Raw genomic sequence first — 115,343 nt, 5'->3', positions numbered from 1 at the left:
CTCATTCCCGTCGTCATGCTGCTCGGCATCGGCCGCGTGCCCGGCGTCATCGCCGTCGTCATCTATGCCATTCCGCCGATGATCCGGCTTACCAACCTCGGCATCCGCATGGTCGACCGCGACGTGCTGGAGGCCGCCGACGCCTTCGGCTCTTCGAAGCGCCAGAAGCTTTTCAAGGTGCAGCTGCCGCTCGCACTGCCCACCATCATGGCCGGCATCAACCAGACCATCATGATGGCGCTCGCCATGGTCGTCATCGCCTCCATGATCGGCGTTCAGGGCCTCGGTCAGCCGGTGCTGAAGGCCATCGCCAACCAGTATTTCACGCTCGGCGTGTTCAACGGGCTTGCCATCGTCGGCATCGCCATCATCTTCGACCGCATCAGCCAGGCCTATGGCCTTCGCCTGCAAAAACACCGGGAAGTGGCGCATGGCTAGTCAATCGATCGAAATTCGCAGCCTCTACAAGATTTTCGGCCCCAAAGCGGCCGACTATGTCGAACCCGTCAAGGCCGGCATGTCCAAGTCCGATCTCAACGCCAAACATGGCCATGTGCTCGGCCTGCGCGATATCAACATCACCATGCCGGGCGGGCAGATCACCGTTATCATGGGCCTTTCCGGTTCCGGCAAATCGACACTGATCCGCCACGTCAACCGGCTGATCGACCCGACCGCCGGCGAAATCCTCTATGGCGGCACGGACGTGTGTCGCCTCAACGAAGCGGATCTGCTGGAATTCCGCCGCCACAAGACGGCGATGGTGTTCCAGAAATTCGGGCTGCTGCCGCACCGCAACGTGCTGCAAAACGTCGTCTATGGCCTCGAGGTGCAGGGCGTCGACAAACGCGAGCGCGAAGAAAGGGCAGAGGTCTGGATCAGGCGCGTGGGGCTGGAAGGTTTCTCCAGCCATTATCCAAACCAGCTTTCGGGCGGCATGCAGCAGCGTGTTGGTCTGGCGCGGGCGCTCACCAACAATGCCGAAATCCTGTTGATGGACGAGGCCTATTCGGCGCTCGATCCGCTCATTCGCGTCGACATGCAGACGGTGCTGCTGGAACTGCAGAAGGAACTGAAAAAAACCGTGGTCTTCATCACCCACGATCTCGATGAGGCCCTGCGGCTGGGCGACAAGATCGCCATTCTGCGCGACGGCGAGATCATCCAGCAGGGCACGGCGGCCGAAATCGTCATGTCTCCGGCCGACAGCTATATCGAAGCCTTCGTGGAAGAGGTCAATCGCGGCCGCGTCATTCGCCTTGGCGCCGTGGTGCAGCCGGAATTTGCCGGCCAGTCCCGCCTTCAGCTCGATGCGGATATGACGGTTGAAGAGGGCCTGCGCGCCCTCGTCCGGGAAAATGTCAGCAGCGCCACAGTCGTCGGTGAAAACGGCAAACCGCTTGGCGCCGTCACCACCGATGCCATCATGCGTTGCCTCGTCAGGACCGCACATGGTGAGGAAGCAGGCACGGCTGAACGCTTGTCAGGCTGAGCCTTCAAGCCACGCGGCCATGCCCTTTGCGGCGGCCTTGCCGGTGGCGAAACAGGCGGTCAAGAGATAACCGCCGGTCGGCGCTTCCCAATCCAGCATTTCCCCGGCAGCAAATATGCCGGGGAGCTTTTCCAGCATGTAGCTTTCATCAAGGCCGCTCCATGCGACGCCACCGGCAGATGAAATTGCCTCAGCAATCGGTCTCGTCCGCAAAAGCGGTATCTCCGCATGTTTTATTCTCGCGGCGACGAACTCATCCGGCATGGCCGCGATATCGGGAAAGATTTCCCGCAGAAGCCCGACCTTCACCGCCGATAAGCCGGCCGCCTTGCGCATGCGGTTTGCAAAGCTCTCTTTCCGTCCGAGTTTCGCCAGATCGCGGCTGAGGCGTTCCACCGTACGTCCCGGCGCAAGATCGATTGCGAGCGACACTTTGCCCGCCTCTTCCAGCCGGTCGCGTAGCGCGGCGGAATGGGCATAGATCACGCTGCCCTCAATACCATGCTTCGTGATGACGAATTCGCCCTGAAAGGCTCCGGCTGGCGAAATGGTGATAGTGGATTTCACCGCTTCACCGGCAAAACGAGCGCGGAAGATATCGCTCCAGTCAGCGTCGAAACCGCAATTGGCGGGGCGGAACGGGGAAAGCGCCACGCCTTTTTCCGCCAGCGCCGGAACCCATGCGGCATCGGAGCCGAGACGCGGCCAGCTTGCGCCGCCGAGCGCCAGAAGAACGGCATCGGCCTTGATGGTGATCTCGCCCTCCGGTGTCGCGAAAACCAGGTGCTCGCGGGAAAAACCCGTCCAGCGATGCCGCGTCCTGATGGTCACCCCCTGCGCCTCCAGCCGGGCAAGCCATGCCCGCAGCAGCGGCGAGGCCTTCATGACGGTGGGAAACACCCGGCCCGAGGTGCCGACGAACGTTTCCTGCCCCAGCCCCTGCACCCAGTCGCGCAGCATATCCGGCGTAAAATCATCGAGAGCGGCGCGCAGCCTCGGCTCCGCATCGCCGAACCGGTGACGGAAGCTGTCGTAATCTTCGGCATGGGTGATGTTGAGACCGGATTTTCCGGCCATCAACAATTTACGCGCCACGGTCGGCATCGCCTCCAACACCGTCACGGCATGGCCTGCGGCCGAAAGCATCTCGGCCGCCATCAGCCCCGCCGGTCCGCCGCCGATAATCGCGACCTGCCTCGCCTCGCTCAAAACCCTCTCCATCGCCATCTTCGCCATTGCGAGCCTTATACCGATTTCCGCATGCGAATATATGCGATATTGAAACGCCCATGTTCACGCTCGACCGACCCGTCACCTTTTCGCAGGATATCAAGAAAAGCCGCTTCATCGCCTTTGCCGCGCCGGTGACGGGCGAAGAGGATGCGAAAAACTTTCTAGCGGCGCATTCCGATCCCGACGCGAATCATAATTGCTGGGCATGGCGAAGCGGCCAGACCTATCGTTTCAGCGATGACGGCGAGCCTTCGGGCACGGCCGGGAAACCGATCCTTCAGGCCATCGACGGCCAGGCGTTGGACAATGTCGCCGTTCTCGTCATCCGCTGGTTCGGCGGCATCCTGCTCGGCAGCGGTGGTCTCATGCGCGCCTATGGCGGCACGGCGGCAGCGTGTCTCCGGCTTGGAGAAACCTCGCCCGTCATCGCTTATGTCAGCGCGATTTTGAGCTGCCCCTTCTCCGATCTGGCGCTGGTGAAATCGCGCCTTTCCGCCACACAGAACCTGCGGGTGGAAAAGGAAGATTTCACCGGAACCGGCGCGGATATGCTGCTTTCGGTTCCGGCGGAGGAAGCCGAACGGCTCACCCGGCTTTTAAGCGACCTGACCAGCGGACGCGTCAATCTCCACATTCCCGAATAGAGTTTTTTCGCTTTTCTTCGAATCGCGAAAACACTCTAACTCTTTATTTTGGCGCATTTCCGGACGGAAAACCGGGGTCCACTTTTCCTGGAAATGCTCTAGCGCCTGTCCGAATGCGCAATTCGTGCTAAGGAAGCGACATGTCATCCGAGCTTTCCAACCCCGTCTATCATCCGCCACTCGACCCCTGGCTCACCATCGTGCACCGCGACGACGATCTGCTGGTGCTGGATAAGCCAAGCGGGCTTTTATCTGTGCCGGGGCGCGATCCGGCGCTTTCGGACAGCCTGATGACGCGGGTGCAGAAACAGTTTCCGAAAGCGCTGATGATCAACCGGCTGGACAAGGACACCTCCGGCATCGTGCTGATGTCCCTGAACCGCAAGGCGCATGCGGCGATTGCATCGCAGTTTGAAAACCGCCAGACGCGCAAATCCTATATCGCCATTGTCTGGGGAGAGGTTGCCGGAGAAGCGGGAGAAGTGGACCTGCCGCTCGCCATCGATCCCGAAAACAAGCCACGCCACCGGGTCGACCACGAGAACGGCAAGCCGGCGCAGAGCCTTTGGCGGGTGCTGGAGCGATTGCCGCTTCCGGCAACGCGGCTGGCGCTGACCCCCCTCACCGGCCGCACCCACCAATTGCGGGTGCATATGAAGGCGCTTGGCCACCCCATTCTCGGCGATGAATTTTATGCCGAGGGCGAAGCGCTTGCCGCCGCGCCGCGTCTGATGCTGCATGCGCAGGAGGTCGGGTTCCGCCATCCCGATGGCCGCGACGTCACCTATACCGTGCCCTGCCCCTTCTGAGGCCTGCGATGAAAGAAAAAGACGAAAGCTTCGTAGTAGATTTTGTCGGCGGTGCAGTCGGACATCGTTTCCGCTCCGGCGAGGGGCGCGGACAGGCCCTGCCGAAAGCCGCGGGTTTCACGAAGGGCCGCACGCCGAAAATCGTGGATGCGACCGCAGGCCTCGGGCGCGACGCTTTTCTGCTGGCCTCACTGGGAGCGGAAGTAACGCTGATCGAACGCTCGCCGGGAATGCATGCCCATCTTGCGGACGGCATTCGCCGCGCGCTGGAGGCGGGCGGCGCCTATGCCGAGGCGGCGGCGCGCATGACGCTGCTTCACGGAGATTCACGCCAGTTGCTGAAAGAGCTTTCACCGGAGGTGGTGATTGTCGACCCCATGCATCCGCCGCGCCACAATACGGCGCTGGTGAAAAAGGAGATGCGGGTGCTGAGAGAACTGGTTGGCTCCGACCCGGATCAGGTGGAGCTGATGGAAGCTGCGCTGGAGAATGCGACGAGGCGGGTGGTTCTGAAATGGCCCCTGCGCGCCGAGCCGATGCCGGGCATTCGCAAGCCTTCGCACCAGATAATGGGCAAGAACACCCGTTATGATGTCTTTATGATCTTCGGAAAATCTCTCGACCCGGAGGAGTGATTAGCGGAAGCTCGGCTTTCGCTGCGCATTCATCAAAAGCTCGTGCCGCGAGGCGAACTCGCCGAACAGCTTTCTGAGCCGGGTTTCCTCGGCCTTGTCCAGCCGGTAACGCCGGCAGAATTCCGCAACGTTGAGGATCGGCTTGGTTCTGTTCCCGTCTATGGTCTTGTTGTCGATGATCTGCATGGCGCTCTCCGTATAACAGAGCCCAAACGTCGCTTGCGCCTTGCGGTTCCTTATGAATTCGCATGGATGAGAAAAGAGCGTGCCGCCTGCACACGGAGTGATCAAGTTTTCTTGAAACTATCGCAGGAAACGAAATCCTCCCCAAATGGTTCTCCGCCTGATGTAAACGATGGAAGGGAGACCCATGTTCCAAACCAACCGATTTCTGAGTTCGACGATCCTGTGTGCGCTGCTCGCCCTGCCGCTTGCCGGTGTTGCGCAGGCCCAGGCCCCGGCTGCCGAAACGAAACGGCCGAATGCGCCGGATCAGAAACCGGCTTTTGAGGGCCAGACCCGCGCGCCGCAGGCCGCCACCCAGCCAAGCGTCGAAAAAACCGTGATCGCGGACGGCCTGCCGCATCTGTGGTCGATGGAGTTTCTGCCCGATGGCCGCATGATCGTCGCAGCCAAGGAAGGCGCCATCCATATCGTCGCCGACGGCAAGGCCGGCCCGGCGATCGCGGGCGTGCCTGAGGTGGCATCCGACGGGCAGGGCGGCCTTCTCGACATTGCGCTGGCTCCCGATTTCGAAACGTCGCGCACCATCTTCTTCTCCTTCTCCGAACCGCGCGATGGCGGCAACGGCACGTCGGTAGCCTCGGCGAAACTGACCGAGGAGGGCAACGCGGCAAAATTGGAAGATGTCTCGGTGATTTTCCGCCAGATGCCGACCTATGACGGCGACAAACATTTCGGCTCCCGCCTCGTTTTCGGGCCGAGCAACGAGCTATACGTCACCGTCGGAGAACGTTCGGATTCAAAGCCGCGCGTGCAGGCGCAGGACCTGTCGAGCGGGCTTGGCAAGGTCTTCCGCATCGATACACAGGGCAAGGCCTTTGAAGGCAATCCTTTCGCCAGCCAACAGAACGCCCTCCCCGAAATCTGGAGCTATGGCCACCGCAACCTGCAGGCGGCAGCGCTGGACGGAGAAGGCAGGCTCTGGACCGTGGAACACGGCCCGCGCGGCGGCGATGAGCTGAACATGCCGAAAGCCGGCCTGAACTACGGCTGGCCGGTCATCACCTATGGCGTCGAGTATAGCGGAAGGTCGGTTGGCGAAGGTGTTACCGCAAAGGAAGGCATGGAACAGCCGGTTTATTATTGGGACCCGGTCATCGGCCCCTCCGGCATGGCCTATTATGACGGCGACCAGATTCCCGAATGGAAGGGCGCTTTCATCGTCGGCGGTCTGGTAAGTCAGGGTCTCGTCATCCTGCATATCGATGGCGACAGGGTCGCCACCGAAAGCCGGCTGCCGCTGGAAGCACGCATTCGCGACGTGAAGGTCGGGCCGGATGGCGCGATCTATGCTGTAACCGAAGAGCGCGGCGGCGGTGAATCGCAGATTCTGCGGATCGCCAAGGCCGGCTGATTAAAAAGACCGGCTGAGAAAACTCACGACTGGAACGACAGGCCGCCGGAACGAAGGTGGCCTGTTTTTCGTTTGCCGCAGCGTGAAACCTGCCGGAAAAAACCATGCCACAACCGCCCACCCGCCTTCTTGCCAAAATCGGACTTGCCTATGTCAACGATCAGGAGCCGGGTATTTCCCGCGAGAAACGCGGACGCGGTTTCTGTTACCGCCTTCCGGGCGGCGAACTTCTCTCCGACAGCGTCGAACTGAAACGCATCAAGGCACTCGGCGTGCCGCCCGCCTATAAAGACGTCTGGATATGCATCGACCCATCAGGGCATCTCCAGGCTACGGGTTTCGATGCCCGCGGGCGAAAACAATATCGTTATCATCCCGACTGGCATGCGCTCCGGGGTGAGACGAAATTCTTCCAGCTCAAAAGCTTCGGCAAGGCGCTGCCCGCCATCCGCCGCCGCGCCATCGCCGATATCGAAAAACAGGATCATGGGCAGGAAATGACGCTCGCGGCGCTCACGCTGCTGCTTGATGCCGCCTATCTGCGCGTCGGCAACCGCTCCTATCTCGAAACCAACGGCACCTATGGCGCAACGACATTGCTCAAGCGGCACGTCTCCTTCGGTGAAACCATCGAGCTGCGGTTTGCCGCCAAGGGCGGACAGAAGGTGAAACGGCAATTGCGCCACCCTCGCCTTCAGAAAATCCTTGAGGAAATCGCCGATCTCCCCGGCAAGGAACTCTTCGTCTGGCAGGACAGTGAAAACCGGGTGCATTCGGTCGATTCCAGCGATCTCAACGCTTATCTCTCCCGTATCGGCGGTCAGGGTATTTCAGCCAAGACCTTCCGCACATGGGGCGGAACGCTCGCCGCCTTCTGCAACGCGATGGAACATGTGGCGGCGGGTGAAAAACCGAGCATAAAAGGCATGTGCCAGGCAGCAGCGGCGGAGCTTTCCAACACGCCCGCCATCTGCCGCAAGAGCTATGTGCACCCGGCCGTCCTCGATATCGCCACGGAAGAGAAAGCGCAGAAAAAGCTTGGCCGTATCCTGAAGGTCGGGGCAAAGCCCGTCTCCGGCCTCAGGGCGGATGAAAGACGGCTGCTTGCCTTCCTGCCCTGAGGATCAGCGGCTGCCCGCCCATTCCGCCAACTCCCGCTCGGCCCTTTCCAGCGCGCTGTAATTCAACAGCTTGCGCAGGAAAGCGACGGTAACGGCGCGGGTTCTGAGATTATACCGGCCTTCCGCCTCGTCATCGCCGGCTGCCTGATGCACGTTCAGTTTCTCATAGAGGCTTTGCAGCCGGTTCTGCACGCTGCGCAGCGACAGGTTGCGGCGGCGCGCAATCGCCTTGTCGGTGAGGCCGAGAGCGACATCGACAAGGATTTCATATTCGGAATCGGTAAAGCCATGCGCCTTGCCGAGGCTCTTTTCCTGCAGGCCGCGCACTTCCCGGTCGATCACACATTGCGCCTCGATGAAGATGCTGCGCAGCGCCAGCCGCAGACGGTCGTCGGAGGCGGATTTCAGCACGTAGCCATAGGCGGCACCCTCCGGCACGATGCGGGAGACACCGCGCACATAGGCCTCGTCGGAATAGTTGGACCAGAACAGGATGCGGGTATCCGGCCTTTCCTTCCAGATGGTGCGTGCCGCCTCGATGCCGTTGCGCTCGTTCATCTGCAAATCCATGACGATATGGGCGGCCCGGTTTTCCCGCGCGAGCTTTTCGCCGGTTCTGCCGTTTGCCGCCTCCAGAACCTTGTCGCATTCCGGCAGCGCGGCACGCACCGCCTCGTTCAGATAGGCGCGGTGCAGCGCATCGTCCTCCACGATCAGCACGTCCATGTCACAACTCCTCCCGCCGGTCGAAAGCGCCTGCCGGCAAGGTGACGGTGATGCGGGTTCCCGCTCCCGTGCCATTGCCGCCAATATCGAATTTCGCCGAAATCAGCCGCGCCCGCGTCTTCATATTGCCGATGCCGAGGCCGCCGGAGGCCCCGCCTTCGCCGCCGCCGCTGCCGTCGTCGCTGACAGTCACCCGCAACCCGCCGTCGATTGCGGTCAGTTTCACGGCAATCGCTTCGGGCTGGGCATGGCGAATGGCATTGTTCACCGCCTCCTGCACGATGCGGAACAGCGAGATGGCCACCGTCTTGTCCAGCCTTTCCACCAGCCCGTCCGTCTCATCCGTCACCGACCAGTCGATTGCCGATCCGCTATCGCGCACGGAACGGTCCACATAGGTCTCGATGGCCTCAACGACGCCGAACAATTGCAGGATCGAGGGTTTCGCCTCCTCAATGATCTCGCGCAAATCCTGCATGCAATGCTGCAGGCTGCGCACCACCGGCTCCAGCATCTCGCCTGACAGGTCGGGGGTATGGCTCATGCGCTCGATGCGCCGCGCCAACCGCGTCAGGTCCGCCAGCGTCTGGTCGTGCAAATCCATGCCGATGCGCTGCCGCTCGGCCTCCAGCGCCTCGGTCAATTGCAGCGCGCCTAAACGCAGGCCCTCCTCGCGGGCATTGGCGCGCGCTTCCTCGATGGCGGAGCGTTTGGCCTGCTCGGCGGCGCGGATGGCGTAGAAATAGGGCGCCAGCAAATCCGCGACCGCGCGGGCATTCGCCACATCCTCCATCGTATAGGCGTCCGACCCGTGGGAGGAGCAACTCAGCGCGCCGATGATATCGCCATGCACCTTCATCGGCACATGCAGGCGGCTATGCAGGTTGAGTTCGATGATCGGGCTTGAAAACGACCCTTCGAAATGAAAGCGCGGATCGGAACAGGCGTCGCCGCTCAAGAGGTATTCCACCTCGCCTGACAGCAGTGTCCGGATCGGACTACCGGTCAAAAGGGCGGGCGGCTGCCGGCTCCAGGCGCTGACGAGGCCACTCTCATAAGCGATGTGATATTTGTCATCCAGTTGCTTGATGCAGACATCCATATGGTCATGCGGGATGATATGGCTGATCTCGGTGGCGACCGCCTGGATGATGGCATTAAATTCCAGCTGCCCGGCAAGCAGCCGCGAAATGCCCATATAATGATGAAAAAGAGCGCTTTTCGGCGTATCCAGCATGTGCGGACGCCCTCCCAAGCGCCTGCCTTCGACCATCGCGGCAAGATTCAACCCCAAGGGCGCCGCATCATCCATTCTGCGCCCGGCAGTGGCGTTTCGTCCTGCGGGTTCCCGCAAGCTTTCTGCGGAAACCCGCAGGAAGATTGCCGCGATCCGCCTATACAAGCCAAATCTTCTTGGTCATTCTCGCTTCTACTGGGGAAAGGAGCTCCAGTGCAAAGGAATTCCACCTGCCGCCGAGGAGATTTGCGGCGTGCGAGGATTCCGGGCTCGAAAAGGGCAAGCCACGAGGGAGGAAATCAAATGGCTTTCAGGAAGATGCTTCTGGCATCGGCCGCTGTCGCATGCGCAGCTCTGCCGATCACCGCTCATGCCGATACGTCGGCCAAAAAAATCGCGCTTTCAAACAATTATGCCGGTAATTCCTGGCGTCAGGCGATGCTGACGAGCTGGGACAAGATCACCAAGCAGGCGGTTGCCGACAAGCAGGTCGCCGCCGCTGACGCCTTCACCACCGCCGAAAACCAGGCGACCGAACAGGCCGCGCAGATCCAGAACCTCATTCTTCAGGGTTACGACGCCATCGTCATCAATGCCGCTTCGCCGACCGCGCTTAACGGCGCGGTGAAGGAAGCCTGCGATGCCGGCATCACCGTCGTATCCTTCGACGGCATCGTCACGGAGCCCTGCGCATGGCGCATCGCCGTCGATTTCAAGGCAATGGGCGAAAGCCAGATCGACTATCTCGCCAAGGCCATGCCAAAGGGCGGCAACCTGCTCGAAATCCGTGGCCTCGCGGGCGTTTCGGTGGACGATGAAATCCACGCCGGCATCGCCGCCGGCGTCGCCAAGAACCCGCAGTTCAAGATCGTCGGTTCGGTCAATGGTGATTGGGCGCAGGATGTGGCGCAGCGCGCCGTCGCCGGCATTCTGCCGAGCCTTCCAGAAGTCGCGGCTGTCGTGACGCAGGGCGGCGACGGTTATGGTGCGGCACAGGCTTTCGCCGCCGCCAAGCGCCCGACACCCACCATCGTCATGGGCAACCGTGAAGACGAGCTGCAATGGTGGAAACAGCAGAAGGACGCAAGCGGTTACGAGACCATGTCCGTCTCCATCGCGCCCGGCGTCTCGACGCTGGCTTTCTGGGTGGCGCAGCAAATCCTCGACGGCAAGGATGTGAAGAAGGACCTGACCGTACCCTTCCTGCGCATCGACCAGGCCAATCTCGAGGAAAACCTGAAGACGACCCAGAAGGGCGGCGTGGCGAATGTGGAATATTCACAGGAAGATGCTGAGAAGGCCATCGCATCGGCCAAATAGGCCGGATCGGCTTTAAGCCTCACTATTGCGGCGCTCCCGGAACGGGCGCCGCAATAGCCACCATATTATCCGATTTTCACATCACTTTTTCACATCACTGGCGTAGTTGCTCATGAATGACATCATCGAGGCGGAAGAGGTCGTCGCTGCGCGCGGCGTGAAGGTCGTGTTCGGCGCGGTAAGGGCGCTGGATGGGGCCGATCTCGTCATCCGCACGGGGGAATGCCTCGGGCTCGTCGGCCATAACGGCGCGGGAAAGTCCACCATCGTCAACGTCATCAATGGCGGGCTGACGCCGCATGAGGGTTCCGTTTCCTATGGCGGCAACGAAAACCGCCACGGCATTGCCGCCGCGCGCGCGAACGGCGTTCGCTGCGTGTTTCAGGAACTGTCGCTCTGCCCGAACCTGACGATCAGCGAAAATGTCCGCATCATGCATGCCGCCACGGGTGGGCGAAACTGGCGCGGCCGTGCGCTGACGACGATCCGCCAGACACTGGATGAAATTTTCCCCGGCCACGGCATCGATTGCGAGCTGACCGTCGCCGAACTTTCCATCGCCGAACGGCAGATGGTGGAAATCGCCATCAATTTCTGCCGCATACCGCACGCACCGAGACTGGTGATCCTCGATGAGCCTACCTCTTCGCTCGATGCCGGTCTTGCCGAGCAGCTGATGGATTATGTCCGCCGTTTCGTGCGTGAGGGCGGCTCGGTTCTGCTGATCTCGCATATTCTCGGCGAAATTCTTTCGACGGCCACCCGGATCGTGGTGATGAAGGATGGCCGGGTGGTGGCCGACCGGAAGGCCGCCGACTTCACCACCCGCTCGCTGGTTGAGGCCATGGGCAGCGTCGTCAAGGAACAGGACAGGCGGCGGGGTGAAAGCCGCAAGGCCGGCGAGAAGGTGCTTTCCATGCCGGCACGCCGGGGCGAAGGCCTTGCCTTCGAGGCCTTTCGCGGCGAGATCGTCGGCCTTGCCGGTCTCGGCGGCCATGGCCAGACCGAAGCGCTTCTCGATCTTTATCTTGCCCGCAACAATAGCTGGCTGCCCGCGCGCAAGACCGATATCGCCTTCGTGGCGGGCGACCGTAGCCTGAACGGCACCTTCCCGCTGTGGAGCATCCTGAAAAATCTCTCCATCGCCTCGCTCAGGGATATTTCAGCCGCAGGCATGGTGGACAGAGCCAAGGAAACCGAGCTTGGGGTGCAATGGAAAAAGCGCATCGAAATCCGCACGCCCGACATGGGCAACAAGATCCTCTCCCTTTCCGGCGGCAACCAGCAAAAGGTGCTTTTCGCCCGTGCGCTTGCCACCACCGCCAGCACCGTCTTGATGGACGACCCGATGCGCGGCGTCGATATCGGCACCAAACAGGAGGTCTATGACATCTTGAGAACCGAAGCCTCCCACGGCCGCACCTTCATCTGGTACTCCACCGAAATGGATGAAATCCGTCTCTGCGACCGGGTCTATGTGTTCCGCGACGGCGCCATCCAGGCGGAACTCGTCGGCGACGATATTACCGAGCAGAATGTGCTGGCGGCCTCCTTTGCCGGAGAAGACCACGCATGAAACTCTCGGCAAACGCGCTCCGCCTCATCATTCCCGCCGCCTCGCTCGCCTTCCTGCTCGCCGCCGTCTTTTACATGCAGCCGCGCGCCATGAGCTATACCGGCATGAACCTGCTGTTCAATCTGGCGGTGCCGATTGCGCTCGCCACCATTGCGCAGATGCTGATCATGTCGGTCAACGATCTCGATCTGTCGATGGGCACCTTCGTCAGTTTCTGCGCCTGTGTGACCGCCACTTTCCTGCAAACCACGCCCATCCTCGGTATTGCGATCTTTGCCGGTGCGATTGCGGTTTATGCATTGCTGGGCGCCATCATCCATATCCGCGCCCTGCCCTCCATCGTGGTCACGCTCGGCATGAGCTTCGTCTGGGGCGGCCTCGCCGTTCTCATTCTTCCCTCGCCCGGCGGCCAGGCCCCCGCCTTCATCCGGGCGCTGATGACGGCAAAACCGCCCTTCGTGCCAATCGCCATCGTCGCCAGCATCCTGATCGCGGTCGTCGCCCATTACATCGTCATGCGCTCTTCTTTCGGTGTGCTGATGCGCGGTGTCGGCGGCAATTTCCGCTCGGTCGAGCGCTCCGGCTGGTCGGTCGTCGGCATTCGCGCCGCCACCTTTGCGCTGGCCGGTTTCTTCGCGGTACTCTCGGGTATCGCCCTTGTCGGGCTGACGACATCGGCCGACGCCAACATCGCGCTGCGTTATACGCTGCTCTCGATTGCCGGTGTCATCCTCGGCGGTGGCGAATTCGTCGGAGGAAGGATATCGCCCATCGGCGCGGTCATCGGCGCGCTGACGCTGACGCTCGCCGGTTCGTTCCTCTCCTTCATGCGCATTTCGCCGGACTGGCAGATCGGCGCGCAGGGGGCGATCCTCATCATCGTGCTGGCGCTGCGCATCCTGCTCAACCGTCTTGAAAAGCGGGAGAAAAACCAATGAACGGGCTCTCTTCCCTCACCAGAAAACCATGGATCTGGTCCTTTGCCGCAACGGCGGTCGTCTGGATTGTCACCGTGCTATTCACCGGCGGCGCAAGCTCCTTCGGCCTGTCGCATGCCGCACTCACCTTCGCGGCCTTTTCGGTCATCGTCGGCATCGGCCAGATGTTCGTCATCACGCTCGGGCCGGGCAATATCGACCTCTGCGTTCCCGCCACGATGACGCTGTCAGGCACGCTGGCGCTCAAATTCATGGATGTGTCCGACGGACTTATCCTGCCCGGACTGCTGATCGCCATTCTGATCGGCATCGCCATCGGCATCGGCAATTATGCGCTGATCAAGCTCCTGCGCATCCCGCCGATCATCGCGACGCTCTCCATGAGCTTCATCGTGCAATCCATCGCCATCTGGTCGAACCGCGGCCTGCGCATCAAGCCGCCGGAAACATTGGCCACATTCGCCACGTCAAGTTTCTTCGGCATTCCCAACGTCGCCCTCGTGGCCCTGCTGCTTTCGGTCATCGCCTGGCTGCTGCTCGACCGCTCGTTTTACGGACGCTGGATTTCCGCCATCGGCCAGAGCACCTTTGCCGCCCGCATGACCGGCATTCCCGTGGACGGCGCACGTTTCGTCACCTATGTGCTCTGCGCGGTGCTTGCTGCCATCGCGGGTTACCTGCTCGCCAGCTTCTCCGGCGGTGCTGCGCTCAACATGGGCTCGGAATATCTGCTGATGTCCATTGCTGTCGTCGTCATCGGCGGAACGGCGGTGGCGGGAGGGGATTCCAATGTGCCCGGCATCTGGGGCGCTTCGCTCTTCATGTTCCTGGTGGTGTCGATGCTGAATACTTACGGTTTCGGCGCCGGCATCCGTCTCATCCTCACCGGCCTCATCATCATCTCCGTCATTCTTCTGGCAAGCGGCCCCAAGGCCACGCGCTGAACCCATAACGACAAGCCCCCAAGCGGACCACGCTCATGACCATAGACACGACCTCCCCTTACGAAATCCACGATGACCGCTTTCGCCATCTGATCGTCGGCAATGCCGAGCTGGAAGAGCTCTATTCCGGCTGCCGCTGGGCCGAAGGCCCGGTGTGGTTTGCCGATCTGAATTGCCTGCTGTTCAGCGATATTCCGAATGAGCGCATGTTACGCTGGGTGCCGGACGGCGGGATCTCGGTATTCCGCCAGCCCTCCAACTTCACCAACGGCAATACCCGCGACCGGCAGGGGCGGCTCGTTTCCTGCGAACATGGCGGCCGCCGCGTCACCCGCACCGAATTCGACGGCTCGATCACGGTTCTTGCCGACAGCTACGGCGGCAAGCGGCTGAACTCGCCCAATGACGTGGTGGTCAAATCCGATGGCAGCGTCTGGTTCACCGATCCCACATACGGCATTCTTTCCGATTACGAGGGCTACAAAGCGGAACCCGAACAGAAGACGCGCAATGTCTACCGGCTCGATCCCGCGACAGGAGAGGTAACGGCCGCTATCGACGACTTCATGCAGCCGAACGGTCTTGCGTTTTCGCCTGATGAGACAAAGCTCTACGTCGCCGACAGTTCCTACAGTCACGATGTCTCCCGCCCGCGCCATATCCGCGTCTTCGACGTGGTGGATGGCGTGAAGCTCACCAACGGCCGGGAATTCTGCAATCTCGACAATGGCCTGCCGGACGGCTTCCGTCTGGATACGGCCGGCAACCTGTGGACCAGCGCCGGCGATGGCGTTCACTGCTTTTCCCCCGAAGGTACGCTCCTCGGCAAGATCAAGGTGCCGCAGACGGTCGCGAACCTCACCTTCGGCGGCCCGAAAAAGAACCGCCTGTTCATCACCGCGACGAAATCGCTTTATTCGGTCTATGTCGCCGCAACCGGCGCGCAAACGCCCTGAGCTACTGAAAAACCGGAGGAAACGGGCCGGGAAGGAACTGGCAAGACGGGTTCACCGCGCTATAAAAGCGGAATGAACGACGATTCCAGCCCCTTCCTGACCGACGACATGGCCGTGGACGGCGACGCGCCGGCTGTCGAGCCCACCAGCCGGATGCTGTCCTGGGCGCGCAATTCTGCGCTCTACCGGCTGGAACAGCGCATGATGACGGAAAAGCAGCTGCGCGACGCCATCATGCGCAAGGCGCGGGAAAAATTCGAGGATATCAGCCCGGCACAGGTGAAGGCGCTTGGCGAATTTGCCGTGACCTTCGCTTATGGCATCAAGGCACTCGACGACACCGCCTATGCAGAAATCGCCGTGCGAAGCGGCCAGCGCAGCGGCAAATCGAAACGCGGGCTCGCGCAGAAACTTCAGATCAAGGGTATCGCACGGGAAACGGCCGCCGCCGCACTTCAGGAGACCGATGATTTGGTCGCAGCCGTCATCTTCGCCCGCAAACGCGCCTTCGGGCCGTTTCGGCGTGTCGAACTGGACGAGAAGCGCAAGGCTAAGGAATTCTCCGCTTTCGCCCGCAACGGCTTCGGCTTCGAGATCGGCGCGAAAGTGATGGCGATGACCTTCGAAGAAGCGGAAGAGATTATCGCTGAAGCACCGCTCTGACCGCTATTGCGGCATGGGATGCGTTTTTAGATAGGCGATCAGATCCGCAATATCGGTTTCGCTCCACAGCCCGAAAAAGCGCATCGCATTTCCCGGTATCGCCTTCTTCGGGCTGGCGATGAATTTTTGCAGTTCCTCCTCCGACCACACTCGGCCAGCCGCGCCGGCATCCTTCAGCGCCTGCGAATAGTGGCCGTAATCGGTCACGGAAGCCATCGGCCTGCCGACGACACCCATCAGATGCGGCCCCATGCGGGTGCGTGGCGTGTCGATGCTGTGACAGGTGGAACAGCGGCTGAAGACCTTCTCCCCATGGGCCGCATCGCCCTCGGCAAAAGCGGCTGTCGCCAAAAGGAAAGAACAGGCGGTCACTGCCGCCACACGTCTGAATGTGGAAATCATGGCCCGGATAATACAACGCCCTCTCCGTCTGACAACGAAGAGGGCGTTTTTTGACATGCGACAGAATGCCCGGCCGGGGCCGGGCACTTTGCCGATCAGTTCATGGCCGTGAGCGTCACGGAGGTGCCGGTGGCGGCGAGGTTGAGACCAACCTGACCCGTCACGCTGACCGTCTGCAGCTGGATGGAGCCGGACGTGCCGCCAACGAGAACGTTTGTGCCGACGCCGAGACCGACGGTGACTTCAGCCGTTGCGCCCTGATAAAGGCCGCCGAGCGAACCGCGGTGGTAACCGGCGGTCGGGGCGAAAACGGCCCAGACCAGACGGCCCTGCGTGGTGAAACCGAGGTCAACACCCATCTTGCGGATGGCGCCGGTGTAATGGTCGGTGCGACGGGCGCCCATGGTGGACTGGAAAGTACAATCCAGTTCCTTGGCCGAGCCGAGAACGTAACCGACGCCGCCGCCGATATCGCAGGTGAGGTAACCGATCTTGACGCCGTTGCGATCGTCCTGCTCCTGCGGAGCCGGCTCATATCTTGCAAGGTCGGCAGCGAGAGCGGACGCGGTTCCGCCGAGGCCCATCGTCAATGCGGCAAAAGTTACGGCAACAGCCTTTTTCATCTGATTTTCTCCTGTTTTATTCCTACCCGCAGCAGCCCTTCTTGCCCTCTCCGGATATTGAATTCCGCACTGTTAACGTTTGTTCCCTGAAATCGATCCAAAACAACTTAATTGGAGGCGATGAAAGCGGAACGGTTAACAATGTCTGATGGCGGTAGGATGCCATTAAGACATTGTTAGGGCGGGAAATGCGCGCGGAATCGCCATCAACAGCCAGCGTTGCCGGCCGTTGTTTTGCTGCAACAACCTCAAAGCGGCAGGGCGACGGGAAAGCCGGTGGCGGCATGGGTCATGACATCCATGCGAACGCCATAGATGCGCTGCAGCGTCTCCGGCGTCATGATCTCCTGCGGCGTTCCCCGTGCGATAAGCTGACCGGAATGAAGCGCAACGATCTCATCGCAGAAGCGTGCCGCCATGTTGACGTCGTGCAGCACGACGATGACGCCGAGACCCTTTTCGCGCGACAATCTCTGCACCAGCGAAAGCACCTCGATCTGGTGCGCCATGTCGAGTGCGGAGATGGGTTCGTCGAGAAGCAGGCTTTCGGCATTCTGGGCCACCAGCATGGCAAGCCACACGCGCTGGCGCTCGCCGCCGGAAAGCGTATCCACCAGCCGGTCGCGGAAGGCGACGGTGTCGGTGAGTTCGATGGCTTCGTCCACTTTCTCCTGATCGGCTTTGGTGAACTGCCCAAGCGCGCCGTGCCAGGGATAACGGCCGAGCGCCACCAGTTCCTTGGCCAGCATGCCGGAGGCGGCCGGCGTATATTGCGGCAGATAGGCGAGCTTTCGCGCAAATTCACGATTGCCCCATGCGCCGAGCGCCTTACCCTCGAATGAGACCCTGCCCGCCGTCGGCTCCTGAATCCGCGCGAGAATCTTGAGCAACGTGGATTTTCCCGAACCGTTGTGACCGATCAGGCCAATGGTCTTGCCGGTCGCAAAACTGGCCGTCAGCGGCTGCAGCAATGTCCTGCCCGGCACTTCCATCGTCACGCCGTCGAGAGAAAAAAGCGGAATATCGTCATAATCGACGGCAAGTGCTGCCTGACCCATGGTTCTCATCTCCGTACATCGTTCAAAAAATTCATTATCGCCTGCCTGAAAGCCAGATCAGATAGGGCGCGCCGGCAAGCGCCGCAAAAAGCCCGAGCGGCAACTCATAAGGAAAGGTGACTGTCCGTGCGCCGAGATCGGAAAGCGCCATCAGCACCGCGCCGAACAGGAAGGAGGCGAAGAGATGGTCGCGCGGCGTGGTGAACCCGGCACGAAGCGCAATATGCGGCGCCATCAATCCGACGAAACTCAAGGGACCGACGAGCAGCGAGGCAGCCCCGGTGGCAATGCCCGCCACCGCGATGGCGGCGATGCGCGCCGCACCGAGCGGCAGACCAAGGGAGAGCGGCACATCGCGTCCGAGCGGCAGGATCGTCAGCCAGCGCGTGACCGATAGCGCGCCCGCCAGCAGCACGATGGAAAGAATGGCGAGAAAGATCGCCGAAGCCGGCGTCGCCGTCGAACCCGAGCCGCTGAGCCAGGCGAGGATCTGCCATGCCCGCTGGTCGCCAATGGCAAGCAGCGCCGAGAGAACGGCCGAGCAGAGCGAACTGACGGCAATGCCCGCGAGCAGGATTTTTTCCGGCGCGAGGTGCCGGCGCATGGAAAACAGCAGGACGAGGATCATGACGCCCGCAGAGCCGATGCCGGCGCCGCAAAACAGTTCGAAAAGACCGGCCGCCGGAAAAATCGTGATGGCGGCGGCAAAACCGAGGCCTGCACCGCCGCTGACGCCGATTACTTCCGGGCTTGCCATGGGATTGCCGGTAAGCCGCTGGAGAAGCGCCCCCGCCATGGCCAGAAGTCCGCCTGCGGCCACGGCCGCCACCAGCCGCGGCCAGCGGAACGGCAGCAGGCTTTGCAGATCGTCAGCCTTCAGCACCGTCCAGCCATCGGGCCCTTTGCCGATGGCGAGCGCTGCAAAAACCAGCCCCGCCATGACGGCCAGTACCGGCAGCAGGGCCGTAAGCCGGCGTCTTGTCGCCAGCTCGACGCCTTCACCGCGATGCACATCGGTCGGCCGGATTTTCGGCAGCAGCCACAAAAGCAGCGGGCCGCCGATCAGGGCCGTTACCGCGCCGGTCGGAAAAACTTCGGCCGTCGTGCTTGCCAGAAGCTGCACGACACCGTCGCAGAACCACAGCAGCAAACCGCCCAGAAGCGGGGAAACCAGGAGCACCGAAGACGAACGCCGCACACCGAGCGCCCGGGTGAGCGCAGGTGCTGCAAGGCCGATGAAGCTGACGAGACCGACCGCCGAAGCAACGAAGGCGGCGAGCATGACCGCGACGGCGGCGACCGCCAGCCTGATCGAAAACAGCGAGACGCCGAGCGATCGCGCACCGGCATCGCCGAGACCGAGGACCGTCAGCGGCTTAATCAGCAGGCCGGTCAGAAAGAGCCCGGCAACAAGCTGGAAACCGAGGGACAAGGCGTTCGACCAGTCCTGCTGGCTGAGCGAGCCGCCGTTCCAGACGACCAGCGACATCAGATATTCGCCCTGCGCCAAGGTCAGAGCAGCGGAAACGGACGCGGCGGTGATGCCCACCAGCAGCCCCGACACCACCATGGTCACCGGCTCGAAGGCGCGTCGCCAGCCGAGAAGAAACACGATGCCGGCCGCACCAGCCGCGCCAGCGAGCGCCACAAAAGCGCGGTTACCATCCAGCACCGACGGAAAGAACAGGGTGGCGATAACGATGGCCAGTTGCGCGCCGGCCGAGATGCCGAGTGTCGAAGGATCGGCAATCGGATTGCGCAGCAATTGCTGGAACAAAGCGCCCGACAGGCCGAGCATCGCGCCCGCCAGAATGGCGACCGCCACGCGCGGCATCAGGCTGAAGGCGAAAATCACCTGATCCATCGACATGGTGGCGGCATCGAACGGCAGGCCGGGCCATGCACCGAAAGGCAGCCGCAACAGCCCGGCATGCAGGGAAAGCCCGCAGGCCAGAACGAACAGCAGCCCGAAGAAAAGCTGGAGAGGCCGCGCCGTCACAGGGCTTCTCCCTGCGCCGAGAGCGCTTCGCTCAGAAGCCGCGCAAAGCGCATGCCGGCGGTGATGCCGCCATAGGGGCCGACATTTCCGAGCGTGACCACCCGGTTTTCCCGCACGGCAGGCAGCGCGCGCCATATGGCGCTGCTGCGCAGGGTTTCCCGCGCCTCGACCGGAATATCGGAGACAATGACGATGCGCGCATCGGGCGACGCGGCGAGGTTTTCAAGCGGCACCGGGGCCGCGAAGGTGAATTGCGAACGATCCACCCAGGCATTGGCGAGCCCCAGCCGGCCAAGAACATCCCCGAACATGCTATCCGCACCGAAAGCGCGAAAATGCCGGGCGTCGCCGATATTGATCACATAAGTCGGCCGCGCCGCAAAACCGGCAAGGCGGGTCCGCATGGCTTGCAGCGTCGCTTCCGTTTCGCCCAGAACCCTGCGCGCTTCATCCGCCCTGCCAAGCTTTTCGCCAAGGGCGGAGACCGCCGCCAGCGCCTTTGCGAAAGGCGGCTCGCCCTTCACATAAAAGGGCAGCGAGAAGACCGGGGCAATCGCTTCCAGCCTTCCGGTATAGCGGGTGTAGAAGGGCGAAATCAGAATGAGATCGGGCCGGGTCAGTTGCAGAAGCTCGAAATTCGGCGCACCGCGTAGGCCGAGATCGGCGACGGTTGCAGGGATTTCCGGCTCAACCGCGTCCGCCCGAAACTGGATGAGCTCGGTCGCCGCCACCGGCATGACGCCGAGCGCAACGGCGGTTTCCAGCATGGCCCAGTCGATGGCGGCAAGGCGTGGCGTGACCGCCGCCTGCACCTTGCCAGCAAGAGCCGAAGCAGCGAGCAGGCCTAAAAATTCCCGCCGCCCCCAAAGGGGGGACATCCATCGATCCTTGCGCGTCATGCCCCTGCTGCTTCACTTTGATATGGCGTCACCAACGATAGGTCAGCTTGCCCATAACCGTTCTTCCGTCACCGTAATAGCATCCGAAAGTGGAGCAACTAGAAATATATTCTTTATCAGTCAAGTTTTGCACCAGAAGCGAGGCGCGGTAGCCGTTTTTCTCGTAATGCACGCCGAGATCGAGCAGGGCGAGGCCCTTCATCTCGAAGGTATTGGCGGCATCGCCATAACGTTTTCCGACATAACGCACACCGCCGCCGATGCCGAAACCCTCAAGGGCGGTATCTTCCGGGAAAGTGTAATCCAGCCAGAGGCTTGCGGCGTGCCGGGGCGTGCTGTCCAGCTCCTTGCCGTTATTCACGCGGCCGGAGACCTCGCTGTCCATGTAGGTATAGGCCGCGCGCAGGTCGAGCCCGTCGGCAAGGCTTGCGACGCCTTCAAGCTCGAGGCCTTTCACATGCGCCTCGTCCATCTGCTGCGTCACGCCGCCCACCGTCGTCGTGACGTTCTTCTGTGTCAGATCGTAGATCGCGGCGGAAAAGAAACCGTCGAAACCCTCGGGCTGGTATTTGACGCCCGCTTCCCATTGTTCGCCGGTGGTCGGTTTCGGCGCATCGCCGACAGCCGGCTGCGGCACCGGCTCGAAGGAGGTCGCGTAGCTGACATAGGGCGCGATGCCGCCATCGAACAGATAGCTGACGCCGACGCGGCCGGTCAGCTTGTGATCGTCCTTGTCGAGCGAGCGGTAGGTGGTGCCGTTGAAGGTCGTGCCGCTGGTGCTTGCCCAGTCCTGCCGCAGGCCGGCGGTGACGCGCCAGTTCTCGAAGGCGATCTCGTCCTGCGCATAAAGGCCGATCTGGGAAATATCCGTCTTCACATCGGCATAAAGCGTGCGCGAGGTGAGGCTGATCGGCCCGCCATAGACCGGATTGACGGGATTGAGCGGCGTCGCGGCCCAGAATTCGGTTTTGACGTTATTGTCGAAATAACGGTAGTCCAGCCCGACAAGCAGGGTGTGGTCGATTGGCCCCGTGGAGAACTCCGCCTGCAGGTTGTTGTCGATGTTGAAAGTGTTCAGCAGCTCGTCCTGGAACGTCGCATTGCGGCGGATGAGATTGCCGATCATGCCACTATTGGTCGAAGACATGCCGAGCGCACGGTAGGACCAGTCGAAATTGGAATAACGCGCATTCTGCCGGAAGGTGAAGGTCTCGTCGAAACGGTGCTCGAATTCATAGCCGATATTGGTGAATTTGCGGCTCGACGTATCGAAGGACGGATCGCCGACATAAAAGCTGCGGTCCAGCATATTGCCGGGTCTGAGATAGGTCAGCGCCGGCGGCAGGCCGGAGGGCGAACTCGGATTGTCGTGCTGATAGGAGGCAAGAACCGTCAGCTTCGTATCCTCGTCCGGCTGCCAGGTCAGCGCCGGTGCGATGAAATAACGGTCGTTCTGCAAGTTGTCCGTCTGGGCATGGGCGTTGCGCGCAAGGCCGGTCAGGCGATAGGCGAAACTGTCGCTATCCGCCACCGGGCCGCCAATATCGAACATCGACTGGTAATAGTCGAAGCTGCCGATCTGCACACCGACTTCGCCGAACCGTTCGAAGGTCGGCCGCTTGCTGATGAGATTGATGAGGCCGCCGGGATTGCCCTGACCGAAAAGAACGGAAGCAGGCCCGCGAATGACTTCCACGCGCTCCAGGCCGTAGACCTCATAGGAGGGCGCACCGGCGGTACGCATCAGCCGCAGACCGTTCAGGAACTGCAACTGGTTTCCCTGGAACCCGCGAATGCGCGGCGCATCGAAACGCGGATCCGCCCCAAACGGCTGCGCGACGACACCCGGAACATAATTCAGCGCCTCGCTGAGATTGCGAACATTCTGAGCATCCATCTGGTCCTTGGTGATGACGGATACGGATTGCGGCGTCTCGATCAGGGATCGCCCCGTCTTGGTGGCGCTGGCGCTGGTTTTCGCCACATAGCCTTTCACGGGCGCCTTGGGATCCTGATTTTTGGCGCCCTCCACGGTGATGGTCTGCAGCACCGTCGTACCGGCCTCCTGCGCAAAGGCGGAAGCCGGGGCCAAAAAGGCCACATAAGCGACGACGGCGCAACCGCCGGCCAGAATGGAAATGTGTTTGGTTTTTCCCTGCACCCCAAGCCCCTTCATCACCCGCGCCACCATAAGGCGGTATTTTTCTGGAGAATTTAAGTCATCTTATTACGCAAGGGACGAATTGTGATCCAATAAGCGCAGCCGGTTTTTTTCAGAACTATTGATTATGAAAACTTACAGCGATAATAGCTTGGAATTATTCAAATCTGCCGGAAAGGCCGTGACGATGGGCAGGAAACCGGCAAGCCGGGCAGAGACGTTCGAATTGCGCCACCTGCGCTATTTCACCACGCTGGTGGATGAGCGCAATTTCGAGCGCGCCGCCGCCCGCCTCGGCATTGCCCAGCCGGGCTTGAGCCAGCAGATCATGGCGCTCGAACAGATTGTCGGCATGCCGCTTCTCGACCGGACGCGGCGCTCGGTGAAGCTGACCACGCCCGGACAGCTTCTCTACGAGGATGCCCGGAAGATCCTCGCCAATGCCGAGGCGACGCTCGCGGCGCTCAAACGTGTCGACCGCGGCGAAACCGGGCGCATTTCCATCGGTTATGTCGCCTCGGCCGCCTATTCCGGCCTGATGATCCGGTCCATCGCCAGTTTCCGCGCCTCCCATCCCGATGTGGAACTGCAATTGATCGAGATGGAGATGCGGCTGCAACTGGCCAAGATTGCCGACGGCAATCTGGACTTCGCCTTCATACGCCCGCCCGCGCCTGTTCCGGAAGGTGTGACAACCCATGTGGTGCTGCGCGAACCGTTGATGGCCGCGCTTCCTGAAAACCATCCCCTGGCGTTTGCGCTGCAGGTCGATCTGAAAAACCTTGCCGGCGAGACCTTCATTACCCCGCGGCAACCACCGGATGTCGGCTTTCATTACAATACGATAGAAGCCTGCAATGAAGCCGGGTTCCAGCCGGCGATCACCCCGGAAGGCAGGGACTACACCACGATTACCAGCATGGTGGCGATCGGCCTCGGCGTCGCGCTGGTGCCGCGCTCGCTTAATTGCCTGAGGTTGCCCGGTGTGCGCTACGTGCCGCTTGCGGCCAGTTCCACGACCTCGGACCTCGCTATAGCCCACCGGAAAACGGAAGCCTCTCCCGCCGTCAGGGCCTTCATTCTCCATATGCGCAATTGAAGCGACAGCAACCGCCCGCCTGCCGATCCCGTGGACGAAAAATCCGCCATCACCCGTTTGCGCCGCATCGGCGGCAACAGGCGGGGGCGGCGTAACCGCATGGGATTGCGAAAGGAATGACGCTCTTGCGGGCAGGCCCAACACGAGGCCGAAATCCTGTCCGAATATTTCCTGTCCCCGCTTTTCCCCACAGCCGCAGCGCACCCCATAATCGCGGCAGATTTTAATTTACGGGAGACAGCAATGGCTGAGACTTACGAACACCACGCCGCCGGCCTCGAATCCCCGGCGTCCCACGCTTTCGATGTCGTTCCGGACGATACGAGCCCGCTTCCTTCCCCCACCCGCGCCATCTATGTGGGCAATGGCGGCCATCTCTGCCTGACCCTGCTTTCCGGGGCAACGGTGACCTTCCAGAACCTGCCCGCAGGCAGCCTGCTGCCGGTCAGGGCCACGCGCATATTTGCAACGCGCACCACCGCCACAGGCATCGTAGGCCTCAATTAAGGCCTCTATCGTCTCGACTATCTGAAACACCACCACCGAGCGGCCACGACGGAGTGTGACACTTTCATGACAAGCTTTCAGGTTGATGTCAGCAAAATGACGCATCCGCCATTGATCGGCCCATGCGGCAGCCTGGACGGCGGCGTTTTCGCCCCGTCTCCGTTGCCGCCGGCCTATTGGAAATCTGGTGGATCTGACAGTGGCTCTTTTTACCGCGAAAGCGACGGGAACAGTAACATATCGTCCGGAAATCGGCAGCGTGCCGCTCAGCCTGCTGACGGCGGCCTATCTGCTGTTTTTCACGAACCGGACATTCTGGTCGAAGGTTCACACCTATCTTTCCGCCTATCCGGTCGCCATTGTCGCGCTTTATGCCGCCATGGCCGCCTTTCTCGGCGCCCTCATCATCATTTTTTCCGCCAAATATCTCATCAAGCCGTTTTTGATCTTCCTGGTCTTCGCGGCGGCCGCCGCCTCCTGGTTCATGGATCGCTACGGCATCGTCATCGACAGCGACATGATCCGCAACGCCATGGAGACGACGCAGGCGGAAGCCGGCAATCTGATCACGCCCGGCTTTCTCTGGCACATGGCGATTTACGGACTGGTGCCGTCCCTCCTCATCGCCACCGTGCGTGTGCGCCACCGCCCAATCCTCGACAAGCTTTTGTGGAACACGATCAGTATCCTGATCTGTCTTTCCATCGCCGGCATCATCAGCTTCGCCAATTCCAAAACCTTCACCACCGCCGTGCGCCAGCACAAGGATATTGTCAAAAGCGTCAATCCCTTGTCGCCGATCATGTCGGCCATTCATTATTTCACGCTGGCGGGCAAGGAAGTCGATATTCAGGTCAGCCCGGTCGGCGGGGATGCGAAGGTCCTGCCTTCATTGGGCGGCGTCCGCAAACCCCGTATCACCGTCATCGTGGCGGGCGAGACGGCGCGGGCCGCGAACTTTTCCCTGAATGGCTATGGGCGCGATACCAATCCCGAGCTTACAAAACGCGGTGTGGTCTATTTTCCGAACACGACCAGCTGCGGCACCGCGACGGCGATTTCCATTCCCTGCATGTTCTCGAAGTTCCCGCGCTCGCAATATAGCCACAAAAAGGCGCTCGCCAATGAAAACGTCATGGATGTTCTTGTCCATGCCGGGGTCAGTGCGACATGGCTGGACAACAATACCGGCAGCAAGAACGTGGCCGACCGCATCCCCTATTTCGACCTGCCCTCCACCAATGACAGCCGCTTCTGCACCGGCGGGGAATGCCGCGACGATATCTTCTTCGACAAGCTCGACTCCTGGCTCAACAACGTCACCAGGGACAGTGTCATCGTGCTGCACCAGATGGGCAGCCACGGGCCGACTTATTATCTGCGCTATACCGACGAATTCCGTAAATTCACCCCGGATTGCCGCACGGCCGAGCTTGGCAACTGCTCCGACGCGGAGATCGTCAACTCCTACGACAACACGCTTCTTTATACCGACCATTTCCTCTCGACCGTGATCGACAAGCTGAAGGCCCGTTCCGACAGGCTGGCGACGGGCATGATCTATGCGTCGGACCATGGCGAGTCGCTCGGCGAGAACGGCGTCTACCTGCATGGTGCGCCCTATCTGCTGGCGCCCGACCAGCAGACCCATGTGCCGTTTCTCGTCTGGTTCGACGACGACTTTGCGAAATCCATGGGGCTCAACAAAGCCTGCCTCGCAAAAACCGCGGCGGAGGGCGGGCGCTCGCACGACAATTATTTCCACAGCATCCTTGGCATGATGAACGTCTCCACTTCAGTCTACGATCCCTCGCTCGATGTCTTCGGCGGCTGCACCCAGCGCCAGAACAGCTGAAACACCGTGCTTGACGCTTATCCGGAGAAAGAGATACGCAGGACGAAGCGATAGAGGGAGCTGTCTTGCGGGTTCTGCTTGTTGAAGACGATCATGTGCTGGGCGAAGCGCTGCGGGACCATGTCGCAGCGGCGGGTCATGCTGTCGACTGGTTCAAGACGCTGGGCGACGCCATGGCGGCGACGCTGACGATGGGTTACGGCCTCATCCTGCTCGACATGCGCCTGCCGGATGGCGAGGGCATCACCCTTCTGCAAAGCCTGCGCCAGCGCGACGACGCGACGCCGGTGATCATTCTGACGGCCCATGACCAGGTTTCCGACCGGATTGCCGGGCTGAACGCCGGTGCGGACGATTATCTCGTCAAACCTTTCGATCTCAACGAGCTTTCGGCCCGTATGCTGGCGGTTTCGCGCCGTTACGAAGGGCGTTCCGCTCCCGTCATCCGCCTGCCCGGCATCGAGATCAACCAGGTGGCGCGCAACATCACGGTCGATGGAACGGCGCAGACGCTGAGCGCCCGGGAATGGGCCGTGCTGGAAAAACTCGTCGAACATCCCGGCGCGGTCGTCTCGAAAGCGCAATTGCACGACACGCTTTACGAATTCGGCGCGGAAATAGAAAGCAACACGGTCGAGGTCTATATCAGCCGGCTGCGCAAGAAAATCGGCCATGACCGCGTCGAAACCGTGCGCGGCGTCGGCTACACCATCCGATAGTCAGAATTACAAGCAGGCAGAAATGGCCAGACCGACCAGCATGACCCGCAAGCTCGTGACGGCGCTGACCAGCGTTGTCGCCATATCCTGGCTTCTCGCCTGCGGGCTGGGCGTCATGGTGATGCAGGATGAGTTCGCCGAAATTTTCGACGCCGGCGTTGAGGAAACCGCCGAAAGACTGCTGCCGCTATTGGTGGACGACCTGAGGGAAAACAACACCGCGCCTGCCGCGCAAAAGCTCAACCGGACGTCGGAACGGGCGGAATATCTGACCTATCAGGTCCGCGACCGGGAAGGACAGGTGGTGCTGCATTCGCATGACAGTTCGACGGAGCCTTTCGAGGTCTCGCTCGAACCCGGCTTTTCCGAAACCGCGACCCAGCGCATCTTTACAGTTGCGACACCGGACGGAAACTATTTCCTGCAGGTTGCCGATGCCTTCGCCAATCGCCGCGAAGCAATCGAAGAGGCGGGCACCGCGCTGCTGCTTCCCGTTCTCATCCTCATTCCCGCCAGCATTTTCGCCGTCATTGTCGTGGTGCGCAGAACGCTGCGACCGATACAGACCCTGCGCGACGACATCGGCAAAAAGGACGGCGGCAATCTCGCGCCGCTGCCGACGCAACCCTTTCCAGGCGAACTCCATCCCATTGCCCGTTCGGTCAATCTGCTGCTCGGACGATTGCGATCGGCAATCGAGGCGGAACGGGAATTCACCGCCAACAGCGCCCATGAATTGCGCACGCCGATTGCCGGCGCGCTGGCGCAGGCGCAGCGGCTGCACGCCGACATACCGCCGGAACTTGCACCGCGTGTGGAAAACATCGAAAAATCCCTGCAGCATCTCGCCCACCTGGCCGAAAAACTGCTTCAGATGTCGCGCGCGGAAGCGAGGATCGGGGTCACCGACACGGCAAACGATCTCATCCCCGTTCTCGAACTGGTTATCGATGACATGATGAGAACGGCCATCGGTTCATCCCGCATCCGCTTCACCAATCGCTGTGAAGGCGGCCTGTCCTGCAGGATCGGCGCGGATGCCTTTGGTATCATCGTCCGTAACCTCCTCGAAAATGCGCTGATCCACAGCCCGGCGGAAAGCCCGGTGCAGGTCGTCGCCGAAGCGGACGGCACGATCCGCATCGTCAATTCCGGGGCGGCAATCGACGCGGCGCTCCTACCCAAGCTGACGACGCGTTTTACCAGGGGCCAGACCACGGCGGACGGAACCGGGCTTGGCCTTGCCATCGTCAAGAGCCTGGTGGAGCAGGCCGGCGGAGAGCTGGTGCTTTCCTCGCCGGCGCCGGGCCGGCAGGACGGTTTTGAGGCCCGCATCGTCCTTCCCGCCGAAACCGCCTGAATGCCGAAAAGAAAAAGCCCCGTCGGAAGGACGGGGCTTTTTCCGGTCTGGATGGCGGTCGCTCAATCCTCGTGGATATGGCTGTGATCGCGCGTATCGCGCATCTTCACATAAACCACCAGCGACAGGGCGATCATGATCGTCACATACCAGAAGAACCAGTTTTCGTGGCCGATCTGCTTGAACTTCAGGGCCACGAATTCCGCCGTTCCGCCGAATATGGTGTTCGCCAGCGCATAGGGCAGAGCCACGCCAAGCGCGCGGATATGGGCGGGGAACATTTCCGCCTTCACCACCGCATTGATGGAGGTATAGCCGGTGACGATCAACAGGCCGACCAGCACGAGGGCGAAAGCCATGATGGGATCGGTCGTCGTCGCAAGCGTACTGAAGATCGCATAGGTGAACAGCGTTCCGAGAATACCGAAGCCGACCATCAGCGGCTTGCGGCCGATCCTGTCGGACAGCGCGCCCGCAATCGGCTGGCACAGCATGAAGACGAAGAGCGCCGCCGTGGTGATTTCCGTGGCGCTTTCCTTGCTGAAGCCGGAGGTGTTGACGAGGAATTTCTGCAGATAGGTCGTATAGGCATAAAAGGCGAGCGTGCCGCCGGAGGTGAGCGCCATAACCATCAGCGCTTCCCTTGGATAGTGCTTGAACAGCGCCCATCCGCTGGACTTCGGCTTGTCGGCAGCGCCGGTCTTGGCGTTTTCGAAGGACTGCGTCTCGACAAGGCCGCGGCGGATATAAAACACCGCAATCGCCAGAAGGCCGCCAATGAAGAAGGGAATGCGCCAGCCCCAGGAGCCGAGCTGTTCCGGCGTCAGAACCCGCTGCAGCACCAGAAGCACCGCCAACGCCAGAAGCTGACCGGAAATAAGCGTCACATATTGGAAGCTGGAGAAGAAACCGCGGCGGTTCTTGCCGGCCATTTCGCTGAGATAGGTTGCGCTGGCGCCATATTCGCCGCCAACGCTGATGCCCTGCAGAAGCCTTGCGAAAACCAGAATGGCCGGCGCGGCAATGCCGATCGCCTCATGGCCGGGCGTAATCGCGATCAGCAGCGAACCGAGACACATCAGCGTGACGGACAAGGTGAGACCGGCCTTGCGGCCCTTGCGGTCGGCATAGGTGCCCATGAACCAGGCCCCGATGGGCCGCATCAGAAATCCGACGGCGAAAACGGCGGCTGCACTCAGGAGCTCGGCGGTCTGGTTTCCGGAAGGGAAAAACACCGGCGCGAAATAAAGGGTGAAGGCCGAATAGACATACCAGTCGTACCATTCGACGAGGTTGCCCGCCGATCCGCCGATAATGGATTTCAAACGGGTTTTCTGGTCCGGCGCGGTGGCGGGACCATTTGCCATAATATTCACGGGTAAACTCCAATTCATCTTCGTCTGGAGATGGAAGGGCGAACGGAAGGTGTGATAATTTGTCGCTCTCGGTGGGGGTATATACCCGTCATGTTGCGGTGCGCAAGTTTATACCGCATCGCGATATTGCCGAAAAACCAGCCATGGCAGCTGAAGCCCTGCCGATTCCCGGCCTTCCGCCACCCTTTTTTCAGCGGATTTTCGGGTGGAAACCTCAAAAGTAAAACCGCCCGACTGTGATCCGCCTTGTAAGCCGCCCGCGCTCAAACTAAAAAATATCAATGATTTACGATATATCGGACGTCCAGATCGAAAAGCTTCTCGTTGCCGCCGCCCGTGCGGGCGAGGCGCTGGCGCGGCTGGACGAGCGGATCGACCGGTCACCGATGAAACACGGCTTCATCGAAAGACAGGATTTCACCGATGCGATTTCCTCCATGTGGGTGGATGGCGAACTCGTCCACATGGAAGATCTGGTGCTGCATGACGCGCATATGGATGTGCGCGCACCAACCCATGAAATGACGGCGGCGCACCGGATTCTCCGCTCGAGACGGCTGATCTTTTCCAATGCCCCCGGCTGGGCCTTTACCGCGCCGGGCCTTTCAAGGCTACGCGGCAGGGCAGCGCTTGCCGAAGAGCCAGCGCCTCCCAGACAAACACTCGACCACTCCCGCGATGAAGACACCGACGCGGAGGAGGAAACATCGCTGGATGGCGCTTTTTCCGAGCTGGATGCGCTTCTGGCGCGAAGCGCCGCAACGCTCGATGCGATCACCACCGGCAGCGCGCTTCCGCCAATGCACAGGGAGGAAAGCCATGCGATCATCAACGAACCCGACTGGGACGAGGATGAGCGGCTGAAAGAATGGTGGGACGTCCATGCGCGGACGGAGGAACTGCCGGCGATTCTTCGCACCGCCATCCTGCTCGACGCCTGGAACATGATCGAGGTGCTGCAACGCAGCCCCTGGCTCGGTCGGCTTCTGGCCTCCGCCTTTCTGCGCGACGGCGCCGTCACGCCCGATCACCTGCCGGCCCTCAGCGCCGGTCTCCGCGCGGTCCCACGGGAGCGCCGGCACGCCCGAAACCAGACGCAGCGCGTTCTTGCACTTCTCGACAGCTTTTACGAAGCGGCGCAGGCCGGCATGAAGGAACATGACCGGCTGGCCCATGCGCGTGAACGCATGATGCGCAAGCTGGCAGGCCGGCGTTCCTCCTCGCGGCTGCCGGAACTCGTGGAGCTTGTCGTCTCCCGACCGGTGGTTTCGGCGGCGATGATCGTCAAGGAACTCGGCACCACGCCGCAGGGCGCGATCGGGCTCGCCAACCAGCTGGAACTGCGGGAAGTGACGGGTCGCGGCCGGTTTCGCGCCTGGGGCATGCTGTAGCGAAAGCCGCCCGACCACTCGCGAGAGCCCGGAAAAATAGCAGTTTTTCGGCCTTTTTCCCGGCAGTGCGTGCCGCAGGAATGCAGCGATCACGAATCTTAACAAAATTTAACTATTGCGTAGGTCGATGAAGCCGCTATGTTCCTCGCTGCGTTGCAGCACCGATTTTCTTCTCCGGCAACGCGGTCGCATTCGGCCCCGGCAACTTTTCTTTGCCGCCCGCATTTAAGTGTCCATTCTGAGGGAGATGCAATAATGACAATTTCAATCTCACAACCCGATTCCGATCACGAAACCGATGCTCCTTTTGCCAAAAAGGTTCTCACCGCGCGCAATCTCGCCGGATATACGGTCGAACAGCTTGCCGTGACCTGCGGCCTGACGACCAGCGAAATACGCGCTCTCGAAGACGGCACGGACAGCGATCCGCTGCGCATCAGACGCGTTGCCGCAGCACTTCATATTCCTGTCGAAACCGTTATCTGATCCACCTTAGCGATCATCAAAAATCTCAGCGCCGCCGGGGACGATGTTCCCGGGAACATCCGGGCGGCGCGCGTGGCCCGATGCCGCCAGTGCCTTCCGGAACATTTTCCGCACCCCTCTCTTAACATTTTCGTTATCCGGCACCACATGGGGTTCACGAGCGACCATGTTCGGCCGAGTGCGACATGTGCCCCGCTTGTGCGAGAGCAGCAACAACCTCCGGAATCCTGCCATGACACTAAGTCTCGACACCGAAGAACGGGTTTCTTCAGCATTGGATGAATTGTGGCCAGCGGAAAAGACGGAAATTCTCGACTGGCTGATCACCGGCACCAAGGACGAACGCTTTATCGACGAGATATTCGTCGAGCTCTGCAACAGGCTGCGGGCGAGCGGAATTTCCGTGGCCCGGGGCGTGCTCGCTTTCCGCATTCGCCATCCGCAATGGCTTGGCGCGCGCATTCTGTGGAAAGCCGGCCTGTCCTCCGCCGAGATCGCCACCTATGGCTATGGGTCTGAAAATACGCCCGAATATCTGAACAGCCCTATCAACGACATTCATCAGGGCGCCACCGAAGTCCGCCACCGGCTGAACGGAGAGGACATCGATGAGCCCGGCTATACGATCTACGAAGACCTGCGCGCCGAGGGGCTGACGGATTATTGCGCCTGGCCGATCGAGCACACTTTCGGCAAGCGCCACGTCGCCACCTTCTCCAGCGACCGGCCCGGCGGTTTTTCCGACAGCGAAATCCTCGCCTTGAAAAACCTGCTTCCGGCGCTCGCGCTCGTCAGCGAAATACGCCTGAAAAACCGCATGACGCGCACCCTTCTGGAGACCTATGTGGGGCCGCATGCCGGCGAAAAAATCCTCAACGGCGCTACCACGCGCGGCAGCGGCATGACGGTGGGTGCGGCGATCCTGATCTGCGACCTGCGCAATTTCACCCATATTTCCGACCTTTGGCCGCGTGACGATGTCATCGAGCTTCTCAACGGTTATTTCGACGCCATGTGCGATCCCATCGAGGAATTCGGCGGCGAAATCCTGAAATTCATGGGCGACGGGCTGCTGGCGATTTTCCCGCTCAGCGACCCGCAGGCCTGCGAAAACCTGCTGAAGGCCATCGCCAGCGCGCAGAAGAGCCTCGTTGCGCTGAATGAAATCAATTGCCGCAAGGGCCACGATCCCCTGGGTTACGGCATCGGCGTGCATGTCGGCGATGTCATGTATGGCAATATCGGCTCGAAAACCCGCCTCGATTTCACCGTCATCGGCCCCGCCGTCAATATCGCCTCGCGGCTGGAAACGCTGACCAAGGAGACCGGGCGCAATGTGCTTTTCTCCGAAGAATTCGTGCGCATGGCCGGATATCAGGGAAAGCTGGAAAATCTCGGCCCATGGCTGCTGCGCGGCCTCGAAACCCCGGTCGAAGTATATGCCCTGCCCCACAATGCGGCCCTGACAGCTTCGGCCGATTGATTATCGTGAGGGGCTTTTAACGACACCGGCCATCCGCGCCGCATGACCTTCCCGAAGAGCGATTTCGGCCGTCTGGATCATCGTCAAAACGCTTGACACGTCTGCGATGTCGATCTAGCAAAATGGAACATATATTCCATATCGAAACATTGCTTGCATTCATATTCTGTCTTTCCGGGAGTGAGGGACGGGTGTGAGAAACCGGAGGAAAGATGGTTACGAAATTGGCACTGCTCGGCGCTGGACGGATCGGCAAGGTCCACGCCAAGGCGATCACCACCGACAGCCGTGCGCAGCTGGTGGCCGTTGTGGACGCCATGGCCGGTGCTGCGGAAGCAATCGCCCGCGAGGCGCAGTGCAAGGTCAGCACGATCGATGAGGTTCTGGCCGACAAGACGATCGATGCCGTCATCATCTGCACCCCGACCAACACCCATGCCGACCTGATCGAGCGTTTTGCCCGCGCCGGCAAGGCGATCTTCTGCGAAAAGCCCGTCGATCTCGATGTCGCCCGCGCGGAAGCCTGCGCCAAGGTGGTCGAGGAAACCGGCGCGAAGGTGATGCTCGGTTTCAACCGCCGTTTCGACCCGCATTTCCAGGCCGTTCACAAGGCAATTGAAGATGGCCGCATCGGCAAGGTGGAAATGGTGACCATCACCAGCCGCGACCCCGGCCCGCCGCCGGCCGAATATATCAAGGTCTCCGGCGGCATTTTCCGCGACATGACCATTCATGATTTCGATATGGCCCGTTTTCTGCTCGGCGAGGAAGTGGAAAGCGTGTTCGCCACCGGCTCCGTCCTCGTCAATCCGGAAATCGGCGCGCTGGGTGATTTCGACAGCGCCAGCATCATCCTGACGACGAAAAGCGGCAGGCAGGCGATCATTTCGAATTCCCGCCGCGCGACCTATGGTTACGACCAGCGCATCGAAGTGCACGGTTCGCTGGGTTCGGCAGCGGCCGAAAACCAGCGCCCGGTTTCCATCGAAATCGCCAATGCGGATGGCTACACCCGCCCGCCGCTGCATGATTTCTTCATGACGCGTTACACGGCGGCCTATGCCGCGGAAATCACCGCTTTCATCGACAGCATCGAAAACAACGTCGCGCCGTCGCCTTCCATCAAGGACGGTCTGATCGCGCTGAAACTGGCCGATGCCGCGCTGAAATCCGCGACCTCGAAGACGGCCGTGAAGATCGGCTGAAGGCCTTAAGCGCGACGCCGTCATGTGGGCATGAACCCCACCAGACATGTTGCCGTCATCCTCGGCCTTGTGCCGAGGATCTAAACACGTCGAATACAACCAGCAAGTCGCAGATCCTCGGGACAGGCCCGAGGATGACGTCGGTGCAATTGGCATGAATTAAAGACTTGCGCCTTTTCGAGAAATCTAAACCAGACAGTAGCGCAGGCTAAGCCGGCAATCCGCCTGCCGAAAACGCAGCTCCCACACTTGCATGGCAGCTATTCGGAAAATAAGGTTGTCTGACAAGGTACGGCCGTAACATATGGCTGTTACCCACCTCATTCACCCCGAATACTCTTTTGCCGGCGGCAGTCGGATAGCGGTTTTTTCATGCCATCACCCAGGACCGGCTTTCTTTATGCGCTTGTCGCTTTCACGATCTTTGCGGCGCAGGATGGCATATCGAAACATCTGGGCAGCGCTTATCCGCCGGTTTTTATCGCCATGCTGCGATACTGGGCCTTTGCCGTCTTCGTTCTTTTAATGGCCGCAAGGTCTGCGGGCGGCATTCGGGGCGCCGTCATGGCCAACCGTCCCTGGCTGCAGATCGGCCGCGGTGTGCTTCTCGCCGTGCAGATCGTCATTTCGATCTTCTCCTTCGCCGTCGTCGGGCTGGCGCACAGCCATTCCATCCTTGCCTCCGCACCGCTGATCGTTGCGGCACTGTCCATGCCTTTGCTGGGAGAACATGTGGGCTGGCGGCGCTGGAGCGCCATTTTTGTCGGCTTCATCGGCGTTCTCGTCATCCTCAAGCCGGAGGGAGACGGTTTCGACAACCGGCTGATGATCACCTTCGTGGCCACCTTCATGCTGGCGCTCTATAGCGTCCTGACCCGCCTCGGCAGCAAAAGCGATTCGGCGATGACAAGCTTCTTCTACACCGGCGTGGCCGGTGCGGCGGCCCTGACGCTGGTCGGCCCGTTTTATTGGGTCAGCATCGAGCCGCAGGATTGGGGCTGGATGCTGGCGCTGTGCATTACCGGCATGAGCGGCCATTATTGCCTGATAAAGGCGTTCGAACTGGCGGATGCGGCCTCAGTGCAGCCCTTTTCCTATTATCAGCTGGTGCTCGTCTCCATCATCGGCGTCACCGTCTATGGCGAGGTAGTGACGTCCAACATGGTCATCGGTGCGGCGATCGTCATTGCCGCCGGCCTCTTCACTATCTGGCGTGAGCATGTGGTTTCCCGCAAGAACCGCCGGGAGACGAAATAGGCAGCCGGCGCTGGAAAGCCCCTAGACGAGCGCCGCCTCACACCGCAGCAGCATACCGAACAGGTCACGCGGCTCATCCGGGTCGGCCAGCAGATCGAGCTCCGTATAAAGCCCGGTGGATGGCAGCTTCGAGCGCACGTAACGCAGAGCCGAAAAATCTTCCGTCGCGAAGCCGACGCTGTCGAACAGCGTGATCTGCCGGTCGCTTGCCCGCCCCTGCTTTTCACCGGTTATGACCTGCCAAAGCTCGGTGACGGGATAATCCGCCGGCAATTGCTGGATTTCACCTTCAATGCGCGTCTGCGGCGGATATTCGACGAAAATATCGGATCGAAGCAGAATATCCCGATGCAACTCCGTCTTGCCGGGGCAATCGCCGCCAACGGCATTGATGTGAATGCCGGGCCCGACCATGTTGTCGGTCAGGATCGTCGCATATTGCTTGTCAGCGGTGACGGTGGTGATGATATCCGCCCCTTCGACCGCTTCCTGTGCGCTCTCACAGATCTTGATGGCAAAACCCTGCCCGGCGAGATTGCGGGCGCATTTTTCGCTGGCGGACGGGTCGATATCGAATAGCCGCAGCGTGTCTATGCCAAGAATCGCCTTGAAGGCGCGCGCCTGGAATTCGCTCTGGGCGCCATTGCCGATGATGGCCATGGAGCGGGAGTTTTTGCGGGCGAGAAATTTTGCGGCGACGGCGGAGGTGGCGGCGGTGCGCAGCGCCGTCAGGATTGTCATCTCGGTCAGAAGCAGCGGATAACCATTGCCGACATCGGAAAGCACGCCGAAAGCCGTTACCGTCTGGCGGCCTTCCTTCATGTTCTTCGGATGGCCGTTGACATATTTGAAGCCGTAAAGCGTGCCATCGCTGGTCGGCATCAGTTCAATGACGCCTTCCTTCGAATGCGAGGCGATGCGCGGCGTCTTGTCGAAGCTTTCCCAGCGGCGGAAATCCTCTTCCACCGCATCGGCAAGCTCGCGCAGGAAGGTATCGATGCCCACGCGCAGCACGAGTTTCATCATGTGATCGACGCTGACGAAGGGCACGATATTGAGGTTCGGTATCACGGTCATCATATCACCCCTTTCAGCCGGCCCGTGTCGGGCGGTCCATGACCCGCTTGCCCATCAGGCTGGCGGCGAGATCCACCATCAGGGTCGCGGTTCTACCGCGCTCGTCGAGAAACGGGTTGAGCTCCACCAGATCGAGGCTGCAGACCAGCCCGCTATCATGCAGCATTTCCATGACCAGATGCGCCTCGCGGAACGTCGCACCGCCCGGAACCGTGGTGCCGACGGCCGGCGCGATGGACGGCTCGAGAAAATCGACATCGAGACTAACATGCAAAAGCCCGTTTGCCGCCTGAACCCGCGCCAGAAACGCCCGCAGCAGAACGGCGACGCCATGCTCGTCGATCGAGCGCATGTCGTGCACGGTGATACCGCTCTTTTCCAGTGCGGCCCTCTCCGCCGGATCCACACTGCGGATGCCGATCATGCCGATATTGTCTTCCGGAACCGCATGGGAAAGCGGCGGGAAATAACCGGCAAATCCCTCTCGACCACTGAAATAGGCGACTGGCGTGCCGTGCAGATTGCCGCTGCGCGTCGTCTCAAGCGTATGATAATCGGTATGGGCATCGAGCCAGAGCACGAAAAACGGCCGGCCGGTCTCGGCCACCCGGCGCGCCATGCCGGCAACCGTCCCCGCGGAAATCGCATGGTCGCCGCCGAGAAAGATCGGCACGGCATCCGCGCTTTCACGATAGGCAGCCTCCGTCAGCGCCTCGGTCCAGGCCACGGTTTCAGACAGATGATGCACGGCGGGATTGGGATGGTTAAATTCGCGGAAGGTCGCCGGCGTCACATTGCCGGTATCGACAACGCGATGCCCCAGTTCTTCAAGGGCATGAGCAAGCCCCGCGACGCGATAGGCGCTCGGTCCCATCTCGCATCCCAATTGCCCGGCCCCGATTTGCAGCGGCGCACCGATCAACCTGATTTCCATTCCCGTCCTCGCTTTCCTGCCAACAAGCCCAGTTCACCACAGTGATCTGGCGAAATGAACATCAAATATTGGCAATATTATCGAAATAAGCTATCGATCTGGTAAAATTGATTTATCGAATTGGTCATATGGATAATCTCGACGAACGGCTCATCACTCTTTTGCGACACAATGGCAGGCGCAGCATTTCCGATCTCGCAATCGAGACGGAAACCTCGCGCGCGACGGTGCGCTCACGCATCGAAAGAATGGAAAATGACGGCACCATCATCGGTTACACCGTCATCCTGCGCGCCGATGCGGTGGAGGCCGCGATCCGCGGCATCATGATGATCGAGATCGAAGGCCATGTGACGGACCGCGTCATCCGCACCCTTGGCGGTTTTCCGGAAATCTCCGAAATCCACAGCACCAACGGCCGCTGGGATCTCATTGTGGAACTCAACGCCGCCACGCTCAGCGATTTCGACGCGGTACTGCGCCGCATCCGCCTGGTGCCTGGCATCACCGGCAGCGAGACCAGCCTTTTGCTCTCCACCCCACGCTCCACCCGGGCACGGCTCTGAACCGGGGAGCAAAACGCAAAACAGGGATAAAACGCATTTTTCGATTTTTTCGACTTGCGCCCCGGAATAAATCATCTATATGACGACCCACCAAAGCGAACGCGCCACGCGCTTTAAAGCTTTTGGGGAATAGTTCAATGGTAGAACAGCGGACTCTGACTCCGTCGATCTTGGTTCGAATCCAGGTTCCCCAGCCAAATTTCTCCAAATGAAATCAGCTTCTTGAGTTTTGAATATTGTACGGCATCGGGACGTCCCGTGCCCGGCATCGTTCACCCACGATAAACGATCGCTCCACCCGTCATACCGGCACCGGCGGCCGTCAAAAGCAGGGTTTCGCCTTCCGCGAGAGGCCGTTCGGCATTGGTGACGGAGAGTGAGAGCGGAATGGTTGCGGCGGAGGAATTGCCGAAGCTTTCTATGGTGCGCACCGTCTTTTGCCTGTCAATGCCGAGATTGCCGCAGACGGCGTCGAACATGCGGGAATTGGCCTGATGGGGCACGAAACGGTCGATATCGGCTGCCGTCGTTCCGGCTTGATGCAGCACCATTTGCGAGGTCTCGGTCATCAGCGTCACGGCACGGGAGAAGACTTCGCGGCCGTCGCGCATCGTCATCAGCGCCTCCTCAGTGGATGTATCGGCTGAGAAGGGCTGGCTGCTGCCTCCCGCCGCTATCTGGATCAGATCGTAACCGCCGCCATCCGCAACGAGATCGGCCGACAAAAGCCCACGCTGCGCCTCGCGGCAAGGCTTGAGGACGACGGCGCCGGCGGCATCGGCGAACAGGACCGCGCTTGCCCTTTCCGCCGGATTGATACGACGGCTCAATATATTGGCGGCAACGATGAGGACGGCGCGGCCGTGGGTGCGGACAAAGCCATCCGCAAGGGTGAGCGCATAAAGAAAGCCGGAACAGGCCCCGGCGAGATCGATCGCGCCGGATCGGGCAAGGCCCAGCCTGTGGGCGAGCAGCGGCGCCGAAGGCGGCAGAAGGTGATCCGGCGTGGAAGTCGCAAGCAGCGTCAGAGCGATCTCGTCGGAGCCGATTTCCGCATCTTCCAGCGCCATGCGGCCGGCTCTCGCCGCAAGGCCGCTCAGAGTGTCGCCCTCTTGCGCCCAATAACGCGTGCGGATGCCGGTGCGCCGCTCGATCCAGCCGGCCTCCAGCCCAAGACTGGTCTCTATCTCGGCATTGTCGACGCATCGTGACGGAACGGCATGACCAAAACCGGCCATGCGGGAAGAACGGGTCTGCATTGTCAGGACTTTCGGAGACGGTTCTGGAACAGGCTGAACATGGCCGCACCCCGTTTTCACGCGATGCCGAGCGCGCGCGATTTTAGCGAAGCGGTTTCGGTGACGATCCCGGCCACCTCATCGATGGCGTCAAAGGCACTGCTTAAATCTTCCACCGTCGAACAATAGGGCGGCATCAGGTAAAGCACATTACCGAGCGGGCGGATGACGAACCCGCGCTCGCGGAACAATTGCCGCATGCGCGGCCCCACCTCGGCGAGATACCCGCCGGCGGGCACCACGAGATCGAGGGCCGCGATGGTCCCCATCTGCCGGATGCCGGTGAAACGCCGGTCATCCGCAAATCGCCGGAGATTGTCGCGCAGCACCTGTTGCAATTGCCCGATGCGTTGAAGCACGGGCTCATCCCGCCAGACCTGAAGATTGGCGACGGCCGCAGCGCAGGCAATCGGATTGGCCGTATAGGAACTGGAATGGAAAAAGGTCTTGCGGCGATCCGTCGAAAAATGCGCGTCGAAAATCTCCGCGCTGCACAGCGTTGCCGCCAGCGGCAGAGAACCGCCGGTCAGGCCCTTGGAGGTGCAGAGAATATCCGGTGAAATGTCGGCCTGTTCGCAGGCGAACATGGTTCCGGTTCTGCCCCAGCCCGTCATCACCTCGTCTGCAATGACGAGGCAGCCATGGCGTTCGGCGATCTGTTTCATCCCGGCCACAACGTCCGCGCCGTAAATCCTCATGCCGCCGGCCCCGAGCACCAACGGCTCGACCAACAGGGCGGCGATGCGGCCTGAACGGCAGACGTTTTCGAACATGTCCAGTGTGTGCTGTTCGTTGCCCGCTTCCGGAAAAGCCAGCCGGTCGACGCCGAAGAGCAGCGGTTCGTAGGCGGCATTGAAGACACCGCGCTCACCGGTCGACATGGTGCCGATAGTGTCGCCGTGATAGCCATGCTCCATCACCACGATACGGTCGCGCTTTTCTCCGCGATTGTGGAAATATCCCAGCGCCATTTTCAACGCCACCTCAACCGCCGTCGAGCCGCTATCGGAATAAAACACATGGCTTAGCCCGGCGGGCGCAAGCTCGATCAGCCCGCGCGCCAGCGTTTCGGCGGGTTCATGGGAGAACTCGGCGAAAATGACCTGGTCGAAGGCCTCTGTCGCGGCGCGGATGGCCGCCATGATCGCGGGATGCCGGTGCCCGTGGGTGATGACCCACCAGGAGGAAATGGCGTCGAACAGGCGATTGCCGTCCTCATCGACGAGAAATGCGCCTTCCGCTGATACGACGCGTTTCATCGGCGGTTCCAGCCCATGCTGGGTGAAGGGATGCCAGACAGGGGAACGGCTCATGCCGGCGCCTCCAGAAAATCAGCGAGATTGAAATGTCGGGCAAATGCCCGATGCAGCGCCTCTGATGTCATCTCCGGCAGGCGCGGCAGGCGGCCGAGCCGGCGAACGGCGCCGATATTGGCGATGACGCGCTCATTTTCCCGGTTCTCGTCGCCGATGAAGACCACGCCCTGCACGGGAATGGCGCGGTGCCGCAACGCCTCGAGCGAGAGCAGCGTATGGTTGATGGTGCCAAGCGACGTTCTTGCGCACAGCACAAGCGGAATTTGCCAGCGGGCGAAGATATCGGCGAAGAGCACCCTGTCCGTCAGCGGCACCAGAAGCCCGCCCGCCCCCTCGATCACCAGCGGTCCATCCGTTTGCGGCGGCAGCAGCAGCGTAGGGTCGATCGTTACATTCTCGAGGCGGGCCGATAGATGCGGCGAAGCCGGCATTTTCAGGCGATAGGCCTCCGGTAGAATACGCGCGCGCGGCACGCCACCCAGCCGTTCCACCGTCTCGCTGTCTGTTTCTTCCTCCAGCCCGGATTGCACGGGTTTCCAGTAACGAGCCTGCAGGGCATGGGTCAACGCTGCGGAAAAAACCGTCTTGCCGATGCCCGTATCGGTGCCGGAGATGACAAAACGAGGGCTCATCTCCGCTCCTCGGCCAGCGAAAGGGCAAGCAGCCCGATCATATCGGCGATCTGGCTCTCATCCACATTGAGCGTGATGGCGATGCGCAGGCGCGCCGTGCCTTCCGGCACCGTCGGCGGGCGGATCGCGCGTACATCGAAACCGCCCTCCCGCAGATGCGCGGCGATACGAAGCGAACGGGCGTTGTCACCGATCATCACCGGTAATATCTGCGAGCCGCTGGGCGCAACGCCGAGCCGGGAGCGAAGCTCCTCGCCGGCAAAGTTTACCAGCTCCGCCAGCCGCAGGCGTCGCCACGGTTCATCGGCGACGATGCGCAGGGCCTCCCGCACCGCCGCCGCCATCAGCGGCGAAGGCGCAGTCGAATAGATGAAACCACGGGCGCGGTTGACGAGGTAATCGGCAAGCACCGCCGGCAGGCTCAAAAGCGCGCCGAAAAGGCCGAGCGCCTTGCCGCAGGTGTGCAATGCCACCACATTGCCATGGCCTTCCAGCTCCGCGGCAAGACCACGCCCGCCGGGGCCGAAAACACCGGTGGCATGGGCCTCATCGACGACAAGGAAGCCTCCGTGTTGCCCGGCAAGATCAGCCAGGGCCGAAAGGGGCGCACGGTCGCCATCCATGGAATAAAGGCTTTCGACGGCGATCCACGGACGGCCCCGGCCACCCTCCTGCCGCCAGCGGATTATTTCCCGTTCGAATGCCTCGACCTGATTATGCGGCACGGCGATCGCCTTCGCCTTGCCGGCCGCGATACCGTCATGGACGCTGGCATGGATCAGGGCGTCGTGAAGAACGAGGTCTTCCCGCAGCGGCAATGTGGAGAACAGCGCGACATTGGCGGCAAAACCGCTGCCGAAATAGATCGCTTTTTCCGCCCCGAAAAATGCCGCTGCTTCCGCTTCCAGCGCCTCATGTTCGCAATGGTTGCCGCGCAGCAGCCGCGAGCCGCCGGCTCCCACCGGCACGCCCCTTCCGATGGCGTCGGTAAATGCCGCTTTCAGCCGGGGTGAATCGGCAAGGCCAAGATAGTCATTGGAGGTGAAATCGATCCCCTGTTGAGGAGCGAGCGCGCGCAGCCGCGATTTGCGCTGCAGGCCAGCGAGCTTTGCCTCATAGGGGGAGAGCGCCGCGAGATTCACCGGCACCCGCCCGCCTCCCCAGACTGCAATTCCATCGGCTTCAGGCCCAGACGGCGGAAAAGCGCCGTGTCGTGGTCCTCACCCGGATTATCCGCCGTCAGCAACGTCTCGCCGATGAAGATGGAATTGGCGCCGGCCAGGAAACAGAGCGCCTGCGTCTCATCGCTCATCTCCGTGCGCCCGGCCGAAAGCCGCACATGCGAACGCGGCATGAGGATGCGCGCCAGCGCGATGGTGCGGACGAAATCGATCGGATCGACAGGATCGGCCTTGGCCAGCTTCGAGCCGGGGATCGGGATCAGCATGTTGATCGGCACGCTTTCCGGCGACACCGGCAGGTTGGCGAGCGTTACCAGCATCGAGATCCGGTCTTCCACCGTTTCCCCCATGCCGAGAATGCCGCCAGCGCAGACCTTGATGCCGGCATCGCGGACATTGGCGAGCGTTTCCAGCCGGTCCTCGAAGGTGCGGGTGGTGATGATCTGCGAATAGAACCGCTCGGAAGTGTCGACATTGTGATTGTAGTAGTCGAGACCGGCATCGGCCAGCCGCTCGGATTGCTCCGGCGTCAACATGCCAAGCGTCATGCAGGTTTCCATGCCGAGCGCCTTCACGCCCTCGACCATGGCCACCACCGCCTCCATGTCGCGCTCCTTGGGATTGCGCCATGCAGCACCCATACAATAACGCGTCGCGCCGCCCTCCTTCGCCTTGCGCGCCTCAGTCAGCACCCGCTCCACTTCCATCAGTTTGGAAGCCTTGAGGCCGGTGGGGTTGCGGGCGGACTGGCTGCAATAACCGCAATCCTCCGGGCAACCGCCGGTCTTGATGGATAAAAGCCGGCTCATCTGGATGGCATTGGGATCGAAATGACAGCGATGCACCTGCTGGGCGCGGAACAGAAGATCGTTAAACGGCAAATTATAGATAATTTTGGCTTCTTCGAGCGATAAGCCGTCGCTGAAACCCGTAATCGGAGCTGGATTTCTGTCGATTTGCGTGAAGATCTGGTCCATCTGTCGATCTTTCCCTCAAAATAAATAGATAGAAGTTCTTTTTATCTATTTTTTTAGAGCTGCTTTTTGCAAGCACTTTTTTCGAGAAAAATTTTTCGGCAGGAGAGATGGCGGCATATGCGGGGATCGGAATCGCCGGCTTTAAACGCCGAAATTCATTGAATACGCACGTGCTCACGGAAAAGATCGGGTCGGCCCATGGCGTGAAAAGTCCGCACTTGCTAAGGGTGAGGCATGATCACACTTCGTCCCTCCGAGAGCCGCGACGCTTCCCGCATCCTCGACATATGGAGCAAGGCAGTCGACGCCACCCACGGGTTCCTTCTGCCGGCGGATCGCGTCACGATCGGGCAGGAAGTCGAAGCTTTTCTGCCGCAGGCGTCGCTCACGCTGGCGGTCGATGTTTCTGATCGCCCTCTCGGTTTCATGTTTCTGCATGAAGGGCATATGGAGGCGCTTTTCATCGATCCGGACCATCATGGCCAGGGCATCGGCAAGGTTCTGGTCCAGCGGGCGCTTGCGCTCCACCCCGCATTGACCACGGACGTCAACGAACAGAACATCGAGGCCATGGGGTTTTATCGCCGGCTGGGATTCGAACTGACGGGACGCTCCGATCTCGACGGACAGGGGCGACCCTATCCGCTCGTCCATCTTCGATTTCGCGCAACGGAAAAATAGGCCGCCGGGATCGTCGGGGAGGATCAAGCCACGAACACCATAGTCCGCTTCGCAACCGACGATTTTCTGCCCGAACACCGCTTCGACCAATGGCGCGAAGTGCGCGGCAAAAGCCTGTTTGGCGTGACGATCGAGCTTGCGCGGGACCTTCGCCACAGCTTCAGGGGTTCGTTTCAGGCGCGCGCCGTCGCCGGCGCCGTGGTAACCGAGATGCGCGCTTCCTCTTACCGGGTGAACCGCACCGAAGCCGATATTGCCCGCATTGCCGGCGACAGCCTCTGCATCGGCCTGCAGGTCAGGGGCTCCGGCTTTCTGCATGCCGGCAAAAATCAGGTTCACGCGGTCGGCGGCGGCGATATCACCATCAACTATTCCGACTTGCCCTATGATGCGATACCGGGAAACGAGGCGGATTTTCACTACAGGATGCTGAAGATCCCCGTGGATTACGAGGTCATGCTCGGTCAGGCCACCGATGACCTGTTTGCGACGCGTTATGCGGAAAACAACAGTTTCTCCCTGCCCTTCCGGGCCCTTTTCAACGCGCTGAACGCCGACCCCGGCAGGCTCATCGACCCCGCCCGCGATGTCACCCATATCGCCCGGCTTGCCATGACGGCGCGCGGGCGGCTTTCGTCCGCCATGCCGGAAGTGCGCGCCGCGCTCAGGACAGGGCTCTGTTATGCGGCACAGGACATCATGATACGGAAGAAATCCCGGCAGAACCTCACCCCTGCCGCCGTCGCAAGCGAACTGGGCATTTCGCTTCGGCAATTGCACGTGGTTTTCGAGGGTGCCGAACTGTCGTTTTCCCGCACGCTCTCCTCCATGCGGATCGAGGAGGCGAGGCGGTTGCTGCTGGCCTTCCCCGCCCTGCCGGTCACGCAGATCGCCTATGGCTGCGGCTTCGACAGCCTCGCTACTTTCTACAGGGTATTTGCCGGCACCTATGGCATGACGCCCGGCGACGCCCGCGCTGCGGATATGCCGCCGGCTTAAAATTTCACCTCTGCGCGCAATGAGAAGACGCGCCATTTCAGCTCCTGTAAGGCCGATTGGATCATTCCATCCCGGAGCGCGGCCCATGACCAATTTTTTCGACTTTGCGATCTCCCGGTTGCCGACCGCGACAGCCGATTGCCGCAGGCCAGCGCCCGGCGAAATAGAGGCGATGCTGCAAAAAGAACCCTTCGCGGCGGCGCTGCGTCTGCTGGCGGGAAGTTTCATCGCCCTCTACGAAGGTTCGCCCGAGATGACCGCGCTTTTTGCGACGCGCCAGAGCCGGCTTCTGTGTCACGCGCTTCTGGCGCTCTATTTTCAGAAATGCGGTGCCTGTGAAACAGGAGAGGGAGAAGCCGCCCTGACGCGGGAAGATTTCGGCCATCTGGCGCTTCGGCATGGGCTCGCCAGCCATAGTGTCGCTTATGCCTTCTTCAAAGAGGCGCTGAAACGCGGAATGACACGCCCGGTAGACCGGTCCAGCGACGGGCCCGGCAATGGGATCGTGCCTTCAGCCCCGGCGCTGGCGATGCTCGCCCAATGGTACGACGTGCATTTTCAGGCGCTGGATCTGCTCGATGAGGGCTTCAGGGCATCACGTTTCATCAAGCGGTCGGAGGCCATGCTTCCCCATATCCACCCCCGCATATCGCAGGCGTTTCTGTCGCATCCGGAGGTGCGCTGCCCCGGCCCGCTTTCCATCATCTTCAACTGGTTCGATGCCGGCGGACTGTTGATGGACCGCCTTATCGCCGGCATCGACTGGGAAAGGCCAACCGAACAGGGCAGGCGCCTGACCGATGTGGAAACCGTGACGCAACTGGCGACATCCCTCTCCCTGTCGCGTATCCATATCGGCCGCAAGCTAGCGGCGGCCGAACTGATCGGCGGCATCGGCTGGAGCGGACGACGCGGCCGTTCCGCGCTTTGGATTTCGCAGGGTTTTTACGAGGAATATGCCCGCATGCAGGCCCGCAAGCTCCTTATTCTCGATGAAGCCTTCATCGACTTCGTGTGAGGTGCGGGCAGGCTGCAGGCCCTGCCGTTGCGCGTGCCGGCCTCGGTCCACGTGAATGCGACATAACGGCTTTCGTCAATGGTTATGAGGGATATCCATTGACAAATCACAGGACTACAGCTTTTCTACGGAACATGCGTGAGATGTTGCGAACATCGAAATTGCTGGCCCTTTTGTTTAGACTGGTGATGATACTGTCACTGGCTGGCTATAGTGTTTCCACCGTCAATGCCGCAATGCATCCTGCCGAAGCCGGTGGAATGCAGCACGATCAGTCCGCCATGATGGATCACGGCGCGACGATGGACCATGGCGCCTCAGCCATGATGTCCGACAGTCATGATCACAACGATATGGCCGAACAGGACGGCGGCGTCAAAAAGCCCGTCAAGCCGCAATGCTGCGGCGATTTCTGTCTCGGCATGGCGGTTCTGATCGGCCACGACACCATTGGCAGACCCGTCGTCAACAGCATCCGTTCCTTCCTCGACGACAGCAAGGCGCTGGGCCAGACCCCGCTCCTTCACCGCCCCCCGAATATCTGAACAGGCAAAGCCCGCCTTTGGGCAATGACCGTGCGTGAGCGGCTTTAGCGCCGTCGCGCCGTTGCATCTCCTGTTCGGAAAATACCCATGAACCCAATTTACATTGTGGTTGCGGCGCCCCTGCTTCTGGGCGGCTGCACAGCCACATCCATGATGAACGACGCCGCCTCCTATGACGACGCGGCAAACCCGTCGCTCGGCGCGGCCCCCATCCGCTATCAGACCCCGGTCGCGGGTTACACGCACCGCGCGCCGGTGGACCCGAAGCCCTGGCGTAACCAGAACGATGCGCAGGCTCCGAAAGGAGACGCATCATGACGATACTTACCTTCAAACTCGGAGCGAAACTCGCGACCGCCCTTTGCCTGCCGTTTCTTCTCGGCGGCTGTGTCACGGCCGCCCAATATGCGTCGCGTGACGCCGGTTTCACCAATGTTTCGGCCAGGACATCCGAGGCGACAGGCAAGCAGGCGGTCTGGGTGCAAAACCGGGCCGAGGCGCAGGCGACGCAGGCCCGCGTCAAATCGCTGATGGCCACCGGCAAAAGTCTCGATGTCGAGACGGCGGTACAGGTTGCGCTCCTGAACAACAAGGGTCTTCAGGCAGCCTATGCCGATCTCGGCGAATCCGCCGCCACCGCATGGCAATCGACCATGTTGGTCAATCCGCGGGTCGGCATCGGGCTGACGGGGATCGGCACCCCGGGTCTCAGGGCCTATCAGGCGATCGAGGGTGTCGTCGTCACCAATATTCTGGCGCTGGCTACCCTCAAGAAAAATGTCGAGATCGCCGACACCGGCTTCCGCAAGGCGCAGCTTGGCGCCGCGCTGAAGACACTGCAACTGGCGGCCGATACCCGCCGCGCCTGGATTACCGCCGTGGCGGCATGGGAAAATGTCGGCCAACTGGCGCAGGCACAGACCGCGGCGGATGCCGCATCGGAACTTGCCGTGAAACTTGGCGAGGCGGGTTCGCTCAACAAGGAGGGCCAGGCCCGCGAGCAGGTCTTTTACGCCGAGTTGACCGGCCAGATCGCCAGGGCGCGGCTTGAAGCCCGTCTTGCCAAGGAGGAGCTGACCCGGCTGATGGGACTGTGGGGAGCGGATATCGAATACACCATTCCCAACCGTCTGCCCCCGCTTCCGAAGGCGCTTACCAAACGGGATATGATCGAGGCCGAAGCGCTGCAGCGCCGCGTGGACTTGCAGATGGCAAAGCTCGATCTGGAGGCGACCGCCCGGTCGTTCAAGCTCACCGAAGCCACCCGATACGTGACCGATCTCGAAATCCGTTCCGGCTTCGAGACCGAACGCGAGCTGGAAGACGGCGAAATCCACAAGCAGACCACCGGCAATGCCGAGCTGGAATTCGTCATTCCGATCTTCGATTCCGGTCAGGCGCGCATGCGGGAATCCGAACTGGCCTATATGCGCGCGGCGAACCTGCTGGCGGAAAAGGCGGTCAATGTCCGCTCGGAAGCCCGCTCCGCCTATCAGGCCTATCGCTCGAACTATGACATCGCCCGGCATTACCGCAACAGCGTGGTGCCGCTGCGCACCAAAATCGAGGAGCAGTCGCTGCTGACCTATAACGGCATGATCACCAACACCTTTGAGCTTCTGGCCGACAGCCGGGAAAAGGTCAATTCAAGCCTGCTTGCCATCAACGCGAAACGTGACTTCTGGCTCGCCGAGGCCAGCCTCGCTCCCGCCATTTACGGCGGCGGCACGGGTGCTGCGGCAGGCGCGGAGACCGAGGTTGCCGCCGCTGGCGGCGGCGGTGGCGGACACTGAGAAAGGAAACGACCATGTTTAACAGAAGAAACTTTCTGGGTGTCGGCGCCGCAATGGTCTCCTCGGCGACCTGGGCGAAAACATCCAATACCAGCCTGCCGGAAGCGGCAGTGATGGAAACGGCTGCGACCCAGGCCCCGGTCAAGCCCACCACCGGCCCGGATTACAACCCCGTCGTCACCCTCAACGGCTGGACCCTGCCCTTCCGGATGAACAACGGCGTCAAGGAATTCCACCTTGTCGCCGAGCCGGTGGAGCGCGAAATGGCGGAGGGCATGACCGCCCGCCTCTGGGGTTATAACGGCCAGTCGCCCGGCCCGACCATCGAGGCCGTCGAAGGCGACCGGGTGCGTATTTTCGTCACCAACAAGCTGCCGGAGCATACGACGATCCACTGGCACGGCATGATCCTGCCATCCGGCATGGACGGCGTCGGCGGGTTGTCGCAGCCGCATATCCCGGTTGGCAAAACCTTCGTCTACGAGTTCGATCTCGTGAAATCCGGCACCTTCATGTACCACCCGCATTCGGACGAGATGGTGCAGATGGCGATGGGCATGATGGGCTTCTTCGTGATCCATCCGAAGGACCCGGCCTTCATGCCGGTGGACCGCGACTTCGTGTTCCTCATCAATGCCTTCGACATCGATCCCGGCTCCTATGTGCCGAAGATCATGACCATGACCGACTTCAATCTGTGGTCATGGAACAGCCGGGTGTTTCCGGGCATCGATCCGCTGGTGGTTTCCAAGGACGACCGGGTGCGCGTGCGCGTCGGCAACCTGACCATGACCAACCATCCGATCCACATGCATGGTTACGATTTCGAGGTGACCTGCACGGACGGCGGCTGGGTGCGGCCCGAGGCGCGCTGGCCGGAGGTGAGCATCGATATCCCCGTGGGTGCGATGCGGGCCTATGAATTCGACGCCAAATATGTCGGCGACTGGGCGATCCATTGCCACAAGTCGCACCATACGATGAATGCGATGGGACATGACGTTCCGACCTTCATCGGCGTCGACAAGAAGGCCGTCGCGGAGAAAATCCGCAAGGTGCGGCCGGAATATATGCCGATGGGCACCGCCGGCATGGCCGATATGGGCGCGATGGAAATGGAGATCCCCGAGAATACCGTACCCATGATGACGGGTTGGGGTCCGCACGGCCCCATCGAGATGGGCGGCATGTTCTCCGTGGTGAAGGTCCGCGAAGGCATCTCCGCGGGCGATTACTCCGATCCCGGCTGGTACGAAAACCCGCCCGGAACCCAGGCCTGGGAATGGACCGGCGGGTTGCCGGATACGACCAAGACCAATGACCCCAAAACGCAGATCACGCCGAAACCGATGAAACACGGCTGATCGCGCAGACCCCAACCCCACAAGAACCCCACCAAAATCAAGGAAATATGGAATGTTCAAACTGAAAATTGCGCTGCTTCTTGCCGCTCTCGCCACGCCCGCCCTTGCATCGGGCACCCACGGCGGCGGCCATGAAGCGATGGCGATCGGCGAACCGGGCGACAAGGCCAAGGTGACCCAGACCATTCAGGTGACGATGAAGGAAACGCCTGACGGCAAGATGCTGTTCACCCCCGCCAAATTCGACTTCAAGAAAGGCAAGACGGTTCGCTTTGTCGTGAAGAATGTCGGCGAACTGGACCATGAATTCATTCTCGACGAACAGAAGGCCAATCTGGAGCACAAGGCCGCCATGGAGAAGGCTCCGGAGATGGAGCACGACAATCCGAACGCGATCAGCCTCGCGCCCGGCGAAAGCGGCGAAATCATCTGGAAATTCACCAATGACGGCATGTTCGAATTCGCCTGCCTGAAACCCGGGCATTACGAGGCCGGCATGCGCGGCGATCTCAAAGTTTCTGCAAAGTAACCCGGCAACAAAGGAATCTGACCATGAAGACCATCGTTAAAATCACCGTTGCAGCAGCACTCCTGCTCACCGCTCCCCTCAGCGCATTCGCAGAGGAATTCACCAAGGGAACGGTAAAGAAGGTCGATGCCGCAGCCAAGAAGGTCACCATCATCCATGAAGAACTGAAGAACCTCGACATGCCGGCCATGACGATGGTGTTCCGCGTCAAGGACGATGCGATCCTGGCCAAGCTCAAGGAAGGCGCCAATATCGAGTTCGTCGCCGAACGCGCCGACGGCAAGCTGGTCGTCGCCCAGGTGAAATAAGGCCTCCGGTCGCTCGGCAAGAAACAGCAAGGGCAGCGGCTTTCGCTGCCCTTTTGATATTGGGCGGATAGGATTCCCCTCGGCCTTATTGTTCCGCAAATGGCCTTGTTTCCGCGGCGGGCCGCGTCCCGTCGACCCTGCGCGAGAAGGCGGCGTCTATCGCCTGCCGGTTGTTCATGAACGGCCGCTGGAGCAGAAGGAACACCGCGAGCATCAAGGGCCATGCAATCAGGACATCGGAGAGAAAGTGAGCGCCCATTGCCACCCTGTTCAGGGAGACAATCACGATAAATGGCGCCAGTATCGCGATGCCGATCAGGCGAAATTTCTCTGGCAGAAGAATTGTGAAGGCCAGAAGAGCGGCTGCGGAAGCGCTTTCACCGGAAGGAAAAGAGCAATTTCGGGCGCAGCCACCGTCAAGGGAAAGAACCGGTGTAAACAACAGGTCTCCCCCGAACTCGCCAAGATGGCGCGGTCTTGCCCTGCCAAACGCGTTTTTCAGTATATGAACCGAGGCGCCCGGTCCGAGAGCAAAAAAGACACCAATAAGCAGCAGCTTGTGCGGTGGAAAAAGCCGGTGCAGGCCGCCCGAAAATGGCATGAGGACAAGCATGCATACCAGCCCCGACAATAGAACCGGCGGAAGCATGCGGTTCAGATCTCGGACGGAAACGAGGAACTCGTCCTCGCCAAGGTGAAAACGGTCCGTCCAGAATTGCCGGCTCACCTCAAGATCGATATCCGACCTGACCGTGAAGACGATCATCATCGCAAGAGCGACCAGAAGGGCCAGCAGGGAGGAACTGCCGGAGGCACGTAAAAAAGCCTGACGGGCGACATGGATGGCGCCTGCGCGAAATTTCGACCTCTGGGTCCAATTCCGCTTTTTCCGGTCGGTTTTACTGGCGAGAGGCTGGTGCATGGCCAGTTCTCTTCCGCAGAAATGTCAAGGCTTTGCGGAGAAAGAGACAAGACTGCAAGGAAAGCGGCACCGATAGTGTTTATTCGGGGATGGAGGCTCTTGCCCGATGTTTCGCATCCGCTTAGCGTCCCGGCGTTACCACGGCTTACAGAAGCAGATTTGCGGATCGAGTATGGACAAAGGGCTTATTCTGATCGTCGAAGACGACCCCGATATTATTCAGATTCTGGACGCCTATCTCATTCGCGAAGGATACAGAACCGTCAGGGCGAGCGACGGAGAAATAGCGCTGACGCATTTCTCCATGTTGAGACCGGATCTGGTTCTGCTCGACATTCGCCTGCCGAAGTTCGATGGCATCGAGGTGTTGAACCGCATCCGGCGGGAACGGGATACGCCTGTCATCATGGTCACCTCTCTTGCGGAGGATATGGACAAGCTGACCGGCCTTCGCCTCGGCGCTGACGATTACATCGTCAAACCTTTCAATCCCCACGAATTGATCGCGCGGGTGAATGCCGTGCTGAAACGCACGCGACAGCCGGCCGCCGGCGGGGTCTTGCGCTTCGGGGCCATCGAAGTGGACACCGAAGCCTATGTCGCGGCCGTTTGCGGCGATGGGGGACGGACCGTTCTGCCCCTGACGCTGAGCGAGTTCAGGATACTCGCCCATATGACGCGCCGCCCCACCACGCCTTTCAGCGCGCCGATATTCTGGATGCCTGCCTGCCGGAAAGCGATGCGCTGGCGCGCACCATCGACACGCACATCGCCAATCTGCGCAAGAAACTGGCGGATCATGGCGCCTGCGGTTATCTGGTCTCGGTGCGCAGCGTCGGTTATCGGCTGGCCGGGGAGCAGAAACCATGAAACTCTGGCGACTGCGCCTGCGCACGATGACGGCGATCACGATCACCACGATGCTCATCTTTGCCGTCGCGTTGGTCTATTTCGGCGTTTCCTGGTATGCGGACAATATTGAAGAGCGCATCATCGCCCAGCTTTCGCCCGATGCCTCCAAGGCCTTCTCGGATATCGACCGGGGCGTGATGCCGGACCAGCGCCAGCTTCAGGCCCTTATCGAGGTTTTGCCGGGCCTGGAGGACGAGGCGGATAACGAGCTTATCAAATCGGTGTTCGTCTTCGGATTGCTCGGTGTCCTTCTGTGCAGCCTGCTCGGTTACTTCATCTCGCGGCGCATTGCAGCACCTCTCGGCGAACTTGCAGACGCTGCGCGGCGCATGGCGACCGGCGATTTCAGCGGAGGCGCAAAGATCAAGGCGAACCCCATCGCCGAAGTCGCATTTCTGGTCGACAGTTTCGAGAGCCTGACGCGGGAGCTTCAGATGATGGAGCGCCGGCTGAAGTTCAACACGATGGCGGTGGCCCACGAATTGCGCACCCCGCTGACGATCCTGCAGGGCCGTTTGCACGGCATCGCGGATGACGTCTTTCCCCTCGACAAGCAAGCCATTCGCCACCTCATCGTCCATGTGGAAGGGCTGGCGCGTCTTGTCGATGATTTGCGCACACTTTCCCTGGCGGAAACCAACAGCCTCGTCAAAGACACGCAGCCGCTTGATCTTGCCGCCGAATGCGCGGCCGTGGCCGAAGCGGCGCGGCCGCTGATGGATGAGGCCGGCATCGATATCGATATGTCGCTGGAGCCCGCTCCCATTTGCGGCGACCGCCAACGCCTTCGGCAGTTGCTGCTGATCCTGATGGACAATGTGCGCCGCTATGCGGCGAGCGGCAAGTTTCTGCGCTGTTCGACCGGGCTTCAGGATGGGCGGCCCTTCGTCACGATCGAGGATAAGGGGCCGGGCTTTCCCCCTGGCGTCGAGGCGCACGGCATCGAACTCTTCTGGTGAACGGAGCCGTCACGCGCGCGCAAGACCGGCGGTACGGGGCTCGGCCTGTCGATTGCCCGCGCGATCGCACGGGCGCATGACAGCGATCTGCAGATAAAGACACGACCGGGCGGCGGAACCATCGTGACGGTTCTCTTCGCGCAAACGCCCTGAAAAATTTCCGCGGGCAATCCGCTGCGGCAACGAATCGGTCTTCATGGAAGACAGGCTGTTTCTCGACAGAATCTCGACAATTCCGGCGCATGCCCCGGCTGAACGCTCATGTTCTGCCGGAAGCCCATGTATGTCGCGCATTCAAGATGCTGCCGTTCTGGCAGCGAAACGCCCGGTCACCGATGAGGTGGTCCAGACGGTTTCGGAAACACCTCATTTTTTGTTGTTCCGGAGAATTATGACCTTTGCCGGACGTGCCCACTGGAAGCGCGCCGTCCTTTTCTGGCTGCGTTTTGCAGCCGATCCATTGGTCACCTTTCGATGGTGGTGGTTTCTGGCCGGGTTTTCAGCGGAGCGAGAATTGCCGCTCCCGCATGACGACCTTCTCCAAAAACCGCTTTCGAAATTCCTGATCAATAAAGTTTCCCGGAAGAGACGGCTGGCTTTTCTCATGGACAATTTCGCAATTGCGGACCGGCATTTTCCCAGGAGCACCATGGCCGGGCTGTGGACGGGAAAAACCATGGACATGGGCACCGTTCGCGGCCGGAACGATGAATATCGATGCATTCTGGCGTTGGCGGATCGTTGCGGCGGCCGGCACGAGGGCGCTTTTGCTGTCAGGCTCGTGCGCGCCCATGACAACGCCGTTCTGTGGACGGCGACATTTACTTTTCTGGAAGGATGCGAAACGCAGCACCACACGATTGTCGTCGGAGGCATGCAGGGTCCACGCGCCGCAAAAGAGCAAATGGTGTCGGTGACGCGCGATCTCTCGGGACTTCGCCCCAAGGAAGCAACACTGATGGTTCTGCAAGGTCTCGCCTGCGAGGGTGCGCTCCGCTATTTCGCTGTCGCCCATTCCAGACACCCCATCCGCTACCGTCGCGCCCGGCGGCAAAAAATGATGGTTTCAGACATCGATGCCTTCTGGCGGGAACGCTCCGGCGAACCGGACAAGACATTCGGTTTCAAAGTGCCATTCTCCAGCCTCGAGGGGAGAGACAAGCGCAGCCACATGAAATTGTCTTTTTTCAACCTCGGCAAACGCTTCCGAGAGGGCAAGGCAACCGAAAGCGCCTAGGGATATCGTGGAGAAAGTCTTGCGGGGGAAGGGTCGGGAGGCTCCGCCCATGCCCATATTTTCGCGCCGCATCGTGGTGCGAAAGTTACAGCCGATAAATATGACAAAAAAAATCATCTTTATCGGCTCGGCCGTCTTGCTGCGCGCGGATGGCCGGTGTTATCCAGAGACCATGCAGCAAATTGACAGCCCGGATCTTCTGGACGCGTTTTTGAATGTGAAGAGCAAGCTTGCCGCGGCGATCTATCACCGCGTGCGTTGCCACGCGACCACCTTCGATCTCGTGCAGGACACGTTCCTGCGATTGTGGGAGCGGCGGAAGCTGCTTGGCCTCACGGGCGATCTTTGCGGTTATGTCATCATCACCGGCAGAAACCTTGCCATAGACCATGAGCGGCGCAAGCGTATCGCCCCGGTCTTTACCGGCATCGAACATCTTGCTTTCGTCGCCGATCCCTCGCCCACGCAGGAAACCTGCATGATCGGGCGGCAGGAGCTGGAACGCCTGCAAATGCTTGTCGATGCCCTGCCGCCGCGATGCCGGGACGTATTCCTGCTTTCGCGTATCGAAGGCCTGACCTTTGTGGAAATCGGCCAGCGGCTGCATATTTCGCCGAAAACCGCTTTCGGCCATATGGTCACCGCTCTTGAAAAGCTGAAGACCGGCATGACGCCGCCGGGCGAGAGATGAAGGTGGCCGGAGGCAAAGATGCGACTGCGGAGACGCCGGCCGGCCGCGAAACCGCAGCCCAAGGTGACGAAGCCGCAATAGCGCATGCGGCGGCAAGCTGGTTTGCGCATTTTCTGGAGCCCGGCGCCACCGCAGCCGACGAAAGCGAATTCCGGTGCTGGATCGAGGCCGACGAGCGCCATGCACGCGCCTATGCCGATATCGAGCGCATATGGCTCGGTGCCGGCATGGGGCCGCAGCTTGCACAGGCGCAGCCGCTTGGCCGCCGTCGGTTGCTGAAAAACGGCGCAGCGGGACTTCTGCTGATCGGCGGCGTCGGAGCCGCAGCGTGGCAGGCGACACGCCCGGCCGGAGACTATGAAACCGCGATTGGCGAGACCCGCGGCATCGCACTTTCCGACGGTTCGACCGTCGAGCTTTCCACATCGAGCGCCATTTCCGTGAATTTCACCCCGCAGCGGCGGCAAATCACGCTGCTGTCGGGTGAGGCGTTCTTCCGGGTCGCGCCGGATCGGAACCGGCCATTTTCCGTCATTGCGGAAGACCTGGTGACCACGGCGCTCGGTACCGCCTTTTCCGTCTGTCGCGCGGGTTCCTCCGTCTCGGTTTCGGTGGCCGAACATGCCGTCGAGGTCGCCGCCAGACAGTCGCGGCAGGCGGTGGAGGCCGGTTACAGCATCTCCTACCGCGACGGTGTTCTCTCGCGACCCGAAGCAACCGATATCGAAACACGGCTTGCCTGGCGGCAGGGCAAGCTGGTCTTCATCTCGACGCCCCTCAAAGAGGTCGTCGCGCGACTGGAGCAATGGCGTCGCGGCCGCATGATCGTTCTGGGCGATGCGCTCGGCAGACAGCCAGTGACGATGATCGTCGATGTCAGACGCCGGGAAAAAATCGGGCAAATCCTCGAAGAGGGCCTGCTCGTCACGGTCACCGATTACTCCCCCTGGCTGTCGGTCATCCGCCAGCGCTAGAGCATTTCAAGGAAAAGCGGCGCGCGGTTCTCCGTCCGGAAATGCGAAAACACTCCAGGGGCATTGCCTGCACACGCGCTTAAAAAAATTTTGTCCGGGGACCGAGGTTTTGCGCAAACGGAATCGTACTCGTGTTTTGAGGCCGTCATTGCGGCAACAGGAGCAGGGGAAGGTATATTACCGTGTCTAAGCGTAAAAATCATTTCAGCCACCGTCATTCAGCAACCGGATCATTTCGTATCCTGCTTCTCGCCACCGTCGCCGGCCTTGCCCTGACCGGCCCTCTGCCGGCGGCCGCACAGACGGCGACGCAGGCAAGCGCGCTGCAATTTTCAATCGCGCCGCAACCGCTCTCGAGCGCGCTGGTGCGTTATTCCTCCATCACCGGCGTCGATGTCGTGTTTAACGGCGAAATTCCGGCGACGGTAAGGACGGCGGGTGTCACAGGTGCGTTCAGCCGCAAGGATGCCCTCACGCGCCTGCTTGCCGGAACCGGCCTTTCCTACACCTTCACCAGCGCCAACACCGTGCGGCTCAGCAACCCTGGCGCCGCCGCAGCGCCGGTTGCGGGCTCCACCCTGCTCCAGCCCATCGAACTGACAGGCAACAGGGGCGGTGGTGACAACGCCACCGTGGCGGCCAAGAACAGCTCCGGCGCCACCAAGCTCGATACGCCGCTCATCGAGACGCCCCGCTCAGTCGCGGTCGTCACCAAAAAGGAAATGCAGCAGCGCGGCGTGCAGGACATTATCGAGGCCGTGCGCTACTCCGCCGGCGTCACCACCGGCACCGCCGCCGGCTTCGATCCGCGCTTCGACCAGATCTATATTCGCGGCTACGACGCCACCACCATGGGCGACTACAAGGACGGGCTGCGTCAGCCCTATTTGAACTACGGCATGTTCCGCACCGATCCCTATTCGCTGGAGCGTGTGGAAATCGTCCGTGGCCCGATCTCGGTGCTTTATGGCGCAGGCACGCCCGCCGGCATCGTCAACAAGACATCGAAACTCGCAAACGGCACGCGCATTCGCGAGGTTGAGGCGCTTTACGGCACGGAAACCCGCAAGCAGGCCGCCTTCGATATCGGCGACACGATAGACGCTGACGGTACATTGTCATACCGCGTGGTCGGACTGGCGCGCGCCGGCGACACCAATTTCGATATTGCCGACGACCGCTATTTCCTTCAGCCGTCCTTTACCTGGAAGCCGTCCGACCAGACCAGCCTCACCGTTTACGGGCTCATCCAGTCCACCGAAACCGACGCTTCGGTCGCAGCACTGACCGATCCGGCCGGCAATGTCCTGCGGCTGCGTGGAAGCGATCCCGATTACGATTATCAGAAAATCCGCCAGCAGCAGGTGGGTTATAATTTCGAGCACGAATTCAACGATAGCCTGACCTTCAGGCAGAATCTTCGTTATTCGCATATGGATCTGCGCAGCCGTTATCTCAGCGTATCGAGCTGGACCGGCACCGTCGCCCATCGCGATCCCTGGGCGATCCGCGACGACATGAAGGCCTTCCAGGCCGACAACCAGCTTGAATGGAGCTTCGACACCGGCCCCGTTTCCCATACGCTGCTGACCGGCCTCGACTACAGCAATGTGAAGTCTTCATTCGCCTATGGTTATGCATCCGGCGGCTCCGCCTTCGACTTCGATATCGCCAATCCGCGCTACGGTTTCTCCGGGCCGACACCCGCCTACAGCGCCTATCAGTCGGAAGCCGATCTGCGGCAGGTCGGGCTTTACGCCCTCGACCAGATGGAACTGGACAAATGGCGTTTCACCCTCGGCGGCCGGCAGACCTGGGTGGACCAGACCCGGCAGGGACCGGTGACGGAAGACGTGCAGAAGGACGCCTTCACCGTTCAGGCAGGCGCACTCTATGCCTTTGACAACGGCGTTTCGCCCTTCTTCAGCTATGCCACCTCCTTCGATCCGGTTACCAAGCTTTCCGCCACCGGCGAAACGCTGAAGCCCACCGAAGGCGAGCAGTTCGAACTGGGCGTGAAGTATCAGCCGCCCGGAACAGACATCATGCTTTCGGCGGTCGCCTATCATCTGGCGGAAAAGAACAAGCCCGTGGCGATCGATCCCGCCGGCCTGATATTCCGCTCGCTCGGCGAGGTGACCAACAAGGGCTTCGAACTGGAGGCGAAGGCCAATATCGCCACCGGCTGGGATGTGATCGCCGCCTATAGCTACACCCACTCCAGGATCACGGCGGGCGACGACGCCGGCAATACACCTTCCTCGGTGCCCACCCATGTGGCCTCGCTCTGGGCGAACTATACCTTCCAGGAAGATACGCCTCTCCATGGCCTCTCGGCCGGAGCGGGCCTGCGCTATGTCGGTGAAAGCTATACCAGCACCAAAAACATCGCGAAGAACGATGCTGCCATCTATCTCGACGCCGCTCTTTCCTACGATTTCGGCGCGCTTGACAAGGATTATGACGGCCTCGTCGCCTCCTTCAATGTCCGCAACATCGCCGACGACCGCAATGTCGCCTGCACGGACGGTTATTGCTATCTCGGACAGGGCAGGAACATCACGGCGTCCCTGAAATATCGCTGGTAACCGTGGCGACCGCAGGCGGCAACCCGGCGGCGGGGCGCATGGCGAAGACCATGGCGCCCTGCCGGCAATCGGCGCATGAAGGGCTTCCGGACTTCGCGTCCGTCGGCTCTTTCGGCTATTGCACGGACAAGTTCCTGCTTGCACCGCCCTGCGGTGCGGAGGTTCTGCCTTGCCGGCAGCTTGCCTGCGAAGATGTTTTTTGCGGCTTGATGACCCGCCACAACGCTGCCCATCCGGACGCCGACCCGAGGGCCGCGGCATCGCTCTGGACACTTTATTATTTCAGCCTGCTGACCATCACGCCCACCGTCTGCCGCCTCGTTCACGGCCGCCGCCTGCCTCTGGCTCTTGGCGATCTGAGCGTGATCATCGATGCGGAAAACGCCCTGCCGGTCGCATTCCTGCTCCCCCATGCCGGCGATCAGGCCGGCAAGGCATCCGCGCCCGAAGATCTGCATGGGCTTTTGCGCGATCACCTCGCGGCACTCATCCCCTCCATCGCCAGGGCTGCGAAACTTGCCCCGAAATTGCTGTGGAACAATGCCGCCGTTTATCTGTCGTGGATCATCGGGGAAATCGAGGCGCAGGCCGATCCGGCGCTCGCACGCGCCTGCCGGGCGGTGATCGACGATCCCCTGTGGCCGGATGGCAGCCGCAATCCCATGTCCGGCATGGTGGTTAAGGGCAACAGGCGCGTTTGCTGCCTGCGATACATGATCCCCACCATTGGCGGATGCGGCGCAAGCTGTCCTCTGCCCTGCGGACAAAATCAGGACACGCATGATGCCTGACCATTCGCCCACTCGCCGGCTGCTGATGGCCGCAGCGCTGACCCTGCCATGGCAGAGCGGTGCGAAAGCGGCGATGCCGAAGGGCGGCATCGTCTCGCTCGATTACGGGCTTGCTTCCACCCTGCTCGCGCTCGGCACCGCGCCGGCGGCCATCGCCGCACGCGCGGACTGGGACACATGGATGGTGGAGCCTGCCATGCCGGAAGGCGTGGCCGACCTCGGCTTGACCGCCGAAATCAATTTCGAAGTGCTGGCGAGGCTGAAGCCCGACGTCATCCTGTCAACGCCTTTCCTTGCCTCGCTTACCCCGAAATTACAGTTGATCGCTCCGGTGATGGAATTTCCCATCTATACACCGGAAAGCGACGCCCTGACGGCGTCCTATGCCGCGACCCGCAAGCTTGCCGCGGCCCTTGGCAGGGAACAGCGGGGAGAGGATTTCCTCTCGCGGGCCGAAGCCTGCTTTGCCGATTGCCGCCGCCGGCTTGAAAAATTGCGGCCGCCGCCGGTCGCCGTCATCAATTTCATGGATGAGCGCCATGCGCGGGTCTATGGCGGCCCCGGTCTTTATCAGGGCGCCATGGAAAAGATCGGTCTTGCCAATGCCTGGCCGGGAAAGACCAATTATTGGGGGTTCGAAACCATTGCGCTGGAGGCGCTGGCCGTCCTTTCGGCGGATGCCCGGCTCATCGCCTTCGAACCGCTGACACCGCCCGACATTCTCTCGCGGCTCGATCAAAGCCCGCTCTGGAGCAATCTGCCCTTCGTCCGGGCGGGCCGGGTCTCCACCCTTCCCGGCGTGCTGATGTTCGGCATGGTGCAGGAAGCCATGCGGTTTGCCCGTCTGGTGACCGAGCATCTGGAAAGCCACGCCTGATGCCGCCGGTCCTCCTGCGCCTCCTCACCCCCGCCGGTGTTGCCGCCAGCCTCTTCCTCCTCGGCGCCATCTTTGCCGTCAGCGATATCTGGCCGGATCTGCATCGATTGAGCGGCGGCGGTGCGCAATATGATGTTGAGCGGCTCATGCTGCTCTATTCCACCCTGCCTCGCATGGTGACGGCGCTTCTGGCGGGTGCTGCGCTGGCGCTGGCCGGCGCATTGTTGCAGCATGCCTTGCGCAACCCCCTCGCCTCGCCCTCGACGCTCGGCATTTCAGCGGGCGCCAATCTTGCCGTTGCCGCAACCATGTTCGCCTTTCCCACTCTGGAAGGCATCAGCCGCGATGTGGTGGCGATGGCGGGCAGCGCATTGGCCGCCCTTGCGGTGTTTTCCATTGGCGCAAGACGCGGATTTTCACCGCTGTCGCTCGTCCTCGCCGGTCTGATGATCGGCATCTGGTGCGCCGCCGCCTCGGCCATTCTCGTCCTTCTCAACGAACGGTATCTAAGCGGCCTGTTCATCTGGGGTGCGGGGTCGCTGTCTCTGCAAAGCTGGGCCGTTCCCGTCACCCTCTTTCCGAAAATTCTGGTCCTGACTGCGCTTGCCGGGCTGATCATGCGGCCTTTATCGCTGATGGAACTGGGGGATGTCAGCGCCGGAGCGCTCGGCCTTTCCGTCGTGCGGCTGCGGGTTCTTGCGGTATCGATCGCGGTTGCATTGGCCGCGCTTGTCACCAGCGCCGTCGGCGTCATCGGTTTCGTCGGCCTTGTCGCACCCGCCATAGCGCGGCTTGCGGGTGCCCGCCGCATCGCCCAACAAATCCTCTGGTCGCCGCTCATCGGCGCAGGCCTGCTGCTTCTGACGGATGAAATCGTCAAACGCCTTTCGGATATCACCGGCGGGCTGATACCGACCGGCGCCATGACGGCCCTGTTCGGCGCGCCGCTGGTGCTGTTTCTGCTGCCCCGCCTGAAAGCCATGCAGAGGGAATTGCCCGCTCCGCCGCCGGGCATCGTTAAACAGCGTCGCCTTTCCCCCATCATGGTCCTGTCTTTCGTTGGCCTGCTGGTTGCGGGCGTAACGGCCGCCATTCTTTTCGGCCGTGCGCCGGATGGAAGCTGGGGTTTGCTGCCTATCGGTGAATGGAGCGAAATTCTGCCCTATCGCTGGCCGCGGGTCGTCGCGGCCTTCGCAGCCGGGAGCCTGCTTGGAGCAGCCGGCGCCATTCTCCAGCGCCTGACCGGCAACGAGATAGCAAGCCCGGAAGTGCTTGGCGTTTCAGCCGGTGCAACGCTGGGCATGGCCGTCGCGCTTTTCGCCTTCACCGCTTCCGGGCCGATGCTGCAACTGGGTTTTGCGAGCGCCGGCGCCGCCGCGGTTCTTTTCGCCATCCTGTCGCTCGGCCTCAGGTCCGGTTTCACGCCCGAGCGTGTTCTTCTGACCGGCGTGGTGCTGACGGCCATGCTCGACGCCGTGATCGGCGTGCTGGCGGCCGGCGGAGACCCGCGCGCCATGATGATCATTCGCTGGATGGGAGGCTCGACCTATCTCGTCGATGGTTTCACCGCCCGGATCGCGGCCGTCTGCGCGGTGGTTTTCGCAACCATGGCCATTCTGGCGCATCGCTGGCTTACCCTGCTGCCACTCGGTGCGGGTGCTGCGCGGGAACTTGGCGTCCATGTTCCGTCGGCACGGGCCGCACTGTTCATTCTCGCGGCCGCCATGACGGCGGCGGCGACGCTCATCATCGGCCCCTTGAGTTTTGCCGGGTTGATGGGGCCGCACCTTGCCCGCGAAATCGGATTTCGGCGCGCCGGCCCGCATCTCATCGCCGCGGCACTCGCCGCCGGCTGCCTGATGGTGCTTGCCGACTGGGTGGGGCGAATGGCAGCCTTTCCCTACCAATTGCCCGCCGGTCTGGTTTCCGCTCTCGTCGGCGCACCGCTGCTCATGGTCCTGCTGGGGCGGAGGAAATAGCCTTCCCTTTGCGACCGTCGCCCTAATTTTGGGCAGGCTTTCGCGCCGGGCCGAAGATCGTGAAGCTGATGGCGGCGAGCAGCCAGACACTGATGCCGGCATAGAGCATGACGAGGCCGAACCCATCCGCAAGCGCCCGATGGACGAGTTCTTCCGAAACGCCCTGCGCCGAGGCGCCGGCAGTTCCCGCCGCGATCTTTTCCGCCAGCGACTGCAATTCACGCACATCCGCACCGGACGGCAGGTTCGCCCGAAGCGAAGCCCGGACGCCCTCGACCAGAATAAAGCCCATGATCGGGATGTTGATGGCGAGCGAAATCATCCGTGCGCTCATGTCGATGCCCGAGGCCATGCCGGAACGGGCGGCGGCAACCGCGCCCGTGGTGGTGTTGGTAACAGGCGTATTGGTCAGCCCGAGCCCGATACCGGCGAGGATGCAGCCGGGCAGCATGGTAAGCCAGCTCGCATTTTCGATGCCGCTTCCAAGCTTCATCAGCATGAAACCGAGGCCGATGGTGAACAGCCCGGCCGGAATGACGAGGCGCGGCTGGTAGCGCAGCGACAGGCGCTCCGCCAGCGGCGGCATCACCAGCGCCGGTAGCGTATAGGCAAGCAGGCCGAGGCCGGCGGTGACGCTGTCATAACCGAGGCCCGCCTGAAACCAGATCGGCAGATAGATCATGAACGGCCAGAAGCTGATATTCATCGCCGCCGAACCGATGATCGCCCCGGAAAAAGGCCTGATGCGGAACACGGAGAAGTCGAACATCGGTCTTGAACTAAGCTTTTCAGCAATCACGAAGGCGATGAAGCTCGCAGCCGCGACGCCGAGGATCAGAAGCGCCGCCGGGCTCACAAAACCGAGCGCAGGTCCCTGCGTGATGAAAAAGGCAAGGCAAAAAACGGCGGCCGAAAGGGTGACCATGCCGGCAAGATCGAGACGCGCCGCTTCCGGATCGCGCGATTCTCCGACGCCGCCGGCGGCAAGCAGCCATGTTCCCGCGCCAAGCACGACGTGAACGAGGAACACCCATTCCCAGCTCCACAGCGCAACGATGGCGCCGCCGATGATCGGGCCGAAGCCCAGCCCCACGCCCGAGACGATGCCCCACCAGCCAAACGCCATGCCGCGTTCGCGGGCCGTGCGAAACTGATGCGACAGGATGGCGATCTGGCACACCAGCATCGCCCCGCCGCTCAGCCCCTGAAGGAAACGGGCGCCGATCAGCACCGAGACGTTTTCCGTCATTCCGCAGGCCAGAGAGGACAGCGCGAAAGCGACGATGCTGGCGATGAAGACACGTTTGCGGCCGAAGCGATCTGCCAACGCGCCCGTCGCCATCAGCACCATCGTCACGCCGATGGTATAGGCGTTCATGATCCACTGAAGCTCGCGGAAATCCGCATGCAGCACCTGTTCGAGTGTTGGCAGGATCGCCGGAACGCTGGAAATTTCCAGTCCGAACATCAGGGCGGAGAGACAAGCGGCAGCAAGCGCCATGGCGCTTCTGCTGCTTGCGGGTGCGGCAACGGCAAGGGTCATTCTTCAGCCTTTCATGGGTCGGTTCGCCACTGCGAAAACCGATCTGTGGAGGAGGCACGCTAGACAAAGCTTGACCATAACTGAATTGGATGATTGGCTATTTCAGAGACAACAAATTGGAATAATCGATATGAGCACGCTGGATGTGGAGGCCGTCGAAGCCTTCGTTACCATCGCCGATATGCAGAGCTTCACCCGTGCTGCCGAAGCGCTCGGCACCACCCAGGGCGCCATCAGCGTCAAGCTCAAGCGGCTGGAAGACAGGCTCGGCCAGCGGCTGCTCGAACGCACACCGCGCTCAGTGCGGCTTTCAGCGCAGGGCGCGGTGTTTCTGGCACCCGCCCGCGAGTTCCTCGCCGCGCATGACCGGGCGCTGGCGGGTCTTTCCTCCCCGCGCCGCCGCTTCGGCCTTGGCATTGCCGCCCATGTGGCGGGACCGGAGGTTCCGACCCTGCTTGCACGCCTCAACGACCACGACCCCGGACTTACGATCGAAGTCCGCATGGATCATTCCCGATCCCTGCTGGACGCCTTCGACCGTGGGGAGATCGATGCGGCAATCATCCGGCGCGAGGACGACCGGCGCGACGGCGAGGTGCTCGGGCCGGAACATTTCGGCTGGTATGCAACCCCGCAATTCGAACACCGCCAGGGTGAACCGCTGCGGCTGGCGGCGCTCTCGCCCGCCTGTGGCGTGCGTGACATCGCCACCCGTGCCCTCGACGCGGCTGCGATTGCGTGGACGGAGGTGTTTCTTGGCGGCACATCGTCGATGGTGACCGCCGCCGTCTCGGCCGGGCTTGCGGTTTCCGCCTTCTCTTCCCGCCTTGCACCGCCCGGCACCGTGGAGGTCAGCCAGCGTTTTGGCCTGCCGCCCCTGCCCTCCACGGAAATCATCATGTTCTCCACCCTGACGGACAGCAGATCCCGGGAAGCCTTGCGCACGCTCGCCGCCGCCTTTCGCGAACATCGGCCGGGATCGTGACGCAATCCGTCTGACACCGGCTAAACGCCGAACGCTTCCGGCGTCAGTTTTCCGCCCCTCAGCAGATGTTGCAGCGTATAGGAAACCGAAAGCGCATCGTCGAGCGCATCGTGCCCCTGCAATGGCGGATGCTCGACGCCGTAATAGTCGGCCAGTCTGTTGCTCGGCGTTTTTGCCAGATCCTCCACCGGCATTCCCGCTGCAAGCAGAAGTTTGACGGCATTGTCGAAACGCCCGGCAGGGATGGGCGGCTGGATGCCGGCGACATAGCAGCTGATCGCCACCATATTCAACTCGTCCTTGCCCCATGACCAGCATTGGGCACCTTCCGTGAAGCTGTCGAAGCTTGAAAGGGCCTCCTGCAAGGGAACGCCTTCCGCTTCGATGATCTCCCCGGTGATCCCCGTCAGCCCGGTGAAGAACGGATCGATCGCATATCTTTCGCCATGACGGTCGACCGGACATATGTAGGTCTTATAGGTCCCCAGAAGCGGAAAATCGCCCTCCAGCCCAAGCCTGACGGCACCAATCTGCGCAATAACCGGATCGGGATCATGAGCCGCACACCAGAACCTGCGCTGGGAACCTTCCAGGCAGAGGAACTCGCAGTCGAATAGGATTGCTTTTTTCATGAACCAGCCTTTCATTTCGCATGGGCCGCATCTTGAAAGCACAAATGAAGTGCTTTATATATTTCGTATGAGCACGAAACTTTTGTCCAACGTTGTCCTGGCACTGAATCTCTCGGAGGGAAACCGCTCTTCTCTCGAAGAGACGCTCCTTGCCTATCGGCGGGCGATGGCGATCCTTGACCGGACTGAAGGCGCCAATCTCGTCGCCTTGCATGCGGCAGCTTATGAAGAGATCAGGGTCAAGACCAGCCTTCCTTCCCGCATGGTGACGCTGGCTCTGCGCGACCATAGCCAGCGCGATCCACAGGAACCGGTGCGGGACATTCCGCTCGACAGCAAGCTCTTTTCGGTCAAGGGGCCGGATACGGTGAGCATCGCCACCCTCTCGGGCCGCGTCGTGGTGCCCTATACAGTTCGTGGCTATCACGACGGCTGGAATGACTTTTCAGAAGCGCGCCTCGTGTTCGAGGGCGAAACCATCAGCATCCATGCCGGAATAAAAACCGGCTTTCAACCAAACAGGGAGGCTTCGATGAACAATGAAGGTATTCTTGGGCGACTCGGGCGTGTCATCGCCGGTGTCATGAACAACGCTGTCGATGCGGCGGAGGCGTCCAATCCGGTTGCGGTAGCGCAGCAGGCGGTGCGGGAAATCGCTCAGATCGCCGATGAGGCCCGATCCGCGCTTGGCGTGGCGGTCGCAGCCGGCCATCGCCTGAAAGCCAAGGCCGCCGATCTAGACGAAGAAATTCGCGACCTCGACGACAAGATCAGGATCGGACTTGAAAACGGCCGCGAGGATTTGGCCCGCGCGGCAACCGGGCTGCAGATCGATCTGGAAGCGCAACGGGAAGCGCTGAACAAGGCGATTCTCGAGAACGCTGCCGAAATTGCCGAGGCGGAAACTACATTGCGCAGCATCGCTTCCGCAAAGGCGGATGCGCAAAAGCGGCTTGAGGACGCCAAGCGCGCCGAACGCATCGCACCGGCAACCGATACGACCCCATCCCAGCGCAACGACCGCCGTCTGGCTGACGCGCTCGACGCCATCGAAAGAGTAACCGGCACCCCCGCCAAGCCCAATAACGGAACGGCGGAGGTTGAAGAACTCGGCCGGATGCAGCGCCAGAGCGCCATCGAAGCACGGCTCAAGGCATTTCGTGAAGGGCAGCGCTGATGGAGAGCATTGTCCAGCCAGGCACTGCTCCCTTCTGGATCGCCTTGCTGACGGTCTTGGGCCTCGGCATCGTCGAACTCGTCTCGGTCCTTCTTGGTGTATCGGCTTCGGGACTGCTTGACGACAACTTCAGTTACCACGCGCCCGGCGATGCCGAGGCGGGGTTACTCGGCAGCTGGATGTCCTGGCTTAATGCGGGCGGCGTGCCGCTTCTTGTTCTGGCAGTCATCCTGCTCTCGGCTTTTTCCGTCGCCGGGTTCTTCATTCAGGGGGTCGCTTCCGCAACGCCGCTCGGGCCATTGCCGCCCTATCTGGCCATGACCGGTGCCATTGCCGCCGCCCTTCCGGCCACGCGGTCACTCAGCCGCGCCATTGCGAAGGTCATTCCACGCGATGAGACAAACGCGCTCGAGCAGACCGATTTTCTGGGACTTGTGGGCACTGTCACCATCGGGCCTCTCGATCAGGGCAAGCCCGGCACCGTGCGGGTCAAGGACCGGCACGAGAATATTCACTTCCTGCGCACCCAGGCTGCATCCGGTCACACGATCGATACGGGTGCGCAGGTATTGATCGTCGACGGTGCGGATGGGCTTTTTCAGGCCATTCCCGTACCGCCGGACCTGGAAATTCACCATAGCGGGCATCATAGGGGCTAACTCACCATGGATTTCTTTTCTCTGGGCCTGATTGCGGGGGCCATCGTCACGGCCATCGTCGTCATCGGCATCATCATGACATCGCTCTACACGCGGTCGACACGCGACAAAGCCTATGTAAGGACCGGCCTCGGCGGTAAGAAAGTCGTTCTCGATGGCGGCGCCATCATCCTGCCGATCTTCCATTCCTATTCCTGGGTCTCTCTCAGCACATTGCGACTGGAAGTGAAAAGATCAGAACATGAATCCCTGATCACTAAGGATCGCATGCGAGCCGACATCACCGCCGAATTTTACGTGCGGGTTAAACCCGATGCAGAAAACATAGCACTTGCCGCCCAGACACTCGGCGACCGGACAAATGATGCCGATGCGCTGAAGTCGCTGGTCGAAGCGAAATTTGTCGACGGTTTGCGCTCGGTTGCCGCGACCATGTCGCTGCGCGATCTTCAGGAGCAGCGTGCCGAATTCGTCAAATCCGTGCAGGCGGCCGTCGCGCACGATCTGCAGTCCAACGGTCTGGAACTGGAATCGGTCTCGCTGACACGGCTCGATCAAACCGATATCAAGCACTTCAACCCCAACAACTCGTTCGATGCGGAAGGCCTGACGGCGCTCACCCGGATCACCGAAGAGCGTAAACGCGAACGCAACCAGATTGTCCGCGACAACGAAGTCGAAATTGCCACGAAGGACCGCGAAGCGGTGCTGCGGCGCTTGACCATCGAACGCGAACAGCGCGATGCGGAGCTGACGCAGGAGCGCGATATCGCCAACAAGACGGCGGAAACGCGGGCGGAAGCGGCAAGGGCCGAGCAGGCGGCCCGCCTCAACGAGGAAACGGCAAAGCTCGATACGGAACGCGGCATCGCCGAACGGGATGCTCAAGCCCGCCAGGCGCGTGAAACCGCCCGCATCGAAGCCGAGCGCGGTATTGCCGAACGCGAGGCAGAAGCGCGCAAGATCACCGAAACGGCGCGAATCGAAGCCGCTATCGCCGTGGCGCAGAAGGTGGAGCAGGAACAGGCTGCCCGCGCCAAGGCGGACGAAGCCAAGGCTTCCGCCATCACTGCGGAAGAACAGGTGGCAACAGCCCGCGAAGTGGAAATAGCCGAACGCGCCAAGCGCATCGCCGTGATCGACGCCCGCAAGGCGGCAGAGCAGGAAGCGACGGCCATCACGGTAAAGGCGGAAGCCGAACGGCAAGCCGCCGAAAACCTGGCTGCTGCCACCAAGATCGGCGCCGAAGCCGAGGCACAGGCCGCGAAAATCCGTGCCGAAGGCGTTATCGCTCTCGGCGATGCAGAGGCGCAGGCGGAACGTGCAAAGAACGATGCACGCAATGCGCTATCGGGCGACATCATCGCATTCGAACTCGCCCGTGCAAGGATCGCCATCATTCCCGAAGCACTTTCCGAGGCGATGAAACCCATCGAGAAGATCTCCGATATCCGCATCTTCAGCGCCGGTAATCTGGCCGGCGCCCTCGGTGGCGGCGGCGACGTCAAAAACGGCAATGGCCTCGGCGATCTTTCGAGCCAGCTTCTCAGCTTCACTGCGCAAAAGCCGGTTCTTGACGAAATCCTTGCACAGGCCGGCTTCAAGGGTACGGACCCGACACAGGCTCTGTTGGCTGCATCAATCGCGAACGCCACGGATCAGCCGGCATCGGGAAAACAGCAACCTAAAGAGACGTAAAACAGTCCTGTCTCTCCTACAGCAACGACAACAAGCGCGGTCAGCCTGAAGGCGGCCGCGCTTTTCATTTACTCCGCAGCATGCGGCACCAGAAGCACCGATGACTCCGATCAGGCCTCTGCTTGAAAACGCATCGGCATACGCCTAGGCAGACTGAAGCAGGCTGCTCTCCAGCGTCTTAAACGACGTGACATCCTGACGGGCCAGCGCAACAACCCACGCGCCCTGCAGCCCGATCACCAGTCTTTCGGCATCGGCCTGCGGATCGTGACTGCCCAGGCGCCTTGCCTGAGCTGCGATCCTTGCGATCCAGTCGTTGAGCACATCCGCACCGATCTGGCGCAAATCGGGCTTTTCATCGCCGGCCTGAATGATGCTGAGCACCGGGCAACCCATGATACGGCCATTTTCCTGCGAGAGGCGGGCTATCGCACGGCACAGCGCCACCGAGCCCGAAGCGAAGCTCTCCGCGTTCTCGAAACTCGCATCGATCAGCTCTGCCACCTTCCGGCCCGCCCATCGCGTCGCCTCGGCGGCAAGCTGCTCCTTGCCACCGGGAAAATGATAATAGAGAGAGCCTTTCGGCAGGCCTGTCTCCGCGAGAATTTCAGCCAGTCCCACACCCGCATAACCGCGCCGCCGAAACAGCGCGGAGGTAGCTCGTATCAAAGCGTGGCGGTTCTTGCTTTCGTCCATTCGCCTGTTTTAGGCGCTGTAGACCGTTTGGTCTAGAGATGTTATTAGACCAAACGGTCCAGGAGGAGGAAGGGATGGATGACTGATATTGCAGAGAGCCGGGAGATCGACATTGTTTCGGAAGGGCACAGGCTCGCCGGCCGGTTCTTTCCGCCCAGGGGGCCAGCCCGCGCGCATCTTGTCCTTCACGGCGCAACGGGTGTTCCGGCGCGCTATTATCGCGCCTTCGCCACATGGGCGGCCGCTCAGGGCGTCGGTGTCCTGACCTATGATTATCGCGATTTCGGCGCATCCCGACAACGCCCCGTCCGCGAAAGCCGGGCCACCATGGCCGACTGGGGAGTTGCCGATCAGACGGCGGCCGAGGCCGCACTTTGCCGGATAGCACCGGAAGGCCCCCTCTGGCTGCTCGGCCATTCCCTCGGCGGACTGACATTTCCTTTTCGACGCCATGACGAACGGCTTGAGCGTGTCATCACCATCGGTTCGGGCTTTGCCCATGTCAGCGATCATCCATGGACCTATCGGCCCACGGTCATTGCCTTCTGGTATCTGCTCGGGCCTGTCAGCACGACACTAGCGGGCTACCTTCCCGGCCGAAGGCTGCTGTTGGGTGCGGATCTGCCCGCGGGAATCTACTGGCAATGGCGGCGCTGGTGCACGAGCAGGGATTTCTTCCGGCGGGATATCGGCAAATCGCTGCCAGAACCGGATTTTTCCGCCACCCGCTTCGATCTGCGCATGATCACGATGGCAGACGATGTGGTGGTGCCGCCCGCCGCCGTCTGGCGTTATGCCGATGTTTTCCCGCAGGGAAGCGTCAACCGCAGAACCCTGCGCCCGGAAGAATTCGGTCTCACCTCGCTGCGCCATATCGAGGTCATGTCAGAGCGTGCAGCACCGGCATGGCCGGCGATATTGGGGCTGGAAGAGACGCCCACCGGGAAGGATACGCATTGATTTTACGGCGCCCGAATAGCCGTGTTCCGGTCCGCGACCGTATCGTCCAGCCGGCATAAACCGGGCGCGGCTCCGCCTCGACCGCAAATTTACCCCTCTGCTTGTCGACAATTCCGGACGGAAAAATTAGCATCACGCGAAACGCCGCAGCGGAGCAATCATGTCACTTCCCCAGAAAATCGGTTTTATCGGAACAGGAGCCATCACCGATGCAATGGTCAGGGGCCTGCTCGCCAGACCTGCCGCCGTGCCGCATGTCATGGTGTCCCAGCGCAGTGCCGATATCTCCGCGAGGCTTGCCGCCGATTTCCCGCAGGTGATCGTCTCCGGTGACAATCAGGCAATCGTCGATGGCTGCGATACCGTCATGCTGGCTATCCGGCCGCAGATCGCTGAAGAAGTCATCCGGCCCCTGCGGTTCCGGGACGGGCAGAAGATCGTCAGCGTCGTTGCCGCAACCGGCCGCGAGGCGCTTCTGGACTGGATCGGCGCGGATGTGCGTCTCAGCCAGGCGATCCCGCTGCCCTTCGTTGCCCGGCGCAAGGGCGTCACCGCCATTTATCCTGCCGATACGGATACGGCTGCCATCTTCAACGTGCTCGGCAATGCGGTGGAATGCGAAAACAAGGCGGAATACGATCTTCTGGCCACCGCCAGCGCTTTGATGGCCACCTATTTCGGCATCATGCAAACGACGACGGAATGGCTTGCCGAGAACGGTCTGCCGGAAGAAAAGGGGCGCGCTTATCTCGCGCCCCTCTTTGCCGGCCTTTCCGAGGTGGCCCTGCTTGCCGGCAGCAGGACGGATTTCATCGATCTCAGCCGCGAATTCGCCACCAAGGGCGGCCTCAACGAGCAGGTGCTGCTGGATTTCGACAACAAGGGCGGCTCAGGGGCGCTGAAAGATGCGCTGAGCCGTGTATTGGAGCGGATCACGCAATAATCGGACAATCGCATGGCAACAACGAAAAAGGGGCCTTTTCGGCCCCTTTCCGTTTTACGCCTTCCCCGGCCGGTTGATTGTGAGGAAGTGCCGCACCACCGGCTTTTCCAGCCCGGAATGATAAGCCAGCACCTTGCCCTGCAAATCCGCATCCGCGTGGGAAACCCGCTTGTGCTGGCGCAGATGCTCGGCCCAGGATTCCACCATGAACCATTCGACGATCTTCTGCGGATCGGCGGAGTCCTCCGTCACGCCCCAGCCATAGGCGCCATCGCGGCGACGTTCCTGGGAAAGCTCGTCCAGTGCATGCAGGAAAGCGGAGCGGTGATGCTTTTCGACATTATACTCGATGAGGATCAGCACCGGGCCGCGATCATGGGCCACCGGCTCGGCAACGAGCGGCTCAGGCCAATGGTTGGACGGCACCATATCCGCATCGCCCGCAGGCAGTTTCAGGCGGTGCATGACGAGACCGGCAATGAAAAGGCCTGCCGCACCGATGAGCAGCGTGCCCGGCACGCCCGCCGCTTCACCCACCGCACCCCAGCCGATGCTGCCCGCTGTCATCGCACCGTTGAAGACGGTGAGATAGACGGCGAGACCGCGGCCGCGTACCCAGTTCGGCAAGATCGCCTGGGCTGCGCCATTCAGCGTCGTCAGCGCCGTGATCCAGGCACCGCCGAGAAACAGCAGGATGACGATGGCAAGCCACTTTGGCGGCGCAAAGGACAGCCCGGCCATGACGAGAGCGGTGGTGAGAGCCGCACCCAGCAGCAGGGCATCGGCATCGAACCGTTCGCGCAGCTTCGGCATGACCAGCGCACCGGCGATGGCCCCGGCCCCGACAGCGCCGAGCAGGATACCGTAGAAGCTTGCATCTCCGCCGAGCAATTGCCGGGCGACCAGAGGCAACAGCGCCCAGACGGCACTGGCGAATGCAAAGAAGATCGCAGCCCGCAGCAGGACGACATGCAGCGGCCGGCTGGCGCGGGTGTAACGAAGGCCCGCCCGGAATGCGCCGAAGAAACCTTCCGCCAAAGCATCATTGGCGTTCTTTGCCCGCGGCCACCATAAAAGCGCGGCGATGACCACGAAATAGCTTGCGACATCGGCGCCATAGGTGAAGGCCGCCCCGAAGGCCGCAAGCAGGATGCCGCCGGCGGCGGGACCGATGGAGCGGGCGATATTAATACCCAGCGAGTTCAGCGCCACGGCGCTCTTGATATCCTCACGTTTCACCAGTTCCGGCACGATGGCCTGCCAGGTCGGCCCCATCAGCGCAGCGCCGATGCCGCCAAGGAAGGTGAGCCCGATCAGTGCGCTGACGGACAACAGGCCGGTATGGGAAAGAACCATGAGGGTGACGCTGACCGAGGCCAGCAGAAGCTGCACCGCGATCAGGAACTTGCGGCGGTCGAGAATATCGGTCAGCACGCCGGCCGGGATCGCCAGAAGAAAGATCGGCAGGGTTCCGGCCGCCTGAACCATGGCGACGGCCGCCGGCGAGGCCGAAAGATCGGTCATCAGCCATGAACTGGCGACATCGCGCATGAAGCTGCCGGTATTGCCGAGCACCGTCGCCGCCCAGAGAACCGCGAAAACCGGTTGTGCAAGGGGAGCGAAGCTGCTCGCGGAGGATTTTGCAGCACTCATTTGCCTGTTCCTTTCGTGAGATCGATTGCAGCGACGATGATGAAGGCACCGGCAAGGCCAAGATGCTCGAAGAAGGCGTTGGTGGCCATCATGCGGTCCATGCCGGGCGCCAATTCCCAGAAGCGGAGAGCGATGAAGGTGGCGAGAAGCGTGAAGCCTGCAAGCGCCAGAGCGCCGGCCCAGCGCAGGAAGCCCGACACCACCAGAGCGGAGGCGGTGAGCTCGAACAGGATGACGACGACAGCGAATGCGACCGCCGGCTGAAGGCCAAAATGGTTCATCTCGGCAATCGCACCGGGGAAGTCGAAAATCTTGGTCAGCGGCCCCTGAATATAGGCCGAGCAGAGCGCCAGAAGCGCAAGGGTTTTTGTGGCGGGTGCGGCAACGATATCCGCGAGAAGCCCGCGAAGGCGAAGGGTTGAAGATGGCTCGGTCATTTTTTGCTCCTGCGATCTGGCCGGTCGGTTCGAGCGGCGCTGCGTTCATCTGATGGAGCGATATTGGCGCAAAGGATTATCGCCAACAATTGCATCAATAGTTTCGATATAATTGCGATATTTGCAACATAATCCCATTCCCGAGAGGCCGGGCAGCGGCGATCAGCTGCCCGGTGGATTTTTCCGCTGGCCGGGCTCAGACTGCCCAGCAGGAGCAGCCCAGCGCTCCGAAGAAGCCCTTCAGATCGGCAATCGGCAATTTCGACGTCCATGCGCCGGCATGGTCGTGGCCGTGAACGCCGCAATCATTGGCGCAGCCGCATGAGGAGATCGCAGCCCGTCTGAGCGAGTTCTTTCCAACGCCCTGCGGCTCCCCCCAGGCGGCATAACCGCCGAAGGTTCGCACAGGCGACCAGTCGGGCATCGCCGGCGGAATATTGCTTTCATCCAGCGTTCTGAAGTCGCCGGCGCCATAAACGACCTTGCCGCCCACCATGGTCAGTTCCGAGGTGAGGAAGGAAATCTCATCTTCCGCGCAGGAGAAATAATCCTTGTCCGGCACCACGAGATCGGCGAACTGGCCTTTTTCGATGCGGCCCTTCTTGCCTTCCTCATTCGAGAACCAGGTGACTTTTTCGGTCCACATGCGCAGCGCCGTCTCGCGGTCGAGGCAATTGGCGCGCGGATAAAGCTGCATGCCGCCGACCGTCTTGCCCGTCACCATCCAGAACAGCGACACCCACGGATTATAGGAGGCAACGCGCGTTGCATCCGTACCGGCCGAAACGTTCACGCCCTTTTCCAGCATTCTCGCAATCGGCGGCGTGGCTTCCGCCACGCCCTGGCCGTAACGCTCGACGAAATATTCGCCCTGATAGGCCATGCGGTGCTGGGTGGCGATGCCGCCACCGAGGGCTGCGATACGATCGATGGAGCGGTCGGAGATGGTTTCGGCATGATCGAAGAACCAGTTCAAGCCTTCAAGCGGAATGTCCCGGTTGACCTTTTCGAAGACATCCAGCGCCCGCGAAATCGTCTCGTCATAGGTGGCGTGGAGACGCCAGGGCCAGCGGTTTTCCGCCAGAATGCGGACGACGTCTTCGAGCTCGCCTTCCATTTCCGGCGGCATGTCCGGGCGCGGCTGGCGGAAATCCTCGAAATCGGCAGCGGAAAAGACCAGCATTTCGCCTGCGCCATTGTGCCGGAAATAGTCATTGCCCTGCTTGTATTTGACCGATGAGGTCCAGTTGAGGAAATCCTCCTTCTCCTGTTTCGGCTTCTGCGTGAAGAGGTTGTAGGCCAGCCGAACCGTCATCTGGTTCTCATCCGACAGCTTCTGGATCACCTCGTAATCGTCAGGATAATTCTGGAAGCCACCGCCCGCATCGATCACGCCGGTCACGCCCAGCCGGTTCAGCTCACGCATGAAGTGGCGGGTGGAATTGACCTGATAATCGAGCGGCAGCTTCGGCCCCTTGGCGAGCGTCGAATAGAGAATGCCGGCATTCGGCTTGGCGAGCAGCAGGCCGGTCGGATTGCCGTTGGCATCGCGGGTGATCTCGCCGCCGGGCGGGTTCGGCGTATCCTTCGTGTAGCCGACGGCGCGAAGGGCTGCGCCATTCAGCAGCGCCCGATCGTAAAGATGCAGCAGGAAGACCGGCGTATCCGGCGCCACCGCATTGATCTCCTCGATGGTCGGCAGGCGCTTTTCGACGAATTGATGCTCGGTGAAGCCGCCCACGACCCGCACCCATTGCGGCGCGGGGGTGATCGCCACCTGACGCTTCAGCATGTCCATGGCATCGGCAAGCGAGCGCACACCGTCCCAGCGCAGTTCCATGTTGAAGTTCAGGCCGCCGCGCACGACGTGGGTGTGGTTATCGATCAGGCCGGGCAGAACCCGCTTGCCCTTGAGGTCGATGATCTTCGTATCCGGCCCGGCAAAGGCCATGACCTCGGCATCGCTTCCCACCTCCAGGAACAGGCCGTCCTTGATGGCGACTGCCGTTGCATTCGGATTGCCGCGGTCGATCGTCGTGAAGCGGCCATTGTGAAGGATCGTATCTGGATGCATGGAAGAACCTCCGGTCTTGATGGGATCAGCGGCCTTGGCCGGTGAAAACAGATTCGGAAAGGCAAGGCTCGAGGCCGCGCCAAGAAAGGTGCGTCGTGTCGGCATCAGCTTCTCTCCCGCTCGATCGGCTGTTTAACTTCGGCGAGACCCGTGGTTTCAGCGCCACCCTTCGGCATATGGCCGAACATGTGCGGCTTGATCTGGTTGATCCACGAAACGATGGCCGGTTCCTTGCCGGCAATCGTCTTCGCAAAAGGAATGATCTGCTCTCCAACCAGGATGCCGAGCAGGCCGACGAGAGCGATGACGGGCGGTGCGGGAGAACGCACGTTGAGCAGGCTGTAAACGATGCCGACCAGCAGGCCGGCGCCAAGGGACAGAAGATAGACTTTCATGGGAACCTCCTGATGGGTGAAAGCCGCACCGAGCTGGATGGCGATCCTGCCGGTGCGGCGCGGTTGAAAGCTTATTTCTTGGCCGGGTTGGGGCCGATGCGCTTGCCGTGCTTGACGCGCTCTTCGCCGCCATGGACATGGGTGACGGCATAGTCGATGCCCATGCCGTAGGCGCCGGAATGTTCCTTCACCAGCGAGGTGACGGCGTCATAGGTTTCCTTGCGTGCCCAGTCGCGCTGCCATTCGAGCAGCACCTGCTGCCAGGTGACGGGAATGATGCCGGCCTGCACCATGCGGTCCATGGCATATTTGTGCGCATCGACAGAGGTGCCGCCGGAGGCGTCCGCCACCATGTAGATCTCGTAATCTGCGACATCGTGGAGCGCCGAGAGCGCAAAGGTGGTGTTGCACACTTCCGTCCACAGGCCGGAGACGACGATCTTCTTGCGGCCGGCCGCCGCATTCTTCGCCAGCGCATCGCGGACATTCTGGTCATCCCAGGAATTCATCGAGGTACGCTCGAGAATGTCGTTTTCCGGGAAAACCGCGAGCAGTTCCGGAAAGGTATTGCCAGAGAAGCTTTCCGTTTCAACCGTTGTGATGGTCGTCGGAATGTTGAAAATCTTTGCCGCCTTGGCGAGGCCAACGACATTGTTCTTCAGGGTTTGCCGGTCGATAGACTGCACACCGAAAGCCATCTGCGGCTGCTGGTCGATGAAGATGAGCTGGCTGTTGGCGGGGGTAAGGACTTCGAGCTTGGACATTTTCAGTTCTCCGTTCAGGTGGTGGTTGCCGATCTGCGGCGGTGGAAATCGAGAAGGCTTCGCCGGCCGGTTGCCCGGCAGGGGCAGCCGTCTTGAAAAGCGAGGATCTATCTTGGTCAGTGGATGCGGATCAGAGACCCGCTTTATGCTGCAAGCGGAGCGAGGTTCGCCTCGATCTGATTGCGGAAAGGCTCGTAGCGGTTCGGCAGCTTGAGCGCTTCGCCCAGATGCGCGGTATCCTCGTCACGGTCGAAACCGGGTTCATTGGTGGCGATCTCGAACAGGATGCCGCCCGGCGTGCGGAAATAGATCGCCCAGAAATAATCGCGGTCGATGACGGGGGTGACCTGATAACCCGTATCCATCAGCGCCTTGCGCACTTCCAGTTGCTTCTCGCGGTTTTCGACTGCGAAGGCGATATGGTGGACCGAGCCTGCTCCCGACCGGGCAAAGGGTGTCTTGGGCAAGGCTGCAAGATCGATCGTATCTGCCCCGTTGCCGCCGGGAATGACGAAGCGCGTCACATTGCCTTCAACGTCAGTCCGCTCATAACCCATGAAACGCAGCAGTTCTTCGGTTGCGGCAGTGTCATGCAAATTAAAACGTGCGCCGGTGAAACCGCGTAGGGCGTTGTCTTCGGAAATTCCCTCGGCCAGCCAGGCAGCACGGGCGTCATCGCCTGTTTCGATCAGTGCAAGGCCATCGCCATCGGGACCGGTGAAGCGCAGGCGATTGGCGCCGAAGACCGTGTCAGCCTGAATGCCGGCGGCGCCTTTGGCAAGGAGACGCTCTTTCCAGAAACCCAGCGAACCCTTCGGGATGGAAAACTGGGTCTCACCCACTTCGCCGACGCCGGGACGGCCGGCCATCATGTTGGCGAAGGGAAAATAGGTCATGACCGTGCCGGGCGTTCCCTTTTCGTCGCCGTAATAAAGGTGATAGACGCTGGGTTCATCGAAGTTGACGGTCTTCTTCACCCGGCGCAGGCCGAGCGTATCGGTGAAGAAACTGTTGTTCTGCCGCGCATCCGACGCCATGGAGGTGACGTGGTGCAGGCCCTTGATATCCTTGATCATCGTCGGCGCCTTTCGTCTTTGGTGTGTCCGTTTCGATGGACAAAGATGTAACCCGCTTGATTGCATCGCGGAATTGCAATATTTTTCTCGAATGAATTGCGATTTTTGAAATAATGGCGATGAACGATCATAAAGCTCTCAAAACCTTTCTGATGGCGGCCGAAAAGCGCAACTTCGCGCAGGTCGCCCGCGAACTGGGCATGACGGCGGCTGCCGTCACCCGTGCGATTGCCGCGCTTGAAGATGATCTCGGTGTGCAATTGTTTGTCCGCACCACCCGCCAGGTGTCGTTGACGACCGACGGCGCCGTCTTCGCCGCACAGATCCAGCCGGCGGTCGAGGCGCTGGAGAATGCCCGGCGCGATGTCCGCAACGCCCATAAGGCCGATGAAGGGCGTCTGAGGATCAGCGCGCCGACATGGCTCGGCAAGACGGTGCTGCCGCCGATCCTGTCCGGCTTCCGGGAACTCTATCCGAAAATGTGCTTCGAGATTTCGCTCTCGGACGGCCTGATCAATATCGTGGATGACGACTACGATCTGGCGATCCGCATTTCGTCTGCCCCATCGGACAAATTCACCATCTGGCGCAAGATCAGGGCCGTGCCAAGAATATTGGTGGCGGCCCCGGGCAGCCGGTTTACGCAGATGGGACATCCGAGCGAACTGACCCCTGACGATTGCCTTGCCTATAGCGGTGAAAGCCGGCGGGAGAACTGGGTCCTGTCGGACGGCGGATCGAGCATCGCCATCTCGGCCGGCCGCGCATTCAGCGCCAATAGCGGTGAGGTTCTGGCCGATATGGCGGCGGAAGGCGCCGGTGTGGCCATGCTGCCGGGATTTCACATCGCCGAACATATTCGCAGCGGCCGGCTCGTTCATGTCCTGCCCGGCTGGGCGCCGCCCGAACTCTGGCTGACACTCTATTATCCGCCGTATCAGGCGCTGCCGCCCCGCATCGCGACGTTCTCGAAATTCTTCGAAGAGCAGTTGCCGGCACATATGGTAATGCTGGACTAGGCCCGCGCCACGCTTTCTCCGGCATGGGGCGGTCACAAATTCACGCACCGCCACGGCCCGCGCACCAAGATCGGGATTGTTCCTTCACGGCACCGGATGGATGGTCGATGACGGGAACGACCCGTCGCTTTCGATATCCGATTTCTTGAATGGCGTCGCCGAATCATCGCGAGACCCGTGCCTGTCCGTCCGAAGCATTGCCGTGGCCCGGAAACCGGAAATAACAGCTTCCGCTTCGAAAAAACCAACTACACGGCGCCCGAAATAAAGGCGACAAAGCAAAGCATTGTCCGATTCTGGCAGCCGTTACATAGGTGGGTCAGCTCCCGGCAAGCATCGCAGGACAGTTTTAGACGAAAATAACGATCAAACCCTTGCGCTCTCGCCCCTCCAAACAGATACTACTTATCCGGGAGCGACCACGTCTGATTGCCCGCAGTGGAAGCTGATCGAATCGATAGTTAGCTTCGTAATTTTATACTCTATAAGACTCTAAGATACGCAAACATCAAGAATAAAATGCACCGCCTCCAAATATTAACTAGGCTTTAAATGTTGGCCTGATATGACACGCACGTCGCGAAAATCTTAAGCGGCAGAAATTATTAAGCGGCATTCGCACAAGCTAGCGTGGAAAATCCGGGCCCCCTTCTCCGGCTCGAATTGCATGATGCGTTTCCAGCGCAGGTTCACATGAGCCATGTTCTCCACAATTTCGCTTTATTTGCGGATGTCGGACCGCTGTCATCACGGGCAGTGTCTGGCAGCAGATAGGCGTGACCAGTCGCCATCCGGTAAAGGACACGTTCATGACTTCGATTCTCTCCTCACTGTCTGCTGTGCAGATTTCCAAGCTTTCCACCTCCACGATCGCCAGCCTAACCTCGGAAGACGTGAATGCGCTGGACAGCACCAAGATCAAGGCCCTCTCGTCGTCTCAGATCGCTTCTTTGAGCACAGATAACCTTGCTCTTTTCAGCTCTGAAGATCTCCGGGCCATTTCGGTAAGCGCCTTCAAGGGCTTGACGCTGACCCAGATCGCAAAGCTGAGCTCGGCTCAGATCAGCGGTCTGTCGGCGTCTCAGGTTACGGCGCTTTATACCAGCCAGATCGACGCCCTCTCAACCGACCAGATCAAGGCTCTCAACTCGGCTCAGGTCGCCGGTCTCAGCTCCGCACAGGTTGCGACCCTGAACAGCAGCGAACTGGCGCTGTTCTCGACCGACGAAATCAAGGCCATCAGCGCCAACGCCATCGCCGGCCTGTCCGCAGCCGCGCTCGCTGCTCTCAGCACCGAAAACGCCGCCGCCCTGACAAAGTCTCAGATCGCCGCCCTGTCTTCGACGCAGCTTAACGCCCTGTCTTCCGATAGCCTTGCCACCTTCTCCGCCGACGAGATCAAGGCCATCAGCACCAAGCTCCTCGCCGGCCTCGACGTCAGCAAGCTGAGCACCGGCAACATCGCCGCCCTGAGCAGAACGCAGATTTCGGCGCTTTCTTCCGCACAGTTCGCAGCCCTGTCGACGGACCAGATCAAGGCCCTCAACTCCGATCAGGTCGCCGGTCTCAGCTCCGCTCAGGTCGCAACCCTGAACAGCAGCGAGCTGGCACTGTTCTCGACCGACGAAATCAAGGCCATCAGCGCCAATGCAGTCGCCGGCCTTTCCCTGGCTGGTCTCGGGACTGAAAACGCCGCCGCCCTGACCAAGACGCAGATCGCCGGCCTGTCTTCAACACAGCTCAACGCCCTGTCTTCCGAGAGCCTTGCCACTTTCTCCACCGATGAAATCAAGGCGATCAGCACCAAGGCCCTTGCCGGCCTCGACGTTACCAAGCTGAGCACCGGAAATATTGCCGCGCTGAGCAGAACACAGGCGGCGGCACTGTCCTCTGCACAGTTTGCAGCCCTGTCGACCGACCAGATCGCAGCCCTCAACTCCGATCAGGTCGCAGGCCTTAGCTCCGCACAGATCGCGACCCTCAGCAGCAGCGAACTGGCACTGTTCTCGACCGACGAGATCAAGGCGATCAGCGCTAACGGCATTGCCGGTCTTTCCGCCGCTGCACTCGCCGCTCTCAGCACCGAAAATGCCGCTGCACTGACCAAGACGCAGATCGCCGGCCTGTCTTCGACGCAGCTTAATGCCCTGACTTCCGATAGCCTTGCCACCTTCTCCACCGACGAGATCAAGGCCATCAGCGCCAGAGCCCTTGCCGGCCTCGACGCCAGCAAGCTGAGCACCGGCAACGTCGCCGCTCTCAGCAGAACGCAGGCCGCAGCACTGTCCTCGGCACAGTTCGCAGCCCTGTCGACCGACCAGATCAAGGCCCTCAACTCCGATCAGGTCGCCGGCCTCAGCTCCGCGCAGGTAGCGACCCTTAACAGCAGCGAGCTGGCACTGTTCTCGACCGACGAGATCAAGGCGATCAGCGCCAACGCCGTTGCTGGCCTTTCCGCAGCAGCGCTCGCTGCTCTCAGCACCGAAAATGCCGCTGCACTGACCAAGACGCAGATCGCTGGCCTGTCTTCGACACAGCTCAACGCCCTGACTTCCGATAGCCTTGCCACCTTCTCGACCGACGAGATCAAGGCGATCAGCACCAAGGCCCTTGCCGGCCTCGACGTCACCAAGCTGAGCACCGGCAACGTCGCTGCCCTCAGCAAAACGCAGATCACGGCACTGTCCTCGGCACAGTTCGCGGCCCTGTCGACCGACCAGATCGCAGCCCTCAACTCCGATCAGGTCTCCGGCCTCAGCTCCGCTCAGGTCGCAACCCTGAGCAGCGCCGAGCTGGCACTGTTCTCGACCGATGAGATCAAGGCCATCAGCGCCAATGCTGTCGCCGGCCTTACCCTGTCTGGTCTCGGCACCGAAAATGCCGCTGCACTGACCAAGACGCAGATCGCCGGCCTGTCTTCGACACAGCTGAACGCCCTGTCCTCCGACAGCCTTGCCACCTTCTCGACCGACGAGATCAAGGCGATCAGCACCAAGGCCCTCGCCGGCCTCGACGTCACCAAGCTGAGCACCGGCAACGTCGCGGCCCTCAGCAAAGCACAGACGGCAGCGCTCTCTTCGGCACAGTTCGCGGCCCTGTCGACCGATCAGATCAAGGCCCTCGGTTCGGAGCAGGTCTCCGGTCTCAGCTCCGCTCAGATTGCGACCCTGAGCAGCGCTGAACTGGCTCTGTTCTCGACCGATGAAATCAAGGCCATCAGCGCCACCGCCATCGCCGGTCTTACCCTGGCTGGTTTCGGCACTGAAAACGCCGCCGCTCTGACCAAGACGCAGATCGCCGGCCTGTCTTCGACGCAGCTTAACGCTCTGTCCTCCGACAGCCTTGCCACCTTCTCGACCGACGAGGTCAAGGCGATCAGCACCAAGGCTCTCGCCGGTATCGACGCCAGCAAGCTGAGCACCGGCAACGTCGCCGCCCTCAGCAAAGCACAGGCGGCAGCGCTCTCCTCGGCGCAGTTCGCAGCCCTGTCGACCGACCAGATCGCGGCCCTCAACTCCGATCAGGTCTCCGGCCTCAGCTCCGCGCAGATCGCGACCCTGAACAGCACTGAACTGGGCCTCTTCTCGACCGACGAGATCAAGGCCATCAGCGCCAATGCCATCGCAGGCCTTTCCACCGCTGCCATCGCTGGTCTCAGCAGCAGCCAGGCCGGTGCACTCTCAGCCCAGCAGCTGAGCACAATGAACGATGCACAGGTCGAGGCGGTCATCAAAGCCTACAGGGCAGTATAAGCCTTAAACGACCCGACGAAACCGACGACGCGGCTCAGGCCGCGTCGTAACATTTTAATTGCAGAATGCCCCAGAAGGACATTCAGTATCTGTCATGGCAAAAATATCCGTCATCATCCCGGCCTACAACATGGCCAGTCTTATCGGCGAGACACTCGACAGTGTTCTGCGCAATGAAACCGAGATGGATATCGTCGTCGTCGACGATGCCTCCACCGACAATACCTGCGACATCGTCGAGCAATACATCGCGCGGCACGCCAATATAAGGCTGATGCGCAGCGAGACGAACACCGGGCCGGGCGTTGCCCGCAACAGGGCGCTGGCGACCATCGATAGCGAATATTGCCTGTTTCACGATGCTGACGACCTCCTGCATGAAGGAGCCGTCGATACCGTTCTGCCCTTGATGGATGAGACGAATATCGATGTCGCCGCATTCAGATATAGCGTGCTGAGAACGGCCGATGGTCCTGCCGGAGAAATGGCGCCTATCGACAAGAACATCTGGGATAGCGTCCTCGGCAGCCGCGACAGCGCAATGATCGACCTCGACTCGACCGCGCAATTCCTGGTGACGATCAATTACCCATGGAACAAGATACTGCGGACATCTTTCATTCGCCGGACGAGCTGGCGCTTCTCCACGGCGCGGATCAACGAAGATATCCTGCCGCATTGGGCGGCCTATATGAATGCCGGACGGTTTCTGGCCATTAACAGCAGCCTGACAACACACCGCCTCGTCCCGGGGCGGGAGCAGCATACGAGCACGTTCGACGAGCGCCGGCTTGAGATGTTCGCGGCGCTGAGAGACATCGAGAAGCTTTTCCTGGACAATCCGATCTTCAGGGCAAAATATTACCCGATCTTCATCGTCTTCAAGGCGGGTTTGCTGGAATGGGCGGCCAAGCAGATGCGGCAGGACCTGCACGGTCTTTTCCGCGAATATGTCGCACATTCATATCAATACTTCACGGATGAAGACTTCGACAGTGTCTATCGGATCAACCCGTCAATCGCGCTGGCGAGCTACAGAATGAAATACTCCCATCGTTAGAGATGTGAGCGATCCTTACTGCGGCATGACAGCATCAATCTCCCGGAACCCGACGCCTGACCGGGAGGAAACTTCCCTCGACCACGTCATCGGCTGTTCTGAGCAAGCAACCCTGCTTCAAACACATCCAGCCACAGGCAAGTTACCTGGGATAGCTAAGGACGGCCCATCAACAGGCTGTTCTTATCTTCGACCCTTTGTCGCTTGCCGCAGGATGTCATGACCGCCAATCCCGTCTCACCTTCAAACGACGCCGCCGCTCCCAGCGCCCTTGATCTTGCGCGGAACCAGCGGATGAGTCTCATGGATCTGCTGAGCGTAACCGAGGCGCTCAGTGCTGCCGGTCAGCGAGGCGCGGCTGCGGAACTCTACAAGACCTGGGTTGCGTTCAACGACAACAATCCCGTCATTCATCTCGCCTATTTCAACTATGCCGTTGCGCTCAGCCAGCTTGGCGACCGCGCGGGCGCCGTCCAGGCGTTCCGCGCCTGTTTGAAGGCCAATCCGCAATTCGCTCCCGGTTACATCAATCTCGGTCGTGTCCTCGAAGATAGCGGGTTGATCGGCCAGGCCGTGGAACAGTGGTCGCATTATGCCGAAACGACGAAGCACCTCGACGCCGAAGCGATCGGGCATCGGCACATGGCCCTGCAGAACATCGGCCGGGTTCTCGAAGGCGCCGGCAAGCTCGAGGACGCTGAAACCGCCTTGCTACAGGCATTCGAGCTGCGTCCGGAATTGCCGGAGGCAGGCCAGCACTGGGTGTCGTTGCGGCAGCGCCAGTGCAAGTGGCCGGTGCTTGCACCCTCAAGCCATATCCCTGCGCGCAAAATGCTCGATGCGATGTCCTCGCTGACGCTGAGCTGTTATGCCGACGATCCGATGTTCCAGCTGGCCAAGGCATATCGCTACAGCAAAACGGTGGTCGGCACGCGGCCGGACCTCAGCCGTTTTCCGCGCAGGTCGCCGAAGCTGAAGTCCGGAACCGGTGAGCGGCTGCGCGTCGGTTACCTCTCGTCGGATCTTCGCGATCATGCCGTGGGCTTCGCTCTCTGTGAGGTTCTGGAATTGCATGACAAGGACAGCCTTGAGGTCTTCGCCTATTATTGCGGTAACGTCCGCAACACGGACAGCACGCAGGAGCGGATCAAGGCAGCGGTCCATTGCTGGCGGGATATCCACGGCCTGGACGATGCCGCTGCGGCCTCGCAGATCATCTCCGACGAAATCGATATTCTGATCGACGTGAACGGCTACACCAAGGACGCGCGCACGAAGATTTTCGCCTATCGCCCCGCGCCGGTCATCGTCAGTTTCTGCGGTTACCCCGGATCGATGGGAAGCCCGTTCCATCATTACCTGATTTCGGACGGTTACATGATCCCGCCGGAGAACGACATCTATTACTCCGAAAAGGTCCTGCGCATCGCCTGCGACCAGCCACTCGACCGCAAGCGGCCCATCGCCGCCCGGCCAAGCCGGGCCGAGGTCGGATTGCCGGAGGATGCGTTCGTCTATGCCAGCTTCAACGGCATGCAGAAGATTACCGAAAGCTGCTTTGCGCGATGGATGACGATCCTGTCGCAGACGCCGGGCAGCCTGTTATGGCTGCTGGCGGGCGATGAAGACGTCAATCAGCACCTGCAGGCCATCGCAGAAAAAAGCGGCGTCTCACCTGACCGGCTCGTCTTTGCGCCGAAGGTTCCGAACCCGCAGCATATCGCCCGTATCGGCGTTGCCGATCTGTTTCTGGACACCTTCCCCTATGGCGCGCACTCCACAGCCGCGGACGCCATAACATCCGGCCTGCCCGTCCTCACCATGTCCGGCAAGACATTTGCGGCACGCTTCTGCGGCAGCATCGTCACCGCAGCGGGTGTTCCGGAAATGATTTGCTCTTCGCCGGAAGACTATGTCGCCCGCGCCATCGGCTTCGAACGCGACAGGAAGAAGCTTCTGGAGGTCAGAGAATCGATCGCCCGGCAGCGGGATACCAGCGTATTGCGGGATATTCCCGCTCTGGCGCGCCGTCTGGAAGAGCTGTTCTGGCAAATGCAGGGCGAATGCGAACGCGGCGAGACGCCGGTGCCGGATCTTAGCAATCTCGATCTTTATTACGAGCTGGGCGCGGAAGCCGTTTTCGAGAACATAGAGTTCGAAGACGAGCAGAGCTATCGCAATCGCTATCTCAAGAAGCTCTCTCAATGGCACGACTATTCGCCAATTCCCTATGACAATCGCCTCTGGCGGAAACCGGATAACTGAGCACGGGATAGTCTCAACCGGCCGGGGCATGCGCTGCGCGGCACTTCTTCGATGCAAATCTCGACCGCCCGCCGGGCGACGTATGAACGGGACTGATTACCAATGTTCGCGGACGAAAGAATTGTGATTGTGGGCGCCGGGCTTTCCGGCGCGGTCATCGGCCGGGAGCTGGCGCTGGCAGGCCACAGGGTCGATATCATCGATGCCCGCGATCACATTGCCGGCAATTGCCACACCGAACGCGATGGTGAGACCGGCGTTATGGTGCATGTTTACGGTCCGCATATTTTCCACACCGACGACAAGGAAGTCTGGGACTATGTGAACGGCTTTCAGACATTCATGCCTTACAAGAACCGAGTCAAAACGACGAGCGGCGAGCGCGTCTATTCGCTGCCGGTCAATCTGCACACGATCAACCAGTTCTTCGGCAAGAATTTCCGGCCCGATGAAGCCAGAGCCTTCATCGAGGAAAAGGCCGACAAGTCGATTACCGATCCACAGACCTTCGAGGAGCAGGCGCTGCGCTTCGTCGGTCGCGATCTCTACGAGGCCTTCTTCAAGGGATACACCGAGAAACAATGGGGCTGCTCGCCGACGGAACTGCCGGCCTCGATCCTGAAACGCCTGCCCGTGCGCTTCAACTATGACGACAACTACTTCTTCCACAAATATCAGGGCATGCCGGAAACCGGTTATACGGACATGATCGAACGCATCCTCGATCATCCGAATATCAGCGTCAAACTTGGCACACATTTCCAGCGCGCCGAAGCGCCGGCCTCTGCACACGTCTTCTATTCCGGTCCGCTCGACGGCTATTTCGACTTCGAATTCGGCCGTCTGGCATATCGGACGCTCAACTTCGAACGCTTCACCTATGACGGCGACTACCAGGGTTGCGCGGTGATGAATTATGGCGACGCTTCGGTGCCCTTTACCCGCATCACCGAACACAAGCACTTTTCTCCGTGGGAAGACCATACCGGCTCCGTCTGCTACAGGGAGTTCTCCCATGAATGCGGCCCGCAGGACATTCCCTACTATCCCATCCGGCTGGTCGAGGACAAAGAACAGCTCGCCGAATATGTGGCGCGCGCCGAACGGGAAGCGTCGGTAACTTTTGTCGGGCGGCTCGGGACCTATCGTTATCTCGACATGGATGCGACCATTCGCGAGGCGCTCGACACCGCCCGCCTCTATCTCGCCCGGCGAGCGGAGGGCGCTCCCATGCCGGCATTTCTGCATTCGCCCGTCTGAGACAGGCCCGTCCGTTCTCTTCCATGAATGCAAGCAATTAACGCTCCGGCGGGCGAAGCGTAGCAACTTCAGGTTCAGGCAAGCCCGATTGCGTACTCAACATCTGAAAAATGGTGGACCTGAGTAACCGATGCCCCTCCGGGGGCTCGGGCGGAAAATCCACCTGTTGGGCCTGGACTTTAGGATTTTTCAGACATGACGTCGATCATTTCTTCCCTGAACGTCAATCAGATCAGATATCTTTCGACAGAGGCGGTCGCAGCCTGGACAACCGACGACGTGGCGTCGCTTTCCACAACGCAGATCAAAGCGCTCTCGTCGGCGCAGATCGCGGCACTGGATGTGGAGGATGTCAAAGTCCTCAACTCGCAACAGTTGAGCGCCATTTCGCAGGGCGCCATCGTTGGCCTGACGCTGGATCAGCTCAATATTCTCGATCAGTACGCCATCAAAAGCCTGAATTCGAGCCAGATTTCTGCGCTCACCACCACCCAGCTCCATGCCCTGACGACGGAACAGGCGGAGGCTTTGACCTCATCTCAGGTGCGCGCCCTCAATGCGACGCAAATTGCCGCCCTGAGCGCGGAAGATATAGCAACATTCTCAACCGCCGACATCGCCGCGATCACGAGCAAAGCCGTGCCGGGCTTGAGCACAGAGGTGATCGCAGGGCTGACCCCGGATCAGATCGCGGCCCTGAGCACAAGCGCCGTTGCGAGCCTGACGACCGACCAGATCGCGGTCCTGAACCCGGAACAGGCCGAAGCCCTGTCGCCGGCGCAGGTCAAAGTGCTGAGCTCGATGCAACTCGCTGCCCTCGGCACGGACGATATAGCGACATTCTCAACCGCCGACATCGCGGCGATTACCGTCAAGGCCATGCCGGGTCTCAGCACCGAGGCAATCGCAGCGTTTAGCCCGGATCGGATCGCCGCCCTCAGCGCAAGCACGATTGCCGGCCTGACGATCGACCAGATCGAAACCCTGAGCACCGCCCAGATCGCCGCATTGACGACGGCGCAGATTGCCGCACTCAAGACGACGCACATTGCCGCCTTAAGCACCAGCCAGGTCGAAGCCCTGTCGCCGGAACAGGTGAGGTCGCTGAGCGCGGCGCAATTCGTGGCCTTAAGCGCGGAGGACATCGCGACATTCTCAACCGCCGATATAGCGGAGATCACCGGCAAAGCCATGCCCCGTCTGGGCACGGAGACGATCAGCATGCTTACCAAAGAGCAGATCGCCGCATTGACCACGGCCCAGATGAACGCCCTCGGCGTAGCGCAGTTCCAGGCCTTGAGCGCTGCTCAGATCGAGGCCCTGTCAACCGCTCAGATTGCCGCTCTCAGCACCGGCGTGGTCGCAAACCTGATAGCCGACCAGATCGAAGCCTTCAGCACCCAGCAGGTCGAGGCCCTGTCCTCGGCACAGGTGAAGTTGCTGAGCTCGGTCCAGCTTGCCGCCCTGAGCGCCGAGGACATAGCAACATTCTCGACCGCCGATATCGCGGCGATCACCGGCAAAGCCATGTCCGGCCTGAGCGCGGATGCAATCGCGGCGCTGTCCACCGCTCAGATCGCCGCCCTGACCACCAGCGCCATTGCCGGCCTGACGGCCGATCAGATCGAAGTTCTGAGCGCCGAGCAGGTCGAGGCCCTGTCTCCGGCGCAGGTGAAGTCCCTGAGTTCAGCGCAGCTCGCAGCCCTGAGCATCGAGGATCTGGCGACATTCTCGACCGCCGATATCGCAGCGATCACGAATAAAGCCATGTCGGGCTTGAACACCGATGTTATCGCGGCCTTCACCACGGCTCAGATCGGCGCCCTCACCACCAGCGCCATTGCCGGCCTCACTTCCGATCAGATCGAAGCCCTGAGCGGCAATCAGGTCAGCCTTCTATCCACCGCGCAGATCAAGGCGTTGAGCTCGGTTCAGGTCGCCGCCCTGGGCAACGATGTGGCCGCCCTGTCCACCAGCCAAACGGCCATGTTGAGCACATCGGGCATCAAGGGCCTGACCAGCGATCAGGTTGCGGCCCTCAACATCGATCAGTTCGCGGCCCTGACCACGGCCCAGATCGCGGCTTTCGGCTCGGGACAGATTGCGGCATTGAGCACGGACAATGTAGCATCGCTTTCCGTGGCCCAGCTTGCGGCAATGAGCACCTCCGGCATCCTGGGACTTTCGACCGGCCAGATCGCCGCCCTCAGCACCGATCAGGTTTCCAGGCTGTCGACCAAGCAGATGGCGCGGTTGAGCGCGGCACAAATTGCCACCCTCGGCACAGACGACATAGCCGCTCTTTCGACAGCCCAGATCGCCTCCCTGAGCGCTGCGGGCATTACGGGACTAAGCGCGCAGCAGCTGGCGACCCTCACCACCAGCCAGGCCGAAGCCTTAACGAGCGCGCAGATCGTCAATCTCGGCTCCACACAGATTTCGCAGCTGGGGACAGACGATCTGGCGAAATTCACAACCAAGGACATCGCCGCGATCACTTCCAGCGCAATCGCAGGACTGTCGGCAGAAACCCTCGCTTCCCTGACGACATCCCAGATTGCCGCCCTGAATGTACAAAGCATCGGTGCATTGAGCACCGCACAGATCGCCGCCTTGAGTATCGCCCAGGTCGAAGCCTTGACCACCGCCCAGGTCGGCGCTCTCAGCTCGAAACAGATCGCCGCCTTGAGCGCGGATAACATTGCGACATTCTCGACCAAGGATATCGCCGCGATCAGTTCCAGTGCGATCGCTGGATTGTCGGCAGAGACCGTCGCCTCCCTGACGACAGCGCAGATTGCCGCCCTGAACGTGCAAAGCATCGGTGCGTTGAACACCGCGCAGATCGCCGCCCTCAGCACCGCGCAGGTCGAGGCCTTGACCAGCGCCCAGGTAAGCGCTCTCAGCTCGACACAGATAGCGGTCCTGAGCGCGGAGGATATGGCGACGTTCTCGACCAAGGACATTGCCGCCCTCAGTTCGAATGCCATCCCGGGCTTGTCCACCCAAACCATAGCGTCGCTGACGACAGCGCAGATCGCAGCGCTGAGTACGGCTGGCATTGGTGGGCTGAGCACCGGACAGGTCGCAGCACTGACAGGCGATCAGGTGGACGCCCTGACCAGTACCCAAATCGCGGCACTCACCTCAAAACAGGTTGCGGCCTTGAGCGTGGCTGACATCGCCTCGCTTTCAGCAGCCCAGATAGCCGCCCTCAGCACGGCGGGCATAACGGGCCTGACCACTGACCAGATCGCAGCCCTCGACACCGCGCAGGTCGAGGCTTTGACCGACACACAGGTCGGTGCTCTCAGCTCGAAACAGATTGCGGTCTTGGGTACGGACGACATGGCAACGTTCTCGACCAAGGACATTGCCGCGATCAGTTCAAATGCCATCCCGGGCTTGTCAACGGAGACCATAGCGTCGTTGACCACGGCCCAGGTCGCAGCCTTGAGCGCGGCTGGCGTTGGAGGGTTGAACACCGGGCAGGTCGCAGTCCTGACGAGCGATCAAGTCGACGCCCTGATCAGTATTCAGGTCGGCGCCCTCACCTCCAGACAGGTTGCCGCCCTCAGCGTGGCCAGCATCGCTTCGCTTTCGGCAACCCAGATAGCCGCTCTCAGCACGGCGGGCATAGCGGGCCTGACCACCGATCAGATCGCCGCTCTCAACACCGCTCAGGTCGAGGCCCTCACCAGTGCTCAGATCGGCGTCCTCAGCGCAAAACAGATTGCGGCCCTCAGCGCCGGTGGCCTTGATACATTCACCGCCGCCGAGCTAGCTGTCATCAGCTCGAGTGCAATCTCGGGCCTGTCGACAGCGGCAATCGCTTCGCTGACGACGGCGCAGATCGCCGCCCTCGGCGCGGCCGCAGTACCCGGCCTGACCACCGCCCAGATCGCGGCCCTCGGCACCGGTCAGGTGGATGCCCTCACCAGCGCCCAGATCGCCGCCCTCACCTCCAAGCAGGTTGCGGCTCTAAGCGTCGCCAGTATCGCCTCGCTCTCGGCAGCCCAGATAGCCGCCCTCAGCACGGCGGGCACGGCGGGCCTGACCACCGATCAGATCACGGCCCTCGACACCGTGCAGGTCGAGGCCCTGACCAGTGGTCAGATCGGCACTCTCAGTTCGAAACAGATCGCGGCCCTCAGCGCCGGCGATCTCGATACATTCACTGCCGCCGAGCTGGCTGCCATCAGTTCGAATGCGGTCTCGGGCCTGTCGACAGCGACGATCGCTTCGTTGACGACCGCTCAGATCGCCGCTCTGGGCGCGGCGGCAATACCGGGCCTGACCACGGATCAGATCGCGACTCTCGGCACCGGTCAGGTAAGCGCGCTGACCAATGCCCAGATCGGCGCCCTCACCTCCAAACAGGTTGCGGCCCTGAATACGGCCGACATCGCCTCCCTTTCCGTCAGCCAGATAGCGGCTCTGGACGCCAAGGCGATTGCAGGCCTTGGCAGCGCACAGACCGGCGCGTTGAGCATTGAACAGGTCCAGACATTATCCACCCGGCAGATAGCATCGCTGAATTCGGATGCGCTCAAGGGCCTGTCCGCGGAGATGCTGGAAACCTTCTCGACGGAGGAACTCGCGGCTATCGGCTCAAGCGCGATAAAGGGACTGTCCACGGACTTTATCGCCGCTCTTTCCACCGCCGAGGTTGCGGCCCTGAGCACGGCTGGCGTCGCCGGATTGACCAGCGATCAGATCAATGCCCTCGGCAAGGACCAGATCGAAGCACTCTCCACCAGCCAGATCGCCGCATTGAGTTCGGCCGGACTTGCGGGGTTGTCGGCGGATGATCTGGATACATTCTCCACCGGGGAACTCGCCGCCATCAGTTCGACGGCGATAAAGGGACTGTCCGCCACCGTCGTAGCCTCCCTGTCTTCTCAGGAAATCGCCGCTTTGACGACAGGCCAGGTGGCTTCGCTGAGCTACGGTCAGGTCGCGGCAATGGGGTCCGCGCAAATCGGAGCGCTGTCACTGTCACAGGTCAGCGTCCTCAACGCGCTGCAGGCAGCCGCGCTTGGCGGCGACGACCTGACGGCATTTTCCACCGAGCAGATCATCAGCCTGAGTTCGAGCGCGATCTCGGGATTGGGCACGGGCACGCTCGCTGCCCTGACGGCATCCCAGGCGGCGGCCTTCACGCCAGGCCAGGTCGCCGCCATGACATCGGCGCAGGTTACGGCCTTGAACAGCGCCAAGACCACCAACAGCTCTGTCCAGGATATCGCCTCCCTGATCTCAACCACCGACGAGACGGCTTCGACCCAGGATAGCGCGACCAGCACCTCAGTGCAGGCTTCGAGTGAAACGCAGGAGGCGTCTGACGTCGCTGCAACCATTTTGTCGTATCTGGACGTCTGACTTTAACCTGCGAATAGAGGGAAATAACCGGGCCGGGATAGCTGCCATCGCCTGATGGCAGCCGCCATTTCGCCGGCTCATCAACGCCGCATCAGTTTGCGTTCAGACCGGGGCCGGGCTGCTCGTCGCTGGCGCAAGGCTCCGTGCGATTTCTCCGGCAACGAAGATCGCGTGCTCGGTAACCTGGGGCAGGCCCATCAGCTCACCGAAGGTTCCGCGCGCCAGCGGACCGCCGATCAGCAGCGTTTCAATGGCCTGGCCGCGGCTGTCGATGGCGCGCGATCGCTCGTCGCAGTGGATGCCAAGCCCTGTCGGGCAAAAGGTCAGAAGACCCGCCTGCTCCAGACCGGAAAGAAAAGCCTGCGATTTCAGAATTCCACCATGGGCGGGACCGGTCGTCACGACGATTGCATCGACGTCGAGCCGCGCGATGTCCCTTTTGCCACGAAACCGCAGATCGACATGCAACGAACCGTCTTCGCCAGCCTTTGCGGACACAAGCGACCCGGCGACGATCTGTAGCTGGCCCGAAATTATGGCCTCATCCAGAAGTCTCTCCACCTGCGGCGCGATCCTGAACCGGTGCGCGTCCCAGAAGGGCCGCAGCCACCGCACCACCCTTCGCTTTTCGATCAGGGGAAGGTTCCGCCATATGTCGCGACCCTGCAGGCGAACGGCGTCCAGAACACCATGCCAGCTCGCACCGCCCGCTTGCGACACTCGCACAGCCTCTCGAATCCGCCGCAATAGTTCCGACGCGCTTTTGGACGGCGGATCGACAAAATCGCCGTAGGGTTCCTGCGGCAAGGCCGGATGGCCACGCGACCGCAAGCCGCGGCGTGACAGCGAAACGACCCGCGCATGATGGCCGCGCCGGTGGAGCGCGGCAAAGGCATCAGCCGCGGTCAATCCATTGCCGACGATCAGAATGCGGTCACCTGCGGCGATATTTTCCAGCGCGGCGTCCGCATTCAAGTCCGCCACCAGTTTCGGATGGCCGGCAAGCGGTTTCAACACCTGCGGAAGCGCCGGCGGCGGATGGCTTGTCGCAACCACCACGATGTCCGCGAAGTGGCTATCGCCGTCTGCGGTTTGCAACTCCCAGCCATCCGCATGGCGGGCCACATGTTCCACAGTGCTGCGCCTGTGCTCAACGATGCCCGCATCCAGCAGGGGCGCGATCTCGGCCGCGACATAGGCGCCGAAGACCCTGCGTTGCGGATAGGTCTGCCCATCGGGCAAAACCGCTGCCTCATCGCCCGCAAGCGCGTTCGACCTGTCGAGATAATCGAGGAAGTTATCCGGATCATCAGGATAAAGCGTCATGCGGCCGGCCGGCACGTTGATCCGGTTGGCCGGCTCCGGCGTGGAATAGGCAAGCCCCGCACCCAATCCCGCTCTCGGCTCGAACACGACGATCCGCACATTTTCGAACGCCCCAGCGGCTCGATGGAGATGAAGGGCAATCGCTGCCCCGCTAAATCCACCGCCTATGATGGCGACAATGGCATTCTTCCGGCTCACTGACATTTCAACTCACGCGATCTCGGCGGCACGCCCCGAATAACGTCCAATTTTAGCAGCCGGGACGAAAAATTCACAGCGATGCGCGTCAGGCCGCGCAGGTTCGAACGCATGCGTCCAGTCCGGTTCGGCTGCGGCACTTTCGGCGGATCAGCGGCAAAGGCCGCCGCTCCACCTTTTCTGCCTGCGTTATTCGGCTGCAATCGCCGCGCTTTCCTCGGCCTCTTCGAGTGCGCGCACCAGCGGAATGACGTGCTTGCCGAAATACTCGACCTCCTCCTGGAAATGCAGGAAACCGAGCAGGATGAGATCGGCGCCGGCGCGCTTCAGGCGCACGATCCTCTCCGCCACCTGTTGGGGAGTGCCGATGAGGTTTGAGCGGAAACCGTCATTGTACTGAACGAGATCCTCGAAGCTGGATTTCGCCCAGTTGCCCTCTCCTTCCGGGGAGGCCTTACCGGCATTCTTCACCTCATGACCAAAAGCGTTGACCGCTTCCGGATTGGCCTTCTCGATGATTTCGGCAAGCACTGCCTTTGCCTCCTCCTCCGTCTCACGCACGATGGCGAAGGCATTTACGCCGACCTTGACCGAATGATTGTTCTCAGCCGCCTTGGCACGGATGTCATCGACCTGCCTTGCGATCTCTTCCGGCGTGTTACCGTTGGTGAAGTACCAGTCGGAAACGCGAGCCGCCATATCGCGGGCTGCGCGCGAAGAACCGCCCTGAAAGATTTCAGGCTGCGGATCGATCGGCTTCGGCTTCAGGGAATAATTGTTGAAGCGATAGAAATCGCCGCGGAAGGTGAAGCTGTCTTCCGTCCAGATGCCGCGCAGTGCACGGATGAACTCCTCCGAGCGGCGATAGCGCTCGTCGTGGTCGAGCCACGGTTCGCCAATGGCATGGAACTCGCCGCGAAACCAGCCGCTGACAATGTTGACCGCAACGCGGCCATTGGTGAGGTGGTTAATCGTGGCGATCTGTTTTGCAGCGAGCGCCGGGTTCCACGGCCCCGGCAGAATGGCGGCAATGACCTTCAGCGTCTTTGTCGACTCCAGTAGGGAATGGCTGAAAGACACGGATTCATGCTGGAACTCGGCGCCGTAGCCAGCCGTGAATCGAATCTGGCTCAGCGCATAGTCAAAACCGCTCGCTTCCGCGATCTGCGCGAGCTTGCGGTTATAGTCGATGGTCCAGCTGGTGCGTTGCTCGATATTCGAGATGACGAGGCCACCGGAAACATTCGGAACCCAATAGGCGAATTTAACGGGCTCGGCTGTGCGTGCGGTCATGATAAATTCCTCTCTTGCAATCTCAGTTGGCAGCCGCTTCGCGTGAAACGACGGAAAGGGTCGGATGGTGATCGCCGCCACCAAGCGCTTTGGCGGGCAGAAGCTCGAACAGATCGGCGACGGCGCGCTCAATGCGCGCTTCGACGGCCGGGTTTGAAAGCGTGTATCCGGTAAAATCCGCCTCGACGGCATAAACCGTGGTCGGCACGGTGACAGCACCGAAGAAGCCAAACAGCGGACGGAACTGGTGTTCCAGCATCAGGCCATGCAGCGGCGAGCCGCCGGTCGCGGCAAGGATCACGCGTCGACCCTGCAGGGCACGGAAATCGACGAGATCGAATAAATGCTTGAGCGCGCCCGTATAGGAGGCGCGATAGACCGGCGAACCGACGACGAGCACATCGGCAGCCTCCACGGCATCGACAATCGCACGCCCGGCCTCGTCGAGCTCATCTGCGCGCAATGCCCGAAATAGAACCGGCGCGGCATCGGCAAGATCGATGAGGTCGGTTTCAACCTTCGCCGTCCGCCCGATCGCGGCAACAATTCGTTCAACGACATGCGCCGTGCGGGATGGCCGCTTCACACTACCGGAAATGCCAAGGATCTTCATATCCGTTCGCCCTTCTTTTGTGTGTATTTTCTATGTTTTTAATAGGCTATCAAAGACGCTCATTCCAAAAGCCGCATATTTTGAGAAATGCTTTCGCGTATTTGGGCCGAAGCGCCGACTGTTTCACACGGGGCAAGGCGGTCGCTGCAAGCGCCGAAGCGGAAAGCCGCTCATGCCCCGGCCGAGCGGATATTGCCCAAAAGCAGGACACCGGGGATATCAGATCCCCGGTGCCAATATTTAGAGCGATGCTTTCAGCGCCTCAACCGAGCGCGCCGTAAAGGCAGGGCAAGGATCAAAACTCCTCCCAGTTGTCGGGGGCGGTTTTCAACGCGGCATTCCCTGAAAACGCCGCCCTTATCCTGCCGCCAAGCGCACGCGCGGGAGAGGCTGCGGGCCTGTCGGCGACCGATGCCGTGCGCACGGGCGCGGAGGCCTCGCCATAACCGCCTTCGGACAGTTTGAACTGCGCGATCAGCCCGTTCAGCGAAGACGCCTCGCGTGCAAGCCCGTGGCTGGCGGCGGTGCTTTCCTCCACCATGGCGGCGTTCTTCTGGGTGTCCTGATCCATCTGGTTCACGGCCGTATTGATCTGCTGAAGACCGGAGGATTGCTCCTGTGCCGATTCCGCAATGGCCGCAACGTGCCGGTTGATTTCCTGCACCTCTGTTACGATCAGTTCCAGCGCCTTGCCGGTTTCACCAACCAGCTGCACGCCCTGCTGAACCTGACCGTTGGAAGTCGTGATCAGGTTCTTGATCTCCTTGGCCGCACCGGCAGAGCGTTGCGCCAGTTCGCGAACCTCCTGCGCAACAACGGCAAAGCCCTTGCCCGCCTCACCCGCACGGGCAGCTTCCACGCCCGCATTCAGCGCCAGAAGGTTGGTCTGGAATGCGATCTCGTCGATCACGCCGATAATGTTGGAAATCTCATTGGCGGATGTCGCGATCTGCTCCATTGCAGCGACAGCCTGCTGCACCACCTCTCCGGATTTTTCAGCGCCGACTTTTGCGCGGCCGACGAGTTGACCCGCTTCCTGCGCCCGCTTCGTGGCGTCCTTCACCGTCGTGGTGATCTCTTCCAGCGCAGCCGCAGTCTCTTCAACGGCGGCAGCCTGCTGCTCCGTGCGTCTCGCCAGATCGTCCGCCGCAGACCTTATCTCATTGGCGCCGGCATCGATGCCGCGCGCGTTCTGCGCCACCTGGCTCAAGGTCGACTGCAACTGTTCCGCAGCCCGGTTGAAATCGCCGCGGATACCGTCAAGACCGGAGACGAACGGCTGAACGATCCGGTAAGTAACGTCGCCCTGGGCGATCTTTGAAAGGGCCGTGGCAAGATTGTCGACGGCAAACTGTACGTCGGCAGCTTCCCTGGCCTTCTGTTTCTCGCGCTCGATCCGGTCTTTTTCGGAAGTCGACCGGTTGGCCTCCGTTTCATTCTCAAGCCGGAGGCGTTCGATTGCGCTTTCGCGAAACGCCTGAACCGCAGCGGCCATCTGGCCGACTTCATCCCTGCGATCCATTCCGGAAATTTCACTTGCCGTATCACCGGCCGCGAGCGATTCCATACGCGCGCGAAGCCGCGCAATCGGGGTGGTGATGCCCCGGGAGGAAATGAGCAGGCCAAGTGCGATCACGGCCAGCGAAACGAGCGCGAGCGTAATCAGGCCCGTCCAGATCGTCGTATTGGTGCTGGCTGTAAGGCGTTCTCTCCCCTCATTCATCACCTGGATGAGCTGCTCATTGCCGGCGCTGATCTTTGGCGAGACTTCGGCAATTTTCCGAAGCACGTTGAGCGCCATCTGCTGCGCTTCGGCGCGTTGCCCTGCCTGCATGAGGGCGATGACCTGATTGCCGATCTCCTCGACTTCGACGACACCCTTGAGGATATCGCGGGCGGCATCCGTGCGCGCCGGCACCAGTTCCATGATCTTGTTCTGGCGTTCCTCGAGCTGCTTACGGTCGGCTCGGAAGGTTTTGACGGCAGCTTCGAAATCAGCGCTGGCCGGGTCGTTAAGGCTGGCGCGAAGCATCTGCATGCCAAGTGCATTGAGGTTTCCGCTGGTTCTGGCGTTCAGAACCGCAGCAAGGGCCTCATGGCCGATGAAATCGCTATAGACGCTGTCGGTGCCTTTATATTGCAGGCTGACGTAGCTTATTCCGGAAAGCGACATCAGGCTCATCAACGAGATGACAAAAACGACCTTCGTTTTTATCTTGGTATTGTTCAGGAAAGACATGAATGGCCTCAAGGCAAGCACTCCTCCAGCCGCCCTCTCAGGAGGCCGGGGAATATATAATGAAACATCGCGGGTAGCTGTTGCCCCTCCTCATAGGGCGACAAGCGGATGCCTTTTTCGAGCCGCCGTCGGGCAGGTCGTCATGGGTCCGCTTGTTCTACCGGCTCCGCCGATGAAACCTTGGAACCTGCGTATTTTAGATTTCACAAAATCACTAAATGAAGTGTTACCCGGGATAGGCAAGTGCTGACAATTCGCCGCGCCGCAGACCGGTTCGAGCATCGTTTTCAAGCCTGGCAGCGGCCGGCGCCGCTATGCCGGAAACCCGTAACCTACGCGACAGCGGCGGTGCCCGCTCGGGCAATCAGGCTATCGCGCCTGCAATGGGCCGGGACTGGATCGTTCGGCCCAATCAAACGAAGCTGCAGATGAAGATGTAGCCGCACCTGCAAACGCTCAAACAGCCGCTTGCAGGCGGAAGCGTTCCTGTCCTCCTCGCCGGTCAAATTGCCGACGAGGCGCATGAACCAGCCGTCATAGGCCTGCACATAAAGGAACCAGCGTGTCGGGTCCGGCGCACCGGGCGGCGTGTCGCGGCAGAGCCAGATGGCGTGCGCATGCTGAAACAGCGGATGAAGCGTGCCTTGCAGCAAGGTGAGTTCGGATGCTTCCAACCCGTGAGGATGGAGACCGGTATGGTTGGCGGCGGATCGGACGGCATCTTCGCTCGTCCATAGGCGGTCGGCGATCTGCCGATGCTGCTCCGCCATCGGCCTGTCTCCCACCCGCAGGCAGAGTTCGCAGAGATGGCGATGGAGCCGATACCTGGAGAAAGAGGGATTTTGGCCGATACGGTGCCACAAAGACATTGCTCCGTGTATGTCTCCGGCTTTCTCCATATCCTCTGCCCGTAGCTGTAGAAGCGTCGCCTCTTCAGGTGAATACCGCAATCCTTCCGCGATCGCCTCGGCGCGCAGCATGCCTGACGGATCGAATTTCTCTGAAAGCAGCGCCAGTTGCAGCCAGTCCTGCTCGTCGAACATCTGTTGTTCGCGACGCTGCAGGAGCCTTGAGAAGTCGCTGCGCTGACGGATATGCCAGTCTTTTGCGTCCTGCCAGCCTCGTGCGGCATTGTCGCGCCAGTCTGCATCAAGCCGTGCCGTGATGCCGGGGGCTTCTTCCCCCAACCATTCCGTGGCAGCGGAAGTCTCTTCGAGACGCCAGGGCAGATGATCGGGAAGCGGGCCTGCCGGATCAAACCCCGTCGCGGCAATGCGCTCCGACAAAACGGGATGGGTGCTATGACTATCCGGTTTCTGGCAGAGGTCTTCATGCAGCCAGACGGCCGCCTGTGCGCCATCTCGCGGGCGGCTGTTCTCCGGCTCCGCCAACATCAGGGCAAAGGGTCGCGCCTGGGCGATGTCATCCTTGTCTGCCCCAGCAAACATATCCGGCCAGAATTGGCTGGACAGGGCTCTTTGCCGCAATGTGAGAGCAATTTCCGTCTCAAATGCGATGTCGGCGCCGCAAACCGTGATCGCCCGCGCATCGGCAACCGCCTCGCAGCGACGGGAAAACTCCAGCGTCTCGCGCATCATGCGCGGTACATACCAGGCAAGAAACAATCTGAGCGGCGCGGTGACCAGCCGATGATTGCGCTCATGCAATTTACCGAGCGCCGCCCAGCGTTGGCGAGCCACATGGGCCCAGCGCGCGAAATGACCGTGCAACCGGGAAATATGGGCGTATTCATGCGCGATGACGGCCGCGGCCTGCCGTCCCGTCAACAGGGCGAGAAGCGGCAGGCCGAGCACCAGAACATGCCTCGGCTGGCCGCCACGGGAGCCCGTCTGATAGATGGACGCGTTAAGCTCGGCATTGATATAGACGGCCGTGAAGGCTGGCGCATCGCAGGCGAGGCGCAGCCGTTCAAGCTCTTCGGCAAGGGCGGGAACCCTGTCGGCCTCCAGCAATATTCCATCCGAAACCGGTGGGGGCGGCACTGCCGCATAGGCTCGCAGGACCAACAGCCCGTAAAAGACCCATGACAGCGCCGGCAAAGCAAGAAGCACCAGCAGAAGCCGCGAAGGCACCAGCAACACAAGCAAAAGAGGCGACAGGATCAGCACAAGGCCGCTGGCCAACAAGAACATGTCGCCAAAAGCGAGCCAGACCAGGGCTCGCCATCTGCCTTCGCGCGATGACTGGAGGGGGCTCGCCATGCCGACGCTTATTTCGGTGGGAGATGGTCGCTTGAAAGTTTCTTGCCGAGGAAGAAGGCCTTCAACGCCCGCCCGGCCATCTGCAATCCGCTCGATCCATAAACTTGCGTTTCCATCCACTCCAGTGACGAATGATCGGGGAAGAGTTCCTTGTAACGGTCGAACCATTGCATGGCGATAAACTCGCTTTTGGGAACGCCATCGCCGTATTTATAGGCGAGAACGACCTGACCATAAGCCTCTCCGGCAATGTGGTCGTCATGATAGTCGATGAGGGATTTCATATTGGTGACGGCCTGCTGTTTTTCCTCCGCAGTGCCGTGCCGGCGATCAACGCTCGCCAGTCGAATGAGGGACATATCCACGCCGCCTTCCATCGCGCCACGGTAATATTCCTGAACCCGTTCGAAATTTTCCCGGAGCGACAGATCGAGATTGTCGACATTTTCCAGCCGCCAGGCATAGTTATAAAGTGCGACCGGTTCACCCTCCTCGACTGCCTGCTGAAGCCAGCGACCCGCTTCGTCGCCGTCGAGCAGTTGCGGGTCTGTATCGGGCCGGAATCCCGTTGCGATGTCATACATGCTTGCCGCGGCCGAATAAACGCGCCGTTCAGCGAATGCGCGGGTCAACCAGGCCGACTCCTGCTGGAAACCTCCATCCCAGATCATCCGGCAGGCATGCATCGGCGTGAACTCATCGGGCTCGTAGAGCGGTTCGAGTTGCGCGACCCGGTCGACCAGCTCCGTGGCGATGGCCGGGTTCGCCTCTATTCCCCACATGCCGAACTGCCAGGCAAATGCCGCCATTGTCAGCATGGTTGGCTCATCAAAACGACGGACGGCCGTTTGCAGCACGTTTGCATAGGCACCGTCATGATCCTCGAAATGCTGGATCAGCATCAGATTGGTGAAGTCCCGGAACGGGCCGTCAATGGCCGGATAGGTTCCCGGCGCCTTGCAGTAACGGATGGATTCGACATGGCGCTGGTGCGCCAGTTTTTCGTCCTGGAGAGAATAATGGGTGAAATTGGCGTATTTTCCGAGGGAAACGAAACGAAGGCGATCGGTGAGATCCCGCGCCAGCCAACTCTTGAAAATCCTCTCACGGGCGGCAATTTCGCGGGTATCGCCGGGCTCGGGATAATCGGGGATGGTCAATGCATCCTGCACCCCCGACCAGCGCACGGAATTGCGCTCCTGTTCGCTCAGTGCGGAACATAAGGGGCCTTTGGCGAATTTTTCGACCTCGCCATCATCGCCACCCCATCGCGAGCTCAAATATTGCGCGTAAGAAACCAGGATTTCCGGCCACCGGGGCCGAAGCGAAAGGCAGTAACGCAACCAGTAATAGCCGGGATTTTGGGCGTCCCCCCGCTGCAGGGGCGGAAGCGAGGCAGGAAGCGTCGCCGTTATGATACCGGGCGGCGTCAATCCGTGTCTGGCAAGCCGAGCGCATGCGGCTTCGTAAAGCTCCGGTTCCAACTCATCGCGAGCTATCGTCTTTTCAACCGGCGTGCCCAGAAACAGCGCATCGACGAAATCCGGCTGACCGAGATACTGGCTCATCTCCATCATGGTTTCCGCGGCAAGAGCAGGCCGCGCGGAAAGGGCCATCGCCTTCAGCAAATGCTCTGCCGCAATTATGCAGGCCATGTGGGCGGCGGCCCACTGGTCTTCCCCAACATCCGATGCCCAGGTCGCCGTTCGGATGTCGCAGGCCCGGCGGAAACAATAGTGACCGGCGACCTGCCTTGCATGATACGAAGCCGGGTATGCCTGCCTCCAGGCATCGAGCAGTTCCAGTCTGAGGGCCGCATCCACGCTCGCGCTGTCGAACAGGCCCGTGTCTGTCGAAAGGTGGATATAGTGATCGTCCGCCAGATCGTCGGACTGCCACCATGCCGCCTCAAGCGCCGCGAGTATACGCTCGACCTCGTCGAAGCGCCGTTCAAGCATCGCCTTTCGCAATTCATCCCGCTGACGGAATCTGCCCCATTGCGGGCCATCCAGTGGCAGGGGCGACGAACTTGTGACTGTTTTCATGAATGGCTCCTCAGCGGATACGTCCTTCCTTGGAGCACCAAAGAACCCCCTGTGTCGAGATATGGAAGGAGACTTTTCCCGGCACTTTTACAAATCTCACCGCCAGGAACACAACACTGCACCGGCACTCAATCAGCAAAAGCCACGAGCCCCACGCCTCGCTTCGCAGCCCGTTCCAGGAGATCGCGCATCGAATTGAACGCGGCCAGCGCGTGTTCGTTACCTTCAAGAACATCTTCGTTTGCCATGAGAATGTTCAGCAATATCACGACCTGCGCGGGTTCAAGCAGCGTATCTTCGAAATATCTGAGATCGGCGCCGGCCTGCCGGGCCTTGTCGAACAGGGCCGCAAGTAAACGGTGCGCATCAAGATCGATGGAGCCGGCGAGTTCCAGGCAGCCCGGGTCCGAGGGTATGACGGTGGTGTCGAAATCAGCGTAGTAGATGTCCAGCATGTGCAATTTGTCCAACGAATGAAGGATTTGGACGTCCCCATTTCGCTTGCAAGGCTCAGCCATTTAAAAAGGGGCGATCACGGACCGCCCCAACGGAAATAGTCTTGTTTCAGTCCGCTTACGCGGGACGCTCCTCGCCTGCATTGGGTCGCCAGGTAATCAACCTCTTCTCCGCAAAATCCAGAATGAGGTCAATAACAAGAACGAAGACCGCCAGGATGATGATGCCCGCGAAGACGCCGACCGCGTCGAAGTTGCCTTCCGAACGGGCGATCAGATAACCGAGGCCGGCGGAAGCTCCCAGATATTCACCGATGATTGCGCCAACCACTGCAAATCCGACGGAGGTGCGCAGGGACGACAGAATCCAGCTCGCCGCAGCCGGGAAATAGACGTGACGCAGCAGATCCGAACGCTTGGCGCCCAGAATGCGGGTATTGGAAAGCACGACCGGGTTCACTTCGCGCACGCCCTGCATGGCATTGAAGAAGGTGACGAAGAAGACGAGCGTAACCGCAAGCGCAACCTTCGACCACAGGCCAAGACCGAGCCAGAGCACGAAGATCGGGGCCAGAACGACACGCGGAATGGCGTTCACGGCCTTGATGAACGGATCGAGCACCCGAGCGACAAAGGGGCTGAGGCCCAGCCAGACGCCGGCGCCGACGCCGAGACCTGTACCTATGAGATAGCCCAGCACCGTTTCGCTCAGCGTGATGCCGACATGCTTGTAAAAACCGGCATCGGCAACCCAGTCAATCACCTGTTTGACGATGTCATAGGGTGCCGGAAAGAAGAAGCGGTCGATAGCGCCCGAGGTCACACCGAGCTGCCACCCGCCCAAAAGCACGACCAGAAGAGCGATCTGGATGATACGAACATTAACGGCTTGCATAGCTTTTCTCCACTTCGCCACGCAGGGACGCCCATATATCGCGATAGAGCGTCATGAATTTTGGATCGAGTTTGATTTCCGCGACGTTGCGGGGCCGCTCGAGATCGACAGGGAAGCTCTCGATGACGCGGCTCTTCGGGCCTGCAGCGAGAACGACAACCCGGTCTCCGAGCGCAATCGCCTCTTCCAGATCATGGGTGATCATGACCACCGCACGGCGATCCTCCTGCCACAGGCGCAGTAACTCGTTCTGCATGAGGTGGCGGGTGTGGATATCCAATGCAGAGAAGGGTTCATCCATCAGGATGACCTTCGGCTCGGTGATAAGCGCCTGCGCCATCTGCACGCGTTTGCGCTGTCCGCCGGAGAGCTGATGCGGAAAGCGGTCTCCGAAGCCCTTGAGGCCGACCTTTTCAAGCCAGGCCTGAACCTTGGCGCGCCGCTCATTTTCGGGAACGCCCCGGAACATCAAGCCAAGCTCGACATTCTGAAACGCTGTCTTCCAGGGAAGAAGCGCGTCCTGCTGGAACAGATATCCGATGTTGTTCTGTACGCCCTTGACGAGCGAACCGTCGATGGAAACCCTGCCCTGCGCTGGCTTCAACAGGCCCGCAATCGCGTTGAGAATGGTGGACTTTCCGCATCCCGTCGGCCCAACGATGGAGAGAAACTCGCCATCGCCGACCTTGAGATTGACGTTTTGCACGGCAACGAACGAACCGAACGCCATGGTCACGTCGTCGATTGCCACCATCGGCTGGGGTTCGAGTTCCGTCACGGGTTCTAGCTTTCTGGCTGGCGAAGACATGGCGGCCTCTCAGTTTGCGGCCTTCGAGGCCGCGGCCTCGACGAACTTGTTGGTGTAGGTGGTGTTGAGATCGATCGTCGCCTTGGCGACCGCATCATTGAAGCTTTTCAGAACGGCGAGCGGCGTTTCGAGATCGGCAGGCTCAAACTTGCCATCTTCGGAGAAGATCGCCTTGGCCGCTTCAACGGCCTTGATGTAGGTCTGCTTGTCGCCGGACACGAAATCATCGGGAAGCTTTGCGACGATTTCCTCCGCAGAATGCTGCTTCATCCAGTGCAGCGCCCGAACCGTCGCATTGGTGACCTTCTGGATCACTTCGGGATTGGCGTTGATATAGTCCTGCGTGGCGTAAAGGACCGAGGTGGGATAGATGCCGCCATAGACATCCCTGGCGCCCTGATCGCTACGGGCATCGATGAGGATCTTGCCCAGCCCGCGCTCCACGACGATGGTTGCGGCAGGGTCGTAATTGACGAGCAGATCGATCTTGCCCTGCTGCAGGGCTGCAACGGCCGCAGCGCCCGAACCGACACCGATGATGGAGATGTCATTGTCGCTGAGATTATGCTGCTTCATGTAGTAGCGAATGAAGAAGTCCGAAGAGGAGCCGGGCGACGTGATGCCGACCTTCTTGCCCTTGATCGTCTCAGGCTTGGCCGGGTCGAAATCCGTGTCGTTCTTGCCGGCGAGAACCAGGCCCGAGTTGCGGGCAAGCTGCACGAAGCCGACCACGTGCTTGTTCTGCGACTGCATCTGGATCGTATGATCGTAGAAGCCTACGGCAACGTCCGTGGAACCGGCAACAAGCGCCTGCAGAACCTTCGATCCGCCCTGGGCAAAGTTCTCGGTCGTTACATCAAGGCCCTCCTCCTTGTAGAAGCCAAGGCTCGCCGCCACGGGGAAAGGCAGGTTGTTGAGGTTGTACGAGCCAACGCTCATCCTGACGGATTCGGCATTGGCAGATGCCGCCAGCGCACAGAGCGCCGCGGTTGCAAGCAGATATTTACGCATATGGGTCTCCTCCCGGTTTGACTATATTTTGCGCCACTATGGCCGCGTCTAGGCTGCGTCTTCAATCGCAGCGGTTGGTTTGGCGAAGGCGAAGCCTTCGAAAAGCCTGCGCGCCGTTCTCACGAGTCCGGCCGTTATTGCGCCGTTTCGCATCTCCAGCTGCACATCGAGGCAGCCTGCGGGATGTTCGATGCGGATCTGGGTCGGCACCGAAAGGCCTCCGGCCGCATCATAAGCGATGGAGCCTTTGGTGACAGCCGCGGTTGCGATGCCAACGGCACCGGTCGTCGCCAGTGCAGGATGACACTCGTTGGGCATGAAATACCGTACCGAAAGAGTGCCGCCTCTGCGGGCAGGTGCAATGAGCACCGGTTTCGGAATGACCATGTCTTTCACATCACCCATTCCCATCAACTTTCCGGCCTCGATGCGGATGCGGGTCATCCGTGCGATGAGATCCTTGTGAGCGCTCAGGGTTTGCGGATCCTCGTACCCCGTCACGCCGAGATCGGCTGCGCGGATGAGAACCATCGGAATGGCGCAGTCTATGGCCGTCACGTTGACGCCATCGATCAGATCGACCGGCTTTCCGGTGGGCAGAAGCTTGCCGGTTTTCGCACCTGCCGCATCCATGAATGTCAATGCGATGGGCGCCGCCAGACCCGGAACTCCGTCGATCGAGGCGTCGCCGAGATAAATAACCTCGCGGCCGCGTGTCGGAACCTTCGCCTCGATCAGCTTGCCGGTATTCACGTTATGGATTCGCACAAGAGTATCCTTGCCCTGCGCTTCGACAAGCCCCGCTTCGATGGCAAAGGGCCCGACGGCGGCCAGCATATTTCCGCAGTTTGGCGAATAGTCGACATACTGCCTGTCGGTGCGAACCTGTGCGAACAGATAGTCGATGTCAGCGCCCCTGACCGTGGAAGGGCCGATAATCGCAACTTTGGACGTGACCGGATTGCCCCCGCCAATGCCGTCGATCTGCAACGGATGGCCAGATCCCATGATGGAAAGAAGGGCCGCGTCCCGGTCTGCTCGATCACGGGGAAGATCGGATGCGAGAAAGAACGGTCCACGCGACGTTCCACCGCGCATCAGCACACAGGGTATCTTCAGCAGATCGTTCATGGGTTGCCTCAATATTGCATTTGTCGGATCAATGCGCCGTGTTGTTGCAATATGAGCAAAAGAGTCTAATCTGTTAAATGCAATGTTTTGGAGTTTTATTGCGTTATGAGCATCAATTGTGAAATTCTGGATTTGCGGGCGTTTCAAGCGGTGGTTGAACTGGCCAGTTTCCACAGGGCCGCCGAGGCGCTGCATATCTCGCAACCGGCGCTTACCCGCCGTATCCAGAAGCTGGAGCAGGCCATCGGCGCGCCACTTCTGGAAAGAACGACGCGCCACGTTGCCCCCACCGCCATGGGACAGGAAGTCATGCCGCTCGTTCGGCGCATGCTCGAGGAATTTGACGGATCGCTTTTTGCCATGAAGGACGGCGCGCAACGGCGCGGGCTTATCACCATGGCCTGCGTTCCCACCGCCGCCTTTTACTTTCTTCCCACCGTCATCAAGACCTTCAGCCAGCAACATCCCCATATAAGGCTGCGGATCAGGGATCTGACAGCCAATGAGGGTCTGCAGGCGGTCGCCAGAGGCGAGGTGGAATTCGGCATCAACCTGATGGGCAATTCCGATCCCGAGCTTTCATTCGAGCCGCTCATCGATGACCCCTTCGTGCTGGCGATGAGGAAAGACCACCCTCTGGCAGCCTTCGAGACAATCGAGTGGAACCAGTTGGAGGCCTATCCGCTGGTCGTCGTGGACCGCTCGAGCGGCAACAGGACGCTTCTCGACAGCGCGCTTGCACGGCACAATCTAAAATTGAACTGGTTTTATGAGGTGACGCATCTCAACACGTCGCTCGGTCTGGTCGAAGCCGGACTTGGCATTTCCGTCCTGCCGCGGCTGGCAACGCCGCAGGACGATCACCCATTCCTCATCACCCGGCCAATCGTCAACCCGGTGGTCTCCCGTACGATAGGCATCGTGCAAAGGCGAAGCAGCGCTCTTTCCCCAGCCGCCGAAAAATTTGTGCGGATGCTGCTCGAGACCTGGAAAACACAGTGATCGCTTGAGAGAGATGCTTCTAGGGCCGCCGCCGCCGCAAGCCGCAGATGCCCGGTAAACAGTTCAGACCTGCAGGTTCGCTCGAATGAAAAAACCTGCACCGGAGCCTACGCACGGGCCTCGATATCCAGCACCAGCTTTTTCAGCAGCGCCGCGAGGGTATCTCGCTCGTCCGGAGTGAGGCCCTGCAGAAAACTCAGTTCGCTTTTCATGTCCTGGCGAAACGCCTTTTCCGCCAGCTCTATGCCGGCCGGCATGAGGCACACAACGACGCTGCGCCCATCGAGCTTCGATTTTCTGCGCTCGATGAGGCCGGCCTTTTCCAATCGATCAAGCCGGTGCGTCAGGCCGCCTGAGGAGAGCATCAGCGTCGTATACATTTCCGTCGGCGTCAGCTGGTAGGGTGGTCCGGACCGGCGCAATGTCGCGATGACATCGAACTCGCCGCGGTCGAGACCGAAGACGGCAAATGTCTCTTCGATTGATGGCGCGAGAAGGTTGCTGAGCCGTTTGGCGCGCCCGAAGATGGCCATCGGTTCCGTGTCGATATCACGCAGTTCCCGCGCCCACTGGGCACGGAGACGGTCGACATGATCTTCCCTGTCAGCTTCCATCGTCCGATCCGTCGTTGTGTCCGGCATCGCCTGCTTCATCTCATCACCCCATCAGCACTTCGAAAACCATATACGGCTTTGCCTGCTCCGTGAATATATCTTTGCGAGAAGATAGTTTTGTCTCAGGGAGGAGACCAGATGTTTTCCATTCGCCGTCATCAGGAACCGAATCCGGGCCAGAGCCGGACGGTGCGTTATGAAGGATGCGAATACGGAAGCGCCGTATCCATCTTTCTCGTCAATGCCGATCCGGGTCGCGGCCCTGATCTGCATGTTCACCCCTATGCCGAAACCTGGGTGGTGCGCAAAGGCGAGGCCGAGTTCACAATCGGCGATCAGCGGGCGCGCGGCTCGTCGGGAGACATCGTCGTTGGGCCTGCCAATATCCCCCATCGCTTCGAAAATATCGGCACTGACCGGCTGGAGATCAAGCAATGCAGCAATGTCGGTATAGGCGGCGTCGACGCCGAGTTTTTCCGCAAGACCTGCTGCCGCACCCGGTGCGGGATCGGCAAACCGCGTGAGCAGCGCAAGCGCCCTCGCCTCTGCTTCGATCTTCTTTTCCCCTCTAACTTTCATCGGCGCGAGGATAAGATTGCCGATTATGTTGAGATGTTGAAACAGCGTATAGTGTTGGAATACTATGCCAATCGATCGCCGGACCTTCGGATCGATCGATGTCTTGCCGTTGCCATCGGCAGAAATGTAAGGTTTGCCGCCGAAGACGACCGATCCACTGTCGATCTGTTCCAACCCCATCAGCACACGTAGGAGGGTCGACTTGCCTCCACCCGACGGGCCGATGACGACAACGCGGTCTCCGGCCTTCATCTCGATATTCAGGCCCTGCAGCACCTTGATGACGCCGCCGTAACTCTTGTGAAGGCCTTCTACTCTAACAAGCGGTTCGATACCCGGCATAGTCTGCGCTCTCCTCCTTGGGCAGGATGCGGGGCCACTAACGGACGGCCCCGGCATTGCTTACTTGCCGGCCTTGAGGACCTGGTCGACGGCATTGCGGATCAATTCATCGATATGACCGGTCGCCACGCGCTCCTCGAGGAAGATGTTGACGACCTCGACATCGGCTGCCGAAAGCTGATGCGGCAGACCGAAGGCGACGCCTTGCTTGGCAAGCGCTGGCGCCGGGTTGAGGGCGACGGCCCAATCCGGGTTCGACTGGGTAAAAAGCTGGTTGGTATCGGAGGCATCGACCAGGATGTCCGCTCGCCGGGAAACAACCGCAAGGCGCGTCTCGTCATTGGTCGGCAGGCGAAGAACTGTTGCGCTCTTTACCGCGGCCGAGATCGCCTTGTCCTGCGCGGAGCCGGACATAACAGCGAGCGTGACATCCGCCTTGTCAATATCAGCAACCGAAGTCGCGCCGGCCGGGATTTTCGGGTTCCCCTTGTTGTAGGCGAGGGATATCTGATACTCCATCGCGGGGATGGAGAATTGTACCGCCATGGCACGGGCGGGAGTGCGATTCAACGCCAGCGACACGTCCCATTTGCCGGCCTGAAGGCCCGCCACGATGTTGTCCCAGGTTGTGTCGACGAATTCGGGCTTCACCTGAAGGGCCTCAGCGAATTCACGGCACAGATCCGCGAAGAAGCCGGAGTATTCGCCGCTTGCCGGGTCGCGCATCACGTAAGGCGGGGCAACGGCGGCGCCGCAGCGCAAATTTCCATTCTTCTGGACGGTCTGCCAGTATCCCTGGGCCGTCTGCGCCGATGCAGTCGTTGCGGAAAAGCCGGCCATCAAGGCAAGTGTGACCGTCGCCCGCAATGCGGGCGTCATCATTCTTGAAAACATGTGCATTCCCCAGTTTTTAGCGCTGAAAGCGCGGTTTCCACTCATCGACCCGGAGTTCAAATTGATTTTCTTGTCGTCTCCGTGTCGACTAAGATAGCTATGTCGTCTCGGTGTCGACAAAGTCAAGCGGAAAGTTTACGATTGCTGCGTGCCAATTTTTCTGGCCCAATGACCGGAGAGATGGAAAGGGACGTAAGTGTCTGACGAAATTGAAATGAAACGGGTGCGCGGCACGGGCTGGAAAAGCGTCTATGATACGCTGCGCAATGAAATTCTTGCTTTGACCCTGCCACCGGGTCAGCTGCTTGATGAAATGACGCTTGCCGAACGCTTTGACATGTCGCGTTCTCCTGTGCGCGAAGCTTTGATACGGCTCGCGGGCGAGGATCTGGTAGTTACACTTTCCAACCGCAGCACCATCGTCGCCCCCATCGAAGTGGCGAGTTTCCCAAAATACGTCGAGGCGCTCGACATCGCCCAGCGCATGAACACACGGCTCGCCGCGGCGTTGCGCACCGAAGCGGACCTGAAGATCATTGCGAAGCGCCAGAAGGAGTTCGAGATTGCGGTGAAAACCGGCAGCCACCTGAAAATGTCGGAGGCCAACAAGCAGTTTCATATGGCAGTCGCTTATGCTGGCAAGAACGCTTATCTCGCGTCCTTCTACGAGCGGCTGTTGAACCAGGGGCAGCGCATGCTCCACCTGCATTTTGAGTATCTGGAACGCACTGGCGACGGTTATCTGCTTACGGATGAACACGCGCTCATGCTTGACGCGATCCGGGCGAAGAATGTTGAGCTGGCTGACGAATTGGCTCACGCCCATACGCGACAGTTTCAGGACAATTTCATCAATTTCCTACGCGAAAACTATGTGAACGACGTCTCGCTTAGCTCCAGGCTTGCTGCGGAGTGAGTGTGCCACTGCCCAGAAAATAGGGCAGGTTTCATCATAAATGTTAAGGCTTGCCATCACTTCCCGAAACCGTTTTGCGATCCATTCAACGATGCCAACACCGGGGAACACTTTCCAACAGACACCATTTGAGTTTCTGATTGTCACCTTAAAGATCGCGGCGAACCATCGACTGTGAGGCCAATAATTTAGCGGACCAGCTTAAATTGAGCTGGAGTGCCCCATTTTGCCAAACAGTTCATCTATTCACCGACCATCAGATAAGCGGCACGAGCTATATCAGCCGTCCCAGCATTCAGGCCCTGCCGGCGCGATACGGGAAGCAGGATATCGATACCGTTCTCTGTGTCACTGTTGACCGCATCTCGCGCGAAGCCGAGCATGGCAACGGCTTCCTCAAGCGATTAAAGTTCGAGGACATCGAACTCTGGACCGTCCATGGGGGGAACAGCCGTTACCGACATCGAGATGAGCCTGCGCGTCAACTCGAGCCAGGAGTTGATCGAGCAGATCAGGTACCGCACACGCGAAGGCATGGAGACCGCCGTTCGCAAAGGCAAGGCTACCACCTGCCTCGCTTATGGCTATAAAATCAAAACTCGAATACAATGACAATGGCGACCGCATTCCAGGCCTGCGCGAGATCGGCCCTGCCCAGGCCGAGATTGTACGCTGGATCTTCGAACAATATGCCAATGGGTCAGCCCCGGCGGCGATCGCCCTGAACCTCAATGAGCGCCGCGTTCCGGCGCCGCAGGAGAACTATTGGCGTGACGACACCATCCGCGGAGATGGCAAACGCCGTAGCGGCATCCTCCACAACGAACTCTATATCGGCCGGCTTGTCTGGAACCGCCGCCAGTATCGCAAGAACCCGGATACCGGGCGCCGGGCTGCCCGGCATGATTCCGATGATCAATGGGTGGTCAACGAGAATGCCAACCTCAGGATCATCAGCGATGCACTCTTAGCGCGCGTGAAGGCCAGACAGGCGGAAGTGGGCGAACTGTTTACCCACACGACGACGAACCGCCTCAATGCATCGCACCGGCCAAGCTACAGGCTCAGCGGCATTCTCGAAAGCACCGAATGTGGCGGTCCTTACACCATTCTGGCAAAGACCGGTACAGCTGCACAAATCACAAGAAGCAGGTCCCGATAGACGATTTCAACGGTGCCTGCTGTCAGAACCAGAAGACCATTCTCCGTGCCAATCTGGAGGAGCGTGTGATCGCACGCCTACCTTCAACCCTTCTGTACCTCGACATTCTCGACAAGGTGGTAGCGGAGGTACTTCAGCGTCAAAAGGCAAAGCTTGAAGCGCAACCGTCACAGGCCGAGCAACTGAATGCCGACTTGAAGAAGGCCGAACTGACGGCAAAGCTCGCAACGCTGACGACTGTCGAGCCGGACATCACCGTGCGTCCTGTCGAGCTGCGCAAACAAATCAATCCGGAGGCGGTTCGGCAAATCATGGCGCTCGTCCTGTTTTATATGCGCGGCGGTATGGATACGGACACGATACAGCCACTCATTGCCATCACCCGTCGCTTTATTCAGAAGGTGGTGATCTGCAAGACCCCGGGTCACCAGCCGGCTACCCTCGAAGTTCACGGCCTGATCTCATCCATCCTCGCGCAAATGGAGGTGCTGGACTTCATGGAACGGTACTTTGTCGCCGAGATGTATCCGGATTTCATCGAGAAGCTGGAGGCTGGTGAACTCAACACTGCGCAGAAACAAAAAAAGCTCCTCGACGCTTACGCGGAGGAGCTTTCTGTTAAACGACTTGAATGGTCAAATATTCAAGTTTCGTTGGTTGCGGGGGCAGGATTTGAACCTGCGGCCTTCAGGTTATGAGCCTGACGAGCTACCGGGCTGCTCCACCCCGCGTTATCCGGTTTTGCGTCTGCAAAATAGGTTTGGTTTTATTATAGCATAAAGGCCGCATTTGCGGCCTTTTGATTTGGGCTTTGTGGCCCTTTTGTGAGTGAGAAGATTTTGTGTTGCGTTTTGCAGACCTGGCAGCGACCTACTCTCCCGCGTCTTGAGACGAAGTACCATTGGCGCTGGGGCGTTTCACGGCCGTGTTCGGAATGGGAACGGGTGCAGCCGCCCCGCGATAACCACCAGGTCGGCAAAACGCAACATATGTTCATGCGGGACGCATGAACATATGTTGCTCTTTATTGGATTGGCATGCCTTATCCCGTTCGCTTGTCGCTCACGGGGGACGCCAATCGGCCATACGGTCACCTCTGATATGAGGGACCAGGTGGCCAAAGCAACCTAGTTCATGTTTTCACATGACTGTTGTTCGAGAAGCTGGAGAGCCAAGGCTCTATTTAATTTACACGTCTTTCTCTGACTTGTCCGTTTGCCTGCCTTGCTCGAGATCGAGCTAGGCAGCCATACAGGACGCTAGTCCGTCGCCAATCGTTTGGCGCGCCGTCCGCAGGGCCTTTGGCCCGTGAGGACAGAAGATGATGTCATCAAGCTTGGCTTGATGAACATATTCAATGGGAACGAAGAAGTCGATCGAGCTATTAGTAACGGTAAGCTTCACACATTGCTGTGCTTCCACACCCGTCCTATCGACGTGGTCGTCTTCCACGGCTCTGATAGGGAACACTCGTTTTCAGGTTGGTTTCCCGCTTAGATGCCTTCAGCGGTTATCCATTCCGTATATAGCTACTCTGCTATGCCCTTGGCAGGACAACAGATCCACCAGAGATACGTCCATCCCGGTCCTCTCGTACTAGGGACAGATCCTGTCAATATTCCTACACCCACGGCAGATAGGGACCGAACTGTCTCACGACGTTCTGAACCCAACTCACGTACCGCTTTAAATGGCGAACAGCCATACCCTTGGGACCTGCTCCAGCCCCAGGATGCGATGAGTCGACATCGAGGTGCCAAACAACCCCGTCGATATGGACTCTTGGGGGTCATCAGCCTGTTATCCCCGGCGTACCTTTTATCCGTTGAGCGATGGCCCTTCCACACGGGACCACCGGATCACTATGACCGACTTTCGTCTCTGCTCGACTTGTCAGTCTCGCAGTCAGGCTAGCTTATGCCATTGCACTCGACGACCGATTTCCGACCGGTCTGAGCTAACCATCGCGCGCCTCCGTTACTCTTTCGGAGGCGACCGCCCCAGTCAAACTACCCACCATACACTGTCCCGGATCCGGATAACGGACCGCGGTTAGACATCCACGAAGATAAGGGTGGTATTTCAAGGATGGCTCCACAGAAACTGGCGTCCCTGCTTCAAAGCCTACCACCTATCCTACACATGCCTTGGCGAATGCCAGTGTAAAGCTATAGTAAAGGTGCACGGGGTCTTTCCGTCTGACCGCAGGAACCCCGCATCTTCACGGGGAATTCAATTTCACTGAGTCT

The 115,343-nt window shown here is 60.6% G+C and carries 98 protein-coding genes, 2 tRNA genes, 2 rRNA genes and 4 pseudogenes (2 of these 106 cut by a window edge); 60 read left to right on the top strand and 46 right to left on the bottom strand.

Features of this window, described 5'->3' with window-relative positions; all coding sequences use genetic code 11:
- Positions 1-438, top strand: partial view of a proline/glycine betaine ABC transporter permease gene (locus FGF54_RS20915; RefSeq protein WP_035263623.1) — the 3' end only. The gene continues 450 nt to the left of window position 1, outside the view; 438 of the gene's 888 nt are visible here — the last part of the coding sequence; the start codon falls outside the window, past its left edge; the stop codon is at positions 436-438.
- Positions 431-1,492 carry a glycine betaine/L-proline ABC transporter ATP-binding protein gene (locus FGF54_RS20910; RefSeq protein ID WP_142780992.1) on the top strand — a complete coding sequence of 354 codons (1,062 nt, stop codon included), beginning with the start codon at positions 431-433 and terminating at the stop codon, positions 1,490-1,492. Before FGF54_RS20915 ends, FGF54_RS20910 begins: the two co-directional genes overlap by 8 nt.
- Here the strand turns inward: FGF54_RS20910 and FGF54_RS20905 are convergent.
- Positions 1,484-2,728, bottom strand: a complete 1,245-nt coding sequence (locus FGF54_RS20905; RefSeq protein ID WP_142780991.1) for a TIGR03862 family flavoprotein — start codon at positions 2,726-2,728, stop codon at positions 1,484-1,486. The two genes, FGF54_RS20910 and FGF54_RS20905, sit on opposite strands and share 9 nt — an antisense overlap.
- Before the next feature lie 53 nt (positions 2,729-2,781).
- On the opposite strand from FGF54_RS20905, the gene FGF54_RS20900 reads away from it, so the two are divergent.
- The 3 genes from FGF54_RS20900 to FGF54_RS20890 all read left to right on the top strand — a co-directional run bounded on the left by FGF54_RS20900 (position 2,782) and on the right by FGF54_RS20890 (position 4,813).
- Entirely contained in the window at positions 2,782-3,369 is a 588-nt protein-coding gene (locus FGF54_RS20900; RefSeq protein WP_142780990.1) for a YigZ family protein, read from the top strand.
- Between the two features lie 140 nt (positions 3,370-3,509).
- Entirely contained in the window at positions 3,510-4,178 is a 669-nt protein-coding gene (locus tag FGF54_RS20895; protein WP_080853886.1) for a pseudouridine synthase, read from the top strand.
- 8 nt (positions 4,179-4,186) lie between these two features.
- Complete coding sequence (locus FGF54_RS20890; protein ID WP_020010055.1) at positions 4,187-4,813, top strand: class I SAM-dependent methyltransferase; 627 nt, start codon at positions 4,187-4,189, stop codon at positions 4,811-4,813.
- Here the strand turns inward: FGF54_RS20890 and FGF54_RS27360 are convergent, their stop codons facing one another.
- Positions 4,814-4,999 carry a hypothetical protein gene (locus FGF54_RS27360; RefSeq protein ID WP_003508485.1) on the bottom strand — a complete coding sequence of 62 codons (186 nt, stop codon included), beginning with the start codon at positions 4,997-4,999 and terminating at the stop codon, positions 4,814-4,816.
- A gap of 184 nt (positions 5,000-5,183) precedes the next feature.
- Here FGF54_RS27360 and FGF54_RS20880 point away from each other — a divergent pair, with 184 nt between their 5' ends.
- Positions 5,184-6,410: a PQQ-dependent sugar dehydrogenase gene (locus tag FGF54_RS20880; RefSeq protein ID WP_142780988.1), complete on the top strand. Its 1,227-nt coding sequence runs from the start codon at positions 5,184-5,186 to the stop codon at positions 6,408-6,410.
- Positions 6,411-6,514: 104 nt separating this feature from the next.
- Positions 6,515-7,531 (top strand): DNA topoisomerase IB, encoded by a 1,017-nt coding sequence (locus FGF54_RS20875; RefSeq protein ID WP_065657404.1) that lies wholly within the window; start codon positions 6,515-6,517, stop codon positions 7,529-7,531.
- A 3-nt stretch (positions 7,532-7,534) separates the two neighbouring features.
- Here FGF54_RS20875 and FGF54_RS20870 read toward each other — a convergent pair whose 3' ends face one another.
- Positions 7,535-8,257, bottom strand: coding sequence for a response regulator transcription factor (locus FGF54_RS20870; protein WP_003522116.1), 723 nt, complete (start codon positions 8,255-8,257; stop codon positions 7,535-7,537).
- A gap of 1 nt (position 8,258) precedes the next feature.
- A complete protein-coding gene (locus tag FGF54_RS20865) occupies positions 8,259-9,494 on the bottom strand; it encodes a sensor histidine kinase (protein ID WP_142780987.1) in 1,236 nt (411 codons plus the stop codon).
- Between the two features lie 303 nt (positions 9,495-9,797).
- Here FGF54_RS20865 and FGF54_RS20855 point away from each other — a divergent pair, with 303 nt between their 5' ends.
- From FGF54_RS20855 to recX, 6 genes are all read left to right on the top strand, one after another.
- Positions 9,798-10,814: an ABC transporter substrate-binding protein gene (locus FGF54_RS20855; RefSeq protein ID WP_078053674.1), complete on the top strand. Its 1,017-nt coding sequence runs from the start codon at positions 9,798-9,800 to the stop codon at positions 10,812-10,814.
- Positions 10,815-10,926: 112 nt separating this feature from the next.
- Positions 10,927-12,390: an ATP-binding cassette domain-containing protein gene (locus tag FGF54_RS20850; RefSeq protein WP_142780986.1), complete on the top strand. Its 1,464-nt coding sequence runs from the start codon at positions 10,927-10,929 to the stop codon at positions 12,388-12,390.
- Positions 12,387-13,328: an ABC transporter permease gene (locus FGF54_RS20845; RefSeq protein WP_142780985.1), complete on the top strand. Its 942-nt coding sequence runs from the start codon at positions 12,387-12,389 to the stop codon at positions 13,326-13,328. Before FGF54_RS20850 ends, FGF54_RS20845 begins: the two co-directional genes overlap by 4 nt.
- The gene (locus FGF54_RS20840; RefSeq protein WP_003522111.1) at positions 13,325-14,272 is read left to right on the top strand and encodes an ABC transporter permease; all 948 of its coding nucleotides are present in this window, start codon (positions 13,325-13,327) and stop codon (positions 14,270-14,272) included. The genes FGF54_RS20845 and FGF54_RS20840 overlap by 4 nt, the downstream gene beginning before the upstream one ends.
- Positions 14,273-14,307: 35 nt before the next feature.
- The gene (locus FGF54_RS20835) at positions 14,308-15,228 is read left to right on the top strand and encodes an SMP-30/gluconolactonase/LRE family protein (protein ID WP_142780984.1); all 921 of its coding nucleotides are present in this window, start codon (positions 14,308-14,310) and stop codon (positions 15,226-15,228) included.
- 72 nt (positions 15,229-15,300) lie between these two features.
- Positions 15,301-15,891 carry a recombination regulator RecX gene (gene recX / locus FGF54_RS20830; protein WP_142780983.1) on the top strand — a complete coding sequence of 197 codons (591 nt, stop codon included), beginning with the start codon at positions 15,301-15,303 and terminating at the stop codon, positions 15,889-15,891.
- 3 nt (positions 15,892-15,894) lie between these two features.
- Here recX and FGF54_RS20825 read toward each other — a convergent pair whose 3' ends face one another.
- The 6 genes from FGF54_RS20825 to FGF54_RS20800 form a co-directional block, all read right to left on the bottom strand.
- Complete coding sequence (locus FGF54_RS20825; RefSeq protein WP_168208205.1) at positions 15,895-16,293, bottom strand: cytochrome c family protein; 399 nt, start codon at positions 16,291-16,293, stop codon at positions 15,895-15,897.
- A 95-nt stretch (positions 16,294-16,388) separates the two neighbouring features.
- Positions 16,389-16,916 (bottom strand): DUF992 domain-containing protein, encoded by a 528-nt coding sequence (locus FGF54_RS20820; protein WP_003522107.1) that lies wholly within the window; start codon positions 16,914-16,916, stop codon positions 16,389-16,391.
- Between the two features lie 248 nt (positions 16,917-17,164).
- Complete coding sequence (locus FGF54_RS20815) at positions 17,165-17,974, bottom strand: ATP-binding cassette domain-containing protein (protein WP_035263594.1); 810 nt, start codon at positions 17,972-17,974, stop codon at positions 17,165-17,167.
- A 34-nt stretch (positions 17,975-18,008) separates the two neighbouring features.
- Entirely contained in the window at positions 18,009-19,973 is a 1,965-nt protein-coding gene (fhuB, locus tag FGF54_RS20810; protein WP_142780981.1) for a Fe(3+)-hydroxamate ABC transporter permease FhuB, read from the bottom strand.
- A complete protein-coding gene (locus tag FGF54_RS20805) occupies positions 19,970-20,872 on the bottom strand; it encodes an iron-siderophore ABC transporter substrate-binding protein (protein ID WP_168208204.1) in 903 nt (300 codons plus the stop codon). Before FGF54_RS20805 ends, fhuB (FGF54_RS20810) begins: the two co-directional genes overlap by 4 nt.
- A 28-nt stretch (positions 20,873-20,900) precedes the next feature.
- Positions 20,901-23,063, bottom strand: coding sequence for a TonB-dependent siderophore receptor (locus tag FGF54_RS20800; RefSeq protein WP_168208203.1), 2,163 nt, complete (start codon positions 23,061-23,063; stop codon positions 20,901-20,903).
- Positions 23,064-23,220: 157 nt separating this feature from the next.
- Between FGF54_RS20800 and FGF54_RS20795 the strand changes: the two genes are divergently transcribed.
- From FGF54_RS20795 to FGF54_RS20775, 5 genes are all read left to right on the top strand, one after another.
- On the top strand, positions 23,221-24,132 hold the full coding sequence (locus FGF54_RS20795) for a LysR family transcriptional regulator (protein ID WP_142781600.1): 912 nt from the start codon (positions 23,221-23,223) through the stop codon (positions 24,130-24,132).
- A 243-nt stretch (positions 24,133-24,375) separates the two neighbouring features.
- Entirely contained in the window at positions 24,376-24,639 is a 264-nt protein-coding gene (locus FGF54_RS20790; protein ID WP_059755951.1) for a hypothetical protein, read from the top strand.
- A 187-nt stretch (positions 24,640-24,826) separates the two neighbouring features.
- The gene (locus tag FGF54_RS20785; protein WP_142780979.1) at positions 24,827-26,494 is read left to right on the top strand and encodes a phosphoethanolamine transferase; all 1,668 of its coding nucleotides are present in this window, start codon (positions 24,827-24,829) and stop codon (positions 26,492-26,494) included.
- A 65-nt stretch (positions 26,495-26,559) separates the two neighbouring features.
- A complete protein-coding gene (locus tag FGF54_RS20780; RefSeq protein ID WP_020010073.1) occupies positions 26,560-27,213 on the top strand; it encodes a response regulator transcription factor in 654 nt (217 codons plus the stop codon).
- 22 nt (positions 27,214-27,235) lie between these two features.
- Positions 27,236-28,573, top strand: coding sequence for a HAMP domain-containing sensor histidine kinase (locus tag FGF54_RS20775; protein ID WP_003522097.1), 1,338 nt, complete (start codon positions 27,236-27,238; stop codon positions 28,571-28,573).
- A gap of 62 nt (positions 28,574-28,635) precedes the next feature.
- On the opposite strand, the gene FGF54_RS20770 is transcribed toward FGF54_RS20775, so the two are convergent.
- Positions 28,636-29,940, bottom strand: a complete 1,305-nt coding sequence (locus FGF54_RS20770) for an MFS transporter (protein ID WP_020809219.1) — start codon at positions 29,938-29,940, stop codon at positions 28,636-28,638.
- 290 nt (positions 29,941-30,230) lie between these two features.
- Between FGF54_RS20770 and FGF54_RS20765 the strand changes: the two genes are divergently transcribed.
- From FGF54_RS20765 to FGF54_RS20740, 5 genes are all read left to right on the top strand, one after another.
- The gene (locus FGF54_RS20765) at positions 30,231-31,340 is read left to right on the top strand and encodes an RHE_PE00001 family protein (protein WP_142780978.1); all 1,110 of its coding nucleotides are present in this window, start codon (positions 30,231-30,233) and stop codon (positions 31,338-31,340) included.
- 255 nt (positions 31,341-31,595) lie between these two features.
- On the top strand, positions 31,596-31,826 hold the full coding sequence (locus tag FGF54_RS20760; RefSeq protein ID WP_003522093.1) for a helix-turn-helix domain-containing protein: 231 nt from the start codon (positions 31,596-31,598) through the stop codon (positions 31,824-31,826).
- 232 nt (positions 31,827-32,058) lie between these two features.
- On the top strand, positions 32,059-33,309 hold the full coding sequence (locus tag FGF54_RS20755) for an adenylate/guanylate cyclase domain-containing protein (protein WP_142780977.1): 1,251 nt from the start codon (positions 32,059-32,061) through the stop codon (positions 33,307-33,309).
- A 212-nt stretch (positions 33,310-33,521) separates the two neighbouring features.
- A complete protein-coding gene (iolG, locus tag FGF54_RS20745; RefSeq protein ID WP_142780976.1) occupies positions 33,522-34,514 on the top strand; it encodes an inositol 2-dehydrogenase in 993 nt (330 codons plus the stop codon).
- Between the two features lie 372 nt (positions 34,515-34,886).
- Positions 34,887-35,771: a DMT family transporter gene (locus FGF54_RS20740; RefSeq protein ID WP_065657425.1), complete on the top strand. Its 885-nt coding sequence runs from the start codon at positions 34,887-34,889 to the stop codon at positions 35,769-35,771.
- Positions 35,772-35,792: 21 nt separating this feature from the next.
- Here the strand turns inward: FGF54_RS20740 and FGF54_RS20735 are convergent, their stop codons facing one another.
- Entirely contained in the window at positions 35,793-36,848 is a 1,056-nt protein-coding gene (locus tag FGF54_RS20735) for an ornithine cyclodeaminase (RefSeq protein ID WP_142781599.1), read from the bottom strand.
- A gap of 13 nt (positions 36,849-36,861) precedes the next feature.
- Positions 36,862-37,782, bottom strand: a complete 921-nt coding sequence (gene rocF / locus FGF54_RS20730; RefSeq protein WP_035264543.1) for an arginase — start codon at positions 37,780-37,782, stop codon at positions 36,862-36,864.
- A 128-nt stretch (positions 37,783-37,910) separates the two neighbouring features.
- Between rocF and FGF54_RS20725 the strand changes: the two genes are divergently transcribed.
- Both FGF54_RS20725 and FGF54_RS20720 read left to right on the top strand, forming a co-directional pair.
- Positions 37,911-38,348 carry an Lrp/AsnC family transcriptional regulator gene (locus FGF54_RS20725; RefSeq protein WP_003508428.1) on the top strand — a complete coding sequence of 146 codons (438 nt, stop codon included), beginning with the start codon at positions 37,911-37,913 and terminating at the stop codon, positions 38,346-38,348.
- Between the two features lie 123 nt (positions 38,349-38,471).
- Positions 38,472-38,545, top strand: a tRNA-Gln gene (locus FGF54_RS20720).
- Between the two features lie 75 nt (positions 38,546-38,620).
- On the opposite strand, the gene FGF54_RS20715 is transcribed toward FGF54_RS20720, so the two are convergent.
- The 5 genes from FGF54_RS20715 to bioB are packed head-to-tail and all read right to left on the bottom strand — an operon-like array spanning position 38,621 to position 43,752.
- Entirely contained in the window at positions 38,621-39,607 is a 987-nt protein-coding gene (locus tag FGF54_RS20715) for a beta-ketoacyl-ACP synthase III (RefSeq protein WP_142780975.1), read from the bottom strand.
- A 56-nt stretch (positions 39,608-39,663) separates the two neighbouring features.
- Positions 39,664-40,959: an adenosylmethionine--8-amino-7-oxononanoate transaminase gene (locus FGF54_RS20710; protein ID WP_142780974.1), complete on the bottom strand. Its 1,296-nt coding sequence runs from the start codon at positions 40,957-40,959 to the stop codon at positions 39,664-39,666.
- Positions 40,956-41,594 (bottom strand): dethiobiotin synthase, encoded by a 639-nt coding sequence (gene bioD / locus FGF54_RS20705; protein ID WP_142780973.1) that lies wholly within the window; start codon positions 41,592-41,594, stop codon positions 40,956-40,958. Before bioD ends, FGF54_RS20710 begins: the two co-directional genes overlap by 4 nt.
- A complete protein-coding gene (locus FGF54_RS20700) occupies positions 41,591-42,736 on the bottom strand; it encodes an 8-amino-7-oxononanoate synthase (protein WP_142781598.1) in 1,146 nt (381 codons plus the stop codon). The genes bioD and FGF54_RS20700 overlap by 4 nt, the downstream gene beginning before the upstream one ends.
- Entirely contained in the window at positions 42,733-43,752 is a 1,020-nt protein-coding gene (gene bioB, locus FGF54_RS20695) for a biotin synthase BioB (protein ID WP_142780972.1), read from the bottom strand. The genes FGF54_RS20700 and bioB overlap by 4 nt, the downstream gene beginning before the upstream one ends.
- Positions 43,753-43,986: 234 nt before the next feature.
- Between bioB and FGF54_RS20685 the strand changes: the two genes are divergently transcribed.
- The 9 genes from FGF54_RS20685 to FGF54_RS20645 all read left to right on the top strand — a co-directional run bounded on the left by FGF54_RS20685 (position 43,987) and on the right by FGF54_RS20645 (position 50,989).
- Complete coding sequence (locus FGF54_RS20685) at positions 43,987-44,433, top strand: acetyltransferase (RefSeq protein ID WP_142780970.1); 447 nt, start codon at positions 43,987-43,989, stop codon at positions 44,431-44,433.
- A 99-nt stretch (positions 44,434-44,532) separates the two neighbouring features.
- On the top strand, positions 44,533-45,432 hold the full coding sequence (locus FGF54_RS20680) for an AraC family transcriptional regulator (RefSeq protein WP_168208202.1): 900 nt from the start codon (positions 44,533-44,535) through the stop codon (positions 45,430-45,432).
- A gap of 85 nt (positions 45,433-45,517) precedes the next feature.
- The gene (locus tag FGF54_RS20675; protein WP_142780969.1) at positions 45,518-46,450 is read left to right on the top strand and encodes a hypothetical protein; all 933 of its coding nucleotides are present in this window, start codon (positions 45,518-45,520) and stop codon (positions 46,448-46,450) included.
- Between the two features lie 134 nt (positions 46,451-46,584).
- The gene (locus tag FGF54_RS20670; RefSeq protein WP_142780968.1) at positions 46,585-46,995 is read left to right on the top strand and encodes a hypothetical protein; all 411 of its coding nucleotides are present in this window, start codon (positions 46,585-46,587) and stop codon (positions 46,993-46,995) included.
- 87 nt (positions 46,996-47,082) lie between these two features.
- Positions 47,083-47,313 carry a hypothetical protein gene (locus tag FGF54_RS20665; protein WP_003522077.1) on the top strand — a complete coding sequence of 77 codons (231 nt, stop codon included), beginning with the start codon at positions 47,083-47,085 and terminating at the stop codon, positions 47,311-47,313.
- Positions 47,310-48,788 (top strand): TolC family protein, encoded by a 1,479-nt coding sequence (locus FGF54_RS20660; RefSeq protein ID WP_142780967.1) that lies wholly within the window; start codon positions 47,310-47,312, stop codon positions 48,786-48,788. The genes FGF54_RS20665 and FGF54_RS20660 overlap by 4 nt, the downstream gene beginning before the upstream one ends.
- A 14-nt stretch (positions 48,789-48,802) precedes the next feature.
- On the top strand, positions 48,803-50,152 hold the full coding sequence (locus tag FGF54_RS20655; protein WP_142780966.1) for a multicopper oxidase family protein: 1,350 nt from the start codon (positions 48,803-48,805) through the stop codon (positions 50,150-50,152).
- A gap of 52 nt (positions 50,153-50,204) precedes the next feature.
- The gene (locus FGF54_RS20650; protein WP_142780965.1) at positions 50,205-50,681 is read left to right on the top strand and encodes a plastocyanin/azurin family copper-binding protein; all 477 of its coding nucleotides are present in this window, start codon (positions 50,205-50,207) and stop codon (positions 50,679-50,681) included.
- Between the two features lie 23 nt (positions 50,682-50,704).
- Positions 50,705-50,989 (top strand): copper-binding protein, encoded by a 285-nt coding sequence (locus FGF54_RS20645; RefSeq protein ID WP_003522073.1) that lies wholly within the window; start codon positions 50,705-50,707, stop codon positions 50,987-50,989.
- Between the two features lie 85 nt (positions 50,990-51,074).
- Here FGF54_RS20645 and FGF54_RS27590 read toward each other — a convergent pair whose 3' ends face one another.
- Positions 51,075-51,602: a phosphatase PAP2 family protein gene (locus tag FGF54_RS27590; protein WP_246667009.1), complete on the bottom strand. Its 528-nt coding sequence runs from the start codon at positions 51,600-51,602 to the stop codon at positions 51,075-51,077.
- Between the two features lie 481 nt (positions 51,603-52,083).
- Between FGF54_RS27590 and FGF54_RS20635 the strand changes: the two are divergent.
- From FGF54_RS20635 to fhuB (FGF54_RS20595), 9 genes and pseudogenes are all read left to right on the top strand, one after another.
- Positions 52,084-52,781 (top strand): annotated as a pseudogene (locus tag FGF54_RS20635) (response regulator).
- A pseudogene (locus FGF54_RS20630) lies at positions 52,778-53,935 on the top strand (ATP-binding protein). The pseudogenes FGF54_RS20635 and FGF54_RS20630 overlap by 4 nt, the downstream one beginning before the upstream one ends.
- A gap of 43 nt (positions 53,936-53,978) precedes the next feature.
- Positions 53,979-55,019 carry a DUF535 family protein gene (locus FGF54_RS20625; protein WP_246667007.1) on the top strand — a complete coding sequence of 347 codons (1,041 nt, stop codon included), beginning with the start codon at positions 53,979-53,981 and terminating at the stop codon, positions 55,017-55,019.
- Positions 55,020-55,119: 100 nt separating this feature from the next.
- Positions 55,120-55,710 (top strand): RNA polymerase sigma factor, encoded by a 591-nt coding sequence (locus FGF54_RS20620; RefSeq protein ID WP_246667006.1) that lies wholly within the window; start codon positions 55,120-55,122, stop codon positions 55,708-55,710.
- Positions 55,707-56,684, top strand: coding sequence for a FecR domain-containing protein (locus tag FGF54_RS20615; RefSeq protein ID WP_142780962.1), 978 nt, complete (start codon positions 55,707-55,709; stop codon positions 56,682-56,684). Before FGF54_RS20620 ends, FGF54_RS20615 begins: the two co-directional genes overlap by 4 nt.
- A gap of 182 nt (positions 56,685-56,866) precedes the next feature.
- Positions 56,867-59,272, top strand: a complete 2,406-nt coding sequence (locus tag FGF54_RS20610; RefSeq protein ID WP_142780961.1) for a TonB-dependent siderophore receptor — start codon at positions 56,867-56,869, stop codon at positions 59,270-59,272.
- A 38-nt stretch (positions 59,273-59,310) separates the two neighbouring features.
- Positions 59,311-60,063 carry a siderophore-iron reductase FhuF gene (gene fhuF, locus FGF54_RS20605; protein ID WP_246667005.1) on the top strand — a complete coding sequence of 251 codons (753 nt, stop codon included), beginning with the start codon at positions 59,311-59,313 and terminating at the stop codon, positions 60,061-60,063.
- Positions 60,056-60,940 (top strand): iron-siderophore ABC transporter substrate-binding protein, encoded by an 885-nt coding sequence (locus FGF54_RS20600; RefSeq protein ID WP_142781595.1) that lies wholly within the window; start codon positions 60,056-60,058, stop codon positions 60,938-60,940. The genes fhuF and FGF54_RS20600 overlap by 8 nt, the downstream gene beginning before the upstream one ends.
- Positions 60,940-62,919, top strand: a complete 1,980-nt coding sequence (fhuB, locus tag FGF54_RS20595; protein WP_142780960.1) for a Fe(3+)-hydroxamate ABC transporter permease FhuB — start codon at positions 60,940-60,942, stop codon at positions 62,917-62,919. The genes FGF54_RS20600 and fhuB (FGF54_RS20595) overlap by 1 nt, the downstream gene beginning before the upstream one ends.
- A 22-nt stretch (positions 62,920-62,941) precedes the next feature.
- Here the strand turns inward: fhuB (FGF54_RS20595) and FGF54_RS20590 are convergent, their stop codons facing one another.
- The gene (locus FGF54_RS20590; protein ID WP_142780959.1) at positions 62,942-64,462 is read right to left on the bottom strand and encodes an MFS transporter; all 1,521 of its coding nucleotides are present in this window, start codon (positions 64,460-64,462) and stop codon (positions 62,942-62,944) included.
- 130 nt (positions 64,463-64,592) lie between these two features.
- Between FGF54_RS20590 and FGF54_RS20585 the strand changes: the two genes are divergently transcribed.
- Complete coding sequence (locus FGF54_RS20585) at positions 64,593-65,447, top strand: LysR family transcriptional regulator (RefSeq protein ID WP_003522061.1); 855 nt, start codon at positions 64,593-64,595, stop codon at positions 65,445-65,447.
- A 20-nt stretch (positions 65,448-65,467) separates the two neighbouring features.
- Here the strand turns inward: FGF54_RS20585 and FGF54_RS20580 are convergent, their stop codons facing one another.
- Complete coding sequence (locus FGF54_RS20580) at positions 65,468-66,079, bottom strand: 3'-5' exonuclease (RefSeq protein WP_142780958.1); 612 nt, start codon at positions 66,077-66,079, stop codon at positions 65,468-65,470.
- An 82-nt stretch (positions 66,080-66,161) separates the two neighbouring features.
- Between FGF54_RS20580 and FGF54_RS20575 the strand changes: the two genes are divergently transcribed.
- The 3 genes from FGF54_RS20575 to FGF54_RS20565 are packed head-to-tail and all read left to right on the top strand — an operon-like array spanning position 66,162 to position 69,613.
- Positions 66,162-67,256: a PspA/IM30 family protein gene (locus FGF54_RS20575; RefSeq protein ID WP_137396280.1), complete on the top strand. Its 1,095-nt coding sequence runs from the start codon at positions 66,162-66,164 to the stop codon at positions 67,254-67,256.
- Entirely contained in the window at positions 67,256-67,915 is a 660-nt protein-coding gene (locus FGF54_RS20570; protein WP_142780957.1) for an OB-fold-containig protein, read from the top strand. The genes FGF54_RS20575 and FGF54_RS20570 overlap by 1 nt, the downstream gene beginning before the upstream one ends.
- 6 nt (positions 67,916-67,921) lie before the next feature.
- The gene (locus FGF54_RS20565) at positions 67,922-69,613 is read left to right on the top strand and encodes a flotillin family protein (RefSeq protein ID WP_078053708.1); all 1,692 of its coding nucleotides are present in this window, start codon (positions 67,922-67,924) and stop codon (positions 69,611-69,613) included.
- A 144-nt stretch (positions 69,614-69,757) separates the two neighbouring features.
- On the opposite strand, the gene FGF54_RS20560 is transcribed toward FGF54_RS20565, so the two are convergent.
- On the bottom strand, positions 69,758-70,309 hold the full coding sequence (locus FGF54_RS20560; protein WP_142780956.1) for a TetR/AcrR family transcriptional regulator: 552 nt from the start codon (positions 70,307-70,309) through the stop codon (positions 69,758-69,760).
- Between the two features lie 78 nt (positions 70,310-70,387).
- On the opposite strand from FGF54_RS20560, the gene FGF54_RS20555 reads away from it, so the two are divergent.
- On the top strand, positions 70,388-71,269 hold the full coding sequence (locus FGF54_RS20555; RefSeq protein ID WP_142780955.1) for an alpha/beta fold hydrolase: 882 nt from the start codon (positions 70,388-70,390) through the stop codon (positions 71,267-71,269).
- Between the two features lie 160 nt (positions 71,270-71,429).
- Positions 71,430-72,212 carry a pyrroline-5-carboxylate reductase gene (locus FGF54_RS20550; RefSeq protein ID WP_142780954.1) on the top strand — a complete coding sequence of 261 codons (783 nt, stop codon included), beginning with the start codon at positions 71,430-71,432 and terminating at the stop codon, positions 72,210-72,212.
- 54 nt (positions 72,213-72,266) lie between these two features.
- Here FGF54_RS20550 and FGF54_RS20545 read toward each other — a convergent pair whose 3' ends face one another.
- The 6 genes from FGF54_RS20545 to FGF54_RS20520 form a co-directional block, all read right to left on the bottom strand.
- On the bottom strand, positions 72,267-73,865 hold the full coding sequence (locus FGF54_RS20545; protein WP_142780953.1) for an MFS transporter: 1,599 nt from the start codon (positions 73,863-73,865) through the stop codon (positions 72,267-72,269).
- Entirely contained in the window at positions 73,862-74,302 is a 441-nt protein-coding gene (locus tag FGF54_RS20540) for a DoxX family protein (protein WP_142780952.1), read from the bottom strand. The genes FGF54_RS20545 and FGF54_RS20540 overlap by 4 nt, the downstream gene beginning before the upstream one ends.
- Positions 74,303-74,498: 196 nt before the next feature.
- Positions 74,499-76,481 carry an amidohydrolase gene (locus FGF54_RS20535; RefSeq protein WP_142780951.1) on the bottom strand — a complete coding sequence of 661 codons (1,983 nt, stop codon included), beginning with the start codon at positions 76,479-76,481 and terminating at the stop codon, positions 74,499-74,501.
- Positions 76,481-76,771 carry a XapX domain-containing protein gene (locus FGF54_RS20530; RefSeq protein WP_142780950.1) on the bottom strand — a complete coding sequence of 97 codons (291 nt, stop codon included), beginning with the start codon at positions 76,769-76,771 and terminating at the stop codon, positions 76,481-76,483. The genes FGF54_RS20535 and FGF54_RS20530 overlap by 1 nt, the downstream gene beginning before the upstream one ends.
- Positions 76,772-76,842: 71 nt before the next feature.
- Complete coding sequence (locus FGF54_RS20525) at positions 76,843-77,535, bottom strand: hydrolase (protein ID WP_020811322.1); 693 nt, start codon at positions 77,533-77,535, stop codon at positions 76,843-76,845.
- A 143-nt stretch (positions 77,536-77,678) separates the two neighbouring features.
- Entirely contained in the window at positions 77,679-78,611 is a 933-nt protein-coding gene (locus FGF54_RS20520) for a VOC family protein (RefSeq protein ID WP_142780949.1), read from the bottom strand.
- 119 nt (positions 78,612-78,730) lie between these two features.
- Between FGF54_RS20520 and FGF54_RS20515 the strand changes: the two genes are divergently transcribed.
- The 6 genes from FGF54_RS20515 (at position 78,731) to FGF54_RS20490 (ending at position 93,349) form a co-directional block, all read left to right on the top strand.
- A complete protein-coding gene (locus FGF54_RS20515) occupies positions 78,731-79,630 on the top strand; it encodes a LysR family transcriptional regulator (protein WP_142780948.1) in 900 nt (299 codons plus the stop codon).
- 809 nt (positions 79,631-80,439) lie between these two features.
- Complete coding sequence (locus FGF54_RS20510) at positions 80,440-83,382, top strand: S-layer family protein (protein WP_142780947.1); 2,943 nt, start codon at positions 80,440-80,442, stop codon at positions 83,380-83,382.
- Positions 83,383-83,476: 94 nt separating this feature from the next.
- Positions 83,477-84,442 carry a glycosyltransferase family 2 protein gene (locus tag FGF54_RS20505; protein WP_142780946.1) on the top strand — a complete coding sequence of 322 codons (966 nt, stop codon included), beginning with the start codon at positions 83,477-83,479 and terminating at the stop codon, positions 84,440-84,442.
- A gap of 303 nt (positions 84,443-84,745) precedes the next feature.
- Positions 84,746-86,707, top strand: a complete 1,962-nt coding sequence (locus FGF54_RS20500; RefSeq protein WP_168208201.1) for a tetratricopeptide repeat protein — start codon at positions 84,746-84,748, stop codon at positions 86,705-86,707.
- A 102-nt stretch (positions 86,708-86,809) separates the two neighbouring features.
- On the top strand, positions 86,810-87,967 hold the full coding sequence (gene glf / locus FGF54_RS20495; RefSeq protein ID WP_142780944.1) for a UDP-galactopyranose mutase: 1,158 nt from the start codon (positions 86,810-86,812) through the stop codon (positions 87,965-87,967).
- 195 nt (positions 87,968-88,162) lie between these two features.
- Complete coding sequence (locus tag FGF54_RS20490; RefSeq protein ID WP_142780943.1) at positions 88,163-93,349, top strand: S-layer family protein; 5,187 nt, start codon at positions 88,163-88,165, stop codon at positions 93,347-93,349.
- Between the two features lie 102 nt (positions 93,350-93,451).
- Here FGF54_RS20490 and FGF54_RS20485 read toward each other — a convergent pair whose 3' ends face one another.
- From FGF54_RS20485 to FGF54_RS20435, 11 genes are all read right to left on the bottom strand, one after another.
- Entirely contained in the window at positions 93,452-94,879 is a 1,428-nt protein-coding gene (locus FGF54_RS20485) for an FAD/NAD(P)-binding protein (RefSeq protein WP_142780942.1), read from the bottom strand.
- 183 nt (positions 94,880-95,062) lie between these two features.
- On the bottom strand, positions 95,063-96,166 hold the full coding sequence (gene sfnG, locus FGF54_RS20480; RefSeq protein ID WP_142780941.1) for a dimethylsulfone monooxygenase SfnG: 1,104 nt from the start codon (positions 96,164-96,166) through the stop codon (positions 95,063-95,065).
- 22 nt (positions 96,167-96,188) lie between these two features.
- Positions 96,189-96,779, bottom strand: coding sequence for an FMN reductase (gene msuE / locus FGF54_RS20475; RefSeq protein ID WP_080853938.1), 591 nt, complete (start codon positions 96,777-96,779; stop codon positions 96,189-96,191).
- Between the two features lie 295 nt (positions 96,780-97,074).
- Entirely contained in the window at positions 97,075-99,018 is a 1,944-nt protein-coding gene (locus FGF54_RS20470) for a methyl-accepting chemotaxis protein (RefSeq protein WP_142780940.1), read from the bottom strand.
- 332 nt (positions 99,019-99,350) lie between these two features.
- A complete protein-coding gene (locus FGF54_RS20465; protein WP_246667004.1) occupies positions 99,351-101,171 on the bottom strand; it encodes a M48 family metallopeptidase in 1,821 nt (606 codons plus the stop codon).
- Between the two features lie 77 nt (positions 101,172-101,248).
- Complete coding sequence (locus tag FGF54_RS20460; protein WP_142780938.1) at positions 101,249-103,285, bottom strand: DUF4034 domain-containing protein; 2,037 nt, start codon at positions 103,283-103,285, stop codon at positions 101,249-101,251.
- Positions 103,286-103,413: 128 nt separating this feature from the next.
- Positions 103,414-103,740, bottom strand: a complete 327-nt coding sequence (locus FGF54_RS20455) for a hypothetical protein (protein ID WP_142780937.1) — start codon at positions 103,738-103,740, stop codon at positions 103,414-103,416.
- 118 nt (positions 103,741-103,858) lie between these two features.
- Positions 103,859-104,635, bottom strand: a complete 777-nt coding sequence (locus tag FGF54_RS20450) for an ABC transporter permease (protein WP_003523941.1) — start codon at positions 104,633-104,635, stop codon at positions 103,859-103,861.
- Positions 104,622-105,443, bottom strand: coding sequence for an ABC transporter ATP-binding protein (locus tag FGF54_RS20445; RefSeq protein WP_080707329.1), 822 nt, complete (start codon positions 105,441-105,443; stop codon positions 104,622-104,624). Before FGF54_RS20445 ends, FGF54_RS20450 begins: the two co-directional genes overlap by 14 nt.
- A 9-nt stretch (positions 105,444-105,452) precedes the next feature.
- Entirely contained in the window at positions 105,453-106,454 is a 1,002-nt protein-coding gene (locus FGF54_RS20440) for an ABC transporter substrate-binding protein (RefSeq protein ID WP_003523942.1), read from the bottom strand.
- Positions 106,455-106,502: 48 nt separating this feature from the next.
- Positions 106,503-107,585 (bottom strand): 4-oxalomesaconate tautomerase, encoded by a 1,083-nt coding sequence (locus FGF54_RS20435; RefSeq protein WP_142780936.1) that lies wholly within the window; start codon positions 107,583-107,585, stop codon positions 106,503-106,505.
- Between the two features lie 105 nt (positions 107,586-107,690).
- Here FGF54_RS20435 and FGF54_RS20430 point away from each other — a divergent pair, with 105 nt between their 5' ends.
- Complete coding sequence (locus tag FGF54_RS20430; RefSeq protein ID WP_142780935.1) at positions 107,691-108,587, top strand: LysR family transcriptional regulator; 897 nt, start codon at positions 107,691-107,693, stop codon at positions 108,585-108,587.
- A gap of 107 nt (positions 108,588-108,694) precedes the next feature.
- On the opposite strand, the gene FGF54_RS20425 is transcribed toward FGF54_RS20430, so the two are convergent.
- Positions 108,695-109,240: a MarR family winged helix-turn-helix transcriptional regulator gene (locus tag FGF54_RS20425; protein WP_142780934.1), complete on the bottom strand. Its 546-nt coding sequence runs from the start codon at positions 109,238-109,240 to the stop codon at positions 108,695-108,697.
- Positions 109,241-109,339: 99 nt separating this feature from the next.
- On the opposite strand from FGF54_RS20425, the pseudogene FGF54_RS20420 reads away from it, so the two are divergent.
- Positions 109,340-109,567, top strand: a pseudogene (locus FGF54_RS20420) (cupin domain-containing protein); the annotation flags it as partial.
- Between the two features lie 140 nt (positions 109,568-109,707).
- On the opposite strand, the pseudogene FGF54_RS20415 reads toward FGF54_RS20420, so the two are convergent.
- A pseudogene (locus tag FGF54_RS20415) lies at positions 109,708-110,122 on the bottom strand (ATP-binding cassette domain-containing protein); the annotation flags it as partial.
- A gap of 60 nt (positions 110,123-110,182) precedes the next feature.
- Complete coding sequence (locus tag FGF54_RS20410; protein WP_142781593.1) at positions 110,183-111,016, bottom strand: ABC transporter substrate-binding protein; 834 nt, start codon at positions 111,014-111,016, stop codon at positions 110,183-110,185.
- A 196-nt stretch (positions 111,017-111,212) separates the two neighbouring features.
- Between FGF54_RS20410 and FGF54_RS20405 the strand changes: the two genes are divergently transcribed.
- From FGF54_RS20405 to FGF54_RS20395, 3 genes are all read left to right on the top strand, one after another.
- Entirely contained in the window at positions 111,213-111,932 is a 720-nt protein-coding gene (locus tag FGF54_RS20405) for a GntR family transcriptional regulator (RefSeq protein ID WP_142780933.1), read from the top strand.
- A 206-nt stretch (positions 111,933-112,138) separates the two neighbouring features.
- Positions 112,139-112,522: a recombinase family protein gene (locus FGF54_RS20400; RefSeq protein WP_168208200.1), complete on the top strand. Its 384-nt coding sequence runs from the start codon at positions 112,139-112,141 to the stop codon at positions 112,520-112,522.
- Complete coding sequence (locus FGF54_RS20395; RefSeq protein ID WP_142780932.1) at positions 112,513-113,094, top strand: recombinase family protein; 582 nt, start codon at positions 112,513-112,515, stop codon at positions 113,092-113,094. Before FGF54_RS20400 ends, FGF54_RS20395 begins: the two co-directional genes overlap by 10 nt.
- A gap of 167 nt (positions 113,095-113,261) precedes the next feature.
- Here FGF54_RS20395 and FGF54_RS20390 read toward each other — a convergent pair whose 3' ends face one another.
- The 4 genes from FGF54_RS20390 to FGF54_RS20370 all read right to left on the bottom strand — a co-directional run.
- Complete coding sequence (locus FGF54_RS20390; protein WP_142780931.1) at positions 113,262-113,546, bottom strand: hypothetical protein; 285 nt, start codon at positions 113,544-113,546, stop codon at positions 113,262-113,264.
- Positions 113,547-113,748: 202 nt separating this feature from the next.
- Positions 113,749-113,825 (bottom strand) — tRNA-Met (locus tag FGF54_RS20380).
- 126 nt (positions 113,826-113,951) lie between these two features.
- Positions 113,952-114,066: ribosomal RNA gene (rrf, locus tag FGF54_RS20375) — 5S ribosomal RNA — on the bottom strand.
- Positions 114,067-114,457: 391 nt separating this feature from the next.
- Positions 114,458-115,343, bottom strand: a 23S ribosomal RNA gene (locus tag FGF54_RS20370) (it continues 1,911 nt past the right edge of the window).

The sequence above is a fragment of the Agrobacterium sp. T29 genome (assembly GCF_006970545.1).
In the GTDB taxonomy this organism is placed as follows: domain Bacteria; phylum Pseudomonadota; class Alphaproteobacteria; order Rhizobiales; family Rhizobiaceae; genus Agrobacterium; species Agrobacterium leguminum.
The sequence above is the reverse complement of the archived record's forward strand: the minus strand, read 5'-3'. Positions and strand labels throughout refer to the sequence as shown.

Bases quoted from the DNA above. Each gene is read 5' to 3' on its own strand.
- FGF54_RS20910 (WP_142780992.1), top strand. From the start codon at position 431: ATGGCTAGTCAATCGATCGAAATTCGCAGCCTCTACAAGATTTTCGGC.
- FGF54_RS20905 (WP_142780991.1), bottom strand. From the start codon at position 2,728: ATGGCGAAGATGGCGATGGAGAGGGTTTTGAGCGAGGCGAGGCAGGTC.
- FGF54_RS20900 (WP_142780990.1), top strand. From the start codon at position 2,782: ATGTTCACGCTCGACCGACCCGTCACCTTTTCGCAGGATATCAAGAAA.
- FGF54_RS20895 (WP_080853886.1), top strand. From the start codon at position 3,510: ATGTCATCCGAGCTTTCCAACCCCGTCTATCATCCGCCACTCGACCCC.
- FGF54_RS20890 (WP_020010055.1), top strand. From the start codon at position 4,187: ATGAAAGAAAAAGACGAAAGCTTCGTAGTAGATTTTGTCGGCGGTGCA.
- FGF54_RS27360 (WP_003508485.1), bottom strand. From the start codon at position 4,999: ATGCAGATCATCGACAACAAGACCATAGACGGGAACAGAACCAAGCCG.
- FGF54_RS20880 (WP_142780988.1), top strand. From the start codon at position 5,184: ATGTTCCAAACCAACCGATTTCTGAGTTCGACGATCCTGTGTGCGCTG.
- FGF54_RS20875 (WP_065657404.1), top strand. From the start codon at position 6,515: ATGCCACAACCGCCCACCCGCCTTCTTGCCAAAATCGGACTTGCCTAT.
- FGF54_RS20870 (WP_003522116.1), bottom strand. From the start codon at position 8,257: ATGGACGTGCTGATCGTGGAGGACGATGCGCTGCACCGCGCCTATCTG.
- FGF54_RS20865 (WP_142780987.1), bottom strand. From the start codon at position 9,494: ATGCTGGATACGCCGAAAAGCGCTCTTTTTCATCATTATATGGGCATT.
- FGF54_RS20855 (WP_078053674.1), top strand. From the start codon at position 9,798: ATGGCTTTCAGGAAGATGCTTCTGGCATCGGCCGCTGTCGCATGCGCA.
- FGF54_RS20850 (WP_142780986.1), top strand. From the start codon at position 10,927: ATGAATGACATCATCGAGGCGGAAGAGGTCGTCGCTGCGCGCGGCGTG.
- FGF54_RS20845 (WP_142780985.1), top strand. From the start codon at position 12,387: ATGAAACTCTCGGCAAACGCGCTCCGCCTCATCATTCCCGCCGCCTCG.
- FGF54_RS20840 (WP_003522111.1), top strand. From the start codon at position 13,325: ATGAACGGGCTCTCTTCCCTCACCAGAAAACCATGGATCTGGTCCTTT.
- FGF54_RS20835 (WP_142780984.1), top strand. From the start codon at position 14,308: ATGACCATAGACACGACCTCCCCTTACGAAATCCACGATGACCGCTTT.
- recX (WP_142780983.1), top strand. From the start codon at position 15,301: ATGAACGACGATTCCAGCCCCTTCCTGACCGACGACATGGCCGTGGAC.
- FGF54_RS20825 (WP_168208205.1), bottom strand. From the start codon at position 16,293: ATGATTTCCACATTCAGACGTGTGGCGGCAGTGACCGCCTGTTCTTTC.
- FGF54_RS20820 (WP_003522107.1), bottom strand. From the start codon at position 16,916: ATGAAAAAGGCTGTTGCCGTAACTTTTGCCGCATTGACGATGGGCCTC.
- FGF54_RS20815 (WP_035263594.1), bottom strand. From the start codon at position 17,974: ATGGGTCAGGCAGCACTTGCCGTCGATTATGACGATATTCCGCTTTTT.
- FGF54_RS20805 (WP_168208204.1), bottom strand. From the start codon at position 20,872: ATGACGCGCAAGGATCGATGGATGTCCCCCCTTTGGGGGCGGCGGGAA.
- FGF54_RS20800 (WP_168208203.1), bottom strand. From the start codon at position 23,063: ATGGTGGCGCGGGTGATGAAGGGGCTTGGGGTGCAGGGAAAAACCAAA.
- FGF54_RS20795 (WP_142781600.1), top strand. From the start codon at position 23,221: ATGGGCAGGAAACCGGCAAGCCGGGCAGAGACGTTCGAATTGCGCCAC.
- FGF54_RS20790 (WP_059755951.1), top strand. From the start codon at position 24,376: ATGGCTGAGACTTACGAACACCACGCCGCCGGCCTCGAATCCCCGGCG.
- FGF54_RS20775 (WP_003522097.1), top strand. From the start codon at position 27,236: ATGGCCAGACCGACCAGCATGACCCGCAAGCTCGTGACGGCGCTGACC.
- FGF54_RS20770 (WP_020809219.1), bottom strand. From the start codon at position 29,940: ATGGCAAATGGTCCCGCCACCGCGCCGGACCAGAAAACCCGTTTGAAA.
- FGF54_RS20765 (WP_142780978.1), top strand. From the start codon at position 30,231: ATGATTTACGATATATCGGACGTCCAGATCGAAAAGCTTCTCGTTGCC.
- FGF54_RS20760 (WP_003522093.1), top strand. From the start codon at position 31,596: ATGACAATTTCAATCTCACAACCCGATTCCGATCACGAAACCGATGCT.
- FGF54_RS20755 (WP_142780977.1), top strand. From the start codon at position 32,059: ATGACACTAAGTCTCGACACCGAAGAACGGGTTTCTTCAGCATTGGAT.
- iolG (WP_142780976.1), top strand. From the start codon at position 33,522: ATGGTTACGAAATTGGCACTGCTCGGCGCTGGACGGATCGGCAAGGTC.
- FGF54_RS20740 (WP_065657425.1), top strand. From the start codon at position 34,887: ATGCCATCACCCAGGACCGGCTTTCTTTATGCGCTTGTCGCTTTCACG.
- FGF54_RS20735 (WP_142781599.1), bottom strand. From the start codon at position 36,848: ATGACCGTGATACCGAACCTCAATATCGTGCCCTTCGTCAGCGTCGAT.
- rocF (WP_035264543.1), bottom strand. From the start codon at position 37,782: ATGGAAATCAGGTTGATCGGTGCGCCGCTGCAAATCGGGGCCGGGCAA.
- FGF54_RS20725 (WP_003508428.1), top strand. From the start codon at position 37,911: ATGGATAATCTCGACGAACGGCTCATCACTCTTTTGCGACACAATGGC.
- FGF54_RS20715 (WP_142780975.1), bottom strand. From the start codon at position 39,607: ATGCAGACCCGTTCTTCCCGCATGGCCGGTTTTGGTCATGCCGTTCCG.
- FGF54_RS20710 (WP_142780974.1), bottom strand. From the start codon at position 40,959: ATGAGCCGTTCCCCTGTCTGGCATCCCTTCACCCAGCATGGGCTGGAA.
- bioD (WP_142780973.1), bottom strand. From the start codon at position 41,594: ATGAGCCCTCGTTTTGTCATCTCCGGCACCGATACGGGCATCGGCAAG.
- bioB (WP_142780972.1), bottom strand. From the start codon at position 43,752: ATGGACCAGATCTTCACGCAAATCGACAGAAATCCAGCTCCGATTACG.
- FGF54_RS20685 (WP_142780970.1), top strand. From the start codon at position 43,987: ATGATCACACTTCGTCCCTCCGAGAGCCGCGACGCTTCCCGCATCCTC.
- FGF54_RS20675 (WP_142780969.1), top strand. From the start codon at position 45,518: ATGACCAATTTTTTCGACTTTGCGATCTCCCGGTTGCCGACCGCGACA.
- FGF54_RS20670 (WP_142780968.1), top strand. From the start codon at position 46,585: ATGCGTGAGATGTTGCGAACATCGAAATTGCTGGCCCTTTTGTTTAGA.
- FGF54_RS20665 (WP_003522077.1), top strand. From the start codon at position 47,083: ATGAACCCAATTTACATTGTGGTTGCGGCGCCCCTGCTTCTGGGCGGC.
- FGF54_RS20660 (WP_142780967.1), top strand. From the start codon at position 47,310: ATGACGATACTTACCTTCAAACTCGGAGCGAAACTCGCGACCGCCCTT.
- FGF54_RS20655 (WP_142780966.1), top strand. From the start codon at position 48,803: ATGTTTAACAGAAGAAACTTTCTGGGTGTCGGCGCCGCAATGGTCTCC.
- FGF54_RS20650 (WP_142780965.1), top strand. From the start codon at position 50,205: ATGTTCAAACTGAAAATTGCGCTGCTTCTTGCCGCTCTCGCCACGCCC.
- FGF54_RS20645 (WP_003522073.1), top strand. From the start codon at position 50,705: ATGAAGACCATCGTTAAAATCACCGTTGCAGCAGCACTCCTGCTCACC.
- FGF54_RS27590 (WP_246667009.1), bottom strand. From the start codon at position 51,602: ATGCTTGTCCTCATGCCATTTTCGGGCGGCCTGCACCGGCTTTTTCCA.
- FGF54_RS20625 (WP_246667007.1), top strand. From the start codon at position 53,979: ATGGAAGACAGGCTGTTTCTCGACAGAATCTCGACAATTCCGGCGCAT.
- FGF54_RS20620 (WP_246667006.1), top strand. From the start codon at position 55,120: ATGACAAAAAAAATCATCTTTATCGGCTCGGCCGTCTTGCTGCGCGCG.
- FGF54_RS20615 (WP_142780962.1), top strand. From the start codon at position 55,707: ATGAAGGTGGCCGGAGGCAAAGATGCGACTGCGGAGACGCCGGCCGGC.
- fhuF (WP_246667005.1), top strand. From the start codon at position 59,311: ATGGCGAAGACCATGGCGCCCTGCCGGCAATCGGCGCATGAAGGGCTT.
- FGF54_RS20600 (WP_142781595.1), top strand. From the start codon at position 60,056: ATGCCTGACCATTCGCCCACTCGCCGGCTGCTGATGGCCGCAGCGCTG.
- fhuB (WP_142780960.1), top strand. From the start codon at position 60,940: ATGCCGCCGGTCCTCCTGCGCCTCCTCACCCCCGCCGGTGTTGCCGCC.
- FGF54_RS20590 (WP_142780959.1), bottom strand. From the start codon at position 64,462: ATGACCCTTGCCGTTGCCGCACCCGCAAGCAGCAGAAGCGCCATGGCG.
- FGF54_RS20585 (WP_003522061.1), top strand. From the start codon at position 64,593: ATGAGCACGCTGGATGTGGAGGCCGTCGAAGCCTTCGTTACCATCGCC.
- FGF54_RS20580 (WP_142780958.1), bottom strand. From the start codon at position 66,079: ATGAAAAAAGCAATCCTATTCGACTGCGAGTTCCTCTGCCTGGAAGGT.
- FGF54_RS20570 (WP_142780957.1), top strand. From the start codon at position 67,256: ATGGAGAGCATTGTCCAGCCAGGCACTGCTCCCTTCTGGATCGCCTTG.
- FGF54_RS20565 (WP_078053708.1), top strand. From the start codon at position 67,922: ATGGATTTCTTTTCTCTGGGCCTGATTGCGGGGGCCATCGTCACGGCC.
- FGF54_RS20560 (WP_142780956.1), bottom strand. From the start codon at position 70,309: ATGGACGAAAGCAAGAACCGCCACGCTTTGATACGAGCTACCTCCGCG.
- FGF54_RS20555 (WP_142780955.1), top strand. From the start codon at position 70,388: ATGACTGATATTGCAGAGAGCCGGGAGATCGACATTGTTTCGGAAGGG.
- FGF54_RS20550 (WP_142780954.1), top strand. From the start codon at position 71,430: ATGTCACTTCCCCAGAAAATCGGTTTTATCGGAACAGGAGCCATCACC.
- FGF54_RS20545 (WP_142780953.1), bottom strand. From the start codon at position 73,865: ATGAGTGCTGCAAAATCCTCCGCGAGCAGCTTCGCTCCCCTTGCACAA.
- FGF54_RS20540 (WP_142780952.1), bottom strand. From the start codon at position 74,302: ATGACCGAGCCATCTTCAACCCTTCGCCTTCGCGGGCTTCTCGCGGAT.
- FGF54_RS20535 (WP_142780951.1), bottom strand. From the start codon at position 76,481: ATGCCGACACGACGCACCTTTCTTGGCGCGGCCTCGAGCCTTGCCTTT.
- FGF54_RS20530 (WP_142780950.1), bottom strand. From the start codon at position 76,771: ATGAAAGTCTATCTTCTGTCCCTTGGCGCCGGCCTGCTGGTCGGCATC.
- FGF54_RS20525 (WP_020811322.1), bottom strand. From the start codon at position 77,535: ATGTCCAAGCTCGAAGTCCTTACCCCCGCCAACAGCCAGCTCATCTTC.
- FGF54_RS20520 (WP_142780949.1), bottom strand. From the start codon at position 78,611: ATGATCAAGGATATCAAGGGCCTGCACCACGTCACCTCCATGGCGTCG.
- FGF54_RS20515 (WP_142780948.1), top strand. From the start codon at position 78,731: ATGAACGATCATAAAGCTCTCAAAACCTTTCTGATGGCGGCCGAAAAG.
- FGF54_RS20510 (WP_142780947.1), top strand. From the start codon at position 80,440: ATGACTTCGATTCTCTCCTCACTGTCTGCTGTGCAGATTTCCAAGCTT.
- FGF54_RS20505 (WP_142780946.1), top strand. From the start codon at position 83,477: ATGGCAAAAATATCCGTCATCATCCCGGCCTACAACATGGCCAGTCTT.
- FGF54_RS20500 (WP_168208201.1), top strand. From the start codon at position 84,746: ATGGATCTGCTGAGCGTAACCGAGGCGCTCAGTGCTGCCGGTCAGCGA.
- glf (WP_142780944.1), top strand. From the start codon at position 86,810: ATGTTCGCGGACGAAAGAATTGTGATTGTGGGCGCCGGGCTTTCCGGC.
- FGF54_RS20490 (WP_142780943.1), top strand. From the start codon at position 88,163: ATGACGTCGATCATTTCTTCCCTGAACGTCAATCAGATCAGATATCTT.
- FGF54_RS20485 (WP_142780942.1), bottom strand. From the start codon at position 94,879: ATGTCAGTGAGCCGGAAGAATGCCATTGTCGCCATCATAGGCGGTGGA.
- sfnG (WP_142780941.1), bottom strand. From the start codon at position 96,166: ATGACCGCACGCACAGCCGAGCCCGTTAAATTCGCCTATTGGGTTCCG.
- msuE (WP_080853938.1), bottom strand. From the start codon at position 96,779: ATGAAGATCCTTGGCATTTCCGGTAGTGTGAAGCGGCCATCCCGCACG.
- FGF54_RS20470 (WP_142780940.1), bottom strand. From the start codon at position 99,018: ATGTCTTTCCTGAACAATACCAAGATAAAAACGAAGGTCGTTTTTGTC.
- FGF54_RS20465 (WP_246667004.1), bottom strand. From the start codon at position 101,171: ATGTTCTTGTTGGCCAGCGGCCTTGTGCTGATCCTGTCGCCTCTTTTG.
- FGF54_RS20460 (WP_142780938.1), bottom strand. From the start codon at position 103,285: ATGAAAACAGTCACAAGTTCGTCGCCCCTGCCACTGGATGGCCCGCAA.
- FGF54_RS20455 (WP_142780937.1), bottom strand. From the start codon at position 103,740: ATGCTGGACATCTACTACGCTGATTTCGACACCACCGTCATACCCTCG.
- FGF54_RS20450 (WP_003523941.1), bottom strand. From the start codon at position 104,635: ATGCAAGCCGTTAATGTTCGTATCATCCAGATCGCTCTTCTGGTCGTG.
- FGF54_RS20445 (WP_080707329.1), bottom strand. From the start codon at position 105,443: ATGTCTTCGCCAGCCAGAAAGCTAGAACCCGTGACGGAACTCGAACCC.
- FGF54_RS20440 (WP_003523942.1), bottom strand. From the start codon at position 106,454: ATGCGTAAATATCTGCTTGCAACCGCGGCGCTCTGTGCGCTGGCGGCA.
- FGF54_RS20435 (WP_142780936.1), bottom strand. From the start codon at position 107,585: ATGAACGATCTGCTGAAGATACCCTGTGTGCTGATGCGCGGTGGAACG.
- FGF54_RS20430 (WP_142780935.1), top strand. From the start codon at position 107,691: ATGAGCATCAATTGTGAAATTCTGGATTTGCGGGCGTTTCAAGCGGTG.
- FGF54_RS20425 (WP_142780934.1), bottom strand. From the start codon at position 109,240: ATGAAGCAGGCGATGCCGGACACAACGACGGATCGGACGATGGAAGCT.
- FGF54_RS20410 (WP_142781593.1), bottom strand. From the start codon at position 111,016: ATGTTTTCAAGAATGATGACGCCCGCATTGCGGGCGACGGTCACACTT.
- FGF54_RS20395 (WP_142780932.1), top strand. From the start codon at position 112,513: ATGGCTATAAAATCAAAACTCGAATACAATGACAATGGCGACCGCATT.